The sequence below is a fragment of the Bradyrhizobium sp. NBAIM14 genome (genome assembly GCF_020193895.1).
GTDB lineage: Bacteria > Pseudomonadota > Alphaproteobacteria > Rhizobiales > Xanthobacteraceae > Bradyrhizobium > Bradyrhizobium yuanmingense.
In genome coordinates, this window is sequence record NZ_JADYVQ010000012.1 from 55,912 (window position 1) to 167,922 (window position 112,011).

The following is a 112,011-nucleotide window of genomic DNA, read 5'->3' on the forward strand; positions in this document are numbered from 1 at the left end:
GTGAACGACATCCGCGCCAGCATCGCCTTCTACGACGCGCTCGGTTTCTCGCGCCGGCTGAAGGAGACCGGCGAGGCGGTTGCGTTCTACGACACCGGCGGTCCGGTGCTAGCGCTTTATCACTGGGATCGGCTCGCCGCAGACGCGTCCTTGGAGGACCAGCCGAGGCCCACGACCTTTCGCGGCATGACGCTTGCCTGGAATTGCGTGACCCGCGAGGAGGTCGACGAGGTGCTGGCATTCGCCGTCGAGAAGGGGGCCACCTTGCTGAAGGCGGCGCACGCGACCGATTACGGCGGCTATTGCGGCTATTTTGCCGATCCCGATGCACATGTCTGGGAAGTCGTGGTCGCACCCGGCATCGAGGTGGGCGAGGACCGGCGGGTGCATCTGGCGGAGTAGGGCGGGCGGCCTGAATAACGGGAATATCGTGGGTTCCCGGTTGCGCTGGCGAAGCCCCCTGGCGCACGATCCCGGCCATGATTCGGGACCCCTCCGCCAAGACCCCAGCCAAAGCCGCGCCGAAGAAAAAGGCCGCGCCGAAGGCTGTGCCCGCCAAGGCGGCAAAGATATCTGCGGCCGATGCTGCGAAGGTCCCTGCCGGTAGGAAAGGCATCATTGCCGTTGCTGCCCCCAGCTTCCGCCGCGAGCGCGTGCTGATCAAGCGCGGCGTCTGGCCGGTCGCGGGCTGCGACGAGGCTGGCCGCGGCCCGCTCGCAGGCCCCGTGGTGGCCGCCGCGGTGATTCTCGATCCCGACCGGATTCCCCGCGGCATCGACGATTCCAAGCGCCTGACCGCCGAGGAGCGCGAAAAGCTGTTCGACAAGATCTGCGCCACCGCGCAGGTCTCGGTCGCCGTCGCCTCGCCGGCGCGAATCGACCGCGACAACATCCTGCGCGCCTCGCTGTGGGCGCTGAAGCGCGCCGTGGTGGCCCTGCCCGAGGCGCCCAGGCACGTCTTCGTCGACGGCCGCGACCGGCTCGACACCGCATGCGACTGCGAGGCCGTGATCGGCGGCGACGGTATCGTGCTCTCGATCGCGGCGGCCTCCATCGTCGCCAAGGTCACCCGGGACCGGCTGATGTGCGCACTGGCGCAGGACTGCCCGGGCTACGGCTTCGAGCAGCACAAGGGCTACGCCGTCCCCGAGCATCTCGACGCGCTTGATCGCCTCGGCCCTTCCATCCACCACCGCAGCTTCTTCGCTCCCGTCGCCGCCGCCCGCGCCAAGCACATGCCCTGGACCGTCGAGCCGGTGCAGGATCTGTTCTCGGTCACCGAGGTCGAGGTGCAGGTGGAGGCGAGCGTCGAGATCGACGCTTCCGTAAATCTCTAGCGATCCTCCTACAGCTTTCCCATCCGTCATGGCCGGGCTTGACCCGGCCACCCACGTCTTACCAGCGGCACGAAGAACGTGGATGCCCGCGCCTTCGCCGCGCCGAAGCGGCTTCGGCCGCGCAGGCGGGACAAGCCCGGGCATGACGAACTGCGGCGGTTGCCACAACCCGTGACGCCCTTTATCAAAACAGACGTGAGCGAATAGGGCCGGCTGGACGGGTTGGCTGCACCTTCGGACGTTGCATGCGGTTTACCTCCCTGGTCATCGAGCTCATTCGCGCCCGGCCGCGGCTGATCGTTTGGATTGCGGTGCTGCTGCAGGCTGCGATGTGGCTGTTCGTGGCGCTGGTGTTCTACCGCAGCCCGCCCGGCACTCTCGCGACCCTTCTGGCCTTCGGCAGGGAATACCAGGTCGGCACCGATCTCGGCCCGCCGCTTGCCATCTGGCTCGCCGACATCGCCTATCGCGCCGCCGGCGGCCACATGCTCGGCGTCTATGTGCTCGCCCAGCTCTGCGAGATCGCGACCTTCATCGCGCTCTATCATCTCTCCCGTGCCGTGGTCGGCTCGCAGCAGGCGGTGCTCGCCGTGCTCCTGACCATGACGGTGCTGGCCTTCTCCTCGTCCGCGCTGGACTTCGGTCCGCTGATCCTGGCGCGGCCGCTCTGGGCGCTCTTGCTGCTGCACTCCTGGCAGATCATCGGCCAGCGCCGAGGCAATGCGTGGTTCGCCTGGTCGATCGAAGCCGGCCTCCTGCTGCTGACGACGCCCGCCGCGATCTTCCTGCTGCTGCTGATCGTCGTCTTCGCGGTCTCGACCGCCGGCGGCCGCCGGACGCTGCGCGGACTCGATCCGCTGTTCGCGCTAATCGTCGTCGCCGTGCTGGCGCTGCCCTATGCGGTCTTTCTGATGCGGGCCGAGACGCCGACGCTGCCGGCCTTGCCGCCAGTCGCCGAGCTCAACGACCGCGCGCTGCATGCGGTCTGGCTGCTCGGCGGCCTCGTGCTCGGGGCGGCGGCGATCCCGGCGCTGACCTTTCTCAACACCGGAATGTTCGCCGGCAAGGGCGAGGAGCCGCCGATCATCTACCGCCCGCCGGTCGAGCCGCTCGCGCGCAACTTCGTCTATTTCTTCGCGTTCGCTCTGCCGCTCGGCGCAGTGCTGATCTCCGGCCTGCTGGGGCTCGATTCCGTCGTCGGCGGCCCCGGCGTCGTGCTGATCATGACGGGGCTCGCCGTGGTCGTCGCGGCCGGCGATCTCATCGCGATGCGCCGCGCGCGCATGCTGCGCATGGTCTGGGCCGCCGCCGTTGCCGCGCCCGCCGCCGGCGTGGTGCTCGGCGTCTTGTTCCTGCCCTGGACGGGCACTAGCGAAATTGCGACCTCGATGCCGGCGCGCGCGATCTCGGACTTCTTCGACGAGAGCTTCGCCCGCCGCACCAACCATCGCCTGCGCGCCGTCGCCGGCGAGACCCAGCTCGCTAGCCTGATCGCGCTGCATTCCGGCCGGCCGCATTTGTTCATCGACGCCGCCCCCGCGCGGACGCCGTGGATGAGCCAGACCAAGTTCAGCGAGACCGGCGGCGTCGTGGTCTGGCGCGCCTCCGATACCGCGGGCACGCCGCCGCCGGAGATCCTCAAGCGCTTTCCCGGCATCGTGCCGGAAGTCCCGCGCGCCTTCGAATGGCTGGTGACCGGCCGCCAGCAGCTGTTGCGCATCGGCTGGGCCATCGTGCGGCCGAAGGGGACGTAGGTCGGTGTCATTCCGGGGCGCGGCGAAGCCGCGAGCCCGGAATCCATTCATCCACCAACTCTGCCGCTCGATGGATTCCGGGCTCTCGCTTCGCGAGCCCCGGAATGACGGCGTGGGCGTCGTTACACGGCGCCCTGCGCCAGCGCCTTCGCAATCGCCCGCAGATCCTGCCAGGCCAGCCGCTTGTAGGCCGGCGAGCGCAAGAGATAGGCCGGGTGAAACGTCGGCAGCGCGCGGATCACGCGCTGGCCGGTGTCGTAGTCGAACCAGCGCCCGCGCGTGCGCATGATGCCTTCGCGCGTCGACAGCAGCGTCTGCGTCGAAGGGTTGCCGAGCGTCACCAGCACGTCGGGGTTCACCAGCTCGATCTGGCGCTGGATGAAGGGCAGGCAGATTTGCGTCTCCTGCGGCGTCGGCGTGCGGTTGCCGGGCGGCCGCCAGGGAATGACGTTGGCGATGTAGGCGGTGGTGCGGTTGAGGCCGATGGCTCCGATCATCAGATCGAGCAGCTTGCCGCTGCGCCCGACGAAAGGCAGTCCCTCGATGTCCTCGTCGCGGCCCGGCGCCTCGCCGACGAACATGATGCGCGCCTGCGGGTTGCCATCGGCAAACACCAGCCGCGTCGCGGTGTGCTTCAACGCGCAGCCCTCGAAATTCTGCATCAGCTCGCGCAGCGCCTCCAGGGTCGGCGCGGTGCGTGCAGCCTCGCGTGCCGAGGCGATGGCGACGTCCGGTGCAGGCGCGGCTTCGCCGCGCATGACCGCGGGCGCGGCGACCGGCCGCGGCGCTTCGGCTGGCGGGGCCGCGCGCGGGCTGGGTGGCGGCGCATCGATTTCCGCCAGGCGGTCTATCGGTTCCTCCGCGAGCGCGCAGTCGACACCGGCCTCCAGATAGAAGGCGAGCAGCTCTCGGACGGTGGGTGCGGGTTCGGGGATCATGGGAAAGTCTGACTTTTATAGCATAGCGTTTTCAAGCGAGGTGGACACCGGTTCGCGTGAAGAAAACGCGTTAAGAAATGATCGGGACCTCCCCGGTTCTGGCGTACCAGAACCGGGGGTGGTCCCGTTTGGGCGGCCTTGCATCCCGGCGGAACGCGATTCCGAGGTTGTCCTACCCGGAAAAATCGGAAACAAGAGGGCGCAAACGACCAAGGACCGTCTCAAGGGCTGAGATCAGATGAGCACCGAAGAACTTCCCCCGCGCGAATCCATGGAATTCGACGTCGTCATCGTCGGCGCCGGCCCGTCGGGTCTGTCGGCCGCGATCCGGCTCAAGCAGCTCAACGCCGAGCTCAACGTCGTCGTGGTGGAGAAGGGCTCCGAGGTTGGTGCGCACATCCTCTCGGGCGCCGTGATCGATCCCGCGGGCCTCGACAAGCTGATCCCGGACTGGCGCGAGGATGCCGACTGCCCGCTGAAGACGCAGGTCAAGGACGACCGCTTCTACTGGATGACCGGCGGCGGCGCGATCAAGCTGCCGAATTTCATGATGCCGCCGCTGATGAACAATCATCACTGCTACATCGGCTCGCTCGGCAATGTCTGCCGCTGGCTGGCGCGCAAGGCCGAGGCGCTTGGCGTCGAGATCTATCCGGGCTTTGCGGCGGCCGAGGTGCTCTATGACGAGGAGGGCAAGGTCAAGGGCATCGCCACCGGCGACATGGGCATCGGCCGCGACGGCAAGCCGAAGGATTCCTTCACCCGCGGCATGGAATTGCTCGGCAAGTACACGCTGTTCGCCGAAGGCGCCCGCGGCAGCCTGACCAAGCAGCTCATCAACAAGTTCGCGCTCGACGCCAAGAGCGAGCCGCCGAAGTTCGGCATCGGCCTCAAGGAGGTCTGGCAGATCGATCCCGCCAAGCACCAGAAGGGCTTGATCCAGCATTCATTCGGCTGGCCGCTTGACCTCAAGACCGGTGGCGGCTCGTTCCTTTATCACTACGACGACAATCTCGTCGCCGTCGGCTTCGTCGTGCATCTGAACTACGACGATCCCTATCTGTCCCCATTCGACGAATTCCAGCGCTTCAAGACCCATCCCTCGATCCGCGGCACCTTCGAAGGCGCCAAGCGGCTCGCCTACGGCGCGCGCGCGATCACCGAGGGTGGCTATCAGTCGGTGCCGAAGCTGAGCTTCCCCGGCGGCGCGCTGATCGGCTGCGCGGCCGGCTTCGTCAACGTGCCGCGCATCAAGGGCGTGCACAATGCGATGGGCACTGGCATGCTGGCTGCCGAACATGTTGCGGCCGCGCTCGCCGCCGACCGCGCCAATGACGAGCTCGTCGAATACGAGAACGCCTGGCGTTCCTCATCGGTCGGCAAGGACCTGTTCCTGGTCCGCAACGTCAAGCCATTGTGGTCGAAGTTCGGCACCGTGCTCGGCGTCGCGCTGGGCGGCTTCGACATGTGGTGCAATACGCTGTTCGGCGCCTCACTGTTTGGCACGCAGTCGCACGTCAAGCCCGACCGCGCCACGCTCGATTCGGCCAAGAGCCACGCGCCCAGGAACTACCCGAAGCCCGACGGCAAGATCACGTTCGACAAGCTGTCCTCGGTGTTTTTGTCCAACACCAATCACGAGGAGGACCAGCCGATCCATCTGAAGGTCACGGACATGAACCTCCAGAAGACGTCCGAGCACGACGTCTATGCCGGCCCCTCGAACCGCTATTGCCCGGCTGGCGTCTATGAATGGATCGAGGAGGGCTCCGGCCCGCGCTTCCAGATCAACGCCCAGAACTGCGTCCACTGCAAGACCTGCGACGTGAAGGATCCCAACGGCAACATCACCTGGGTTCCCCCGGAGGGCGGCGGCGGCCCGAACTACGAGGCGATGTGAGGACATCGCAGGTGACCAGGCGCACGTTCCCGTGAGGACGAGGCTGCGGCGACCCGCCGCGGCCACGATAAGGCCATAGTGGCGGCGTCTTGGGGCGCTGGCGCGGTTTCAATGGGCCGGTTTGGGCGTGCGGAGGGGATCTTCCCGGGTCCGAATCCTTGCGGCGAAGCGCCAAAAGCGGCATTGTCGGCCTGACGGTTCCGGGCCCGGATGTCACCGGCCGCGTTCGCTTGCGATACGGTCTTCTGCTGCAAACCCAGGCACCACCCAACTCAAGGCGAGCCCTGATGTTTTCAAATCGTTTCAACCGCTGGACTGCTGCCGCCATCGCCCTCATGGGCACCGCGATCGCGACGGTCCCCGGCGCGGTCCTGGCGCAGACGCCGGATCATCCGGAAAACACGGCGGCGCAATTTCCGACGCGAAACGATCTGAAGTCGCTCACCGGCGCCGGCAGCTATCTCGCCGCCCGCCATGCTAGCGTTGAGCGCGACGCGACCTCGGCCGCCGCATTCTACCGTTCGGCGCTCCGCACCGATCCCAAGAACAACGAGCTGCTCGACCGTGCCTTCATCTCGTCGGTCGCCGACGGCGACATCGAGGAGGCGGTCAAGCTCGCCGAGCGCATCCTCACCATCGACAAGACCAACCGCGTCGCCCGTCTCGTCGTCGGCGTGCACGATCTCAAGCTGAAGAAGTACGTCGCGGCGCAGACCAACATCAACCAGTCGATCCGTGGTCCGATCACCGATCTCGTCGCCACGCTGCTGTCGGGCTGGGCCGCCTATGGTGCGGGCGATGCCAAGGGTGGTGTCGCCACCATCGACAAGCTGACAGGTCCGGAATGGTATCCACTGTTCAAGGATCTCCACACCGGCATGATCCTGGAGCTCTCCGGCAAGGAGAAGGACGCCGGCACGCGCTTCGAGCGCGCCTACAAGCTCGACGATTCCATGCTGCGCGTGACCGAGGCCTATGCGCGCTGGCTGTCGCGCAACAAGGATTCCGCCGCGGCGACCAATATCTACCAGGCCTTTGACAAGAAGCTGGCACGCCATCCGCTGATCCAGGAAGGCCTGCGCGAAACCAAGGCCGGCAAGAAGATGCCGCCGCTGGTCGATTCCGCGCAGGCCGGCGCCGCCGAAGCGCTCTACGGCATCGGCGCGACGCTGACCCGCCGCGGTGGCGAGGATCTGGCGCTGGTCTATCTCCAGCTCTCGCTCTACCTGCAGCCGACGCATCCGCTGGCACTGCTGTCGCTCGCCGATCTCTACGAATCGGTCAAGCGGCCGAAGATGGCGATCAAGGTCTACGAGCGCGTGCCCGCCAACTCGCCGCTCAAGCGCAACGCGCAGATTCAGCTCGCCATCGATCTCGATTCCGCCGACCGCACCGACGAGGCGATCAAGATCCTCAAGGGCGTCACCTCGGAGGATCCCAAGGACCTCGAAGCCATCATGGCGCTCGGCAACATCGAGCGCGGCCGCAAGCGGTTCGGCGATTGCGGCGCGACCTATTCACGAGGCATCGAGGTGCTGCCGCCCGGCAACGACAAGGCCAACAGCGTCTGGTACTATTATCGCGGCATCTGCCAGGAGCGCTCCAAGCAATGGGCCAAGGCCGAGGCCGACATGAAGAAGGCGCTGGAGCTGCAGCCCGATCAGCCGCACGTCCTCAACTATCTCGGCTATTCCTGGATCGACCAGGGCGTGAATCTCGACGAAGGCATGAAGATGATCAAGCGGGCCGTCGAGCAGCGTCCCGACGACGGCTACATCGTCGATTCCCTCGGCTGGGCCTATTACCGCATCGGCAATTTCGAGGAGGCAGTGAAGAACCTCGAACGCGCGATCGATCTCAAGCCCGAGGATCCGACCATCAACGACCACCTCGGCGACGCCTATTGGCGCGTCGGCCGCACGCTGGAGGCAAAATTCCAGTGGTCGCATGCGCGCGATCTCAAGCCCGAGCCGGAAGAGCTGCCGAAGATCGAGGCCAAGATCGCCAACGGCCTTCCCGACGACAATTCGAACTCTTCTGCGGCGCAGGCCGAAAAGAAGAAGGACGACGGCAGGGGCGGCTAAGCTAGGCGCATGATCCGGAAAAGTGTGGAGCGGTTTTCCGATCAGATCATGCGCAAACAAGTGAGTCTTGGGGGCTGATCGCCAATGTCGGCGTTGATTGAAGAGGGACGGGCGAAGGTCAATTTGAGCCTTCGCGTCGTCGGCCGTCGTGCCGATGGTTATCATGATCTCGAAAGCGTGGTCGCGTTTGCCGACTGCGCCGACCGGCTCACCTTGGAGCCGGGCGGGGAGCTGAAGCTCACCACGACTGGGCCGCTGGCTGCCGCCTGCGGCCACACAGCCGACAATCTCGTGCTCAAGGCCGCCAAGCTCCTTGCCGAGGCGATCCCTGGCCTGCAGCTGGGCGCCTTCGCGCTCGACAAGGTGCTCCCTGTTGCAGCCGGCATCGGCGGCGGCTCGGCGGATGCCGCGGCCGCGCTGCGGCTCCTGGCGCGTCTCAACGATCTGTCGCTCGATGATCCCCGCATTCAGAAGGTCGCGCTCGCAACCGGCGCCGACGTGCCGGTGTGCCTCCTCTCGCGCGCCTGCGACATGACCGGCGTCGGCGAGCAGCTGCTGCCGCTCGCGCTGCCGAGCATGCCTTGCGTCATGGTCAATCCGCGTGTGCCTGTCGCCACCAAGGACGTGTTCCAGGCGCTGGGCCTGCGCAACGGCGAGCTCCTGGTCGGCGTCACCGACGTCATCCGCGCTCCGGCCTGGCCGGAGGAGGGTGCCTCGATTTCCGATTGGGTCGAGGTTCTCGAGACCGTCGCCAACGATCTCGAAGCGCCCGCGCTGCGGATCGAGCCTGTGATCGGCGAGGTGCTGGACGCCTTGCGCGATTCCGCCGGCGTCAAGCTCGCCCGCATGTCCGGCTCGGGCGCGACGTGCTTTGCGATCTACGGCGCATCTGAGGAGGCACATGCCGCGGCCGAAACGATCCGGCGCGATCACCCGGCCTGGTGGGTGCATGCGGGCACGTTGAGCTAGCCTTCGTCCTCATTGAGCTCGAGAAACCGCCGGATCTCACCCAACACCTCCTGCGGCTTGTCGTGCTGCAGCCAGTGTCCCGCCCCGGCAATAGTCTTAACGCTCGCGTTCTGGAAGTATCGCTCCAGGCCGGCGGAGCGAGCGCCCGCTAGAAAGCTTTCGCCGGCATTGAGCAGCAGCGTCGGGCACGTGATCCGCGACCACAGCTCGATGTGATCGTCGGGCCAGAGCCGATGTGGCGCGGAGGCGCGCTGATAGGGATCGAATTTCCAGCTGTAGCTGCCGTCCTCGTTCTGCCGCGCGCCATGCCTGGCGAGATGCAGCGCGAGGTCCCGTGACAGGCGCTTGTTGTGAAGCACCATCTGCGCGGCCGCGTCCTCGAGGCTCGGATAGCGGCGCGGGGTGCGGTCGTGGAGCTTGTCGAGCTGGCTAACCCATCTGCCGATGCGCTCATGCGCCGGCGGCTTCGGTGTGTCCGGCAACATGGTCACGCCGTCGAGGACGACGAGCCTCGTGACCTGTTCGGGGAATGCGCCCGAAAAGATCAGGCTCACCATGCCCCCCATCGAATGGCCGATGAGAGTGACCTGAGGCGTGGCTAAGGTGCGAACCAGCTGCGCGACATCGTAGACATATTCGGTGAGTGCGTAGCTGCCGCCTTTCGTCCAGTCGGAATCGCCGTGACCACGGAGGTCGGGCGCGACGACGCGAAAATGCGGTTGCAGCGAGCGCGCGATGTGATCCCAGCTGCGGCAATGATCGCGGCCGCCGTGCACCAGGATGGCGACCGGTGCACCCTCGTTGCCCCAGTCGGCGTAGTGCAGCCGCAGGCCGTGCGATTCATAGAAGCGGCTTTGCGGGGCGCTAGCCATTGGCCGGCCGCCGCGCCAGGGCGAGCGAGAGGCCGAGGCCCGCGATGAAGACGCCGGAGCCCTGCGTGAGGCGACGCATCAGAAGCGGCCGTCCGGTCAGCTGCGCGCGCGTCGCGGAGGCCATCAGCACCACCACGACATCGGCGAGCGTGTTCAGGGCCACGGAGATCGCACCGAGCAGGATGAATTGCAGCGTTGGGTTCGAGTCCGACGGATCGAGAAACTGTGGAATGAAGGCGAGGAAGAATGCCGCGGTCTTCGGATTGAGCGCTTCGACCAGTACGCCGTCGCGAAATGCGCGCTTGTCGCCGATCGGCTCGCTCCCGAGCGACAGGTTGTTGCCGGCGCTGCGAAACGTCTTGATGCCGAGCCAGACCAGATAGAGCGCGCCGACGAATTTCACGGCGGCAAACAGCTCCGCGCTGGCCAGGATGATGGCGGAGATGCCGAGGCTGCCCGCGACCACATGAACCAGTCCGCCCAGCGCCGTGCCCGCGGTCGAGGCGAAGCCGCTGCCACGCCCCTCCGACAAGGTTCGCGCCGCGACGTAAAAAATGCCAGGGCCGGGAACGGCGGCAATGAGGAGAGCTGCGGCCAGGAACAGCCAGAAATTCGTTTCGATCATGCCGTTTTCGTAGCGGAGCGGGCGGCGATTGCAAGGCCTCTCGCTTATCCCAGCCGGCGCAAGATCACGCTGGCATTGACCCCGCCGAAGCCGAACCCGTTGGAGATGGCATGCTGCATCGGCATCGGCCGCGCGCTGCCTGCGACGATATCGATGCCTTCGGCGCCCGCATCGGGGTTTTCGAGATTGAGCGTGGGCGGCGCGATCTGGTCGCGCAACGCGAGCACGGTGAAAACCGCTTCCAGCCCGCCGGCGGCGCCGAGCAGGTGACCCGTGGCCGATTTGGTCGCGCTCACGGCAATGCCGCGGTTGCGGCCGAACAGCGCGCCGATGGCGCCTAGCTCGCTTTCGTCGCCGGCCGGTGTCGAGGTCGCGTGCGCGTTCAGGTGCTGCACATCCGCGGGCGCAAGCTTGGCCTGCCGAAGCGCGATCTCCATGGCGCGGCGGGCACCATCGCCATCCGGCGGCCCCGAGGTCATGTGATAGGCGTCCGCGGTCGTGCCGTAGCCGACGATCTCGGCGATCGGCGTCGCGCCGCGCGCCTGCGCATGCTCCAGCGCCTCGATCACCAGGATGCCGGCGCCTTCGCCCATCACGAAACCGTCGCGGTTGCGATCGAACGGACGCGAGGCGCGCGCGGGCTCGTCGTTGAAGCCGCTCGACAGTGCGCGCGCCGCCGCAAAGCCGCCGACGCTGACGATGTCGATGCAGGCCTCCGCGCCGCCGCAGATCGCAACGTCAACTTCGCCTGATCGGATCATGCGTGCGGCATCGCCGATCGCCTGCACGCCGGCGGCGCAGGCCGTGACGGGCGTGCCCAGCGCGCCCTTGTAGCCGTATTTGATCGAGATGTGGCCGGCGGCGAGATTGGCGAGGAACGAGGGGATCGTGAACGGCGACAGCCGGCGCGCGCCGCGCTGCGCGGTGATGCGCACCGCCTCCGCCATCGCAGGAAAGCCGCCGACGCCGGAGGCGATGATCGTCGCGGTGCGCTCGAGCGCGCCAGCATCCTGCGGTGTCCATTTGGCTTGCGCGACGGCTTCTGCCGTCGCGAGCAGCGCGAACAGGATGAAGCGGTCCATCTTGCGCTGATCCTTGGGCGCGGCAGCCTGCGCCGGATCAAAACCGCCTTCGGCATCATCGGTCTTATCGGGCACGAGGCCTGCAATGCGCGCCGGCAGCGCCTCTGCCCATTCCGGCAACGGGCGCAGCCCGCTTTGCCCGGCGAGCAGCCGCCGCCACGTCAATTCGACGCCGCAGCCAAGCGGCGACACCGCGCCCATTCCCGTCACGACGATACGACGCATGTCAGTCTCCAGCCGGCGCGACGGCCGGGTTCATGGCCTTGAGCGAAGCAAGCCGTGCGCGCATGCCGCGGCTGGCGCGGGGACCTGCGACGACGACCGCATTGGCGAGCGTGATCGGGCGCTTGTCGGCGGCATCGACCACAATCGGCTCGAGCGGGCGGATGTCGCTCCGGTTCGCCAGCAGGATGGATTCGCCTTTCGGCGCCAGATGCTTGTTGCCCCAGGCGAGCAGCGTAGCGATCACGGGGAAGAAATCCCGCGCCTTGTCCGTCAGCACATATTCGTAGCGCGGCGGGCGCTCCTGATAGCGGCGACGCACGAACATGCCGCTTTCGGTCAGATGCGCCAGCCGCCGCGACAGGATGTTCGGCGCAATGCCGAGGCTTTGCGAGAACTCGTCGAACCTCGTCGCCCCCTGAAACGCATCGCGCAGAATCAGGATACTCCACCATTCGCCGACCGTCTCTACCGCGCGGCCGACCGGGCATTCCAGGATCGAAGGGGATTTGGGTTGCATGCGGGCAAGGTAGGTCAGTCACTTGCAAAATGCAAGTAACTGCGCGGGGAGGCATGTGGAGTGAGGGAGGCTGGATTCTGCTGGTGAGATGAAGCGCGCTCTCGTGCCCCGGACGCAGCGCAGCGCCCCCTAGCGGTGCGCTGCAGAGCCGGGACCCATATTGATCATGATTGCGGATGTCGCATGGGTCCCGGCTCTGCGCAGCAGCGTTTCACGCTGCAGCGCGTCCGGGACACGAGAGCAAGCGGTGCCGTCGCGGCGTACTCCGTCATTGCGAACGCAGCGAGGCAATCCAGACTGTTTCCGCGGCGGGATTCTGGATTGCTTCGCTGCGCTCGCAATGACGGGTGCAGGGAGCGCGCAAAGCGTGAGCGTCAGTCGCCTAATGCGATCTTGCCAAGCAGAACGCCACGACCTGCTCCAGCGCGCTCTTCATCGGCGAGGGCGGGAACAGCGCCAGCGCATCCACGGCCATGGCGCCGTAGTGCTGGGCGCGGATCAGCGTGTCCTCGAGCGCGCGGTGCTTGTTCATCAGGCCGATGGCGTGATCGAGATCGGAATCGCCGATCTCGCCGCGCTCGAGCGCCCGGATCCAGAAGGCGCGCTCGGTGTCGTTGCCGCGGCGGAAGGCGAGCACGACGGGCAGCGTGATCTTGCCTTCGCGGAAATCGTCGCCGGTGTTCTTGCCGAGCTTGGCGCTCTTGCCGCCGTAGTCGAGCACGTCGTCGACGAGCTGGAAGGCGATGCCGAGATTCATGCCGACCGAGCGGCAGGCAGTCTGCTCCGCCTTCGGGCGGTTCGCGATCACGGGGCCGACCTCGCAGGCGGCGGCGAACAATTCGGCGGTCTTGCCGCGGATCACGGCGAGATATTCGTCCTCGGTGGTCGCGGTGTTCTTGGCGGCGGCGAGCTGCATCACCTCGCCCTCGGCGATGGTGGCGGCCGCCGCGGAGAGGATGTCGAGCGCGCGCAGCGAGCCGACCTCGACCATCATGCGGAAGGCCTGGCCGAGCAGGAAGTCGCCGACCAGCACGCTTGCCTCGTTGCCCCAGAGCATGCGCGCCGACAGCTTGCCGCGGCGCATCTCGCTCTCGTCGACCACGTCGTCGTGGAGCAGGGTGGCGGTGTGCATGAACTCGACGCTGGCAGCTAACTTGATGTGGCCGTCACCGGTGTAGCCGGCGAGGTTGGCCATGGCGAGCGTCAGCATCGGGCGCAGGCGCTTGCCGCCCGAGGAGATCAAGTGGTTGGCCACTTCAGGGATCATGGTCACGTCGGAGCCCGTCCGCGACAGGATCGTGGCATTGACGCGCTCCATATCGGGAGCGACAAGGGCAACCAGCTCTTCGATCGACGCGCCGGGGGTTTCGAAAGGTACGATGACGGCCACGCCGGTCTCCAATATTTGCCCCGGAAGGGCTATTCTGATGGAAATACAATAGAAACTGGCGGCGGATGCGGCAAGGGCCGCGGAACCATTGACATTTGCCGCGTTAGCCACTTTCAGGCAGGAGACCTCCGTTTTGCGTGAACTGGTTCGGACCAACGATATGGTGCTGGTGTCGGCGATTGGCGCGCTGCTCGACGGCGCCAACATCCATCATCTGGTGCTGGACCAGAACATGAGCATCATCGAGGGGTCTCTCGGCATTCTGCCGCGGCGGATCCTGGTTCATGAGGACGACGCCGAGGAAGCCAGGGCGCTCCTCACCGAGGCAGGCCTCAGCCACGAACTGCGCGGCGATGATTGAGGCCGCGGATATTACCGAGGACGCGTTTCTCGGCGGGCAGTTGCGCTTGATGCAGAAGCGGTCAGGCCACCGCGCCGGGCACGACGCCATCCTGCTGGCAGCAGCGACCGACGCTAAGGCGGGTGACCGCGTGGTCGAGCTTGGCGCCGGCGTCGGCACGGCGGGCCTTGCGCTGGCGCGGCGCGTCGCGGGGATCAGGCTCAGCCTGGTCGAGATCGATCCGGAACTGGCGCAGCTCGCGCGGGCCAACGCCGCCGCGAACGCGATTCCTGCCGAGGTCATCGTGCTCGACGTCACCGCCGACGCGCAGGCGTTTGCAGCGAACGGACTTCTGCCCGACGGTTCCGACGCCGTATTGATGAACCCGCCCTTCAACGACCCCGCACGCCATCGCGGCTCGCCGGATCAGGCGCGCCACACCGCGCATGTGGCGAGGGAGGAGACGCTGCATGCGTGGGTGCATGCAGCCCGGCGCATTCTCCGATCGAGCGGCGTGCTGACCCTGATCTGGCGCGCGGACGGAATTGGCGACGTCGTGGCAGCGCTGTCACGCGGCTTCGGCAGCCTCGCGATCCTGCCGGTTCATGGCGAAGCGGGAAAGCCTGCCATCCGGGTGCTGGTGCGCGCAGTCAAAGGCGGCCGGGCACCGACGCAATTGCTGCCGGGCCTCATGCTCAACGAGGAGTCAAACGTGCCGAAGAAAGAGGTGAAGGATATTCTGGAGGGGAGGGCGGCGTTGCCGCTGGCGAGGCCGTGACGGCTTATTGCGGAAGCGATTCCGTCTGCTGCTCTTGCGGCGACGTAAAGTGAAGCGCCGTGAAAAGCGCACCGATCAGCAGCAACAGCAGATAGATCTTCATGGCGTTTCCTTCCGCTGCCTATTGCAGCTTCCCAACGCGGATTCTGCAAAACACGTTCCTGGCACTTTCAATGACACTCGCGTGATAAGAAATGGTTAATCAGAGGTAAGGCCATGGCCGAACAATTGAACGATCGTGAGAGTTCCGGCCTGGCCGACAAGCTCATGCAATATCTGCCGGCGCGCTTTCGTCCCGGCACGGCGGTCGTGCCGGTGGTGCGGCTGTCCGGTGTGATCGGTGCGGTGACGCCGCTGCGTCCGGGCCTGACGCTTGCCGGCGTCGCGCGGGTGCTCGAGCGCGCGTTTTCCTATCGGCACGCCAAGGCCGTGGCGCTGGTGATCAACTCGCCCGGCGGTTCGCCGGTGCAGTCGCGCCAGATCTACTTGCGCATCAAGCAGCTCGCCTCGGAGAAGAAGCTGCCGGTGCTCGTGTTCGTCGAGGACGTTGCGGCCTCCGGTGGTTACATGATCGCCTGCGCGGGCAACGAGATCATCTGCGATCCCTCCTCGATCCTCGGCTCGATCGGCGTGGTCGGCGGCAGTTTCGGTTTTCAGGAGGCGATCAGGCGGCTCGGCATCGAGCGGCGCCTCTACACCTCGGGCGAGCACAAGGCGATGCTCGACCCGTTTCTTCCGGAAAACCCGGATGACGTCATGAGGCTGAAGGCGATCCAGCGCGAGATCCACCAGATCTTCATCGCGCTGGTCAAGGAAAGCCGCGGCGCCCGGCTGAAGGGAGCGGACGATACGCTGTTCACGGGCGAATACTGGGCGGGGGACAGCGCGATCGCGCTGGGGCTCGCCGACAGCATCGGCGATCTCCGCTCAACTCTTCGTGCCCGTTATGGTGAGAAGGTTCTCACCCCCGTGATTGCGCAGCCGACCGGGCTGCTCTCCGGCCTTTTGGGCCGGAAATCGCCCGGCGCGGGGCAGCTTTCGGCCTTGGAATCAATGGCCGGGCTGCCGGACGAGCTGATCTCGGCGGTCGAGACGCGGGCGATTTGGGCGAAATTCGGGTTCTAGGTCTCGCGCTCCCGCGCCATTTCGCCCAGGCGGCGCCGATTGCGGCGCAGGTCCATCTGCGCAACAATGCGTGTGGGGGCTGAGCATGAGACGAGGATCGACCGATGCCGCCGTTCGTCGCTTTCGCGGGCGTCCTGGGCGGGCTTGCCGTGGTCCGCTGGGCCTACAAGACCGCCATCCGGATCAACCAGGAGCTGGAGGAGATGCGCCTGTCGCGCGTCACCGAGGCCGCCCGCATGGGGGATATCCAGACGCTGAAGCGTGACCCCGTGACCGGAGCTTACCGGCCGGGTTAGGGCACACCTCCACGCGTTCGTCATTCCGGGGCTCGCGAAGCGAGAACCCGGAATCCATCGAACCACGGAGTGAGCGGCGCAATGGATTCCGGGCTCGCCCTGCGGGCGCCCCGGAGTGACGCCCGAATCCGGCCCCTTCGCCTTGATTCCCATCCCCGCCGTCGATACGGTCCCGCGCGATTCAAACCCCCCGCGAGAGCCCGATCTGACGATGGACGCCTCATTGCCCGCCCATATGCACCCGGAACGCTCGTTCCAGGGCTTCATCCTCGCGCTCCAGCGGTTCTGGGCCGAGCAGGGCTGCGTGATCCTGCAGCCCTACGACATGGAAATGGGCGCGGGCACCTTCCATCCGGCGACCACGCTGCGCGCGCTCGGGCCAAAGCCGTGGAACGCCGCCTATGTGCAGCCCTCGCGCCGGCCCAAAGACGGCCGTTACGGCGAGAACCCGAACCGGATGCAGCACTATTACCAGTTCCAGGTGATCATGAAGCCGTCGCCGCCGAACCTTCAGGAGCTGTACCTGAAGTCGCTCGCCGCGATCGGCATCGATTCCGCCGTGCACGACATCCGCTTCGTCGAGGACGATTGGGAGAGTCCGACGCTCGGCGCCTGGGGCCTCGGTTGGGAGTGCTGGTGCGACGGCATGGAAGTCAGCCAGTTCACTTATTTTCAGCAGGTCGCCGGCTTCGAATGCGCGCCGGTCGCGGGCGAGCTCACCTACGGCCTCGAGCGCCTCGCGATGTATGTGCAGGGCGTCGACCGCGTCTACGACCTCAATTTCAACGGACGCGACGGTGATCAGAAGGTCACCTATGGCGACGTGTTCCTGCAGGCCGAGCAGGAATATTCGCGGCACAATTTCGAGTATGCCGACACCGCGATGCTGTTCGAGCAGTTCAGGATGGCGGAGGCGGCCTGCAAAAAATATCTCGACGCGGGCTGGCGCGACGGCGGCAACCGGAAACAGCATCTGATGGCGCTGCCGGCCTACGACCAGTGCATCAAGGCGAGCCACGTCTTCAACCTGCTCGATGCCCGCGGCGTGATCTCCGTGACCGAGCGGCAGAGCTACATTCTGCGCGTGCGCGAGCTGGCAAAAGCGTGTGGCGAGGCCTGGACCCACACTGAAGCGGGCGGAGCGGCCTGATGCCCGATCTTTTGCTTGAACTGTTTTCCGAAGAAATTCCCGCGCGCATGCAGGCGAAGGCGGCGGACGATCTGCGCCGCATGGTCACCGACAAGCTGGTTGCCGAAGGCCTAGTCTATGAGGGCGCAAAGGCGTTCGCGACGCCACGCCGCCTTGCGCTCACCGTGCACGGCATCCCAGCGCGCCAGCCTGATCTGAAGACCGAGCGTCGCGGCCCGAAGGTCGGCGCGCCCGATGCGGCCGTGCAGGGCTTTCTCAAGGCAACCGGTTTGAAGTCGTTGGACGAAGCCAAAATCCAGCGCGACCCCAAGGGTGATTTCTACATCGGCTTGATCGAGAAGCCCGGCCGCGACGCGATCGACGTGCTCGCCGAGATCCTGCCTGTCATCATCCGCACCTTCCCCTGGCCCAAATCGATGCGCTGGGGCGCGCGCTCGGGCAAGCCCGGCTCGCTGAACTGGGTGCGTCCGCTGCACGCGATCACCGCGACCTTCGGCCCCGAGACCGAAGAGCCCGATGTCGTGAAATTCGAGGTCGACGGCATCGAGAGCGGCCAGACCACTTACGGTCATCGCTTCCTTGCGCCGGCGCCGATCTCCGTGCGCCGCTTCGAGGACTACGAGGCTAAGCTTCTTGCAGCAAAAGTCGTGCTCGACCCCGAGCGCCGCAAGGACGCCATCCTCACCGACGCCAAGCAGCTGGCCTTCGCGCAAGGTTTTGAGCTGGTCGAGGACCAGAATCTGCTCGACGAGGTCGCCGGCCTCGTCGAATGGCCGGTCGTGCTGATGGGCTCGTTCGAGCCGGAGTTCTTGAAGACGCCCGACGAAGTCATCCGCGCCACCATCCGCAACAACCAGAAGTGTTTTGTGGTGCGCGACCCCAAGACGGGCAAGCTCGCGAGCAAGTTCATCCTGGTCGCCAATATCGAGGCGACCGACGGTGGCAAAACCATCATTGCCGGCAACGAGCGCGTGATCCGCGCGCGGCTGTCGGATGCGAAGTTCTTCTACGAGACCGACCTCAAGACCAAGCTCGAGGGCCGGCTGCCGAAGTTCGATCAGATCGTGTTTCACGAGAAGCTCGGGACGCAGGCGGAACGCATCAAGCGCATCGAGCGCCTGGCCGCCGAGATCGCGCCGCTGGTCGGCGCCGATGTCGCCAAGGCGACGCGCGCGGCGCATCTGGCAAAGGCAGATCTGCTGACGGAAGTCGTCGGCGAATTCCCGGAAGTGCAGGGCCTGATGGGCAAATACTATGCGCTGGCTCAGGGCGAAGACGCCTCCGTCGCCGCGGCCTGCGAGGAGCACTACAAGCCGCAAGGGCCTGCTGATCGCGTTCCGACCGATCCGGTCAGCGTCGTGGTGGCGCTCGCGGACAAGATCGATACCCTGGTTGGGTTCTGGGCGATCGACGAGAAGCCGACGGGCAGCAAGGACCCCTATGCGCTGCGTCGTGCGGCGCTGGGCGTGATCAGGCTGATCGCCGAGAACGCGCTGCGTCTGTCGCTCATAAAGGTGGCGGGATCAGCGCTCGCCGGCTTGTCGGTGAAGCCGGCCGATGCCTCGAAGCTTCCGAGCGATCTGCTCGCCTTCTTCGCCGATCGCCTCAAGGTCCAACTCCGCGAGCAGGGCGCGCGCCACGATCTCGTCGATGCCGTGTTCGCGCTCGGCGGCCAGGACGATCTCCTGATGATCGTCCGCCGCGTCGAGGCGCTCGGAAAATTCCTCGACTCTGACGACGGCAAGAACCTGCTCGCCGGCACCAAGCGCGCCAGCAACATCCTCAGCATCGAGGAGAAGAAGGACAAGCGCAGCTTCGACGGCGCGCCGGATGCTGCGCTCTACAGCCTCGCTGAGGAGAAGGCGCTGGCCAAGGCGATCGGTGAGGTCAAGGCGGAAGCCAGCGCTGCGGTGGCCAAGGAAGACTTCGCCGCCGCGATGAGTGCGATGGCAAAGCTGCGTCCGCCGGTCGATGCCTTCTTCGACAAGGTGCGCGTCAATGACGACGATCCCAAGGTACGCGAGAACCGCCTAAAGCTCCTCAACGAGATCCGCAGCGCCACGCGCGCGGTAGCGGACTTCTCGAAGATCCAGGATTGAGGCGCGGTTTGCGGCAAACACCGCTGTCATTCCGGGGCGCGCGTAGCGCGAGCCCGGAATCCATAACCACGATCGTGAGTATGGATTCTCAGGTGCGCAATTGCGCACCATAGCCCACGCCTCCGGCGTGTCCCGGAATGACGGCTGCTGATGTGGCTTGCCCAAAGAAGCCCCGCCCGGCGGGGGGAGGACCGGGCGGGGCCTGATGTCCGATTTAACACTGCTCGCGCCAACCTGATGTGACGCGCCGGACATCGAATGGAGCGGCTGCGTCTTTAGTCCAGCACCTCGACGATGCGGCGCGAGCGCGGCTCGACCAGCACGGTTTCGCCGTTCACGACGGTGTAGCGATAGGTCGTGGCGCCGAAACGTTGCGGCACGTCATAATAGGTGACGCCTGCCTCGGGTAAGGTGGTGCCGACCACCACGCGATCCGGAATGCGGAAGGGCGGCACACGTTGTTCAACGACATATTCGCGGAAGGCGGGCCGTTGTTCGACGGCAATCGTCGGCGCGCCGTCGACCATGGCGGGCGCGCGTCCAATCGTGACATCGCTTTGCGCCTGCGCCGCAAGGGGCGCGCCGGTTGCGGCCGCGAGCGCTGCGAGAGCAAAAATCCTGTTCCGCATGGACAACTCCTTCGACGTGATTCTGCGGGCGCGCGAGCGGCGCGACCGGTTGCCAATGCGTGCCTCAAGCCAATGTTCCGGGAAAAGGCATGCCGCATTCGCGGCAATTTCGGGCAGTTTTCGTGAGGCCGGAACTCGCAGCAGCCCTTGCGCATCTCTACTCCCGGAACCCATCCGGTTATGATCCGCGCGCGATTCGCCTCACCTCACAGAAAGATAGTTCATGCACATCACCGTCGCCCACATTTCGCCGATCCTGTCGTTGATTGCGGGCGTGCTCATCCTGATCATGCCGCGGCTTCTCAACCTCATCGTCGCGATCTTCCTCATCGTCAACGGCGCGATCGGGCTCGGGCTCCTGAAGTGGCTCCGCTTCTAGGCGTTCACTTTTCGGAACTGTCCGTCTTGCGCGGGCCCGCCCAAAGTGGTGTAAGGCCCGCGATTTCCCATTCCTCTCGCAGGTTGTGTGCAAGCTATGGCCAAAGCCGCCTCGAAGCCTTCTAAAACTGCAGCGAAATCAAAGCCCTCCGCCAAGGCGAAGGCCGCGCCGGCGGCCCGCAAGGCGCTGGCCAAGAGCGCGCCGAAGCCGGTCGCCAAACCCACTGCAAAGCCGGTGGCAAAGGCAATGACCAAGGCGGCTTCGCCGAAGGTTGCCGCGAAGCCTGCGCCGAAGAAGGTTGTGCCTGCCAAGGCGGCGCCGGCAGCGGCGAAGGCCGGCAAATGGGTCTACACGTTCGGTGACGGCAAGGCCGAGGGCCGGACGGAAATGCGCGACCTGCTCGGCGGCAAGGGCGCCAACCTCGCTGAGATGGCCAATCTCGGCCTGCCGGTGCCTCCGGGCTTCACCATCCCGACCTCGGTCTGCACCTATTTCTACGAGCACGACAAGACCTACCCGAAGGAACTGAAGCCGCAGGTTGAGAAGGCGCTCGACTATGTCGGCAAGTTGACCGGCAAGGTGTTCGGCGACACCAGGAACCCGCTGCTCGTCTCGGTGCGCTCCGGCGCGCGCGCCTCGATGCCCGGCATGATGGACACCGTGCTCAATCTCGGCCTCAACGACCAGACCGTGGAAGCGCTGGCCGAGCTGTCGGGCGACCGCCGTTTCGCCTATGACAGCTATCGCCGCTTCATCACGATGTATTCCGACGTGGTGCTCGGCTTCGAGCATCATCACTTCGAGGAGATCCTCGACACCTTCAAGGACAGCCAGGGCTACACGCTCGACACCGATCTGTCGGCTGAGGATTGGGTCGAACTGGTCGGCAAGTACAAGGACGCGGTCGCGCGCGAGACCGGCAAGGAATTCCCGCAGGATCCGCACGACCAGCTCTGGGGCGCGATCGGCGCGGTGTTCTCATCCTGGATGAACGCGCGCGCGGTGACCTACCGCAAGCTGCACGACATTCCGGAATCCTGGGGCACCGCGGTCAACGTGCAGGCCATGGTGTTCGGCAACATGGGCGAGACATCGGCCACGGGCGTTGCCTTCACCCGCAACCCCTCGACCGGCGAGAGCAAGCTCTACGGCGAGTTCCTGATCAACGCACAAGGCGAGGACGTGGTCGCGGGCATCCGCACGCCGCAGGACATCACCGAGGAGGCGCGGAAGGAGTCGGGCTCCGACAAGGCGTCGATGGAAGCGGCGATGCCGGAAGCCTTCAAGGAGCTGACGCGGATCTACACGCTGCTCGAGAAGCACTACCGCGACATGCAGGACATGGAGTTCACCGTCGAGCAGGGTAAGCTCTGGATGCTCCAAACCCGCGGCGGCAAGCGCACCGCCAAGGCGGCGCTGCGTATCGCGGTCGAGCTCGCCAATGAGGGCCTGATCTCGAAGAAGGAAGCGGTGACGCGGATCGATCCGGCCTCGCTCGACCAGCTCCTGCATCCAACCATCGATCCCAACGCCAAGCGCGACGTGATCGCAACCGGCCTGCCGGCTTCGCCGGGTGCGGCCTCCGGCGAGATCGTGTTCTCCTCGGACGAGGCGGCCAAGCTTCAGGGCGACGGACGCAAGGTGATTTTGGTCCGCATCGAGACCAGCCCGGAAGACATCCACGGCATGCACGCCGCCGAAGGCATCCTGACCACGCGCGGCGGCATGACCTCGCACGCGGCGGTGGTCGCGCGCGGCATGGGCAAGCCCTGCGTCTCCGGCTGCGGCACAATCCGCGTCGATTACGGCCGCGGCACCATGAGCATCGGCTCGCGCACCTTCAAGACCGGTGATGTCATCACCATCGACGGCTCGCTCGGCCAGGTGCTCGCCGGCCGCATGCCGATGATCGAGCCGGAGCTGTCCGGCGAGTTCGGCACGCTGATGAATTGGGCCGACCAGGTCCGCAAGATCGGCGTCCGGGTCAACGGCGACACGCCTGACGACGCGCGCACGGCGATCAAGTTCGGCGCGGAAGGGATCGGCCTCTGCCGCACCGAGCACATGTTCTTCGAGGAGACGCGCATCCGCACTGTGCGCGAGATGATCCTCTCCGAGGATGAGCAGTCGCGCCGCGCCGCGCTGGCAAAACTGCTGCCGATGCAGCGCGCCGACTTCGTCGAGCTGTTCGAGATCATGAAGGGCCTGCCCGTCACGATCCGGCTTCTGGATCCTCCCCTTCATGAATTTCTGCCGCACACCCATGCCGAGGTCGAGGAAGTGGCGCGCGCCATGAACACCGACCCGCGGCGCCTCGCCGACCGCGCCCGGGAGCTCTCGGAGTTCAACCCGATGCTCGGCTTCCGCGGCTGCCGCATCGCCATCGCCTATCCCGAGATCGCCGAGATGCAGGCCCGCGCGATCTTCGAGGCGGCGGTCGAGGCGCAGAAGCGCACCGGCAAGGCCGTCGGCCTCGAGGTGATGGTGCCGCTGATCGCGACCAAGGCCGAGCTCGACCTGGTCAAGGCACGGATCGATGCCACCGCACAGGCCGTGATGCGCGAGACCAACACCAAGCTGGCCTATCAGGTCGGCACCATGATCGAGCTGCCGCGCGCCTGCCTGCTCGCGGGCGAGATCGCGCAGTCGGCCGAGTTCTTCTCGTTCGGCACCAACGACCTGACGCAGACGACCTACGGCATCAGCCGCGACGACGCGGCGAGCTTCCTCGGTCCCTATGTGGCGAAGGGCATCCTCACGGTCGATCCCTTCATCTCGCTCGATCAGGAAGGCGTCGGCGAGCTGGTCAAGATCGGCGTCGCCCGCGGCCGCAAGACCCGCACTTCGCTCAAGGTCGGCATCTGCGGCGAGCACGGCGGCGATCCCGCCTCCGTCGCCTTCTGCCACCATATCGGTCTCGACTACGTCTCCTGCTCGCCCTACCGCGTGCCGATCGCGCGGCTTGCAGCGGCGCAGGCCGCGCTCGGCAAGGCGATCGCGAGCCAGGCGTAAGCCGAAACACAGACTTGAATTGAGAGAGGCGGGGCCCAGCCCCGCCTCTCATTTTTGGCACTGCTCTCTCCGCGTCGTCATTGCGAGCCACCGGGTCCGCGCAAAGCGCGGCCCGATGACAGGCTCCACGAAGCAATCCAGAGTCGTTCCGCAGAGGGACTCTACTCGGCGCCCCTCACATCATCCCCGTCTCGTCCTCCTCGGCCTGCCCGATCAGCGCCTCGCTCGCTACCGCCTCGCGGCGGGGCACGACGAACATCATCACGCAGGCGCAAAGGATCGAGATCGCGAGGACCGCTGAGGTCAGCGGCAGCGTCGTTGCGGAGTGGCCGCCGAGATAGGCGCCGAACTGCGACATCAGCGCGCCAACGCCTTGCTGCAGGAAGCCCATCGCGCCCGAGGCGGTGCCGGCCGCTTCGGGACGGATGCTGATGGCGCCGGCGGCGGAATTCGCCATCACGAAGGCATTGCCGGCCATCACGATCATATGGGTGCCGAACAGCCAGGCGGGCGCCTCGTTCCAGCCGACGAAGCTCCAGAGCAGGTTCGCAAGGCTGCCGCAGAGTTGCAGGGCGAGCCCGAACCAGATCAGCTTCTCCAGCGAGTGGCGCGGCGCAAAGCGCACGCAGAGCAGGTTGCCGACCAGAAACGCAAAGCCCGTCGTTGCGAACCAGGCGCCGTATTCGGCGCTGCTGCGGCCCATCTGCGTCACCACGATGTAGGGCCCGCCGCCGGCGAAGGTGAAGATGATCTGGGACGCCAGCACCTGGCACATCACATAGCCGACGAAGGCGCGGTTGCGGATGAGCATGCCGATATCGCCGCGGAATCCGCTGCCGGCGGCGCGGCTGCGGCGGGTCTCAGGCAGCGCCAAGGCGATCCCGACGGCAACGACGATGGCGGCGATGGTGATGGCATAAAAGATCGCGCGCCATCCCAACGCGGTCTCGATCAGGCCGCCGGTGAGCGGCGAGACCATCTGCCCGATCATCAGCGCCGCGACCACGAGGCTGATCATCGAGGCGACGCGGTCGCGCTCGTAGATGTCGCGGATGATGGCCCGGCTGATCACCATGCCGGATGCGCCGCCGAGCGCCTGGAAGAAGCGTGCGGCGATCAATTGCGGCAGGGTCTCGGCGAAAATGCAGGCGACGCTGGCCGCCACCATCAGTGCAAGTCCTCCGAGCAGCACCGGACGCCGCCCGAACCGGTCCGACAGCGGGCCCATGATCAGCTGCGACAGCGCGATGCCGACCATGTAGAGCGACACCGTCATCTGCGCGATCGAGATGTCGCTGCCGAAATCCGTCGCCAGCACCGGCAGCGCCGGAACCAGGATGTAGAGCGAGATCGGTGCGACCCCGGTCATCACCACCAGCAGCAGCAACACCAGACGCGAGGTCGCGAGGTTGCCGGCCGCTTCGGGCGGCTTGCTGATGATGCCGTGCATCGCCGGACACTAGCCGCATCGCGTTGCGAGCGAATACGCTCATTTCGGCATACGGCTATGCGCGAGGCGTCAAGGCGCTGGGCCTGTAGGGTGGGCAAAGACGCGCTCTTTGCGCGGCGTGCCCACCATTGCTGCCGTCACCCGGAGATGGATGGTGGGCACGCATCCGCCTCCGCTCTTCGAGCGGCAGCGGATGCTTTGCCCACCCTACGCAGGCAGTCTTATGACGGAGTTAGAGCTTCAGCTCCGCCGTGGCCTGATCGAGCCAGGTCTTCGTCGCCTCGTCCAGCGCCGGCCGCACGTCGTCCCTGACGCGCGCATGGTACGCGTTCAGCCAATCGAGCTCGTCGCGGCTCAGCATCGCGACATCGATCAGACGGCGGTCGATCGGCGCCAGGGTCAGCGTCTCGAACGCGTTCATCGGCTTCTCGGCACCCTTGATGTCGGCGGCGACGACCAGCTCGAGATTCTCGATGCGGATGCCGAAGCCATCGGTCTTGTAGTAGCCGGGCTCGTTCGACAGGATCATGCCGCGCTTCAACGGCGTGGTGCCGAGCTTCGAAATTCGTGCCGGTCCTTCGTGCACCGAGAGATAGCTGCCGACGCCGTGGCCGGTGCCGTGCTCGAAATCGAGCCCGACGGCCCAGAGATATTGCCGCGCCAGCGTGTCGAGTTGCGCGCCCGTGGTGCCGTCCGGAAAGACGGCGCGCGCGATCGCGATGTGGCCGCGCAGCACGCGGGTGAAGCGGTCGCGCATCTCATCCGTCGGCTCGCCTATCGCCATGGTGCGGGTGACGTCGGTGGTGCCGTCTTCATATTGCGCGCCGGAATCGATCAGCAGGAGATCGCCGGGCGCGATCCGCCGGTTGCTCTTGCGGGTGACGCGGTAATGCACGATGGCGCCGTTTGAGCCGGTGCCGGAGATGGTCGGGAACGAGACGTCCCTGAGCGCGCCGGTGTCGCGGCGGAAGGTTTCCAGCGCCTCGACCGCGTCGATCTCGGTGAGCTTGCCGCTTGGCGCCTCGCGATCGATCCATGCGAGGAAGCGCGCCAGCGCCACGGCGTCGCGCAAATGAGCCGTCTTGGTGCCCTTGATCTCGGTCGCGTTCTTGACCGCCTTGAGCAGTGCAACCGGATCGCTGCCGCGCACCGGCTTGCCGCCGGCCCCGCTGATCAGGCGGCTGAGTGCGTCGGCCGCTGTGGCATTGTCAAGCGCAATGGCCGCACCGCTCTTGGCCAGCGCCATCAGCGTCGGCGCCATGGCGTCCGGTTCGCGCACGTCAGCGGACTGCTCGAGATGGTCGCGTGTGAGGTTGGAGAGCTTGCGGTGGTCGATGAAGATGGTGGGACGGCCGTCCTTCGGCACCAGCGCGTAGGACAGGGGCAGCGGCGTATGGGCGACGTCGGCGCCGCGGATGTTGAAGGTCCAGGCCACCGCGTGACTGTCCGACAGCACCAAGGCATCGGTGCCGAGCTTGGCGATCTCGGCCCTGATCTGGGTCAGCTTCTCCGCTTCAGTGATACCGGCGTGCTGAAGGCTGTGCACCGCGACGGGGGCGAGCGGCGGCTGCGGCCGGTCCTGCCAGATCGCGTCGATCGGATTGCTGTCGACCGCGACCAGCTCGGCCCCGGCCTTGGCGCAGGCGGCGGACAGCCGTTCTGCTGCCGAAAAAGTGTGCAGCCACGGATCAAATCCGAGGCGGTCGCCGGCTTTCAGATGCGCCGCCACCCAGCTCTCCGGCGGCGGATCGATCAGCGATTCCACCGCCCATGCCTTGGCATCGACCTGCTTGGCCGCCTGCAGCGTGTAGCGGCCGTCGACGAACAGCGCAGCCTCCTGCGGCAGAACCACTGCTAGTCCCGCCGAGCCGGTAAAGCCGGTCAGCCAGGCGAGCCGCTCTTCCGATGGCGGCACATATTCGTTCTGCTGCTGGTCGGCACGTGGCACGACGAAGCCGGTCAACTTGCGACGGGCAAGTTCTTCGCGAAGTGCGGCCAGCCGTGCCGCCAACGCGACGCCGGCCTCCGGCTCCTCGAATGTCTGGAAGTGCGCTTCGAACATGGTGGATCACTTTAGGATCATGGAGATCAGTCCGCAATGTAGACGCATTTGCGTCGCATCTGGCATGGACCGTGCTTGAAATAGTTCCATTCGAATTGAGTGGAGTAAAGGATGCGGCAGTTGCGCTTCGTCCGGATAACAGGGAAATTCGAGCAGGTGGTTCATCTCAACGGCGAGGGGACACACGATGCCAGCGTTCACCTTTGAGAAGATTTCGCCGCCGGCGCGCCGCGCTCCGGCTGCAACGACACCGAAGAAGCCGCGCGGCCTCATCAGCCAGATGATCGAGCGTTTCGCCGAGCGCCGCGCCAGGCGCGCTTTGCAGGGGCAGGGCGCGTCACGCCGCAACAAGAAGCCGGCGGAATAGCGCGGCGAGGGAGCGCACCGCCGTCGCGACGCGGTTAGTTCATCCCACCTTCCTCAGCAGCAGACTGCTCCACCCCTCGATGCGCAGATGCTTCACCGGCGCGAGGCCGCGGGCGCGGTAGGCGGCGATCACGGCGGGCGCCTGGTGCGTCAAGAGGCCGGAGAGGATGACGCGGGCGCCAGGCGCAAGGTGCCGCGTCATCGGGCTTGCCAATTGCCGCAACGGATTGGCAAGGATATTGGCGAGCACCAGGTCGAACGGGCCTGCACGCGCAAAATCTGGCGCGGCAAAGCCGGTCGCGCGGATCACCCGCACATGGTTGCCAACTTCGTTCAGCGTGGCGTTCTCGGCGGCCACCCGGACCGATGGCGGATCAATGTCGGAAGCGAGCACCGCGCGATGCAGCGCCTTCGCCGCCGCGATCGCCAGCACGCCCGTGCCGGTGCCGAGATCGAGCAGGCTCCTTGGGCGGGAGCTCTTCAGGACATGGTCAAGCAGAAGTAAACAGCCGCGCGTCGTGCCATGGTGACCGGTGCCGAAGGCGAGCGCCGCCTCGATCTCGATGGCAAGCTTGTTCGGCGCCACACGGTCGCGATCGTGGCTGCCGTGCACGACGAAGCGGCCGGCCGGCACCGGGACGAGATCTTCAAGGCTGGCTTTGACCCAGTCCTTGGCTTCGACAGTGTCGAAGACGAGCGTCGCCGCGATCTCATTTCCTGCTGAAGTTGCAACGAGTTCGCGCAGCCATGCCTGATCGGGCGCTGCGGCGAAATGCAACGTGACGTCCCAGCGTCCGTCAGGCCGTTCGAACGCGGCGACCGCCGCATCGCCGTCGAAAAAGACCTCGGTGAGCACGTCGACGACGCGCTTGGCGTCGGCTTCGCTGCCGGTCGAAAAGCTGGCGCGATAGGTCGGGGAAGGCTGCATTCAGGGTTCCGTCGCGTTCAATTTTTGGAACTTTTGCTGCCCAGTTTTCGGACAAGTTGAGGTTCCCGCATTAACGCGCCTGTAGGGCGTGCCGCGTATATTTTCGGATGTAGAAGCAAGTCAACGCAGCTTGGAATTGAAACGGAGGCGAGTCTTGAAGCGCATGATTCAGAAGTTCTGGTCGGATGAGTCCGGTGCAACCGCGATCGAATACGGCCTGATCGCCGCGGGTATCGCCCTGGCGATCATTACCGTGGTGAACGGCCTGGGCACCACCATGAACGAGAAGTTCACTTCGATTAGCACCTCCTTGAAGTAATTTCCGCCGCCATTTTCCAGCGGGGGCTATTTTCTTCAAAGGCTGTTTCTGATCACCGCCCGCTAGGGGTCTCCCCTGGCGGGCGAGGTCGTTTTTGCCGCCCGACTTCACAGCTTATCCGCCTGCTTGTCCGGACTTTGTCCACCACTTTTCCCCTGATCGCCCCGCCGATTTCCCACCGGCTTTCCCCAGGATCGCTCCTGGCCGTATCGCCCAGGCCTCCTCTGGCCGCTCACAGGCCTTTCGACAGCCTGTCCACAACCAATCCACAGCCCTATCCACGGCTTCCGAACAGGGCGCGGTGATCCCGCAGGATGGCCTGCGCGGCGTTATGGCCGGGGGCGCCGGTGACGCCGCCGCCGGGATGGGCGCCGGATCCGCAATGGTAGAGGCCTCTCAGCGGCCCGCGATAATCGGCGTGGCCCAGCATCGGCCGCGCCGAGAACAGCTGGTTCAATGTCAGCGCGCCGTGGAAGATGTCGCCGCCAAGCAGCCCGAACTGCCGCTCGAGATCGAGCGGAGACAGGATCTGACGGCCGAGCACGCTTGCCGCAAATCCCGGCGCGTACTTATCCACCGTCGCGATCATGAGATCGGCGACCTCGTGGCGATGGTCATCCCACGACTTTCCATCGGGAAGCCCTGGTGCGACATGCTGGCAGAACAGGCTCGCGACATGCTTGCCGGCCGGGGCCAGCGTGTCGTCGAGCGTCGAGGGGATCAGCATCTCCACCACGGGCTCGCGGCTCCAGCCCTGCGCGCGCGCGTCGAGCCAGGCACGGTCCATATAGCCAAGGCTCGGCGCCAGGATGATGCCGGAGGTGAGGTGATCGCCCTCGCCTGAGAGCGCCGTGAAGGAGGGCAGGCGGTCCAGCGCCACATTCATCCGGAAGGTGCCGGAGCCGTTCTTCCAATGCCGCATTCGGGCGAGGAAGTCCGCAGGCAGAGCATCGGCCGCGATCAGCCGCGTGTAGAGCAGCTTTGGATTGACATTGGCCGCGACATATTTCGCGCGGATCGCAGAGCCGTTCTCCAGCACGATTCCGACGGCGCGGTCGCGCTCGACGATGACCTCGCGCACACCGGCATCCGTGTCGATCACGACGCCACGGTCGCGTGCCGCGCGCGCCATCGCCTGCGTGATCGCGCCCATGCCGCCGATGGCGTGGCCCCACACGCCCTTCTTGCCGTTCACCTCCCCGAACGCGTGATGCAGCATCACATAGGCCGAGCCGGCGGCGTAGGGGCTGGCATAATTGCCGACGATGGCGTCGAAGCCGAACAGCGCCTTGACCAGATCGTGCTCGAAACGTTCGTCCAGCATCTCGCCGGCCGAGCGCGTGAACAGATCGAGCAGGCTGCGGCTTTGTTCCAGCGTCAGGCCGCGCAGAATGTTGGCGCTCTGCAAAGCGTTCACGGCCTCGCGGACCGCGTTGGTGCCAAAGCTGTCGAGCAGGTTCGGCGGCGCGCGGAGCACGAACCGCCTGAGCACGTCGGCAATGCCTTCCAGCTCGCGCGCGAAGCCGTCGAGCGCTTCCGCATCATGCGCGCTGAGCCGCGCCACCGAGGCTTTCGTTCGTCCCTCGCCGGTGAGGAGATAGCTGCCGTCCGGCGCGGGCAGAAAATTCTGCGCACGCCGCTCGACGATGCGCAGGCCCTGCTCGGCAAGCTTGAGGTCACGGATCACCTGCGGATTGAGCAGGCTCACGGTGTAGGCGGCGACAGAATTGCGAAAGCCGGGGTGAAACTCCTCCGTCACCGCGGCACCGCCGACCACCTTGCGCCGCTCGACCACGCGCACGCGCAGGCCCGCCATCGCCAGATAGGTCGCGCAGGTGAGGCCGTTATGGCCCGCGCCGATGATGATGACGTCGGTATCTGTCATGAAGAATGCGAGGCCCGGTCTACTGTCATTCCGGGGCTCGCGAAGCGAGAACCCGGAATCTCGAGGTTCCGGGTTCGATGCTTTGCATCGCCCGGAACGACCCTCTTATATCAAGCATTCCTTGCTGCAACATCACGCCACACTTTATTGCCCGTCCAGGCGCCTTGTGCTCCATTGCGCGCGATCCGGCGCCCGCCGGGGTTTGAGCCGGAGCATTCATGGATTCGATCGTGCAACCCGCCGCCACGGAGCAGCCGTCGTCGTCGCGCAACCGGCTGCTGCTGACGGTCTACACCGCTGCGATCTTCGTCAGCGCGCTGCTGCTGTTCTCGGTGCAGCCTCTGTTCACCAAGATGGTGCTGCCGCGGCTCGGCGGCTCGCCGGCGGTGTGGTCGGTGGCCATGGTGTTCTTCCAGTCGCTGCTGCTGGCCGGCTATGCCTATGCGCATCTGCTGATGCAGGCGCGGAACCGGATCGTCCCCGTCGCGGTACATCTGGTGCTGCTGTTCGCCGCCTTCGCCACGCTGCCGCTCGGCATCGCCTCCGCCTATGGCGAGCCGCCGGCTTCGGGCTACGCAGTCTGGCTGCTCGCCCTGTTCGCGGTCTCGATCGGGCTGCCGTTCTTTGCGCTCGCCGCGAACAATCCGCTGCTGCAGGCCTGGTTCGTCCGCACCGGCCATCCGGCCGGGCACGATCCCTATTTCCTCTACGCCTCCTCCAATGTCGGCAGCTTCCTCGCGCTGTTGTCCTATCCGTTCCTGCTGGAGCCGATGTTCACGCTGCAGATGCAGAACCGGTTCTGGACCGGTGGCTATGGCCTGCTGATCCTCCTCATCGGCGCCTGCGGCGTGCTGTTGTTGCGTTCGCCGAAGTTGGCGGTGACCGACACGCGGGCCGAGGACGTGAATGCACCCGCGCCCGGCCTCTTGACGCGGCTGCGCTGGATCTTCCTCGCCGCCGTGCCATCGGGCCTGCTCATCGCCGTCACCGCGCACATCTCGACCGACGTCGCGGCGGCGCCGCTTTTGTGGGTGCTGCCGCTGTCGCTTTACCTCTTGACCTGGGTCGTCGTGTTCCAGTCGCGGCCGCTGCTGCCGCACAAATGGATGCTGATGCTCCAGCCGGTCGCGATTGCGGGCGTCGTCGTCCTGCTGGCTTTCGGCGGCGAGCAGAACCTGCTGCTGACCCTCGGCGGACATCAACTCTGCTTCTTCGTCATCGCCATGGCCTGCCACGGCGAGCTGGCGCGGACGCGGCCTGCCGCCAAATATCTCACCGGCTTCTATGTCGCGTTGTCGTTCGGTGGCATGGTCGGCGGCTTGTTCGCGGGGCTCGTTGCGCCCTTCACCTTCTCGTGGATCGCCGAATATCCGATCCTGATCGCGCTTGCCGCGCTGTGCCGTCCGTCCGGGAGTGAGCGGCTGGCCGCAATCGTCAAATGGTACTGGCTGGCGCTCGCCGCGCTCGCGGTGGCGCTCATCGCGCCGTCATATACGACCGGTGGCCTCTCGACCTGGTTCGAGGATTATCGTGTCTGGGTCGCCGGCGCCGTCGGCGTGCTCGCCGCGCTGCTCGCGCTGATCCTCAATGCCGGGCGCTGGAAGATCTTTGCCACCGTCGTGCTGGCGCTGGCGTTGATCCGCGTCTATCCCGCGGACGAGGGCCGCGTCACGACCGTGCGCAGCTTCTTCGGCGTGCACAAGATCGTGGTGACGCCGGGCGGTTATTTCCACGTGCTGATGCACGGCACCACCATTCATGGCGCCGAGCGTTTCCGCAACAATGACGGCACGCCTGTTGCCGGCCGGCCCGAGCCGATCACCTATTATCACAAGGACGGCGGCATCGGTCAGGCCGTCAGCGCGATCCGCGAGCGCAAGGGCGCGCCGCTGAAGGTCGCCGCGATCGGCGTCGGCTCCGGCACGCTCGCCTGCGCCGCCGAGCGGGGGGAGGACTGGACCTTTTTCGAGATCGATCAGTCCATGGTCGACGCGGCACGCGACCCGAGGAATTTCCGCTACATCTCGAGCTGCATGCCCGACATGAAGCCCGTCATCGGCGATGCGCGCCTCACCTTCGCCAAGGAGCCCGACGGCGCCTATGATCTCGTCATCGTCGACGCCTATTCGTCCGACGCGATCCCGATCCATCTTGCGACCGAAGAGGCGATGAAGATCTACAAGGACAAGCTCGCGCCGCACGGTGCCGTGGTGATGCACGTCTCCAACCGGCATCTGGACCTCGAAACCGTCGTCGTCGGTATCGCGGACGCCAATGATCTCAAGAGCTGGGTCTTCAACGAGGATTCCGGGCGCGATGGTGACTACATCTTCTCCACTGACGTCGTCATCTCCGCGCGCGAGGAGGCCGACATCGGCAGGCTCGCGTCCTCCAAGCAATGGGAACAGACCGAAGCCGACGACAGGGTGCGGGTCTGGACCGACGATTATTCCAACATCCTTGGCGCGCTATATCGGCGTTGGAAGGACGGCGAGTAGGGCTCTCTTCGTAGCCCGGATGGAGCGAAGCGCAATCCGGGGGCGCTCCCGGCGTGGTACTGTCCCGGATTTCGCTACGCTCCATCCGGGCTACGAGGCATCGCAACTACGGCGCCACGGGCGTCCCCACCGGCAGCGCAATTCCCTTAGCGCCGGCCACCTCTCGCAATAGATCCGGCCTGTCCGAGATGATGCCGTCGACGCCGAGCTCGATCATGCGCGTCATGTCCTCGCGCTTGTTCACCGTCCACACCACGACGCGCAGTCCGAGCGCGTGGGCCTCCGAGACCAGAGGCGCGGTCACGTCGCCGAAATAGGGCGACCAGATCGCGCCGCCCGCAGCCTTGATCGTGCGCGGCAGCGAGCCGGCGTGATCGGCCGGGTTGAACCCCGCCGTCCAGTTTGTCGCCTTGTCGAGCGCTACCGTCGGAGCCAGGCCGCGCTGGATCGTCAGGTACGCGGTCGGGATGTTCGGCGCCTGCTGCTGGACGCGACGCAAGGTTCGCCAGTCGAACGACTGGATCATGACGCGATCGGAGACTCCCTCGGTCTCGATCACCCCGAGCAGCTTCGCGACGAATTCTTGCGGATCAAGCGTTTCATCGGGACGGTTCGGATCGATCTTGGTCTCGATGTTGAAGCGCACTTGCCTGTTGCCGGACTTGCGCACCAGCGCGAACAGCTCGCGCAAGGTGGGAATGCGAGTGCCCGGGACGGCACGCTGGCCCGGAAATTGTTTCGCATAGGCACTGTCCGGCCGAATCTGGCCGACGTCATAGGTCCTGATCTCGTCGAGCCGCAATTTCACGAACGGCGTGCCGGGCGGAGCGATGTAGGCGCCATCGGGCCGCCGTGCGAGATCGGGATTGAGCCCGCGCTCATGCGCGACGATGACTTCACCGTCGGCGGTGACGCCGACGTCGAGCTCCAGCGTGTCCACGCCCATCGTCAGCGAATGGGCGAAGGCGGGCAGGGTGTTCTCCGGCAGCAGCGCCCGCCCGCCGCGATGCGCCTCGAGGTCGAAGGCCAAATCAGATCCCATGGCTTGTCCGGCAGTGAGCAGCGAGAGCAGCACCGGGATTGTCGTGGCACGTGATGGCATGGTGCCTCGACGGTCAAGGGCGGTTGATGGTCGCCGGGTCAGTTCTGATAGTAGTAGCCGCGCGGCTGATAAACCTGCCGCGGCTGCGGCTGATAGTAATAGCCCTGCTGGCCGTAGCCCTGGTCGTAATAAGGCCGCGGCTGCTGCTGATAGACCTGCGCGTCGTAGAGCGGGCGGGTGGCCGAGCGCGGCGCCGGATAGCGCGCGCCGGTGTCGCTGCCGTCGGCCGGGTAGATGTAATTGTCGTCCTGCGGCATGTAGCGCCGCGCGGGCTGCGCCGGCGGGGTCAGGTCCACGGGGGCGCCGGTGGTGGCGTATTGGTCTTCGGCCGGCTGCGGGGCGCGGGCCACCGCAGTGTTGTTGCGGCCGCGCGGATTGCGCGCCAGCGCCACCTGTGCCGAGCCGGTCAGCGTCACCGTGGTGTTGAGCACGCCCTGCTGCTGCACCAGCGCATAGAGCGTCGAGGCATTCTGGCGCGACAGGCGCACGCAGCCATGGGATGCCGGCGAGCCGAGCCGGCCGACCGAGTCCGTGCCGTGGATGGCGTGCCCGACCTTGGTGAAGAAGATCGCGTGCGGCATCGGTGCGTCGTCGAATTCCTTGGAGTAGTGATCCTCTTCCATGCGGAAGGCCCGGAAGGCGCCGTTCGGCGTCTCGCGCGAGGGGAGGCCGGTCGACACCGGCCAGCGGTAGCGCGCGACCCCGTCGACGGCGACGGTCATCTGCTGATTGTCCTTGTAGACGGTGATCTCGACCTTGGCCTGCGCGGTGCCCGCGCTCAAAAGCATCAGGGATGTGAGAGCAATAAAAAACGAACGCATCTGACTTCTGGCCTCCGGCCTGTTCATGCTTAGCGCCGCGGCTCTCCGTCCCCCGGCGTGCATTATGCCTGCAGCCCGGCGTTGGTTCCAGCGGCCAGCCTGTCCATCGTTAACGTGATGGCAGGCGTAAGCAAGGCCGCTTTGTGCCGCGCCGGCCGGCGGCGCTGACATTTTCGCGAGCGCCGCGTGGTCAGTTCTTGAGCCGGTATCCGGTTCGGAAAATCCACCAGATCACGACCAGGCAGATCACCAGGAAGGCCAACGTCATGCCGATGCTGACGGACACGCTGACGTCGGCGATCTCGTAAAAGCTCCAGCGGAAGCCGGAGATCAGATAGACGACCGGGTTGAGCAGCGCGACCGTGCGCCATGTCGGCGGCAGCATGTCGATGGAATAGAAGCTGCCGCCGAGGAAGGTGAGCGGCGTCACCACCAGCATCGGAATCATCTGCAGCTTCTCGAATCCGTCGGCCCAGATGCCGATGATGAAGCCGAACAGGCTGAACGTCACCGCCGTCAGCACCAGGAAGGCCAGCATCCAGACCGGATGCTGGATATGCAATGGAACGAAGAGCCCGGCGGTCGCCAGGATGATCAGGCCCAGGATGATCGACTTGGTGGCGGCGGCGCCGACATAGCCGAGCACGATCTCGAAATAGGAGATCGGCGCCGACAGGATCTCGTAGATCGTGCCGGTGAATTTCGGGAAGTAGATGCCGAACGAGGCGTTGGCGATGCTCTGCGTCAGCACCGAAAGCATGATCAGGCCCGGCACGATGAAGGTGCCGTAGCTGACGCCCTCGACCTCGCTGATGCGCGAGCCGATCGCAGCGCCGAACACCACGAAATAGAGCGAGGTCGAGACCACCGGCGAGACGATGCTTTGCAGCAGGGTCCGCCAGGTACGCGCCATTTCGAACAGGTAGATGGCGCGGATGGCGCGGTGGTTCATGACGTCCTCACGAGGTCGACGAAGATGTCCTCGAGCGACGATTGCGTCGTGTCGAGGTCGTTGAAGCGGATGCCGGCGGCGCGCAAATCGCCGAGCAGGCTGGTGATGCCGGTGCGCTCGCCCTGGGTGTCGTAATCGTAGACCAGCGTCGCGCCGCCGTCGCAGAGCTCGAGCTCGTATTGGCTGAGGCTTTCCGGCAACGCCGTCACCTTGTTCTGCAGATGCAGCGTCAGCCGCTTCTTGCCCAGCTTCTGCATCAAGGTGGTCTTGTCCTCGACCAGCACGATCTCGCCCTTGTTGATGACGCCGATGCGGTCGGCCATCTCCTCGGCTTCCTCGATGTAATGCGTGGTGAGAATGATGGTGACGCCGGATTGCTGAAGCCCGCGTACCACCTCCCACATGCCCTTGCGCAGCTCGACGTCGACGCCGGCGGTCGGCTCGTCCAGGAACAGGATCTGCGGCTCGTGCGACAATGCCTTGGCGATCATCACGCGGCGCTTCATGCCGCCGGAGAGCGTGATGATCTTGTTGTCCTTCTTGTCCCACAGCGAGAGGGCCTTCAGCACCTTCTCGATGTGATCGGGGTTCTTCGGCTTGCCGAACAGGCCGCGGGAGAAGCTCACGGTCGCCCACACGCTTTCGAACGCGTCGGTGTGCAATTCCTGCGGCACGAGGCCGATCAGCGAGCGCGCCTTGCGGTAGGAGGTCTGGATGTCCTCGCCGCCGACCAGGACCCGGCCCTCGCTCGGATTGGCGATGCCGCAAATGATCGAGATCAGCGTGGTCTTGCCGGCGCCGTTGGGGCCGAGCAGCGCAAAAATCTCGCCGCGCTTGATGTCGAGGTTGACGTTCTTGAGCGCCTTGAAGCCGGACCCATAGGTCTTCGACAGATTGGCGACGGAGATGATGGAAGACATGATGGCCGCGAGGCTGAGGAGCAAAGGCTGGGGAGGGGGCCGGACCATCCAGGAGGACAGGTCGGCGGAGCCCTGAAATAGGAACGCCATTGTCCCTCCGCAATTCCCCGGAGAAAAATGGTCTCAAAACAGGCGCTTTAGTGGCATGTTCCGGGCAAGTGTTGCGCGATGGTCACGGCTTGCTGCTAAGATTGGCGCTCACGCGCCTCTTTGTTGCGTCTGCGAGCGCGCCGTGGCTACGATTTTGGCCAATCGCGAAGCGTATTGTCTCCAGGGAAAAGATCGATGAGACCGAACGGCCGTCACACCGCCGGCGCAAGCCAATTGTCCACCCTCCGTGCGTGGGCGATGGGTCTGCTCCTGCTGTCAGCTGTTGCCATCAGCCCGACCACCGCCAAGGCCGCGCCGAGCCAGGCCGCGGTGGCGACCACGCATGTCTATCTGCTACGCGGCGTGCTCAACATCTTCTCGCTCGGCCTCGACACGATCGGCGCCCGCCTCCAGGCGCAGGGCATCCCGGTGACCGTCGCCAATTTCGTGTCCTGGTCCTCGCTCGCCGATGAAGCGGCGGCTGCCTACAAGGCCGGTCGGCTCAAGACCATCATCCTGGTCGGCCATTCCTCGGGTGCGACCGCGCTGCCCGACATGATCGCCAAGCTCAACCAGCTCGGCGTGCCCGTGAAGCTCGCGATCGGCCTCGACTCCGTGTTCAAGACCAAGCTCTCGACTGGCGCGGAACGCTACATCAACATCTATATCGGCGATGGCCCCGGCGAGCCGGTGCGGGCCGCGGCCGGGTTCCGCGGCAAGCTCGACAATGTCGACATCCGCGGCAGTGGCGTCGGCCACATCTCGATCGACAAGAACGAGGCGATCCAGCGCCGCGTCATCGCCGAGATCGACGCCGCCATCATGCGCTCGCGCGCCCCGGCTGCGCGAGTCGCCGAACCCGCTGCGCCGCGGCCCGCACGCGCGGCGGCGGCAACGGATCCGGCGAGGAATTGAGCCGTCGCGCATCCTGCAGCGTGATGCCCGCCTAAGCTGGCGTCACGCGAACCGGCATGCTCTCCAGCCCGCGCAGGGAATTGTTGAGCCTGCGCTTCGGCTCCGCCGTGAGCTCGATCGTCTTCACGCGCCTTGCGAGCTCGCCGAAGATCAATTCGCCCTCCAGACGCGCGATCATCTGGCCGACGCAGGCGTGTATGCCTGCGCCGAAGCCGACATGGCCGGTCGCAACCCGCTCCACGTCGAAACGGGCCGGCTTGTCCCAGCGCGCGGGATCGCGATTGGCGGAGGCCATGAACAGCAGCACCTTGCGGTGCGCCGGGATCATGCCGCCGCCGATCTCGGCATCGCGCGAGGTGGTACGAAAAAACGTCTGCACCGGTGAATCGTAGCGCAGACCTTCCTCGAAGGCGTTGCGTGCCAGCTCTGGTTTCTCGTGCAGCTTGCGATATTCGTCCGGATGGGTGGCGAGCGCGAGCAGGGTATTGCCGATGCCATTGACGGTGGTGTCGATCCCGGCCGTGAGGAACGGCCGCACCAGATGCGTCGCCTCGTGCTCGGTGATCTCGCCCTCATCGGCCGCCTGGTAGATCATCATGCCGAGGCTGTCGGGCCGTAGCGCATCGCGCGCACAACATTCCATGATCCAGCTCTGCGCCGCGAGGCCGTCCTTCCGCGACGCCGCGAGGATCTCGTTCTCCGGGCCGAAGCTGTTGAATACGAACGTGCTCCAGGCGAGCAGCTTCTCGCGCCCATCGGGGCGGATGCCGATCGCGTCCGGAAACACCTTCATCGGATAGGCTTCCGCAAGATCGGTCACGGCATCGAACGTGCCTTTGTCGATCAGCTCCGAGACCTTCCTCTCTGCTTCGCGCTGGAACGTCTCGCGCAGCTTCCTTGTGACGCCCGGAGACAGCGTGCGGCCGAGCACGCGGCGGCCCTTGTCGTGGTCGGGCGGATCGATCTGCAGGGTCAGCGGCTTTGGCAGCGCCGGGTTCATCCCGTTCAGCCCGACGCCCTCGCCACTGATGAACGTTTTCCAGTCCTTCAGGGCCGCTTCGACCTCGGCATTGCGCGCCATGGCCCACACGCCGTAGCGCTCCACTTCGAACACCGGCCCGATTGCGCGCAGCGCCTCATAGGCGGGATAGGGATCCGTCAGAAAGCCGGGCGCGAACGGATCGACCGGACTGGATGCAATGCCGCTCATGGTCAGCTCCGAACCGCTATTGCTTTGCGAGCGGGCACTGACCGTCACTCTCGGACCGGAACGCGTCCTCGCCCTTGATCGTGGCAACGACCTTCAGCAGATCCCAGGACGAATTCGATTCCTCGGGGGCCTTGACCTGCAACAGGTAGAGCGGATGGATCTTGCGGCCGTCCTTGCGGATGTAGCCCTTGCCGAACAACTGATCGTCGGTCGGCATCTGCTTCATCGTCGCGACCACGGCCTTGCCGTCCTTGGCGCCGCCGGCCTTGTCGACCGCCTTGAGGTAGTGGATGACCGAGGCATAGACGCCGGCCTGCATGTCGTTCGGATAGGCCTTCGAGGGAATGCGTTCGGCGAAGCGCTTCGCGAAAGCACGCGTGCCGTCGGTCAGATCCCAGTAGAACGGATTCATGATCTGCGCGCCCTGCGCAAACTTGAGCCCAAGCGCGGGAAGGCCGTTCATGCCGAGGATCAATCCGACCAGCTTGTGATCCTTCGTCAGCCCGAACTCGGCGGCCTGCTTCATCGAGGTGATGGTATCGTCCCCCGCATTGGCGAATGCGATGACGCTCGCGCCCGACGCCTGGGCCTGGAGCAGGAATGAGGCGTAATCAGCCGTGCCCAACGGATGCCGCACGCTGCCGAGCACCTCACCGCCGGACGCTTTCACGGCTTCCGCGGCCTGCTTTTCCAGATCATGGCCGAACGCGTAATCCGCGGTGATGAAGAACCATTTCTTGCCGCCCTGCTGCACGATGGCCTTGCCGAGGCCGCGCCCGTAGGAATAGGTGTCGTAGGTCCAGTGCACGGTGTTTGGCGTGCACTTCTCCCCGGTCAGAAGCACCGTGCCGGCGCCCGAGCCCACGAAGACCTTGTTCTTCTCGGCGCTCATGCCGGCCACGGCGAGCGCAATCGACGAGTTCGGAATGTCGAAGATCGCATCGACGCTCTCGTTCTCGTACCAGCGCCGGGCGATGCCGATGCCGATGTCCGTCTTGTTCTGATGGTCCGCCGCAACGACTTCCACCGGCTTGCCGGCGGCCTTTCCGCCATAGTCCTCGACGGCGATCTTGGCGGCGACGACCGAGCCGATGCCCTGATAGCTCGCGAACGGCCCCGATTGATCGTTCAGGATGCCGATCTTCACGACGTCCTGGGCCAAGGCCGGTGCGGCGGTCAGCACCGCGGCCACCATGCACAGTTTATGCAGGAATTTGCTGTTCATTGTGTCCCTCCCATGGGCGGTCTTGGTGCCGCTCTATAATAGTTATATTTTATAGCTATTTTTGAGAGTGTCAATTCGGCCGACTTGTGGCCGCCGGATCCAGGATCATGAGCCCGAAAGCAGTCAGACCCGGAGCGAAGCCCCCTCAACCGTCGGAGACGTCACTGGACTTGCGCGCGCTGCAGCGCACGCCCGGCTTCATGCTGCGGCTCGCGCAGCTGAAGTTCTTCGAAGGCTTCTACGAGGAGTTCGCCGCACTGGGCCTGACGCCGGCGACCTACGCGATCTTCGTCGTCATTCGCGACAATCCGGGCGTTCCCCCCAGCAGCCTTGCCAGCCTGCTCCGCCTGCGCCTGCCGAACCTGATCAAGATCCTGAACGAGCTGGAATCGTCCGGCTTCATCAAGCGTAACCGCTCGAAATCCGACCGCCGCGCCGTCGAGTTGATGCTTACGCCGAAGGGCGCCAAGCTCATTCAGGACGGGGCAAGCCTGACGGGGCTCTATAACCGGAAGATGCTGGCCCCGCTCACCGAGGCGGAGCAACGCACCCTGCTCGAATTGCTCAATCGGCTGCTGCCGCTTTAGCCCGGGAGAGGCCCGCCTGAGGCCGACGGTCGCAGCCACGTCCAGCGGCGCGGCAGCCGGAGAGGGCGCCGGACGAGAGATGGTCGGTTCCCGTGCCCCAAAATCCACCCAATCGATGGTCACTAAGCCGGTCAGGGGAGGCCCCTGCCTCCCGTGGTGGGACTGCTGGACTGATGATTCATTCGAGGCGACTCCTCGCGCTGGCAGCAGTGGTGCTGCTCGCCTTGAGCAGTGGCATGGCCGCTGCTACTCCCCCCAAGTCCAAGACCAACGCGACCGCCCCCGCCGCGCCGCCGCCGCCTCCGCCGTTCGAGCCGTTGCCGCCGCCAAAAATCTACCTGTTCCGCGGCGCCATGGGCCCGATCTTCTCGACCGGCATGGATCGGCTCGAAGAGAAGCTAACGAAGGCCGGCTTCTCGGCCAACGTCTACGAATTCACCATCTGCCGGTGGATCGGCGATCGCGCCATCTCCAGCTATAAGGAATCGCCGGCGCCGATCGTGCTGATGGGCCATTCCATGGGCGGGCTGTGCTCGATCGTCATCTCCGAGATGGCGGCCAAGGAGAACATCCCGATCAGCCTCGTCATCGCCATCGATCCCGCGCAAGCGACCGGCGATGTTCCCCTCAACGTCGAGCGCTTCATCAACATCTTCCTGTCCGACAGCGTGCTCGGCGGCGGCGACGTCGTGGCTGTTCCCGGCTTTCGCGGCCATTACGCCAGCTATGACCTCAAGCGGAACGCGCGCGTCACCCACATCAACATCGAGAAGTCCGACGATATCCATCGTCAGATCGTCGAGATGGTGACGCAGCTGCCGCGCATTCCGCCGCAAACGCAGGCCGATGCCGTGCCGCTGCGCTATCTCGTGCCGGCGGACACGCTGGTCGAATTGTGGGACAGCGGCGTGCGGGTGCCGGTGCGCCGCGGCGACACCATGGAGAGCATCGCAGCAGCAAACCGCGTGCCGCTGTGGACGCTGGCGCAGAGCAACTCGCTGCCCGAGAACGCGCAGCTGACGCCGGGCCAGACCATCATCGTCCCCCGCCATCTGACACCGCCCGAGCCGGCCGCCGCGATGGCCACGCCGCCGGCGTCACCGGCGGCGCGGAGGTAGGGGCCGTTATCTTGCGGCAGAAGGCGGTGCGCTCCCTCTCCCGCTTGCGGGGGAGGGTTGGGGAGGGGGTCTCTCCTCGATCGAGGACCCCAGAGAGCCCCCACCCGCCGCGCTCTGGCGCGCAATTGCGCTGCCGAGCGCGTCGCCCTCCCCGCAAGTGGGAGAGGTGCAGCGAGTCCTTGGCGACACTCGATCCGATAAGACTAAACATTCGATCCGTGGATCGCATCGATCACGGCGTCCGTGACCTCCTTCGTGGTCGCCTTGCCTCCGACATCCGGCGTCAGCACGCCCGCGGCGCAGACACGCTCGACGGCGGCCATCAGCCGTAAGGCGGCATCCTTCTCGCCGAGATGCTCGAGCATCTGCGCGCCGGTCCAGAACGTCGCGACAGGGTTGGCGATGCCCTTGCCGGTGATGTCGAACGCCGAGCCGTGGATCGGCTCGAACATCGAGGGGAAGCGGCGCTGCGGATCGATGTTTCCGGTCGGGGCGACGCCGAGGCTTCCAGCCAGCGCGCCGGCGAGATCGGAGAGGATGTCGGCGTGGAGATTGGTTGCGACGATGGTGTCGAGGCTCTTCGGATGCAGCGTCATGCGCACCGTCATGGCGTCGACCAGCATCTTGTCCCAGGTCACGTCAGGGAATTCGCCGGCGACCTCGGCCGCGATCTCGTCCCACATCACCATGCCGTGGCGCTGCGCGTTCGACTTGGTCACGACGGTCAGCAGCTTGCGCGGGCGCGACCGCGCGAGCTGGAACGCATAGCGCATGATCCGCGTGACGCCGACGCGGGTGAAGACGGCGACTTCAGTGCCGACCTCTTCCGGCAGGCCCTTGTGGGCGCGGCCGCCCATGCCGGCATATTCGCCTTCCGAGTTCTCGCGCACGATCACCCAGTCGAGATCGCCGACGCCGACATTGCGCAGCGGCGAGGCGACGCCCGGCAGGATCTTGGTCGGCCGCACATTGGCGTATTGGTCAAAACCCTGGCAGATCGGCAGGCGCAGGCCCCACAGCGTGATGTGGTCGGGCACGTCGGGGGCGCCGACCGCGCCGAAATAGATCGCGTCGAACTTCTTCAGCTCGCTGAGGCCGTCCGCCGGCATCATCACGCCGTGCTTCTTGTAATAATCCGAGCCCCAGTCGAACGTCTTGACGTTGAAGGCGAGATCGCCACTGCGTTTTGCGAGAGCCTCCAGCACGCGGACGCCGGCCGAGATCACCTCGGGGCCGATGCCGTCGGCGGGGATGGCTGCGATCGAATGGGTGCGCATGGGAAGGCTCCGTTTGAGAGACCGCGCCGGCATATCCGGCCGTCGGCGTCGCTGGCGAATCTAGACGAGAGTGCCGGGCAAACTCAATCGGCGCTGGTTTATACAAAAAAATGATATAATCATCGGGAGGTCGCCACGGCGTCATGGCCGGGCTTGACCCGGCCATCCACGCCTTTCCCCGCGGCCCAAGAACGTGGATGCCCAGGACAAGCCCGGGCATGACGACCTCGCGCAAGTCTCAAGCGCGGTCGGGCGAGGCGAGAGGACGGCGAATGGAATTGCATCAGCTCCGATGCTTCGTGGCGACGGCCGAGCAGCTGCATTTCGGCCGCGCGGCGCAGCAGCTTCAGATGCTGCCCTCCGCGCTCGGCCGGCAGATCCAGCTGCTGGAGGAAGACCTGGGCACTCGGCTGTTCGCGCGGACCACGCGCGCGGTGTCGCTCACCGAGGACGGCACGACGCTGCTGCGCGATGCCCGCACCATCCTCGCCAAGGTCGAGGCGGTCGAGAGCAACCTGCGCAATCGCTCGCGCGCGGGGACCGCGCGGCGGCTGCGGGTCGGTGCTATCGACAGCGCGGCGGCCGGACTGTTGCCGCCGCTCCTGCGCGATTTCCGCGTCAGGCATCCTGACATCGCGGTGCAGCTCCTCGAAGACAAGACTGTCCGGCTGCTGCCGAAGATTTTGACCGGCGCGCTCGATCTCGCCTTCGTCCGTCCGCCTGACCGGCCGGACAAGCGGCTCGAATTCCGCGGCCTGCTCCAGGAGAGCGCGATCGTTGCGTTCCCGCGGCGGCACGCGCTGGCCGGGCGCAAAGCGATCACGCTGGCGGATATCGCCGACGAGGCGATGCTGGTGCCGGACCGGCGCTCGCGGCCGCACAGCCACGACCTCACCATAAAGCTGTTCGAACAGGCCGGCCTGACGCCGCGCATCGTTCAGGTCGCCGACGAGAAGCAGACCATCATCAACCTCGAGGCAAGGAAGCTCGGGGTCGCGATCGTGCCGCGCTGGACCGCACGGATGGCGGTGACCGGTGTGCGCTTCGTGCCGCTTCGACTGAGGCAGAGCGGGCCGGTGGGCCGGTTGCCGCTTGCCGCCGCCTGGCTGCGCGGCTCGCGCGATCCGGCCCGCGATGCCATGCTGGCGGTTCTGGAAGCCCGCCTGCGCAGCTATGCGCGGGAGGCGTGAGCGGCTATGACATCGGCCAAGACAGAGGCCAGGACAGAGGGATGGTGATGACGGATCAGACGGCTTCAGGCGAATTGCGGGTGGCCATTGCCGGGCTGGGCTCGATCGGCACCAAGATCGCGACCGCGCTCGATCAGGGCATCGAGGGCCTGTCGCTCGCGGCCGTGGCCGTGCGGGATCCCGCCAAGCATCAAGCCTTCATCGACGGCTTGCGTCGCCCACCGACAATCCTGCCGCTCGACCAACTCGGCAAGGCCGCCGACATCGTCGTCGAATGCGCGCCGAGCAGCCAGCTGCGTGCGATCGTCGAGCCTGCGGTGAAGCGCGGCAAGGCCGCGGTCGTAGTCAGCGTCGGCGGCTTGCTCGACAATTTCGATCTGGTCGATCTCGCCCGCGCCAATGGCGGCCGTATCCTGGTGCCGACCGGCGCGCTGATCGGCCTCGATGCCGTCAACGCCGCCGCAATCGGCACCATCCATTCCGTGAAGATGGTGACCCGCAAGCCGATCGACGGCTTGAAGGGCGCGCCGTTCATCGTTCAGAACAACATCGACATCGACAATCTGCGCGAACCGCTGAAGCTGTTCGAGGGCAGCGCGCGCGAAGCGGCAAAGGGCTTTCCGGCCAACGTCAATGTCGCCGTTGCGTTGTCGCTCGCGGGCATCGGGCCCGATCGCACCGAGATCCAGGTTTGGGCCGACCCGACCGTGACGCGCAACGTTCACCGCATCGAGGTCGAGGCGGACTCAGCGCGCTTCTCGATGGGCATTGAGAACATCCCGTCCGAGAATCCCAAGACCGGCCTGATCACCGCGTTGTCGGTGATCGCGCTGCTCCGCAAGCAGCGCGCCACGCTCTGCGTCGGGACGTGAGCTCCTAAGCCCCCGTGACGCGCCAGATCACGTTGCCGACGTCGTCGGCCATCAGCAGCGACGTCTTGTCGGGACCGATCGCGACGCCGACCGGACGGCCGTAGGATTCCTTCTCGTCCGGCGACAGGAAGCCCGACAGGATGTCGCGCGACGGGCCGGAGGGCTTGCCGTTCACGAACGGGATGAACACCAGCTTGTAGCCGGACAGCTTGCTGCGATTCCACGAGCCGTGCTGACCGATCACCATGCCGTCGCCGAAACCGGGCAGGGTGCCTGCGGGCATCCAGCACAGGCCGAGCGAGGCGGTATGGCCACCGAGCGCGTAGTCCGGTTGAATCGCCTTGGCGACCATCGCCGGATCCTGCGGAACGCGGTCGTCCACCGTCTTGCCCCAGTAGCAATAGGGCCAGCCGTAGAAGCCGCCGTCGCGCACGGAGGTGAGATAGTCGGGCGGCGTCTCGTCGCCGAGGCCGTCGCGCTCGTTGACGACGGTCCAGAGCACGCCGGTCGTCGGCTCCCAGGCAAGGCCCACGGGATTGCGCAGGCCGGCCGCAAAGATGCGATGCGTGCCGGCAACGAGATCGAGCTCGTAGACCGCGGCGCGGCCTTGCTCGACCTCCATGCCCATCTCGGCGATGTTGCTGAGCGAACCGACGCCGGCATAGAGCTTCTTGCCGTCGGGACTGGCGAGCAGGCTGCGCGTCCAGTGGCCGGCGGGCTTGAACGTCGTCAGCCGCTTGCCCGGCGCGGTGATGCGGTCGGCGTTGGAGACGTAAGGGAAGGCCATCACACCGTCGGTGTTGCCGACATAGAAAGTGTCGCCGACCAGCGCCATGCCGAACGGCTGGTTGAGGTTCTCCATGAACGCGCCGCGAACTTCGGCGACGCCATCGCCATCCTTGTCGCGCAACAGCGTGATGCGGTTGGCGGAGACGCCGAGCGCGGCGGCGCGCCGCATCGTCGCCTGCATCGCATAGTGGAACACGCTGCGCGGGGCGCCCGCGATCTGCGTTGCCTCCGCGATCAGCACGTCGCCATTGGGCAGCACCTCGATCCAGCGCGGATGGTCGAGACCGGTCGCGAACGCATCGACCTTGAGCCCGGGTGCGGCGATCGGCTTCTGTCCGTCGCGCCAGCCGCGTGCGGTCGGCATCTTCAAGGTCGGAATCGCGCCTTGCGGCTTGGCTTCGGGAATGGCGGGCTTCTCGCCCCAGGCCGGCGCGGGCTCGGTGCCCGTCATCTTGCGCCATTGCAGCGCGATGCCGCCGATGAACGCGACGAACTGCGCGAAGATGCTGGAAAACGTCATGACAAGCCCCGGGTTGCGCGCGCATCCAACTGGCTGACGAGGCCGACGTCAACCTATGCGGCGCACCGCAGGGGCCGATTCCCGTGGAATGGCAGCCGATCGAATTTGCATGGGACAGGTCGCGGCGTCGGCCCGGAGATCAACGACCGATCTGCCGCTCCAGCCGTCGTGCTGCGCGAAAATCGTCCAGGTGACGGATGTTCGGCGCCAGCGCCGCTTCCCGGGACAGCAGATGATAGACCCGCGCCACCGTGCGCTGTTTCTGCTTCGTACGCCCGGGCGGCAGCGCCCGCGCCTTGCGAACGGCGGCGATCGCGTGTGCGCGAAAATAATCGTAGGCGTCCGACATGGCTCGATGCTCTGCGGCCGTTGACAGATGTCGGGGCTAACGGACGAGCGGAGGGGTGGTTCCTTGGGGGGGCAGATCGTGCGCTCGTGCCTCGGACGCAACGCAGCGCGCCCGGGATACGAGCGTGACGCCCTTACCGCGGCGACGTGAACGGAATGATCATCGGAACGCGGCGGCAATAGGCGCCATAGGCGTCCTCGCCGAGCTCCTTCGAGAGGAACACCTCTTCCATCCGCCCCTTCTGCCACATGCCGAGCGAGATCAGGATCGCGCCGAGGATCGTCGTCACCAAGCCGATCGCAACGCCGGTCACCAGCATGCCGAAGATTAGGCCGGTGTAGATCGGGTGGCGGACGATACCGTAAGGGCCGGTGTCAATGACGCGGTGGTCTTCCTTCTGGGTGATGGTGTTGGACCAGAATTTTCCGAGATGCAGCCGGCCCCACCATGCGAAAGCGATGCCGGCGACTGAGAGGACCGCAGCGATGATGATACCGGTGTTGCCGAGCACCCAAAGCGGCTTCCAGCCCATGGCTTCCGCAATGAACGGCGTGTACAGGATGCCGCCGACCAGGATCGGCAGGCGATAGCGCTGCGACTCCAGCGTCATCACCTGCTTCTTGGTCTGCCCCTGCCAGAACGAGGCGCCGACCCAGCTGACCAGAAAAGCGAGCCAGATCAGGGCGAGCAGTTGCGTCGGCCAGGTCGTGGTCCAGCCACCCCAGGCGACAGAGAGAAGCTTGCTGAAATCGAAAGACATGAAGATTCTTTGCGTTTGAAGCGGCGTCAGCTCGCACGCGAGGACAGCGCGTGATGCTTGAGGGCGCCGGAGGGCTGCTGGCCGTTGCGGGCGAGCAGGTGGGTGATGGTTTCGCGCAAGACGGGCTCGATCGGACGCGGCGAATAGCCGAGTTCGGTACGGGCTTTGCCGATCGAAAGATCGCTCGCGGCGAGCGCGATCCGCACGCCCTCGGCGGTGCCGTTGGGCGGCCGGCGCGTGATGTGGTCGGCGATGTATTCGAGCATGATCGCGGAGAGCTCGGCGATCTTGCCGGGTACGACGACGGGAAATTGCCGGCGTCCGCTCATCGTCGACATCATGCGCAGGATGTCGCCGAGCGGGACGCAGTCGCCGCCGAGGATGTAGCGCTGCCCGAGGCGGCCGCGTTCCATGGTCAGGACCAGGCCCATGGCGACGTCGCGGACGTCGACCAGATTGACCAGGAAGTTGAGGTGCGGCTGCACCTTCTTCTGCAGGAAGTACCAGAGCATCGCGGTCGGCGGTGTCAGATGTTGGTCGGCGGCGCCGATCGGCATGGTCGGCGTGCCGATCACCAGCGGGAAGCCCGCTTCTGCCGCTTTGGCGGCATGATGCTCGGCGAGCGATTTCGACCGGGTGTAGGCGCCGGGCATTGCCTCGGCCGGCTGCAGCGCCTCTTCGGCGGGAACGCCCTTGAGGTCGGAATAGGGGAACAGGATCGATTCGGTCGAGCAATGCAGGAAGCGCGAGACGCCGCGCTTCATCGCCGCCGCCAGCACGATCTCGGTGCCGCGGCAATTGACCTCGTGAAAGTCCTGCTTGTTGGCGACCCACATGCCGGGCAGGCCGGCGAGGTGATAGACCTGATCGCAGCCGGCGATCGCCGCATCGACCGCGGCACAGTCCAGCACCGAGCCGTGGACGTGCTCGACATCCGCGTTCGCCGCGCTCGGCACACGGACATCGAGAACGCGGACCCGCTGCCCACGGGCGCGGAGCGCTTCTACGAGGTGATGTCCGATGAAGCCACTGCCACCGGTAACCAGGACGAGAGCCATGCAGTAGGTTGCTGTTTCGCTTCGAGCGTTATCGGGTTGAAAGGGAATTGGCCGGAAGAGGCGCCAGAATCGCGGCAAGGTCGCGACGGAAACCCAGTGCAATGAATAATTTTGCCATGACGAACATCGGTCCAAGCAAAAGATGCGAGGGGAACGTGAACAACGAGGCCTCGCGCCCCTCAAAAACCTTGTGGCCGATGGCCTGTGCGGCGAGGCCGAGCACCACTAGCGTGGCGAAAATCGCCCACATCGTCGCGGTGCCGACTTGCGCCGCGATGGTCGTCGCAACCGAAAACAGCACGACGGAGACGGCCAGAATGCCGAGCCCGAGCGCCGCGTCGAGCAGCAGCCAATAAATCAAGACCGGAACAGCCAGGACCACCGCCAGGCTGACGTTGAATCCGAACAGCGGAAGCTTGACCAGCGTCAGCGGCAGCACGGCGCCGGTGAACAGCAGCAGGATGCCGACCACATGCATCGCCGTGTTGCGGGGATCGCGATGGTACTCGACATAAACGGCAAGTTGGCGCTGGAAAAAGCCACCCATTTCGGTCTCATGCAGCACGGGGTCGGGAAGGGCGAATAGAGGCTATAGCACTGGACCGAGCGGTGCACAAACCGGCACTTTTGTCGCGTGAAACCGTGCGCGCGCGCCCGGGACAGGCTGCAAAATAATCCGCACTTCAAGGGGTTCCGTCAGCCGCGGAGCCGCCTTCGCTTAGCGCTTCTTGGCGGGCTTTTTCGCCGCAGGCGCTGGCGTCGCAGCCGGACGCGTCTCTTCCGGCAGCTTGGCATAAGTCAGGATCTGCAACTGGCCGTTGACGGCGGAGGTCGGCTTGGCCCGATCGAGAAACTGCTCCTCGCCGAGGCCGATCGGATGCAGCCGCTTGGTCGAGATCTTGAAGGTGTTCACCAGGACGTCACGGATCGCATCGGCCCGGCGCTGACTCAGGATCGCATTGGCCTCGCGCGTCTTCGAATTGGATTCGACGTGGCCGACGATCAGGAAAGTGTAGGGCAGCAGCGAGGAATGAACCAGCGCGTCCGCAATGCGGCCAACGGTCTGGTAGGACGCCGGCTGGATGATCGGCGTGTCGGCGTCGAACTGGATCTGCGCATTGAAGGCGGGCAGCTTGGCGAGCTCCGGCGCGATCAGCGGCCGGTTCACCGGCCCCGGATCGTTCTTGATCCTGGTCTTGGCGCGCTCCATCACCTGCTGCTTCAGCGCGGGCAGGTCAACCTCGGCGGCCTCTTCGAAATGGTTCAGCTTCGCGACAATGTCGTCGCGGGTCGGCGCCGCCGTCTGCGCGCCGGCGGGGCCCGCGAGCAAAGCGAGCCCCAGCGCCAAGCCCAGTCCTGCGGTAGCGAGCCCGGTCGCGCGCATCAGCGATACCCCGCGTCGTCAACGGCCTTCAGGCAGTTGTTGCTGATGCCCTTGGGCGTCGAGACCAGGCACGGGATCGACTTGCTGGTCTCCTTGGTCGAGCCGCCGCAGACCTTGACGATCTCGCGCTGGCAGGCGTTCGCTACCGTCACGCGCGCGGCGACGCGCTTCTGGATGGCGTCGAACACGCCGAGATAGTCGCTCGTGCATTGCGGCGAGAGCACGTCGCGATTGCGCGACAGGCATTCCTTCAGCCGGTTCGAATCCGGGTTGACGCCGCGGCAATTGGCGACGATTTCCGCCCCGCAGCTCGCCGCCAGCTTGCCGATCGAATCGCCAAAGCTCATGGTCTCCGCCGCCGCAAGCGACGGCATCCCCAATGCAAGCACGATCAATGTGACGGAGCCCCGGACCATGGGTTGCATCTGATACGGGGAAGTTCGCGGCGGTCAAGGGGCGTTCGGGCGAGAACTGTCGAGAGTTGCGCAGTGCGGCGAACAGTCCTCACTCGGCCTCAGCGAGGGGCGGCCAGTCGACCAGGGCGACGGTATGGTTCCTGAGGTCCTCGGCAACCTCGGGATCGGCCTTGAGCTCATCCAGCGTCCGCGGCGGGGGCAGCTGGCGCCCGTCCGCGGTCAGCTCCTGCGCAAAGAACGCCAGCGCCTCGGGCCCATTCTCCAGCGCCTCCTCGACGTCGTCGCCGCCGGAGATGCAGCCGGGCAGATCCGGAAACCACAAGCTCACGGTTTCGTCCGGGTCGGCATCCTCGATGATGGCAACGTACTGAGCCATATCGGGTCTCACGCCCGCTGCACGAAACTGTCCACGACCTTCTTCTCGCCGGCCTTGTCGAAGGCGATGGTGAGCTTGTTGCCGTCGATCTTGGTGACGCGGCCATAGCCGAATTTCTGGTGGAAGACGCGGTCTTCCAGCGAGAATTCGGACGTCGTGCCGGTCGATTTGGCGACCAGCTCGCCTTCGATCGTCAAGGGCCCGCGCCGGCGCGAGGCGAAGCTGCCGAAATCGGGACCGGATGACGAGGAGGTCGAGAACGTCGCGGCCTCTTCCTCGAAGCCGCCGCTTCGGCCGCGATTCCGGTTGGCCTGCGCGCGCTGCCAGCCTGGGGTCGAATAGCTGGAGCCGAACGCCTCCATGTCGTCGAAGCGCGAGGCGCCGTAGCCGCCGCTGCCGCCCCATCCAGAGCCGCCCTTGGACTCCGTGATCTCGACATTGGCCGCCGGCAATTCGTCGAGGAAGCGCGACGGGATCGTGGTCGACCAGGTGCCATGGATCCGGCGATTGGTCGCGAAATAGATCTTTGCGCGGCGGCGGGCGCGGGTCAGACCGACATGGCCGAGCCGGCGCTCTTCTTCCAGGCCGGCGCGGCCCTGTTCGTCCAAGGTGCGCTGGCTCGGGAACAGGCCTTCCTCCCAGCCGGGCAGGAACACGTTGTCGAATTCGAGCCCCTTGGCCGAATGCAGCGTCATCAGCGACACCGCGTCGTCCTCGGCGCCACCCTCGCGGTCCATCACCAGCGAGATGTGCTCCAGGAACCCTTGCAGGTTCTCGAACTCCTCCATCGAGCGCACCAGCTCTTTCAGGTTCTCCAGCCGGCCCGCGGCGTCCGCCGAGCGGTCCTTCTGCCACATCTCGGTATAGCCGCTCTCGTCGAGCACGATCTGGGCGAGATCGGTGTGCGCGGTGACCTCGCGCTGCGCGCGCCAGCGCTCGAATTGGGCGATGAGATCGCGAAGCGAGCCGCGCGCCTTCGGCTTCAGCTCGTCGGTCTCGACCACCGCGCGCGCCGCCTCGAACAGGGGAATGCGGCGCTTGCGGGCGTGATCGTGCAGCATCTGCACGGTGGCATCGCCAAGCCCGCGCTTCGGCGTATTGACGATACGCTCGAAGGCGAGATCGTCGGCCGGCGAATTGATGACGCGCAAATAGGCCAGCGCGTCGCGGATTTCGGCGCGCTCGTAGAAGCGCGGGCCGCCGATGACGCGATAGGGCAGGCCCAGCGTGACGAAACGGTCCTCGAATTCGCGCATCTGGTAGGAGGCGCGCACGAGAATGGCGATCTCGTTGAGCTTCTCGCCCTGGCGCTGCAGCTGCTCGATCTCCTCGCCGATGCCGCGGGCTTCCTCTTCCGAATCCCATGAGCCCGTGACGGTGACCTTCTCGCCGTCCTGGTCCTCGGTGCGCAGCGTCTTGCCGAGCCGGCCTTCATTGTGCGCGATCAGGTGCGAGGCGGCGGCGAGGATGTGACCCGTCGAGCGATAGTTGCGCTCCAGGCGAATGACCTTGGCGCCGGGGAAATCGTGCTCGAAACGCAGGATGTTGTCGACCTCGGCGCCGCGCCAGCCATAGATCGACTGGTCGTCGTCACCGACGCAGCAGATGTTTTTGGTCTTCTCCTTCTCCCCGTTTGCGGGGAGAAGGCCGGGATGAGGGGGAGTCTCCACGAGCTCGGTGCTTGGAGAGGCCCCCTCACCCGCATCGCTTCGCGATGCCACCTCTCCCCGCAAGCGGGGAGAGGTGGAAGAAGGCGCCTGCGACAGCAGCCGCAGCCACAGATATTGTGCGACGTTCGTATCCTGGTACTCGTCGACCAGGATGAACTTGAAGCGCTGCTGGTACTGCCTGAGGATATCCGGGTGCTCGCGGAAGATGCGGATGTTCTCCAGCAGGAGATCGCCGAAGTCGGCCGCATTCAAAATCTTCAGCCGCTCCTGGTAGCTCGCATAGAGCTTGCCGCCCTTGCCGTTGGCGAACATCGCGGCCTCGCCCGACGGTACCTGTGAAGGCATCAAGCCGCGGTTCTTCCAGCCGTCGATCAGGCCGGCCAGCATCCGCGCCGGCCAGCGCTTCTCGTCAATGTTCTCGGCCTGCAGCAGCTGCTTGAGCAGCCGTACCTGGTCGTCGACGTCGAGCACGGTGAAGTTCGACTTGAGCTGCGCCAGCTCGGCATGGATGCGCAGGATACGGCCGCCGATGGAGTGGAAGGTGCCGAGCCATGGCATGCCTTCGACGGCGTGGCCGAGCATTTGGCCGAGCCGGTGCTTCATCTCGCGCGCGGCCTTATTGGTGAAGGTCACCGACAGGATCTCGGCCGGGCGGGCGCGGCCCTGGCTCAAGATGTGCGCGATGCGCGTGGTCAGGACGCGGGTCTTGCCGGTGCCGGCGCCGGCCAGCACCAGGACCGGGCCATCCAGCGTCTCCACTGCCTCGCGCTGCTCCGGATTGAGCCCGGCGAGGTATTTCGGGCCCACCGAGGCGCGCGCACGCGCGGCGATGCCGCCGGCTGCGGGCTGGTGGTCGGGTACGGCTGTGATCTTGCTCGGCTCGGTCATGCGAATCATCGGCCCCACGATGGCACCGCGGGGTGGTGGAAGGGAGCCTTCTTAACAGGGATTGGTGCCTATATGGGGCGCCGGGCCGGGTTTTCCACGTGCGCGGCAGGCCGATTTGTTCCAGCTGAGCCAGCGAATTTCGCTCCCGCCGGGACCGGAACTATCGTTCCCGCGTCGAGATTGTCAGGACAGGTGGCGCGGCCAGCCGCGTCGATCGCAGACAACATCAAGACGAGGGTTTGACCATGCTAGGCTGGGTTGTGACGTTTCTGGTTATCGCACTGATCGCCGGCATCCTGGGCTTCGGCGGCGTCGCCGGCGCTTCGATCGAGATCGCCAAGATCATCTTCTTCATCGCAGTCGTTCTGTTCCTGGTCTCGGCCGTCGTCGGCCTCGCCCGCGGCCGCAACAGAATATAGCTGCGATGTCACCTCTCTCCGACGGGGAGAGGTGAACCACAGGCGGCAGACGGCGCCTGAGCCACTAACGCTTCGAGGGCATCGTCACGCTCCGGCCGATGCCCTCGGGTCGCGTCAAGGCGCTGTGGGACTTGGCAACTCCAGCAATGCGCTGCTGGATGTCGGTCGGAAAAGGCGCGACGCGCCGCGCATTCATGTCCATGTGCAGTGACATGTTCTCGGACGTCGCCGACAGCCAGCCCTCGGTGCCGTGCCGCATCTCCTCGAATGTGTGCAGCCGCTTGTCATCGGCGTCGAGCAGCCAGACTAAGATCTGCACGGGATCGCCGAGATGGATCTCCCGCAAATAGCGCACGTGGCATTCGGCGGTGAAGGTCGAGCCGTGGCGCTCTGTCTTGTAGACCGGGCCAATCCCGAGCTCGAGCCAGAACTCGTCGATCGCCCGATCGAACATCACGTTGTAATAGGCCATGTTGAGATGGCCGTTATAGTCGATCCATTGCGGCTCGACCTGCATGATCGAGGAGCGAAACGGCTCTGCATTCGGCGCTGTGGCGGCGGTCTCCGGCATGTGTCCTTCCCAAGCTATGCGTCCGGTCCCTTGACTTGACCGGTTATATGTCCTTTGCCACGGTCTCTTCTCGTCGGGAGGAATTCCGTGGGTACGACCATCACCAATAATCCGCCGCGGCCGGAGCCGAAAGCCCTCGCAAGCGCGCTGGAGCAGCTTGCCGCGCGCTTCGGCAACCGCCTCATCACCTCGCAGGCCGTGCGCGAGCAGCACGGCCATACCACCACCTGGATCCCCAACCAGCCGCCTGATGGCGTGGTGATGGCGCAGGAGACCGCCGACATCCAGGACGTGGTGCGGATCTGCGCCAAACATCGCGTGCCCGTCATTCCCTTCGGCACCGGCACCTCGCTCGAAGGCCAGGTCAACGCGCCCGCCGGCGGCATCTCGATCGACCTGCGCGACATGAACAAGGTGCTCGCGGTGCATGCCGAGGACCTCGACTGCGTGATCCAGCCCGGCGTCACCCGCAAGGCACTGAACGAACATCTGCGCGACCAGGGCCTGTTCTTCCCGATCGATCCCGGCGCGGATGCCTCGCTCGGCGGCATGGCCTCGACCCGCGCCTCCGGCACCAATGCGGTGCGCTACGGCACCATGCGCGACAGCGTGCTGGCGCTGAAAGTGGTGCGCGGCGACGGCGAGATCATCACCACGGGCACGCGCGCCAAGAAATCGTCCGCCGGCTACGACCTGACGCATCTGTTCGTCGGCGCCGAAGGCACGCTCGGCATCATCTCCGAGCTGACCATTCGCCTGCGCGGCATCCCCGAGACGATCGCGGCCGGTGCGGTGTCGTTCGAGACCGTCCACGGCGCCTGCCAGGCCGTGATCCTGGCGATCCAGACCGGCATTCCCGTCGCGCGCATCGAGCTGCTCAATGCCGCGCAGGTCAAGGCCTGCAACGCCTATTCCAAGCTGACGCTGCCGGAGACGCCGCTGCTGCTGATGGAATTCCACGGCAGCGAGATCGAGGTCGCCGAGCAATCCAAGGCGTTCGGCGAGATCGCGAGGGACTGCGGCGGGGGCGATTTCTCCTGGACCACCAAGCCGGAGGACCGCACCAAGCTGTGGCAGGCGCGGCACGATGCTTATTGGTCGGTGAAGGCGCTGCGGCCCGGCGACAGCATCGGCGTGGTCGCGACCGACGTCTGCGTGCCGATCTCGCGGCTCGCCGACTGCGTCAGCGAGACCGAGGAGGATCTCAAGCGCCTCAATTTGCTGTCGCCGATCGTCGGCCATGTCGGTGACGGCAATTTCCACTGCTCGCTGGTGTGCGACACCAACGACGCCGACGAGATGGCGCGCGGCGAGGAGTTCATGCATCGTCTGGTCGAGCGTGCGCAGGCCATGGACGGCACCTGCACCGGCGAACACGGCATCGGCCAAGGCAAGCAGAAATATCTCGAGGCCGAGCTCGGCCCCGAGGCGCTCGATGCGATGCGGGCGCTGAAGCAGGCACTCGATCCGCTCAACATTTTCAACCCCGGCAAGATCGTGCCGGAGGCATAAGGCGGCGCCCTCCGGAACCGGGAACTTTCGGCAATCCTGCCGGTTCCAATTCCCGCCAATTTCCGATGCTCAATGGCAGGGCTTTGCGCGGGAGGGTGCGATGGTGCGACCGGTCATGGGAATTGCCGCGGTGGCCTTTGCCTGCATGCTTGCGGGGGCCGCGTTCGCGAAGGGCGGACACGGCGGCGGCCATGGAGGTGGCCATGGAGGTGGGCATGGCGGCGGGCGCGGCGGCGGTCACCACGGCGGCCATGTCCGCGGCCACGGCGGCGGGCATGCGCATGGCGGGCATCATCGCGGGATGCGGTTCACAACCGGCGCCCGGCGTGGCGGCCCGAACTTCGGTCAGATCCGCAATGCCGCGATACGGCCGGCGAACTTCCGCAACGCCTGGAACGCCAGCGCCTTCCGCAACGGCCGGCTGATCAGCAATCCGGCGGCCCGCGCGCAGATTGCCGCGGCGGCGGCACTCGCCGGCTGGAGCGGTGCAAGCAGCGGATGGTGGCAACATCCCGGCGGCGGCTACGGCTGGGTCGGGCCGCTGTTCTGGCCGTTCGCCTATAACGATCTCTACGATTACACAATCTGGGGCGACGGGCTCGGCTTCTGGGGCTACGGGTATCCGGACATCTATGCCGGCATTTTCGGCCCCTATGGCCATGATCGGCTGTCGGCTTATCTGCCGCAGCAGCCGCAGGGACGGCGGCGGGCGCGCAGCGCGCCGCTCGATCAGCTCTGCGGCAGCGATCGGCGCGCCATCGTCGGCCTGCCGATCGATCAGATCGCAGCCGCGGTGCAGCCGACGAACGCGCAAGGCGCTGCTCTCGATGCGCTCGGCAACGCCTCGATCGACGCGGCTGCGCTGATCCGCACCTCCTGTCCGACGCAGGCCGCAGCGACGGCGCCCGGCCGGCTCGCCGCCATGCAGCAGCGGGTCGAGGCGATGCAGAAGGCCGTCGATTTGGTTCAGCCTGCGCTGGACCAGTTCTATGGTTCGCTCAACGACGAGCAGAAGGCGCGCTTCAATGCGCTTGCCGACGATCAACGTCGTGCCGCGGCATCGAACAATGCGGGCGGATCGTCGGTGCAGACTTGCAGCCCGTCCGCCGCGTTCGATTGGCCCGGCGCAACGATCGAAGAACGGCTTCGTCCCACCGACACCCAGCGCGGGGCACTCCAGGTGCTCCAGGACACCAGCGCCAAGGTCAGCGCATCGCTCAAGGCGTCCTGCGAGCCCAATGAGGTGATGACGCCTCCGGCCCGCATGGCCGCGATCCGCAAGCGTCTCGATGTCATGCTGGACGGAATCAAGTCGGTGCGGGCGGCGCTCGATGATTTCTACGCCACGCTCAACGACGAGCAGAAGGCGCAGTTCGAGGCGATCGGCCCGCGCCGCATGTCCTGAACGCCGTGAGCAATTGAAGACCATTGGTGGGGCAATGAAGTGGTTCGCGAGGCGAGAGCCGGCAGACGTCTGGGACGAGCCGATCGGGGGGCCGCTCGGCGACATCGACGCAGCCGACCGGATTCGCAACATCTGCCAGGCTGCGCGGGCGATCGCCGAAGCCGCCGGCGCTTCGGCGCCGACCAGCACGCGCGAGCGCTATGAGCGCGCAGCCCGCGCTGCCATGGAGATCGCGATGAAGATCTCCGACGATCTGATGCGCGACGACGCCGTGCGCCGCATCGTGGATCTCTGCATGAAGGCTGAGGACATCAAGACGGCGCAGATCTTGTCGCGTGCGATCCAGGCAGGCTGGATTCGAGAAGCCGTGCTCCGGGACCATCCGGCCCTGTCGCAATGAGTTCGGCTCGCGCGATTGGCGCGAGCCGAATGCTGCTGGTGCCGGACCGGCTCAGTATCTGCGGTAGCCACCGCTGTTATGGTCGCCGCCGCGGCCGCCCATTCCCATGCCGAGGCCGATCCCCACACCGATGCCGATGCCCTGCATCACGGCCTCGGGCGGCGGGCCGCGATCCGGCGGCGGTGCGCGCTCGTAGACCACTTGCTCGGACGGCGGCCGTCGCTTGGGCGGCGTCTCGACCACCTTGCGCTTCGGCGGGGTCTCCTCGACGCGCTTCTTGATCACGGGCGGGACCGGCGTTGCCGGGGTCGCGGGCGTCGAGCACGGGCAGGTCGGCGCCATCGCGACCGCGACGGGCGTCGCCGCGGCGGCCACGGGCACGGTGTAGTTGCGGTTCTGCACGCGCAGCAGCAGCCGGCGCGCGGTTGCCGCGAGATCGCTGTTGTCCCAGTTCGCGAGGTATGCCTCGAACGAGGCGCGGGTGTTGATCGCGGTGGCACGCTCCCACGCCAGCATCTGGCGACGCCGCTCCAGCACGGTGCGAAGGCGCGGCGTGCGGGTGTCCTGGGCATACAGCTCGATATAGGCCTGATACGCCTCCACGGTGTCCTCGGTGATCACGAGCTCATAGGCGACCATGGCCGGCTTGCCCTGCAATGTCTTGCGCCAGTCCGCGACGTTGCGCGTGCCGCCGGCGAGCGCCATGGCGGATGCGCCGGGAAGAGCGGGCGTGCTGCCGCCGCTCTCGCCGAAGAACCTGAAATCGGTGGTCAGCGAGGAGCTTTCCCAGGGGATCTGCCGGCCGTCGGTCGACTGCGCCACCGCGACGCGGATGCGCTTGAACATCTCCTCGATCGGCAGGTTCGGCTGCTTGGCGACCGTCAGCACGGCTGTCGTATAGGGGCTGTCGAGGCCGTTGCCGTCCTCGGCCTCGGCGCCGGGCGAGGTCGAATAGGAGATGAACGAGCCGGGCGCGCCGGCCTTGGTATCGACGATCGCAAGGCCGTGGCCGGCGCCGCTGAGCGCGGGGAACGGGTTGTTGCGGCAGGCATCGAGCATGAAGATGCGCGCCCGCGTCGGCAGCGCGCCGAGCGTGTTGAGCATGTCGTTCAGCCGCACGCCCTGCAGCGGGATGTCGGCCTCGCGCTTGGGGTCGAGATCGACAGGCACCAGATAGTTCTCGCCGTCGATCTGAAGGCCGTGGCCGGCATAGAACACCAGCGCGACGGTGTCGGGGCCGCTGGCACTGACCTTGCCGGCGAAGTCCGAGATCGCCGCGCGCATCTCGGTCTGCGCCAGATTGGCCGCCGTGGTGACGGTGAAGCCGGCACTGCCGAGCAGCTCCGTCATGCCCTTGGCGTCGTTGGCGGCGTTCGGCAGCTCCGGCACGGTGCGATAGGACGATTGGCCGATCACCAGCGCAAGCCGCGCCTCAGCGGCCGCGTCCGTGGGCGTCATCAATTGGGAAAGTGCGAGAAGACCGGACGCAAGAAGCAAATTCGAAAAGACTGGACGGCGCATGATGTCACCTCCAACGGCAATGCGCACGATGATGGCACCTTTTCTAAGTCCGCGCCATGAGGGCGTCTGTGCGCTGGATCACGCAGGGGCCGCGGCAAAATGGGGCAGGGTATCTGCCGGAGCCGTCCTTGTGCTAGACCTTTCGACCGCGCTGTCGGGGGCATTCGGCTAGTGAAGGAGGCTTGTCGTGAAGGTCCTGCTCGCGCACACCCCGGAGATGCGGCGCAACTATTATGGCGATCGCAGCCTGAACGGCCTGCGGGCGGCCGCCGAGGTGATCCTGCACGAGAAGGATGAGCCGCTGGACGCCGCCGGCCTGGTGCGCGCAGCCAAAGACGCCGACATCATCGTCGCCGACCGCATGACTGAAGGGCGCGGCGAGATCTTTGCGCAATTGCCGCGTCTGCGGGCCTTCGTCCGCTGCGCCGTCGACATCCGCAACGTCGACGTGGATGCGGCGTCGCAAGCCGGCGTGCTCGTGACCCGCGCCGGGCCCGGCTTCGTGCAGGCCGTGGCCGAGCTCGCGCTCGGCTTCATGGTCGATCTCTCCCGCGGCGTGTCGCGGACCACCGCAGATTACCAGGCAGGCCGCAAGCCGGAAGCACGGATGGGCCGCCAACTCGCCGGCAGCCGGATCGGCATCATCGGCTACGGCAGCATCGGGCGCTACCTCGCCGAGATCGCAAAAGTGCTGCGCATGGAGGTATTGGTCTCCGATCCCTTCGTAACCGTCAGCGATGCCGCGATCCGGCAGGTCGATCTCGACGAGCTCCTCGCCGCATCGGACTATGTCGTCTGCCTCGCCATCGCCAACGAGCAGACCGAAAACCTGATCGGGGAGGCGGCGCTGGCGCGCATGCAGAAGCACGCCGTCTTCATCAATCTCTCGCGCGGCAATCTGGTCGACGAGGCCGCATTGGCAGGCGCGCTGCGTGAGGGCCGCATCGCCGGCGCCGCCATGGATGTCGGCCGCGCGCCGGACCAGATGCCGACGCCCGATCTTGCCAAGCTGCCGAATGTCATCGCGACGCCCCATGTCGGCGGGCTGACGCCGCAGGCCATCGAATACCAGTCGCTGGAGACCGTGCGACAGGTCGAGGCCATCGCGAGGGGAGAAATCCCGCAAGGCGCCGTCAACGCCGATCGCTGGACGCGGCGGCCGTGAAGGGTCTTAGAGCCGGTCCACCGCCTTGAACGTCCCGTCCTTCTGGATCACGGTCAGGAACACCTTCGGCGGCGTGTCGAGCATGCGTGTGCCGACGGTGACGATGCTGCCGCTGATGTCGAAACGGCCGGTATCGTTGATGGCGCGCAGCAGGCTGGCGCGGGTCGGATTGGGGCCGGCCTTTTCCAGCGCCGCGGCCGCAAGCCGGCCGGACAGATAGCCTTCCAGCGACACGAAATCCGGTGTCAGCGTCGGGTCGAACGCCTTCTGGGCCGCCTGGTAGTCGGCGACGAGCTTGAGCGAGCGGTCCCAGGGAAATGGCACCACCTGCGAGACGATGACGCCGTCGCCCTCAGGGCCGAGTTCCGCGGCGAGCGCAACGGCGCCGACGAAGGAGATGTTGACGAAGGTTGGACGAGCGCCGCCGCGGCGGGCGAGCTTGATGAACTCCGCGCACGGACCATAGGTCCCGACCATGACGATGGCTTCTGGGTCGGCGCGCTTGATCATGCGCCAGGCCTGGCCGACCGCGCGGGTGTTGCGCTCGTAAGTGCCCTCGGCGGCGAGCTCGAGCCCGCGCTTGGCGAGCGCCCGCTTCACGCCGACAAGCCCGTCGCGGCCGAAGGAATCGTCCTGGTAGAAGATGCCGATGCGGGTGAACTTGCGATCCTCGGTGAGATGCTTGATCCAGGCTTCCGCCTCCGCGCCGTAGCTGGCGCGGATGTTGACGACGTTCGGAAGCTCGAGATCGCGCAGGAACTCGGCGCCGGTGAACGGGCCGATGAAGGGCACGTTCCTGGAGCTGGTGATCGGTATCGTCGCCATCGCGGTCGGCGTGCCGACCGCACCGATCAGCGCGAACACCTTGTCGTCGTTGATCAAATGCAGCGTCTGCGCCACCGAACGGTCGGGGTCGTAGCCGTCGTCGCGGCTGATGAGCTGGAGCTTGCGGCCGTGAATGCCGCCCTTGGCATTGACCTCGGTGAATGCGGCGACGATGCCTTGCCGCATGCGCTGTCCCAGCGCGGAGGACGGGCCTTCCAGCGCCGCGGCCTGGCCGAACAGGATTGCATCCTCGCTGATGCCGGCCTCGTTGCCCCTCGCAACCAGCGTGGTCGCGGCCAGAAGCGCGATGGTCAGAACGACGGATCTCGCTGATCGAATTCGATGCATCGGGAGGCTTGCCGGATCCTTGAAAGAAACCTTGCGCAACATAGCCTTGCGAGGCTGAATAGCTCGCTAAGCGCCACGGCGCAGAGAGGCCGTATTACACCGGGGAAAACCGGCAACTTATGTCGAGAAAGCCGGGATCGCTCGTGCACTTCGTTAACTAATTTCCGCATTGCGGTACGACTGGTTTCCGAAATTGTGCACTTCTTAACCGCCGTCTTGTTCCGATAGCGGCACCGGCACCTCAACCAGAGGTTCGGTTCGTCGCGGACAGGGGACGGCGGCTTCAAGATGGGCGGTCGCGATCAGAACGATCAGGATCGGAGACGTAGAGGCGGATGGTGGCGTGCCGCGCCGCTGCTCGGGCTCTATCGTCCTGCGCTCGTCGCGGTCGGCGTTGGCCTGCTGTTCTCGATCGTGGGCGCTGCCGCCGTCGCGCGGTGGGAAGATCGCGTCAACAGGATCGAGTTCGAGAACGCAGCCGAGACCCAGGCGATCGTCCTGCAGAACGGCATGAACGAGTACATATCGAGACTTCTCGCGCTGCGCACGTTGTTCGAATCGACCAACGAAGAAGTCACCCGCAGCGAATTCGAGACCTTCAGCGCCCGCCTGTTCGAGCGTCACCCCGGCATGCTGCGCATCTCCTGGTTGCCGCGGATCAACCGCAAGGAGCGCGCGGATTACGAGGCCGCGGCGATCCGGGACGGTGTGTCGAGCTATCACATCAAGGCGCTGCAGGGCGAGAGCTTCGTCATCGCGCCGCAGAGTGACGAATATTTTCCGGTGTTCTACTCGACGCAGCCGAAGACCTCGTCGGTTTACGGCATGGACTACACGACCGTTCCGGAGCGACGGGCAGTGCTGGAGCGCGCGCGCGACAACGATCGCGTCGCAGCCATGCGCACGCGCCTGTTCGGGCCGAAGGACAGCGACCGGCCGTCCTATGTCCTCGTCGTCGTTCCCGTCTACGCCAAGGGAACCTCGCGCGAGGAGATCGCGGACCGGCGCCGCAATATCGCCGGCGTCGTGGTCGGCGTCTTCGACCTGCCGCTGCTGATCCAGTCTATCCGCGTGACCACCGGAGCCAGCCCCGCGGTCAGCATGACGGTCTTCCCGCCGTACACGGCGCAGATCGTCAGCCTCGAGCAGATGCTGCCGGATTATGCGTCGGCCGCCTCGGCGCTGCGGTCGATGCGGGACATCGCGCGGACCCTGCACTGGTCGGGCAGTCTCAAGATCGGCGACACCGATTGGCAGGTGCGGGCGGTTCCGACCGCCGGCGGTCCGCTGGCGACGACTTACGACCGCGCGGTTGCGGTCCTCGTCGTCGGCATGCTGCTGACGCTGTCGCTGTCGACCTATCTGATGCTCGCCAGCCGCAATTCGCGGCGGCTGTCGCTGGCGAACCGGCGCGTGCTCGAGCTTGCCCAGACCGACATCCTCACGGGATTGCCGAACCGCGCCTTTTTCCTCACCCGGCTCGACGAGATGAACGGCAAGTTGAGCGTGAGGGGCGAGCCCTTCGCGATCCTGATGCTCGACCTCGATCGCTTCAAGAACGTCAACGATTCCCTCGGCCACGCGGCCGGCGATGCGCTGCTGCGCCAGGTGGCGCAGCGGCTGAAATCCGCGCTGCGCGCCAACGACGTGCTGGCGCGGCTCGGCGGCGACGAATTTGCCATCATCCAGCAAGCCGGCGAGCACCAGCGCGCCTGCTCGACCGATCTGGCGGCGCGGATCGCCAAGCTCGTGAGCGAGCCGTTCCTGCTGCCCGGACACCGCGTCGAGATCGGCACCAGCATCGGCATCGCAATTGCGCCGGATCATGGCAGCGATCAGGAGCAGCTCCTGAAGAAAGCGGATCTCGCGCTCTATCGCTCGAAATCGGCCGGCCGCAACTGCTTCACTGTTTATGATGAGGCGATGTCGGCCGAGCTGGAGGCCCGCAACACGCTGGAAGGAGATCTGCGCGACGCCATCGCGCGCTGCCAGCTGGAGGTGCACTATCAGCCGTTCGTCGATGCCCTCAGCGGCGAACGACGCGGCTTCGAGGCGCTGGTGCGCTGGCGGCATCCGACGCGCGGCCTGATCCCTCCGGACCAGTTCATTGCGCTTGCGGAGGAGACCGGGCTGATCGTGCCGCTCGGCGAATTCGTGCTGCGGCGCGCCTGCGCGGACGCAGCCGGCTGGCCTGCCGATCTCATGATCGCCGTCAATCTTTCGCCCATCCAGTTCAAGGAAGCCGAGCTGTTCGACATGATCTGCGCGGCGCTCGCCGATTCCGGCCTGCCGCCGCAGCGGCTCGAGATCGAGATCACGGAATCCGTGCTGCTGGAGCGCGGCAGCGAGAATCATGCCTTCATGGAGCGGCTGAAGCAGCTCGGGGTCGAGCTCGCGCTCGATGATTTCGGCACCGGCTATTCCTCGCTCAGCTACCTGACCGCGTTCCCGTTCGACAAGATCAAGATCGACAAGTCGTTCATTCGCAATCTGACGCAGCAGCCGCGCTCTTCCGCCATCATCTCCTCGATCGTGACGCTGGCGCGCGGACTGGACATGTCGGTCACGGCCGAAGGCGTCGAGACGCGCGAGGAGTTCGACCGGCTGAAGGCGCTCGGCGTCAATTTCGCGCAAGGCTATCTGTTCGGCCGGCCGCATCCGATCGAGCGGATCCTGTTCGACGCGCCGGTCAAATCCTCACGGCTCGACGCCGCCTGAGCGCGCCCGAGGCATGCGCGAAAAGCGCTTGACCCGGACATCCCCGGATGGTCCGAAGAACCGTCTAGGGATGAAACAAGCATACAACATGCGGCTTCCGTTCTTCTACGGCTGGATCGTGGTCGCCGTGACCTTCGTCACCATGGCGATCGGCGTCAACGCGCGCACCGCCTTTTCGCTGTTCTTTCCACCCATCATCTCCGAGTTCGGCTGGGAGCGCGGCGTCACGGCGGGCGCCTTCTCCTTCGGCTTCGTTGTGTCGGGCGTGGTCAGCCCGCTGATCGGCCGCCTGATGGACCGCGCGGGTCCGCGGGCGGTGATGGAGCTCGGGGTCGTGCTGATGGGCGGCGGCCTTTTGCTGGCGCCGCTGACCAGCGCGCCGTGGCACCTCTATGTCACCATCGGCGTCATGGTCGGTGCCGGCAGCGTCTGTCTCGGCTATTCCGGCCAGTCGCTGTTCCTGCCGAACTGGTTCATCCGCAAGCGCGGCTTCGCCATCGGCATCGCTTTCGCCGGCGTCGGTATCGGCTCGGTGACGCTGCTGCCATGGGTGCAGCACATGATCGAGCAGACCGGCTGGCGCACCGCCTGCACCGCGATGGGCCTGCTCGTCCTGATCGCGCTGGCGCCGATCAACCTGCTGCTGCACAAGCGCCCGGAGGACATCGGGCTCCAGCCGGACGGCGATGCCGCCCCCGCCGCAGGCGCGGCAAGCCCGGTCTCCAACGTCGTCGATCACGTCTGGGTCAACACCGACTGGACGCTGCGGCGCGCCGTCGCGACCGCGCGGTTCTGGTGGATCGGGCTCGGCTATTTCTGCGGCCTGTACATCTGGTATGCGGTGCAGGTGCACCAGACCAAATTCCTGCTCGATGTCGGCTTCAGCCCCGGCGTTGCGGTGTGGGCGCTCGGAATGGTCAGCCTGCTCGGCATTCCCGGCCAGATCGTGCTGGGGCACGTCTCCGACCGCATCGGCAGGGAGTGGGTGTGGGCGATCAGCTGTGCGGGTTTCGTCGTCTGCTTCGCCGCGCTGATCGCGCTGAAATATCAGGCTTCGCTCTGGCTGGTTTATCTGATGGTGTTCACGCAAGGCGCGCTCGGCTACGGCCTCACCTCGATCATGGGCGCGGTGGTGTTCGAGATATTCCAAGGCAGGCACCAGGGCAGCATCTTCGGCACGATCATGCTCGCGGCGCTGGCGGGCGGTGCGGCCGGACCGTGGCTGACCGGCGTTCTCTATGATCGCGCCGGCGACTACACGCTGGCTTTCGCCCTCGCCATGGCCGTGAGCGGGGTGTCGGCGCTCGCGATCTGGCGCGCGGCGCCGGGCAAGGTGCGGGCCGTGGCCGGCCGGCTGCACAAGCTCAAAACGGCATCCGAATAGGTCCAGAGCGCTTCAAGATACCTTCGGCGTTTTCGCGAAGCGTTAATCATGCCGTCTCTTGGCGCGGCGCGACGGAACTGCAAAAACGTCTTGGACACCATCGGAGCATTAACCTCTCGCCGATTGCCGCATTTCCCGATGCCGCTGGTCCCGACGATGTCCGCCTCCGATCACCTTGCGACAGAAACTCCTGACGTGCTGCGCGCCGCGCTCGAGCGCGCCGACGACGGCATCGTCATCGTCGATGAGGCGCATCGCGTCATCCATTTCAACCCCGCCGCGGACCGGATCTGGAAATTCGCCGCCGCCGAGGTGCTCGGCCGCGATGCCGCCGTCCTCACCCTCAAATGCCTAAGCGCCGGTGCGACCGCAGATTTCCGCGAGGAGATCAGCCTCGTGCGGCACGACGGCAGCCGTATCAAGGCGCAGATCGCGATATCTTCGGCGACGGCCGACGGCGCGACCCATCACATCGTGTTCGCGCGCGACGTCACCCTCGATGCCGAACGCCGCGCCAGGATCGCACTTCTCCACGCGGTCTCTGACCAGACCAACCGCGTGGTGATCATCACCGACGTCGAGCAGAACATCGTCTACGTCAATTCCGCGTTCACGGCGCTGTTCGGCTATACCAGCGAGGAGGCCGAAGGCCGCCGCGCGGGCGAGCTCATTGCCGGCCGCCACACCGATCGCAAGGCGATTGCGAAGCTCGTCAAGCGGCTGATGCATGGCGGCCAGCGCGACGAGGCCGAGGTGCTCGTCTACGACAGGGATGGTGAGGAGATCTGGGTCTCTGCCCGGATCGACGCCTTCCGCGACAAGAAAGGCCGGGTCAAGCACATCTTTGCGCTGCTCGAGGACATCACCGAATCCCGGCAGCTGCGCTCGTTGCAGCAACTAATCATGGCGGCGCTCGCCGACGAGGCGCCGATCACCGAGATTGCCGATCGGCTGTGCCGCCGCGTCGAGCAGATCGCGCCCGGCGTCGTCTGCTCGCTGCTGCACGTCGATGCCGCCGGCTTGCTCCATCCGCTGGGCGGCCCGAGCTTGCCCGAGGACTATTCCCGTTCGCTCGACGGCATCGCGATCGGTCCCGAGGTCGGCACGTGCGGAACCGGAGCCTTCTACGGCATTCCGGTTCTGGTCGCCGACATCGATGCCGATCCGCGCTGGCAGCCCTACAAGGCGCGGCCGCTCGAAGTGGGCTTGCGCGCCTGCTGGTCGACGCCGATCAAGGCCAAGGACGGCCGGGTCATCGGCACCTTCGGTTTCTATTATCGCGAACCGCGGGCGCCGAGCCGATGGCACCGCCAGATCGTCGATGCCTGCGTCAACCTCGGCGCGTTCGCGATCGAGCGCAAGGAGGCGCGCGCCGAAATCGCGCGGCTCGCCTATCACGACATGCTCACCGGCCTGCCGAACCGCGCGCAGCTGCGCCACCTGATCACGACCGCGATCAATGCCTGTCCGACCGGAGGCCATGTCGCGCTCGCCTTCCTTGACGTCGATCATTTCAAGGACGTCAACGACACGCTCGGCCACGCCGCCGGCGACGAGCTCTTGATCCTGCTCGCGCAGCGCCTGCGCGAGCAGATCGGTCCCGACGACATGCTGGGACGGCTCGGCGGCGACGAGTTCGTCATCCTGCTGCCGCAACGCAATGCCGAGGCCGCTGAGCGCATCGCGGCCGGGATCACCGAGGCCCTGTCCGCACCGTTGCGGCTCGGATCGAAGCTGATGCCGATGTCCGCCAGCATCGGAATCAGCCTCTATCCGGATCACGCCACCGACATCGACACATTGATGCAGCAGGCGGACGCCGCCATGTACATGGCCAAGCAGGCCGGACGCTCGACGCATCGCCTCTTCAGTGCCGAGATGAACGTGCTCGCGGAGCAGCGGCTGGCGCTGATCGCGGCGTTGCGCCGCGCCGTCGCGGAAGGTGTGCTGAGCCTCAGCTATCAGCCGCAGATTCGCAGCTGCGACGGTGCGATCCACGGCGTCGAGGCGCTCGCGCGCTGGCGCGATGCCGTGCTCGGCGACGTCTCGCCGGCAAAGTTCATCCCGCTCGCCGAGGAATGCGGGCTGATCGAGCAGATCGGTATGTGGTCCGTGCGCGAGGCCTGCCGTCAGATGGCGAGCTGGCGCCGCGCCGGGCTCAACATCCCCTGCGTCTCGGTCAATCTGTCGCCGATCAATTTCCGCAACGTCACGCTGGCCGCGCGGCTCAAGGACATCCTGGCCGAGCACGATCTGCCGCCGGATGCGCTGATGCTGGAGATCACCGAAGGCGCGTTCATGCAGGACGGCGCCGCGGCGCTGGAGACGATGAACGCGATCCGCGAGCTCGGCGTCGGCCTCTCGGTGGACGATTTCGGCACCGGCTATTCCAGCCTCAGCCGGCTAGCGCATCTGCCGATCCGCGAGCTCAAGATCGACCGCAGTTTCATGCGCGACATCGAGCAGGACGCGGGCGCGCTCGCGATCGCCACCGCCGTGGTCCGCGTCGGCCAGGGCCTCGGCATGAGCGTGGTCGCCGAGGGGGTCGAGACCGAGGGGCAGCGCAAGACGCTGGCCGAGCTAGGCTGCGACATCGTCCAGGGCTTCCTCTACGCGCCGCCCCTGCCGCCGGTCGCCTTCGAGCGCTGGCTGATCGAGCATTGCGCCGAGCAGGCGAGGGCGATGCTGGGGCGGCTGGACCTTGTAGCGGACAGGGCTGCTGTGAAGCAGTCGGCGTAGCCGCCTTTGGGCAATATTGCCGGACGGTAGGAACGCATTCGCGGCCTGCGGCTTGGTGCTCCGCCGGCGGGCAGGCGCCACGTCCTGTTTGCAAACTGCACGGGCCCAATGAAAAGACCGGAAAAGCAGCGCCACCGCAGTAGTGTCTCAGACGCAGCAAGCCGATCCCGGAATAGGACGAGCAACAAAGCCGCCGGCACCGGCGGACTTCGAATCACCAGCGACAGGAGGACGAGCAATGCGAAGGCATTCCCAATCGCGTGCAACGACCGAGGCGAACAAGCTCTTCAAGCAGACCGCGACGAAGCCCGCGACCGACTATGAGAAGGCAGAACGGGTCTTCCACGACAATCGAGAGCGACTGAAGGCTGAACGGTTGGCAAGGGAGGCTGAACGGCGAGACCGGTCCGAGAGGACGGGTTAGTGTCGCAGTTCTACTTTGATATTTGGGATGGTGAAGCGCTCGTTGTCGACGAGGAAGGTCTCGATCTGGCCAGCCGGCGGGCCGCGGAGATCGAGGCGGCGCTGTCTCTTGCCGACATTGTCAAGCAGCGCGACCCGCTCGCCAGCAGCGACGGCCTCGCCATCAATGTTCGGAATGCGGATGGCCCTGTTCTGACAGCGACATTCGTCTACGAGAAAGTCAGGCTGGTCAATTGAGATCGCCATGAGATCGCCGATGAAATCGCAATGTGTGCTCGTGCTCATCACGTGTAACGCTAGAGCATCGAAAGCACGACAATGCCTTCCTCGAGCTCTCCTGAAGCCAGGCGCGCCCGCGCCATGCGCTCGAACTCCGTGCGATGCTTCTGTAGATAGCTGAAGGCCTGCTTCTGCGTGTTGAATGTCGTTGCAAGCCGGCACATCTGCCGATTTGCGCCGGACGCGAGAAAGAATGTGATGGTTCCGTGATCTGGCTTTATGCGAGGCACGATCTGCACTCTCCGGCATGGGATCGGCACTTCAGATTTCGCAGGCGGCGTTGAAGACGGCTATCGCGCCAACTTCCTTGTCCGCTTCTTGAGCTTGGGCGCCGGCAAAGTCGATCGAAGAGCTTCATCGGCCGCTTCCCTCGCCTGGCGCGCCTCTCGAAGTCGCGCCATGTTCTTGCGAACCTCGATGGCTTGCCTTTCCACGTCCGCCAATGCCCGCGCGCCCTCTTCGGCGGCCAGGCGCTTGCGATCGGAACGTGTGATGCTTTCGGGTGACGGCTCTGCCGGCTTCTTGCTGCTCATCGTTCACCCGGATCCGCAAAGACTAAACCCGCTCAATCCAGGGATTGAGCGGGCAAAGCGACCGTTTCAGTACATCCGTGAAACGGCGCAACGATCTCAAGCCAGCGAGAGGTTCTCGGCGCTGACTTTGCCTCGCATCTTGTCGGTCTTGATCTCGAAGTTGACCTGTTGGCCTTCGCCGAGACCGGCAAGCCCAGCCCTTTCAACGGCGCTGATGTGAACGAACACGTCGTTGCCACCGTCGTTTGGCTGGATGAAACCGAAGCCCTTTTGGCCGTTAAACCACTTGACCGTACCTGTCGTCATTTTCTTCTCCAAAGCGCGCGAGCGCATCCCGCGCGACAATCGCGCGGTTACCTTCAACTTCGTCGATGTCTTTGGAAAAGGAGCCCGCGGGCGCATTCAACAAGGCACAGCGGCTAATCGAACAACTTCAATATATACAACTTTCGCGCATTTGCAAGGAGCGAAGCCAGTTTGTTTGCTGCGATGCGCTTCTTCTGTTCCGCGGCGCTTGTCCATCGATCTGCGAGCAAGGCGTTATCGATTGACAGCGCAGCACGACAATGGTCACGTGACGCCACCAAGCTGCTCGCCGTGACAAGCAGATCGGCTCGTCCGAAGCCGCGACCAATGTCGCGGCTCACTATCTCACACATCGCAATGAAGCTCCTGCGCAATTGGCTGCGCTGCAGGACGTGTCGCATTCGCAGCCCGAGCCAGGAGGATCAATTGCACGTACTCGTCAGAGAAAACAATGTTGAGCAGGCACTTCGCGTTCTCAAGAAGAAGATGCAGCGCGAGGGCGTCTTCCGGGAGATGAAGCAGCGACGGTCCTACGAAAAGCCGTCGGAGAGAAAGACCCGCGAGAAGTCCGAGGCCATTCGCCGCGCTCGCAAGCTGGCTCGCAAGCAGGCGATCAGGGAGGGATTGCTGCCCGCGCCACCGAAAAAGAAGCCTTTCGAACGCAAGCCGCCCTTGCCGGAGATCAAGGCAAGGCCGGAGTAGCAACGATCTGCTTTCCGGTCGCAGGCTATTTTGCTTGGGGCCGAGATCCTATCGCCTGAAATCGATGCCTCGCAGCACGATGCCCGGCGGGGTACCTTCGAATTCTGTGGCGCGATACTTGTTCGCAGCGCATGCTTCGATGCGATCCCGTAGACGAGCGAATTGGGCTTCCCGCTGCTCGGGCCTGACTTGCGGGCCCTGCTCGAGACCGTCCATCGCGGAGGTCGAAATCGCGCAAGGAATCTCCCGGGCGCCGTCATGCATCGAGAACCGCACGATCATCCGCTCGTATTCATGGCCGATAAAGCGGCCGCTCGTCAGTGTCATGGCCTACTCCATATCAGGTCGGCTTCCTGGCTCGCGCCAGCATGCGCGTAGAATGCAGCCGGCCGTCGCTCCGCTCAGCCGTCCCCGGACAGGCGTGCGAAATCGTCGAACAGCGCCGACACGAGCGCGCGGTGGCGCGTGTCCTCTGCCGGAAGACTCGCAGCATAGAGGTTGAGCAGATGACGCGCCTTCACCGCGGCCTCCGGCCATGACGCCGCAGGTACGGTCATCATGCGGTGTTCGAGATCGGCCTCGCGCTCGCGCAGCTCCCTGAGATGGGCCTCGACCTCGGCCAGCGCGCGGCGCAGGTCGGTGGCCTTCTGCGCGGCCATGCCACGGTGCTTGTCGAGATCGACCGGCCGGTCATTCATTGACGATGCTCGCGTCCGCTGCTTGCGCATCAGCAAGATCGACAGAACCGATCGACAGTACCTCCATGGTCCCGCGTGCGCCCTCGGCGGGCACAGTGATCATCGTGGCAATTCGGCGATAGGCGGCGAAAGTCAAGCCGTCGATCGTCTCCTCATCCGTGACGACCTCGTAGGTGCCCGCCGGCAAGATGCGCGCGACGCCGCGGATTTGGAACGGATGTCTGAAGACGACGGTCTCTCGCCGCGAACGGATGGTCATGCACGCCTGCCTTTCGCAAGTGAAGCCCCAACCGGTGCCGGCTGTTGCGACCATGCGCCTTTGGCGGGCCAATAGCCAGCACTATCGTCTGCACGCTGGCGAACGCTAGTTGCCACGGAGCGAGGCTAGCCCGCGACGCATTTACTGCTCGCTATTGGTTCGGCGTGAGCGTAGGCTCGTTGCCATCACCGCGCTTCTCAACGGCATCGACCGGTGACTGAGGGTCACGTGTGCTCCCGCCAAAGGTTCGCAGGAGCGTTCGATGTCGCGTGTTCGCATCTCGGAATGGATCGTGCCGCCGGTGATCGTTCCGCTGTTTCTGCTGCTTCTCGTGTGCGCCGCTGCGGTGCTCAATGGCTAGGACAACACGCGTGCCGTATCTGGTCAGCGGCACCAACGAATACGGCAGTTCCAATCTCGGTCATGGAACTGCGACGGTCGCGCTGCGTCTCGCGGAAAAGCTGCTGCGCGAAGGCTACATGGATGTCAGGGTCTGCACCCCGCGCGGCCGTGTCCTGCAGCCGAATGAATTCGACGAACTCAAACCAGCAAGGGAGAGCGACATGGCCAAGGGCCAGCAACGTGGCAACCGCGAAGCCAAGAAGCCGAAGAAGGAAAAGGCCAAGGTGATCGCCGCGGCCCCGTCCCGCAAGGAAGCCGCTTGGCAACCGGATTTCGGACCTGGAAAGAAGAAGTAAGAAGGAGCTGCCACCGAGCAGGCGGCGAAACAGCTCAGATCCGTCTCGGAAAGCGGCGAGAAGGGCTGGCGCCTATCGGCGCAGCTGCGCCGCCCGCGGGAGGCACCCGTTAGGCCGAGGCTAGTCCCGTCCTGCGCCGGAGATCCGTGATCGCGCGCAAAAAACTGTCGGCCGGCGTCGTCTCGGGGTCGATCAGCCGGTGCAGGCGAAAGCCGTCTTCCAGCGCGAGCACGACGGAGGCGATCCAGGGCGGGTTCAGATTGACGTTGCGCCCGTTGCTCTTCGATGTCGCTTCGATGATGTCGGCGACCAGCTTGCGCCGCGCGCGCAGGCGCTTGGCAAGCTCCGGGCGGCGCTTTTCGGCGCGCGCGACGAACAGGATCATCTCCATGTGCAGCAGCGGCGAGCGGCCGAGCGGATCCTGGCGGCTGCGATCCATCGTCTTCAGCGCCGCGATGAAATCGTCGAGATTGTCGTGCTGCGCCAGGATGTCCATGTTGCGCCGGATCGACTGCGCGACATGGTCCTCGAGCATGGCGATGATCAATTCGTCCTTGCTCTTGAAGTTCGAATAGAACGCGCCGCGGGTGAAGCCCGCCGCCGCCGCGATTGCCTCGATGCTGGCGCCGCCGATGCCGTCCTCCTCGAACACGCGCGCGGCCGCCTCGAACAGCGCCTCGCGCGTGTCGTCCCTGGTCGGCCTGGTTCTCAACCTTGACATCGGCGCAGCTTAGGGCAGAATGCAACTCGATACAACAATGTATCGAGTTGATAATTTACAGGGATGGTTACGCCGGGCGGTGGGCAGCCTTGCGTATGCGTGTCATGCGGCAACCGATCCGAGGTCACCATGAACGAGCAAGTGCAACCCGCTGGCGGACCGCTGTTCAACCCGCTCTCGCCGGATTTCATCCGCGATCCCTATCCGCATTATGAACGGCTGCGCACCGTCGATCCGATCCACGTGACGCCTTTCGGCCAGTACGTCGCCAGCCGGCACGCCGAGGTCAGTCTCGTGCTGCGTGACAAGCGCTTCGGCAAGGATTTCGTCGAGCGCACCACGCGCCGCTACGGCCCGGAGATCATGAAGGAGCCGGTGTTTCGCAGCATGAGCTACTGGATGCTGCAAGCCGATCCGCCGGACCACACCCGCCTGCGCGGCCTCGTCGTGAAGGCCTTCACCGCCCGTCGCGTCGAGGACATGCGGCCGCGGATCCAGGAGATCGTCGACCAGGCGATCGATGCCGTGATCGAGCGCGGCCACATGGACCTGATCGAGGATTTCGCCTTCCGCCTGCCCGTCACCATCATCTGCGACATGCTCGGCATCCCCGAGGAGCATCGCGAAGTGTTCTACAAGAGCTCGCGCGACGGCGGACGGCTGCTCGACCCCGTGCCGCTCTCGCCGGAGGAGATCCGCCAGGGCAACGCCGCCAACCTGATGGCGCAGATGTATTTCCAGCAGCTGTTCGAGCTGCGCCGCAAGAATCCCGGCGACGACCTCATCACCCAGCTGGTGCAGGCCGAGGAGGACGGCAACAAGCTCACCAACGAGGAGCTGACCGCCAACATCATCCTGCTGTTCGGCGCAGGCCACGAGACCACGGTCAACCTGATCGGCAACGGCCTGCTCGCGCTCCACCGCAACCCGGATCAGCTTGCGCTCCTGAAAGCGAAACCGGAGCTGATGACGAACGCGATCGAGGAGTTCCTGCGCTATGATTCCTCGGTGCAGATGACCGGGCGCGTCACGCTGGAGGAGATCGAGGACCTCGGCGGCGTGACGATCCCCAAGGGCGAGACCGTGCTGTGCCTGCTCGGCTCGGCCAACCGCGATGGCGCGGTCTACCCCGACAGGCCCGACCGGCTGGACGTCACCCGGGCGAACGTCAAGCCGCTGTCGTTCGGCGGCGGCATCCATTTCTGCCTTGGGGCCCAATTGGCGCGGATCGAGGCCGAGATCGCCATCGCCACGCTGCTGCGGCGGCTGCCGGATTTGCGCATCGACGACATCGAGACCCCGGAATGGCGGCCGACCTTCGTGCTGCGCGGGCTGAGGCGGCTGCCGGCGAGCTGGTGAGGGGGCGCTCAGCGTTAACCTCCGCGCGCAACAGTCGCTGTGACTTCGCCATACTTCCCCCTATATAAGGGGCTGTTCCGGCGCGCCTGAGGCTCTCAGCTTCGGCCCAGGCCGGTTTGGCCGAGGGGAGACCCGTGCAGACGACGCTGCTCGGATTGGCGATTGCCTTCATCATTGCGCTGCTGGCCGCGCTGATCGGGCCTTACTACATCGACTGGAACCAGTTCAGGCCCCAGTTCGAGGCGGAGGCCGGCAAGATCATCGGCGTGCCGGTGCGGGTGGCGGGCGAGCTCGATGCGCGGCTGTTGCCGGCGCCGACGCTGCGGCTGCGCGGCGTCACCTTCGGCGGCAACAACGATCTCGGCCGCCTGCGCGCCGACAAGCTCGATGTCGAGTTCAGCCTCGGCTCCCTGATGCGCGGCGAATGGCGCGCCACCGAGCTTTCGGTCGGCGGCATGGCGGTCGATCTTGGTCTGGACGCGCGCGGACGGGTCGATTTGCCCTCCACCGCGAGCGGCACCTTCAACCTGGCCTCCCTCGCCATCGAGCGGCTGAACCTCACCGGCCGCATCGCCTTGCACGATGCCGCCAGCCGCTCGACGCTGGAATTGAACGATATCGCCTTCTCCGGCGATGTGCGCTCGCTCGCAGGCTCGGTGCGGGGCGATGGCAGCTTCACCGCGCGCGGCGTGCGCTACCCGTTCCGCGTCTCCTCCGGCCCCAGCGCCGACGGCAGCGCCACCCGTCTCCACCTCAACATCGATCCCGGCGAGCGCGCCATCCTCGCCGATCTCGAGGGCGTGCTCGCCTTCGACAATCGCCAGCCGAAATTCGAGGGCGCGCTGACTCTCGCCGTGCCCGCGGCCAGGAAGGCGGCCGAGGCGGGGCCGACGCCCTGGAAGCTGGCGACCAGGCTCAAGGCCGATCCGGCCGGCGCCAAATTCGACCAGATCGACGCGAGCTTCGGCCCGGAGGACACCGCGCTGAAGCTCGGCGGCGTCGGCGATCTCAGGTTTGGCGCATCGCCCTTGCTGCGCGCGGTGCTGTCGGCGCGGCAGGTCGATGCCGACAGGCTGACCGCCAAGGATGATGCCGATCCGCAGCGCGTCCTGCCGGCGCTGCGCGCAGGGCTGGCGGCGATCCCGCAGGTGCCGATCCCTGCCCAGATCGAGTTCAATGCCGATCAGATCATGCTCGGCGGCCGTCCGCTCCAGAACATCGCGACCGAGCTTGCGACCGACGGCCGGTCCTGGACCTTCCGGCGGCTGGAGCTGCGCGCGCCGGGCATGACGCAGGTCTCGCTCAATGGCGCGGCTCCCGGCGCCGACAGTTTCAGCGGCCGGCTCAGCGTTGAATCCCCGGATCCCGACACGCTGGTTGCCTGGCTGCAGGGCCGCAGCGAGATCACCCGCCGCAGCACGCGGCCGCTGCGTCTCGCGGGCGACGTCACCATCGCAGCCAATCATCTCGCCATCGACAGGCTGAAGGCCGACATCGATGGCGGCGCGATCGAAGGCCGCATCGTCTTCGTGCAGACAGGCGCGAGCAACGGCTCGCGGATCGATGCGGACCTCAGGGCCGACCGGCTCGACCTCGATGCCGCCACGAGCTTCGTGCGCGCGCTGGCGGGGCCGCAAGGCGAATGGCCGGAAGAGGCAAAGCTCTCGCTCGATATTGGCCGCGCGATCTCCGCCGGCCAGGAGCTGCGGCCGTTCGCAGCCAGGCTCGCCTACAGCCCGGCGTCGCTGTCGCTGGAGCAGCTGCGCTTCGGCCAGGGCGGCGGCGTGACCTCGGAGGCGAGCGGCAGCTTCGACCGCACCAAGACGACCGGCAAGCTCGCGCTGAAATCCTCGGCCAATTCGCTGCGCGAGCTCACCGCGCTGGTCGAGCCGTTCGCGCCCGCGCTGCGCGCGCGCCTCGATGCGCTCCCGTCCTTGCCCGGCGCGACCCGTCTCAAGCTCGATCTCAGCCTCGACAAGAACGCCGAGCATGCCGATCGCAGCAATGCCCGCTTCGTGCTCGACCTCGACGCACCGCAGCTCAAGACCACGGCGACCCTGGCCGCGCAGACGCCGGCGGCCGCCATCGGCGGTATCGACCTCGAACGCCTGCGCAACAGCGACTTCACGCTGGACGCGAAAGTGGCGGCGCCGCAAGCCGGCGCCTTGTTGGCACTGCTGGGGCTCGACCGCATCGTGGCCGCGGGCGAGGGCGCCTCGCAATTCGAAGGACGGTTGAGCGGAGCCTGGCGCCGTCCCTCGCAATTGAACGCAAAGCTCAGCGGCGGCGGGCTCGATGCCGACGCGCAAGGCAGCGTCGAATGGTCGGAGTCCAAACCGTCCGAACCCAAATCGTTCGAACCCAAATCGCTCGAACCGAAGGCGAGCGTGAACCTGCGCGTGCGCAACGCCAATCTGGCGCCGCTGCTCGGGACCAGCCCGGCCGGCAAGTCGGCGCAGAACGTCAGCCTGTCCTCCCGCCTCACGCTCTCCGGCAATCGCCTGACCTTCGGCGATCTCGACGGCAATGCCGCGGGCTCGCATCTGCGCGGCCATGTTTCGGTGACGCTCGATCAGGACAAGAGCATCGACGGCGAGGTCGGTCTCGACTCGCTCGATCTGGCGCCGGCGCTCGCAATCGCCGTCGGCGCAGCCGGTCGTGAGTCCGGCGAGCCGCTCAGCGCAGGATTGGTCAGCGGCTGGCGCGGCCGCATCGCCTTCCAGGCCTTACGCGGAACATTGCCCGGCGGCATCGAGCTGCGCCCCTTCGGCGGCACGATCCGGAGCGACGGCCAGTCGCTCGCATTCGATGCGCTCAAGGGCGGCGTCGGCGGCGGCGACATGTCCGCAAGCCTGGACGCGCGCAATGGCGCGGGTGGGCTTGCCCTGAACGCGCGCATCGAGCTCAGCAACGTCGATGCGGCGGCGCTGCGCTATCGCGACCTTGCCCTGCCCAAGGGGCGCGCCTCGGTGCAGATGGCGCTGACCAGCCAGGGCCGCAGCGTCGCGGCCTTGACCGGTGCGCTCGCCGGCAACGGCACGGTGACGCTCGAATCCGCCGAGATCGCCGGCCTCAATCCGCGTGCGTTCGAGATCGCCATCCGCGCCAGCGACGGCGGCCAGGTCAATGACGACAACCGGCTGCGGCAGCTCGTCGAGCCCGCGCTGTCGGCGGGGCGCATCGCGGTGCCCTCGGCGCAGATTCCGTTCACGATCCGCGACGGCCGCCTGCGCATCGGCGCAACGCCGCTGGAAGCGAAGAACGCCCGCGCCATCGTCTCCGGCGGCTACGACATTCCGGCGGACCAGGCCGACATCCGCGCCAGCCTGACGCCGATCATGACCGGGCTTTCCGGCGCCCCGCCCGAGATCCAGCTGTTTGCGGCAGGCCCGCCCGACAGGCTGAGCCGTACCATCGACCTCGCACCGCTGTCGTCATGGCTTGCGGTGCGCACGATCGATCGCGAGACGCGGCGGCTCGACGCCATCGAGCGCGGCGAGCCGCCGCCGGCCACCGCTGCGCTGCCGACGCTGGTGTCCCCGGAGATAGCGACCGAGCAGGCGCCACCCAACGTGCCGCTGCCGGGCCAGGACCCGCGCCGCGCGCCGGCAAAGCCCAGGGTGGCGCCGACCCCGAAAGCTCCGCAGGCCGCGCCCGCCGCGCCCAGCCCCTCACTGACAAGCCCTTCACTGACGAGCCCGCCGCTCGCGAGCCAGCAGCTCGCGCCGCTCCCTCCGGCCATCGACGTGAAGCCCGCCCCGGGCCCGCCGCCCGCCAAGCCCAGGCCGAAGCCGCCGCTTGTGCTGACGCCGCAGAATCCGTAGACGGCGCTATCTAAAGTGCTCCGTTGCCGATGCTCGTCATGCCCGGGCTTGTCCCGGGCATCCACGTTCTTTGTGCCATGCGGCAAGGCGTGGATGGCCGGAACAAGCCCGGCCATGACGCGGAGAGGTTTCAGTGCCCAAAGCTTCTCGGCTCTTGCACAACAGTAAATCCATTCCCTCGCATTTGACGGAATTTTCGTCGGCAAAACTGATTTGCCGACTTTACTGAATTCTCGCGTTTCATCTCTAGCGTGGGTTCCCAGAGGAATTCGGCGTCGCGCCGCGAGCGGCGGGACGGCTCGCCAAGGGCTGCCAAGAACTGGGGTGATCGAGATGAACGGGGCGAAATCGCTTCTGCAGGATCTGGACGACGCGATCGCGCGCGGCACCGACGAAAGCCGGGCGCGTGCATTGTGGCATGCGACCGACATCCTGATCACCGGCCGCTACAGCGACGACGAGATCAGCATGTTCGGCGAGGTGATCGGCCGGCTCGCCGACGAGATCGAGGTGGCTGCGCGCGCGCAGCTCTCCGAAGTGATGTCGGCCTGCGATCACGCCCCGCTCAACGTCATCGAAAGGCTCGCCCTCGACGACGAGATCGCGGTTGCCGGTCCCGTGCTACGCGATTCCAACCGCATCGACGAGAAGATGCTGGTCCAGAGCGCCATGACCAAGGGCCAGGCGCATCTGCTGGCGATCTCGCAGCGCCAGTCGATCGGCGAAGCCGTGACCGACGTGCTGGTCAAGCGCGGCAACCAGGAGGTCGTGACTTCGGTCGCCAAGAACGAGGGCGCGCGCTTCTCCGGCTCGGGTCTCTTGCACATGGTCCGCCGCGCCGAGGGCGATTCGATCCTTGCCGAGCAGCTCGGCCTGCGCAAGGACGTGCCGCGCCACATCTTCCAGCAGCTGATCGCGAAAGCCTCCGAAGACGTCCGCCGCCGCCTCGAGACCGAGCGGCCCGAGATGATGTCGCAGATCCAGAGCTCGGTCACCGAGGTCACCGGCGATCTCCAGTCCAAGTTCGGCCCGTCCTCGCGCAGCTATTTCGTCGCCAAGCGCGTGGTCACGACGCAGTATCGCCAGGGCAATCTCAACCAGGACTCGATCTCGAACTATGCCCGCCAGCATCGCTTCGACGAGGTGCAGATCGGCCTGTCGCTGCTGTCGGCGCTGCCGGTCGACGTGATCGAGCGCGCGCTGATGGACCGCAACCGCGAGATGATCCTGGTGCTGTGCAAGGCGCTCGACTTCTCCTGGGACACGACGATGTCGCTGTTGTTCCTCGGCGCCAAGGATCATCTGATCACGGCGCGCGAGCTCCAGGACAACGAGCGCGAGTACGGCCGGCTCAAGATCGAGACGTCGCGCAGCATTCTGAAGTTCTACCAGTCGCGCAAGACCGGCGCGGGTGCCGATGCGGGCCGTCAGCCCGAACTTCAAGTCCACTGACAGGTCCACTGAGGAGAGGGGAGTACCTGCAATGTTACCTCAATTCGGCACCGCCGTTCGCAAGAAGAATCTCGCCAATGTCGGCGCCACCGATCTCGGCGGCGCAGCTTCGGACAAGGCCTCGGTGGACGCCGCCTGGCTCGTGCTGGAAGCCGCCAACGACCTCGGTGATCACGCCGCGGTGGACGCCTGCCGCCGCGTCATCGACGCCGAGCTGAACGGCACGGCGGCCCGCAGCGCCGATATCGATCTCGTGCTGGGATATTTCCGGTAAGGCTCCTGAGATCGCGCTCGGAGTTGAGCGCAGCGAAGTCCGGAGGGACTCTCAGCACGAGTTGGAGCGTTTGGCGCCTGCATCGCGCCGAAGACCTGACTTCGCCGCGGCCAGGGCTGCGGCGAGCTCGTCGATGTGATAGGGCTTGGGCAGGATCTCGATACCCGCGCTCTCCGCTTCATGGACCGAGGCTTCGGCATATCCGCTGGTCAGCAATATCGGTATGTCGCTTCGTCTCTTCCTGACCTCGCGCGCAAGCTCGACCCCGTTCATGCCGCCCGGCATCATGATGTCGGAGAAGATCAGATCGATGGGACGGCCGTCCGCCAGGGCACCGAGCGCTGCTGCGGCACTGGAAGCGCGTGTGACCTCGTAGCCGAGCTGACCGAGCATCTCGCTGACCAGCGCGGCAACCTCGTTATCGTCCTCCACCAGCAGGATCTGGCCCTGATTGCTCTTTTTCGGGCGCACCCTGGTGAGGTCGATGAGGTGTCGCTCGTCGGAGGGAGTCTCGAAGGATCGCGGCAGGTACAGCTCGATGCTCGTGCCTCGGCCGACCTTCGATTGAATTCGCACCGTGCCCCGCGACTGCGTCGCAAATCCATGGACCTGTGCGAGCCCCAGTCCAGACCCCTTGCCGACGTCTTTGGTCGTGAAGAACGGCTCGAACACCCGCGACATGATCTCCGGGGGCATGCCGACACCGGTGTCGACGACGGACAAGCGGACATAGTCGCCGGCGATCTCCCCATCGTTCAGGTCGGGTAGATTTTCGCCGCGCACGATGATCGTGCCGCCATTGGGCATGGCGTCGCGGGCGTTGACGGCCAGGTTGAGAATGACCAGCTCGAGCTCGCCGGGATCGACCTCCACCGGCCAAAGCTGCTCCGGAAAGTCGAATTCGACATGGACGTCGCCCCTGAGACTGCGATCGAGCAGTTCACGCATGCCGCCGATCTGCGCGGCGACGTCGACAGGCTCCGGCCGGAGTTTCTGCCGCCGTGAGAATGCCAGAAGCTGCTTGGTCAGGCTCGCTCCGCGCTGCGCCGCCTGGATCATCCCGTCCATCAGGCGGCGGCGCCGGGTCGGATCGGTCTGGCGTTCGAGCATGTCGAGGCCGCCGGAAATCACCATCAAGAGATTGTTGAAGTCATGCGCGACGCCGCCGGTGAGCTGGCCGATGGCCTCGATTTTCTGAGCCTGCCGAAGCGTTTCCTCCACGCGTGCTCGCTCTTCGATCTCGAGGCGAAGCTGCGTGTTGGCTTCCTCCAGCGCCTTCGTCCGCTCGATCACCAGCTTCTCGAGCTCCTGGGCCGTCTGCTCGCGCGCCTCGAGCAGAGCCCGGATCTCGTATTGACGCCGCCGAGCCCGCAGTGCGGATTGGATGGTGCTGGTCAGCGTGATCGGTTGAACCGGCCGTTCGAGCAGCGAAACGTTGCGCAGAAGCTCGACGATACTGCGTCGCCAGGCGATGACCGAGGGCTGCTCCCGGTGGCTGGTGAGAACGACGAAAGGCAGATCGGACCACGGCGGCTGACCGGCGATCCATTGTGCCAGCGCCGCGGTGTCCTTGCCGAACAATCCTTCCTCGGCAAGAAATACGGTGCCAACGCCTGCCGCCATTTCGGTGACGAGTTCGGCCAAGTCCCGGCAACTGATCGCCTCGAGGTTCGCGTTGCGCAAAAGTTCGGCCGATGCCGGTCCGTCGCGGCCCACCGGGGCGAAGACGAGAACGCGGTGATCGCGCTGCGCGCTCATTCGAGCGGCCCTTCCGGGAGGGCCGTGCCGGTATAGCGGGGATTGCCGGAAAAGATGCCGCTGAACTCATGAAGTGGCGGGCCGAGCTTGATTCCGTTGCTACCGAGTCGGAATTCGCGGATGCCATGCTCGTGGCCGCCGCTTCGCTTCTTGACGACCGACAAGGCGCGCCGAACCGTTCCGGCGAACTCGAAATAACGCAGCATCACCACTGCATCGCTCAAATAGCTGAGGTCGAGCGGCGTATCCATGGGACCGACAAGCCCATGCTGGGCGAGAATGAGGATGGTGAGCACGCCCTGCTGGGCCAGATAGCTGAGCAGTTCATGCATCTGCAGAACGAGGAAGCGTTCATCCGGCATCGCGTTCAGATAGCCGTTCAGGCTGTCGATGACGATGATGCGGGCATTGTCGACCTCGACGCTCCGGCGGAGCGTTGCCGCGAACTCACCCGGCGACAATTCGGCGGGATCGATCTGCTGAAAGCGGATATTTCCGGACGCGAGATGTTTGTCCAGCGGCAGCCCGAGCGCTTTGGCGCGTGCCTCAACCGTTCCGCGTCCTTCATCGAAGGCGAAGAATACGGCGTGCTCGCCGCGTTCCGCCGCCGCGATGGCGTAGGTTAGCGCAACTGACGACTTGCCGACGCCGGCCGCGCCGAGGAGAAGAGCGTTGGTGCCGCGCTCGAGCCCCCCTCCCAGGAGCTGGTCGAGCTCGGGGTTGCCGCTGGTCACCATCTCACCATCGAATAATCTGTGATGTTCGGCTGCGACGAGCCGGGGAAAGATCCGCAGCCCCCCTTGCGTGATGGTAAAGTCGTGGAAGCCGCCCCGGAAACGGATGCCGCGCATCTTGATCACGCGAAGCCGCCGCCGCTCGGCACCGTAATCGATGGCGAGTTGCTCCAGCATCACCACGCCGTGCGCGATCGAATGCAGTTGCAGATCATCCTGGGAGGATGACAGATCGTCGAGCAGAACCACGGTGCAGTTGCGATTGGTGAAGAAGTGCTTCAGGGCCAGAACCTGGCGCCTGTAGCGAAGCGGGTTCTGCGCCAGCAGGCGCAATTCGGACAGGCTGTCGAGCACCACGCGGGTGGGATTGATCCTTTCGACTTCCTTGAAGATCAGACCTGTGGTCTCGCTCAGCTCCATCTCGGCGGGATGAAAAACCGTCAGCTCCCGCTCGGGATCAAGCGTCGTTTCCGGTGGAACGAGCTCGAAGATATCGACGCCGTCCAGCGACCAGCCGTGCCGCTGTGCCACCACTGTGAGCTCGCTCTTGGTCTCGGAGAGCGAAACGTAGAGAACGCGTTCGCCGTCGCGCACGCCCCGAAGAAGGAATTGGAGCGCAATCGTAGTCTTGCCTGTGCCCGGCCGGCCTTCGTAGAGATACATCCGGTTGGCATCGAGGCCGCCGCCAAGGATGTCGTCCAGCCCTTCGCTGCCGGTTGACACCCGCGGCAAATCCTTGAAGTCGCTGCCTGGGGCAGCGGAGGATTGACCGGTCATGAACCCCCCTTACGCGTATCTTCCCAAAGCTCCATGCGCTCCAGGCGCATGCCGGAGCCGGATGACTGAAAAGGTCCGTCTAAGGAACTCCGATGCCGGGCCTGAGTTCCCGTCCCGAGGCGCTTCGGGCGGTCAGGCGACCGCTTCGTTGCCGCTCAGACTGTGCCGACGCGTGGATGGTGTCGGTTCAAAAATGAACACAAACGGTCCGCTCGCGGTCCATCCCGCTGCTGCCCTCACTGCCGGATGCGGTAGATCACGACGTCCTCGCCGTGACGGTTCGTGCTTCGCTCGAGCTGGTAGTTCGACTTCTCCAGCACGCGCCGCGATGCACCGTTCCCGACATACACAATGCCGATGAGAGACGGCAGTGCGAGCTGTGACAGCCCGATGTCCGTCAGCGCGGTCGCGATCTCGCTGGCAAATCCTTGGCCCCAGAATTCGCGCTTGAACGCGTAGGCGATTTCGACCTCGTCGACATCGTCCACGAGAATGTGCCGAATGCCCGCCCGTCCGGCGAAGGCCCCCGTCCTTCGTTCGCAGCGTCCAGAGTCCGAAGCCGTGCTGGTCCCAATGGGCCATGTTGGTTGCGAGATAAGCCCTCGTGACCTCGGGCGTCCGCACCCCGCCGAGATAGCGGGAGACCTCGGCGTCGCGATGCAGCGCGACGAGGTCGGCGAGGTGATCCTCGCGCAACCGTTCGGCGGTCAGGCGGTCGGTGGTGAAATGGTCCACGGCGACAGATCGCCGCTTCCGAGGCGTGTCGTCGTTCATGCTGCTATCGCTGCGGGCTGATCGTGACGTCATGCCCCTGTTTTGCCCGACGGGTCAACGGGCGACGGCCGGATCGTTGCCTTGCGCGTAACTCATTGATTTCACGACCCCCGGTCTACTGTGCATGGGGTTGTTTTCGCAGTTTCGTTTTGGAAGGGCTACCCCGCCCCCAGCGCGACGGCGACGTTGTACGTCACGAGGCTCGCCGCATAGGCCAGCACAAGCATGTAGGCGAAGGTGGCGCCCATCCAGGCCCAGCTGCCGGTCTCGCGCCGGATCACGGCGAGCGTGGAGGCGCATTGCGGGGCGAAGATGTACCAGGCCAGCATCGACAGCGCGGTGGCGAGCGACCATTTTGTCGCCAGCACCTGGCCGATCTGCTCGACCGCTTCGTTGCCGCCCTCGATCGCATAGACGGTGCCGAGCGCCGCGACCGCGACCTCGCGCGCCGCCATGCCCGGGATCAACGCCACCGCGATCTGCCAGTTGAAGCCGACGGGGGCGAGCAGGGGCTCGAGCGCCTTGCCGATCATCGCCGCCAGGCTGAACTCGATGGCCGGCCCGGTCGCGCCCGCGGGCGGCTGCGGGAAGGAGGCCAGGAACCAGATCAGCACCATCATCGAGAAGATCGTGGTGCCGGCGCGCTGCAAGAACATCTTGGCGCGGGTGTAGATGCCGATCACGATGGATTTCAGCCGCGGCATCTTGTAGTCCGGCAGCTCCAACATGAACGGCGCCGGCACAAAGTCGCGCAGCATGAAGAACTTGATCACGAACGAGACCAACAGCGCGCTGATGATGCCGGCGGCATAGAGGCCGAACATCACGAGGCCCTGCAGGTTGATGAAGCCCCAGACGTCTCTGGCCGGGATGAAGGCGGAGATGATCAGCGTATAGACCGGAATGCGCGCCGAGCAGGTCATCAGCGGCGCGATCAGGATCGTGGTCAGCCGGTCGCGCTTGTTGTCGATGACGCGCGTCGCCATGATGCCGGGAATGGCGCAGGCAAAGCTCGACAACAGCGGAATGAAGGCGCGGCCGTGCAGGCCGGCGCCGCCCATGATGCGGTCCATCAGGAACGCCGCGCGCGCCATGTAGCCGAAATCTTCCAGGAGCAGGATGAACAGGAAGATGAGGATGATCTGCGGCAGGAACACGATGACGCTGCCGACGCCGGAGATCACGCCGTTCTGCAGGAAGCTTTGCAGCAAGCCGTCGGGCAGGGTGGCCTGCACCAGTTCGCCGAGCGAGTCGAACCCGGACTTCAGCAGCTCCATCGCCGGCTGCGCCCAGGCGAACACCGCCTGGAACATCACGAACAGGATCAGCGCGAGCACGATCAGCCCGCCGACCGGATGCAGCACGATCGCGTCGATCCGTGCGGTCCAGGTGTCGGGGCGAGCAGGCAGGCTGACGCAGTCGGCGATGATGCGATCGGCCTCGCGTTGGGTGGCGCGCAGCTCGGAGACGCCGAGCGCGCGCCAGCTGTTCTCCACCGGCTCGGCGGCGAGCTCCGCGGAAATCTCGTCGGTCAGCTTGAGCAGGTCGGCCGTGCCGCCCTTGCGCACCGCGATCGAGGTGACCACGGGCACGCCGAGCTCCTTGGCGAGCCGCGCGACGTCGACAGTGATGCCGCGGCGGCTTGCAATGTCGAACATGTTGAGCACGAGGATCATCGGCCGCCCGGTGCGCTTCAGCTCCAGCAGCAGGCGGATGGTCAGGCGCAGATTGGTGGAATCGGCGACGCACAGCACGAGATCGGGCAGGGTCTCGCCGGAGGCCTTGCCGAGCACGAAGTCGCGGGTGATCTCTTCGTCCGGGCTGCGGCCGCGCAGCGAATAGGTGCCGGGCAGGTCGACCACGGAGACCTGGCGGCCGAGCGGGGTGACGAAGAAGCCTTCCTTGCGCTCGACCGTGACGCCGGGATAGTTCGCGACCTTCTGCCGGCTGCCGGTCAGCGCGTTGAACAGCGAGGTCTTGCCGCTGTTGGGCGTGCCGACCAGGGCGAGATGCAGCAGCGGTGCTTCCATGGGATCAAGGGCCTGCGGGGCAGATTGCGGTCGCGCGTCAGGCGACGATGATGGCCATGGCTTCGCGACGGCGGACCGCGATCGTGGTGCTATCGACCCGCACCGCGATCGGATCACGCCCGACCAACCCCTCATGCAGGATCTCGACCCGGGCGCCCTCGACGAAGCCGAGTTCGATCAGGCGGCTCTCGAGCTCGACGTCCGAAAGCGCCGAGCCAGCCTCTTTGGCGGCAAGGTGTTGGATGACGCCGGTATAGCCGCGCTGGGCCAGACCCAGCGGCATGTGCGAACGCGTATCAGTGGTATCGGTCATGCCCTGTATTTTCAACGTCGGGCATTGAGGTCAAGCGTGCCCGCCCGCCGAAGCTGCACCTTAGAGCGATTTTAAATGTGCAGAGGCCGGGGCGCCGTCGTGGGCGCCCCTCGACGGCTACTGGGCCGGGACCTTATCCGGCTGGGCGGCCATGGCGCGGCTCTTGAAGTAGTCCAGGACGAAGAGACGGATCGCCGACGACAGATTGCCCTGCTGGCGGTTGTTGTCGATCTCGCCGACCAGCTCGGACAACGTCATGTTGCGCAGGCCGGAGATCTCTTTCATGCCGTTCCAGAACGCCTCTTCCAGGCTGACGCTGGTCTTGTGGCCGGCGACGACGATCGATCGTTTCACCACCGGCGACTTCATGGCTGCTCCTCGCGATCGATCCGGTGCTGGTCCAGATTCTCCTTGGCCTGGTCCGCCAGCTTCGCCTCGGACGACCGTTCCGCCTTCGTGCGCCCGAACTTCGCCCGGTTGGCGTCCGCCTGCTTCGCCGAGGCTTCCCGCTCGACGCGCTTCCTGAAACGATTCAGGTTGATGACGTTCCCCATGCCGCGTCTCCATCATCCGCTCCTCTTCAGGCAGGATGAAACATTCAGAAACAGGGCGCCACATTGCGCCGCAGAAGACTTGATCGCCATTCGCTCGTCCTCGTCAATCGGCCCTTGGGCCATCAAACGATGAATTTCGCCCCGTCGAGGGCAGTGGAGCTGCGTAACACGCCGCCCCGCCGCAACATTGACGGTAATCAAATCCCGCCCCCAAAACCGCATATTTTTGGGCGCCGAGCGTCCGTATCATTACGGATGGCTATCGGAATTCGGAATCATCCCGGGCTGATCATCTTCTCAGCGCGCACCAGGCGGTCGAACTCGTCGGCCGAGACGAAGCCGAGCCGCAGCGCCTCCTCCTTCAGCGTGGTGCCGTTGGCGTGCGCCGTCTTGGCCACCTTGGCGGCGTTGTCGTAGCCGATCTTCGGAGCCAGCGCCGTCACCAGCATCAGCGAGCGCTGCATCAGCTCCTTGATGCGCTTCTCGTCGGCGCGGATGCCGCTGACGCAATGCTCGGTGAAGGAGCGCGCGGCATCCGCCATCAGGCGGATCGAATGCAGCATGTTGTAGGCCAGCACCGGCTTGTAGACGTTGAGCTCGAAATGACCCTGGCTGCCGGCGACCGTGATCGCGGTGTGATTGCCGAACACCTGGCAGCACACCATGGTCATCGCCTCGCACTGGGTCGGGTTGACCTTGCCCGGCATGATCGAGGAGCCGGGCTCGTTCTCCGGCAGGATCAATTCGCCGAGGCCCGAGCGCGGGCCGGAGCCGAGCAGGCGGATGTCATTGGCGATCTTGAACAGGCCGGTCGCGACCGAATTGATGGCGCCGTGCGCCAGCACATAGGCATCGTTCGAGGCCAGCGCCTCGAATTTGTTGGCGGCGCTGGTGAAGGGGAGCTTCGTAATCCCGGCAACGTGCTTTGCGAACAGCTTGGCAAAGCGCGGCTTCGAGTTGAGGCCGGTGCCGACGGCTGTGCCGCCCTGCGCCAGCGGATAGAGGTCCTTCACCGCGATCTTGAGCCGGGCGATGCCGCTTTCGACCTGCGCGGCATAGCCGGAGAATTCCTGACCGAGCGTCAGCGGCGTCGCATCCTGGGTATGGGTGCGGCCGATCTTCACGATCTTCGAAAACTCCCTCTCCTTCTTGCGCAGAGCGCGCAGCAGCTCGCCGAGGGCAGGGACGAGATCGGCATTGATGCGGCTTGCCGCCGCGATGTGCATCGCGGTCGGGAAGGAGTCGTTCGACGACTGGCTCATGTTGACGTGATCGTTGGGATGCACCGGCTTCTTGGCGCCGAGCTCGCCGCCGAGCAGCTCGTTGGCGCGGTTGGCGATCACCTCGTTGAGGTTCATGTTGCTCTGGGTGCCCGAGCCGGTCTGCCAGACGACAAGCGGAAAATGGTCGTCCAGTCTGCCTTCGATCACCTCGCGCGCGGCGCGGATGATGGCGTTGGCACGGCGCCGGTCGAGCAGGCCGAGCTCGAGATTGGACTGCGCGGCGGCGAGCTTGACCATGCCGAGTGCATGCACGAGTGAGATCGGCATGCGGTCGGTGCCGATGCGGAAATTCTGGCGCGAGCGCTCGGTCTGCGCCCCCCAATAGCGGTCGGCGGCGACCTCGATGGGACCGAAGCTGTCGGTCTCGGTGCGGGTTGCGGGGCGGGCAGTCTTCGAGTGGGACGCTTTGGCCATGAGCACATCCATTCTGCCGCGCGAAACGCCGCGCGGCCTGTTCATGTGCTCTTCTATATAGACAGTTGGCCGGGCGCGATGGCTCTGCGCCCAACCTAGATCATTTCTTGCGGAAACGATCGAGCCGCACGACCTCGGCGCCGCCCTGACTCGGCGGCGGCGGCTCGTCGGCAGCTTCCGGCTTCTCCGCGGCAGGTGTCGGGACCGATACGGCCGATGGCGCCGGCGCTGCCGGCAGATTGTCCGGCGCGACCTCGGCGACGTCGGAGGTGTCGAACTGGAGGCCGAACTTCACGGACGGATCGAGGAAGCTCTTGATGGCACTGAACGGCACCACGAGCCGCTCCGGAATGCCGCCAAAGGACAGGCCGACCTCGAAACGGTCCTCGAGCACGGTCAGGTCCCAGAACTGGTGCTGGAGGATGATCGTCATCTCCTCCGGATATTGTGCGAGCAGCCGCGGCGACAGCTTCACGCCTTCGGCCTTGGACACGAAGGTGATGAAGAAATGATGCTCGCCCGGCAGGCCATGGGCTGCGGCATCGGTCAGCACCTTCCGCAGCACGCCGCGCAGCGCATCGCGGGCCAGCACATCGTATCGGATATGATCGGTCGCCATGGTGGTCCTGTTGCATCCAAGCAGCCGAACCCTGCCGATCCGACTCGCCAAGTCGCAATAGTACCGCGCCTGACGGGCGAGCAGGAGTCCCCGCCGGGGAAGAATCAAAGAGTAAAGTGGAGGCTTCTGTTGCCAGGTGCCTCCGAACCCCGCCTAGCGGAGCTTAACCCGCTAGGACTTTAGAGTGGTCTTTCAAACTGCGTTACGCAGCCTGAGCAACCGGAGCAAAGTTGTCGTTGGCAACTATTGCAGTAGCCCGATAACGGCGGAACAATACCGGGAAAAAGTACGCCCTTTACGCCCTCGTCGATCCTATTTCGCCCCCGCCAAAGCCCAGCTTCGGGCACGCCCGATGGTGGGCTTTGGTGGAGGCGCCGGGTACCGCCCCCGGGTCCGAATGGTTTATTGCGACGACCGTTTATTTCCATAGCCGGCGAACCGGCACCCCCAATATAGGGGGCAAAGCTTTCGAAAAACAGAGGGTTGGAGGCGCGATCCCGCGGTTCCCTTTGGATAGGCTTCGGAGTGCCGGGCCTATCGCGGCTCTGGCCTTTGCCAGAGGTCGCCAGCCCGATGTGCCGAATCCTTGCGCATAATGAAACGCTGCTGCTCCAGCGAACGGACAATGTCAGTCTCAGCGACGTTCAATTTCCTGCGGCGGAAAGTAGCAGCGTGACGAGCCGCAAGCCGACTAGGCGCTGATCTCCACTTCGGCCCGATCTCGCTCTTCGCCGTCGCCGCTGCGCCGGCAGTGCGCGAGACCCACTGCACCGCGGTTGAGGCGAAGCACCAGAGGCCGACCAGGACACCGGTCCGACCTCGCAGGACTTGCCAGGTCCGAACGCTTATCGTGACGTTAATCGGGCCGATCCAGCAATTGCTGCACTGCGTCTGACCGCGATGGTTGCAGTGGTCGCGTCCATCTCGCGCATCAATCCCCTCTGGCTTTTGCTTACCGCGGCGTGTTGGGTTTTGCTGGCATTGTCTGATGAAAATCGCTAGGCAGTGATCCGGGCGGGTATCCAGTTCCAGCCGATTTAGAACAACAGTGCTCGTGACTTACAGGTCGCGGAGGAGACAGGCATGGCCGACACGATGGGCCACTCAGCGACGGCCACCCGAAACACCCGGGTGGCGCTCGGCTTTTGTCTGCTGGCGATTGCGCCGCAGATTTTCGAATTGATCTGGTCGATCGGGACGATTTTCGGCTGGGGGACCGGCCGCGGTCCGGCGGCGGTCGTCACCGGTCATGCGACGGCGCTGCTGGCCGGCGCGCCGAGCGCCCTCTTCGGATCATTCGGCGGCGGCGCCAAGAAGATGTCGTCCGAGGTGCTGCTGGCGCTGATCTATTCCTATCCGCTGTTTGCGGTGGCGATCCTCACGCTGTTTATGACCATCCGCTCGGCGCAAGATTATGTCGGCGGCGTCGTGCTGATGGCCGTTGCCCTGTTTGCGCTGTGGGCATCGAGCGATTTGCAGGGCATGCGTGGCTTCTCCTTCGGTGCGGGCACTGCGCCACGTATGTTCGGCGGGCTGCTGGTTGCCCTGTCTGCCGGCATCGCCTTGACCGGCCTGATCACGGCGGGACCGGCGCTTGCGCATTATTCCTGGCGCGGGCCGCTGTTCGTGGTGGCGGCGATCCTGTTCTTCGCCCTGTCGATCCGGTCCCTCGGTCTCGTTGTCACGGCCTTCTCGAGCTTCATGATCGCGGCGACGGGCTCGCACGAGACGCGCTGGCTGGAAGCGGTGATCGTCGGCGCCTGCCTGACGGTCGGCTGCGCAATCCTGTTTCCCTATGTGCTCGGGCTGCCGATGCCGATGTATCCGCGTTTCCTGATCCAGTGAGGGCGTGATGGATATCTTTGCCAATCTTGCTCACGGCTTCGCCGTCGCGTTCACCCCGATCAACCTGTTGATGTGCCTGATCGGCGCCCTGGTCGGAACGCTGGTCGGCGTTCTCCCTGGCATCGGCACCATCGCCACCGTCGCGATGCTGCTGCCGATCACTTTCGGGCTGCCGCCGGTCGGCGCGCTGATCATGCTCGCCGGCATCTATTACGGCGCGCAATATGGCGGCTCGACCACGTCGATCCTGGTCAACATACCCGGTGAGGCGACATCGGTCGTGACCGCCATCGACGGTCACCAGATGGCCAAGCAGGGCCGCGCCGGTCCGGCGCTCGCGATCGCCGCGATCGGCTCGTTCTTCGCCGGCTGCGTTGCGACCATCCTGATCGCACTACTCGGCGCACCGCTGACGAAACTCGCGCTGGCGTTCGGTCCGGCCGAATATTTCTCGCTGATGGTGCTCGGCCTGATCTTCGCGGTGGTGCTGGCCAAGGGCTCGGTGCTGAAGGCGATTGCGATGATCGTGTTCGGACTGCTGCTCTCAATGGTCGGTTCGGACATCGAGACCGGCGCCTCGCGCATGGCCTTTAACATTCCCGAGCTCGCCGACGGTCTCGGCTTTGCGACCGTGGCGATGGGCGTGTTCGGCTTTGCCGAGATCATCCGCAACCTCGACCACGGCGCCGAAATGAACCGCGATCTGGTGCAGCAGAAGATCACCGGACTGATGCCCACCAGGAAGGACCTCGGCGATGCGACGCCGCCGATCCTGCGCGGCACCGTGCTCGGCTCGATCCTCGGCATCCTGCCCGGCGGCGGCGCGGTGATCGCGTCCTTCGCGGCCTACACGCTCGAGAAGAAGCTCTCAAAGACCCCGTCCCGGTTCGGCCGCGGCGCGATCGAGGGCGTGGCGGGGCCAGAGAGTGCCAACAATGCCGCGGCACAGACCTCGTTCATTCCGCTGCTCACCCTCGGCATCCCGCCGAACGCGGTGATGGCACTGATGGTGGGCGCGATGACCATCCACGGCATCGTGCCCGGTCCGCAGGTGATGCAGAAGCAGCCGGATCTGGTCTGGGGCATGATCGCTTCGATGTGGATCGGCAATCTGATGCTGATCATCATCAACCTGCCGCTGGTCGGAATCTGGGTGCGGCTGTTGCGCGTGCCCTATCGGCTGATGTTCCCCTCGATCGTGATCTTCTGCGCGATCGGCATCTATTCGGTGAACAACGCGCCGGTCGACGTCATCCTCGCGGGCGTCTTCGGTCTCGTCGGCTATTGGCTGATCAAGCACGATTTCGAGCCGGCGCCGTTGCTGCTCGGCATGGTGCTAGGACCGCTGATGGAGGAGAACCTGCGCCGGGCGCTGCTGATCTCGCGTGGCGACTGGAGCGTGTTCCTGACGCGCCCGTTGTCGGCGGTGCTGCTTGCGGTCGCGGCAAGCCTGCTCGTCCTTACGGTGCTACCTGTATTGCGCGCCAAGCGCGACGAGGTGTTCACCGAGTCCGAGAACTGAGGTCGTGCGCGCCGAGTCGGCTCGGTCCTGCGTCGGCGCGCCGCATTCGGAAGTCGAATCGACTTGTGTTACGGCTTTGTGAAATGGAAATGCCGGCCTTTGGGCCGGCATTTTATTGTGTCCAAAGGGAGGATCGCCATGACGTTCATTCGCGCGCTTACAGGCGCATGTGCAGCAGCGATAGCATCGCTGGGCGCCTTCATCGCAACGGCTGAGGCGCAGACCTATCCGACGCGCAACATTACCGTGATCGTCCCGTTCGCAGCCGGCGGGCCGACTGACGTGATCTCACGCATCGTCACCGGGCACATGGCGCAAACGCTGGGGCAGAGCATCATCATCGAGAACGTGGTCGGTGCCGGCGGCACCACCGCCACGACGCGTGCCGCGCGTGCGGCCAACGATGGCTATACGCTGATCACCGGGCATATGGGCACGCATGCCGCCTCCGTGCCGCTCTATCCGAAGCTGGCCTATCACCCCGAGAAGGACTTCGAGCCGATCGCATTGCTGGCCGGCACGCCGATCCTGATCCTGGCGCGCAAGGACTTTCCGCCGAAGGATCTCAAGGAGTTCGTCACCTATGTGAAGGCGAATGCCGAGAAGGTGAATGCCGCGCATGCAGGCGTCGGTTCGGTTTCGCACGTCTCGTGCGAACTCCTCCACTCCATCCTCGACATCAAGCCCGTCGGCGTGCCGTTCAACGGCACGGGACCTGCGATGAACGCGCTGGTGGCGGGTCAGGTCGACTACATGTGCGACCAGATCGTCAACGCCGTCCCGCAGATCAATGCCGGCACCATCAAGGCCTATGCGATCGCCACGGCCGAACGAAACCCGTCGCTGCCGAACGTGCCGACCACGGCGGAAGCCGGCCTGCCGGCATTCCAGGCTCAGGCCTGGAACGCGATGTTCGCGCCCAAGGGAACCTCGCCCGCGATCGTGGCAAGCGTGAACGCCGCCGCCGTCAAGGCGCTCGACGACGAGACGGTGAAGAAGCGCCTGCTCGAGCTCGGCAGCGTCATCCCCGCGCCGAAGGACCGAACCCAGGAGGCGCTGGCGACCCTCGTCAAGAGCGAGATCGCGAAGTGGAGCCCGGTGCTCAAGCCGGCGAATTAAGCGAAGGCGATCAAGGCGCTAGGCGAGGGGGCGGAACGCTGAGTTCCGCCCCTTGCCGTTTGTGCCGGGAACACTCACTTTTCCGGGTATAATCGACGGCGACAGCGAATCGCCGCTGTCGTAACGCCGGGGGTGTCGTTAAGTTCGCCGCCTCCCCAAAGGCTCAGTCGCAACATGCACCAGTATCAGGACCTGCTCGAGCGGATTCTTTCCGACGGCGCCGAGAAGACCGACCGGACCGGCACCGGCACGCTCTCGGTGTTCGGCCACCAGATGCGCTTCAATTTGTCGGCCGGCTTCCCGATGCTGACGACCAAGCGGCTGCCGCTGAAGGCGATCGTGCATGAACTGCTCTGGTTCCTGAAGGGCGACACCAACATCAAATATCTGCGCGACAACGGCGTCACCATTTGGGACGAGTGGGCGGACGCCAATGGCGATCTCGGCCCGGTCTACGGCCATCAATGGCGCTCCTGGCCCACGGCCGACGGGCGCAGCATCGACCAGATCGTCAATGTCATCGACATGATCAAGCGCACGCCTGATTCCCGCCGCCTGATCGTCACCGCCTGGAATCCGGCCGACGTCGAGAAGATGGCGCTGCCGCCCTGCCACCTGCTGTTCCAGTTCTATGTCGCGAACGGCAAGCTGTCCTGCCAGCTCTATCAGCGCTCGGCCGACGTGTTTCTCGGCGTGCCCTTCAACATCGCCTCTTACGCGCTGCTCACCATGATGGTCGCGCAGGTCACAGGCCTGAAGCCCGGCGACTTCGTGCACTCGCTCGGCGACACTCATCTCTATTCCAACCATCTGGAGCAGGCGAGGCTGCAGCTCAGCCGTGCGCCGCGCACGCTCCCGGTGATGCGGATCAATCCTGAGGTAAAGGACATCTTCTCCTTCCGCTACGAAGACTTCGAGCTCGTCGGCTACGATCCGCATCCGCACATCAAGGCGGAAGTGGCGGTCTAGCGCCCTATGTCGCTCACCATCCGCCGTGCACGGCCCGAGGAAGCCGGGCTCGTTCTCTCCTTCATCCGCGAGCTCGCCGAGTACGAAAAGCTGTCGCACGAGGTCGAAGCGACCGAGGCTGACATCGCCGACGCGCTGTTCGGCGAGAGGCCGCAGCTCTATTGCGCGATCGCGGAGTGGAACCGTGAGCCGGTCGGCTTCGCGGTGTGGTTTCTCAATTTCTCCACCTTCAGCGGCCGTCACGGCATCTATCTCGAAGATCTCTATGTGCGGCCGTCGCATCGGGGCAAGGGCCTCGGCAAGGCGCTGCTGGCCTATCTCGCCAGGGAATGCGTCGACAACGGCTGGTCGCGCCTGCAATGGGCGGTCCTCGACTGGAACGCACCCTCGATCGCGTTCTACAAATCGATCGGCGCGGTCATGATGGACGACTGGACGCTGTGCCGGGTCACCGGGCCTGCGCTGACCCAGCTTGCCGGGAGCTCGGCCTGATGGAGATCGTCTTCGTCGTCGCCATCGCAGAGAATGGCGTCATCGGCGCGGGTAATGCGATGCCGTGGCGATTGAAGTCCGATATGGCGCGCTTCAAGGCGCTGACGATCGGCAAGCCTGTGATAATGGGCCGCAAGACCTTCGAGACCCTGCGCCGGCCGCTGCCGGGCCGCACCAACATCGTGGTCACGCGCGATCCGGCCTATCGCGCCAATGGGGCCATCGTCACGACATCGCCAGCGGATGCGGAGGCAGTCGCGCGCGGCGACGCTCTGCGGCGTTCGGTCACTGAGATCGCGGTGATCGGCGGCGCCGAGATCTACCGGCAATGGCTCGGTCGTGCCGATCGTCTCGAGATCACCGAAGTGCACGCGCGCCCAGAAGGGGACACGCATTTTGAAATCGACAAGGCGGAATGGGACGAGGTCGAACGCATCCGCCATCCGGCCGGCCCCGACGACAGCGCCGACCTGTCCTATGTGACATATCGTCGGCGGCGCGGCCATTAACCGCTTTTGCCAATGTTTACATTGACTTTTTCGTGCCCGAGCATAGCTCGGAAGACGGTCAGGGCTGCGTTGTAAGGGACTTGCCTGTCCCCTATAAAGCCGGACCGGACAAAGCGGGCGGTGGCAATTCCACCCTGCCGAGGAGAACGTCGAATGCCGTGGAAGAATCAGGGCGGTGGCCCGTGGGGCTCGGGTCCAAAGGGACCGTGGGGCTCAGGCCCGCAACCGGTCGGGCCGAGGCCGCCGGATCTGGAAGACCTTCTGCGGCGCGGCCAGGACCGCCTCCAGCAGATCATGCCGGGCGGTTATTTCTCCGGCGTCGGCATCACGCTGATCATTCTGCTGATCGTCGCATTCTGGCTGCTGTCGGGCTTCTTCCGCGTGCAGTCCGAAGAGCTCGGCGTGGTGATGCGTTTCGGCAAGCACGTCCGCACCGTGCAGCCGGGCCTGAACTATCATCTGCCTTATCCGATCGAGACCGTGCTGCTGCCGAAGGCGCTGCGCGTCAACACCACCTCGATCGGCATGACGGTGATCGAGGATCCGGCGCGGCGCGGCCGCTCCATTCGGGACGTGCCGGAAGAGAGCCTGATGCTGACCGGCGACGAGAACATCGTCGACGTCGATTTCACCGTGCTCTGGCGCATCAAGCCGGACGGTGTCGGTGATTTCCTCTTCAACATCCAAAACCCCGAGGGTACCGTGAAGGCGGTCGCCGAGAGTGCGATGCGCGAGGTGATCGGCCGGTCTCAGATCCAGCCGATCCTAACCGGAGCGCGCAACGTCACAGAGCAGAACGTGCACGAGCTGATCCAGAGGACTTTGGACAGCTATGGTGCCGGCATTCAGATCACCCAGGTGCAGATGCAGAAGGTCGATCCGCCCGCGCAGGTGATCGACGCCTTCCGCGACGTCCAGGCGGCCCGCGCCAATCAGGAGCAGCTGCAGAACGAAGCGCAGACCTATGCCAACCAGGTTGTCCCCCAGGCGCGTGGGCGCGCGGCCAAGATCCAGCAGGATGCCGAAGGTTACAGGGAACAGGCTGTCGCCGAGGCCAAGGGCCAGAGTGCACGCTTCCTGAAAGTTTACGAGGAATACAAGAAGGCGCCCGACGTGACGCGTGAACGGATCTACCTGGAGACGATGGAGCGCGTGCTCGGCGGGGCTGACAAGCTCGTCTATGACGGTGGCCCCTCGGGCCAGGGCGTCGTGCCCTATCTGCCGCTTCCCGAACTGGCGCCAAAGCGGACACCTACGACTGGTCCGCAGTCGAGCGGAGGCACCCGATGAAGTCTCCGGTCACAGGTTTTGTCACGCTGCTCGCCATCCTGTTCGTCGTGATCGTCGGCTATATGTCGTTGTTTACCGTGCAGCAGACCGAGCAGACGATCGTGCTCCAGTTCGGCAGGCCGGTCGACGTCGTCACCGCGCCCGGCCTGCACTTCAAGGCGCCCTGGAACTCGGTGATCAACATCGACAAGCGGATTCTCGATCTGGAGAACCCGTCGCAGGAGGCGATCGCCTCCGACCAGAAGCGGCTCGTGGTCGACGCCTTCGCGCGCTACCGCATCAAGGACGCACTGCGCTTCTATCAGAGCGTCGGCTCGATCCAGGCCGCCAATATCCAGCTCACAACGCTCCTGAACGCGGCGCTGCGCCGCGTGCTCGGCGAGGTGACCTTCATCAACGTGGTGCGCGACGACCGCGAGAAGCTGATGCTGCGCATTCGCGACCAGCTCGACCGCGAGGCCGATGGCTACGGCATTCAGGTCGTCGACGTCCGGATCCGCCGCGCCGACCTGCCGGAGCAGAACAGCCAGGCGGTCTACCTGCGCATGAAGACCGAGCGTGAGCGCGAGGCCGCCGAGTTCCGGGCACAGGGTGGGCAGAAGGCCCAGGAGATCAGGTCCAGGGCCGACCGCGAGGCGACCGTCATCATCGCTGAGGCCAATTCGCAGGCTGAGCAGACCCGTGGTGCGGGCGATGCCGAACGCAACCGCCTGTTTGCAGAAGCCTACGGCAAGGACGCCGACTTCTTCGCCTTCTACCGGTCGATGACGGCCTATGAGAACGGGTTGCGTGCGAACGATACCCGCTTCCTGCTCCGGCCGGAGTCGGATTTCTTCCGGTACTTCGGTAGCCCCTCCGGCAGGACGCCAACCGAGACGCAGGCGAAGCCGTAAGCCAGACAAAGGGCGGCGGATTTCGCCGCCCTTCGTCCAGACAAGAACAGCATAGCGGGAGGTTCCATTCCGATGAGGTCCATTGCGTTCGCCGACTTCCTCATCGGCCTAGGCATCCTGTTCGTCCTCGAAGGCTTGATGTTCGCGGCCAGTCCAAACTGGATGCGCAAAGCCATGAAAAGCGCCATCGCCACGCCGGACAACATCCTGCGGGCGGTCGGGATCGGCTCGGCCGTGGCCGGCCTGGTCCTGATCTGGGTTATGCGGCGCCCGATTTAGGCCTTCGGCTCAACGCCAAAGTGAAGGCGCCAGACTGGTTTTCGCCGTATTATCGGGCTCTTGAGGCCCGTTAAGCTCCGCGCTTGCGCCGTGCCCCCGTTCGAGCGCAGTCTGGCGCCGAATCCCTTTTGCCTGGAGATCACAATGACTGCTGCCACCATTGCCCCGTCCCGCTCGCGCCGCCGCGCGCGATTTGGTGTTCGACTTGGGCTGGTTGCGCTCGCCATCGGTGCTTGCGGCGCGTTTGGCGCGCCGGCTCATGCGCGTGGACCGGATGGCATCGCCGACGTCGCCGAGAAGGTGATCGACGCGGTCGTCAACATCTCGACCTCGCAGAACGTCGAAGCCAAGGGCGGGGGCAGCAACTCGATGCCGCAGCTGCCGCCCGGTTCACCCTTCGAAGAGTTCTTCGACGATTTCTTCAAGAACCGCCGAGGGCCCGGCGGCGGCAGCAAGGGCGGCGAGAACAGCGCGCCGCGCAAGACCAATTCGCTCGGAAGCGGTTTCATCATCGACACCGCGGGCGTCGTCGTCACCAACAACCACGTCATTGCGGACGCCGACGAGATCCACGTCATCCTCAACGACGGCACCAAGATCAAGGCCGAGCTGGTCGGCGTCGACAAGAAGACCGATCTCGCTGTGCTCAGGATCAAGCCGACGAAGCCGTTGGTCGCGGTCAAGTTCGGCGATAGCGACAAGCTGCGCCTCGGCGACTGGGTGGTCGCAATCGGCAATCCCTTCAGCCTGGGAGGCACGGTGACTGCCGGCATCGTCTCGGCCAAGAACCGTGACATCTCCTCCGGGCCGTACGACAGCTACATCCAGACCGACGCATCCATCAACCGCGGCAATTCCGGCGGCCCGCTGTTCAATCTCGACGGCGACGTCATCGGCGTCAACACGCTGATCATCTCGCCGTCCGGCGGCTCCATTGGCATCGGCTTTGCCGTGCCGTCGAAGACGGTGGTGGGCGTCGTCGACCAGCTCCGCCAGTTCGGCGAGCTGCGCCGCGGCTGGCTCGGCGTGCGCATCCAGAGCGTCACCGACGAGATCGCCGAAAGCCTCAACATCAAGCCCGCGCGGGGCGCGCTGGTCGCCGGTGTCGACGACAAGGGCCCGGCCAAGCCCGCCGGCATCGAGCCCGGCGACGTCGTCGTCAAGTTCGACGGCAAGGACGTCAAGGACCCGAAGGATCTGTCCCGCGTCGTCGCCGACACCGCGGTCGGCAAGGAGGTCGACGTCGTCATCATCCGCAAGGGCAAGGAAGAGATCAAGAAGGTCACGCTCGGCCGCCTCCAGGATCCCGACAAGGTGCAGGCCGCGGTGAAGACCGACGAGCCGGCGCCGGAGAAGCCGGTGACGCAGAAAGCGCTGGGCCTCGATCTTGCTACACTGAGCAAGGATCTGCGCACGCGCTACAAGATCAAGGACAGCGTCAAGGGCGTGGTCGTCACCAATGTCGACACCAATTCGGACGCCGCCGATAAGCGTCTGTCCGCCGGCGACGTCATCGTCGAGGTGGCGCAGGAGGCGGTGTCGAGCGGCGCCGACATCCAGAAGCGGGTCGATCAGCTCAAGAAGGACGGCAAGAAATCGGTGCTGCTGCTGGTCTCGAACGGCGAGGGCGAGCTGCGGTTCGTCGCGCTGAGCGTGCAGTAGTGGGCGCTGTTCGCGCCACATTCAACTGTCATGCCCCGCGAAGGCGGGGCATCCAGTACGCCGCGGCTTCTCGGTTCTAGCTTCGCTGTCTCTGGAATACTGGATCGCCCGCCTTCGCGGGCGATGACAGAGAGAGGGGAGGCTTTACCCCTCCACGAACTCGTCCCGCCGATACCCCTGCGCATACAGCAGCGCAGTGAGATCGCCGTGATCGATCCGCGCGGCCGCGGCGGCCGCCACCGCCGGCTTGGCGTGATAGGCGACACCCAGACCCGCGGCCTGGATCATCGCAAGGTCGTTGGCGCCGTCGCCGACCACGACCGAGTCGATGTCGTCGAGATCGAACGATTCCATCAGGTCCACCAAGGTGGCGAGCTTCGCCGCGCGGCCCAGGATCGGCTCCTTCACTTCGCCGGTGAACTTGCCGTCGCGCACGACGAGCTCGTTGGCGCGGTTCTCCTGGAAACCGATCTTGGCGGCGACCGCGCGCGTGAACAATGTAAAGCCGCCGGAGACGAGGCAGGTATAGGCGCCGTTCGCGCGCATGGTGGCGACCAGCTCGCGGCCGCCCGGCGTCAGCGTGATGCGCTTGGCCAGGACCTCGTCGACCGCGCTGGCGGGCAGGTCCTTGAGCAGCGCGACGCGCTCGCGCAGCGCCGGCTCGAACTCGATCTCGCCGCGCATCGCACGCTCGGTGATGGCAGCGACATGCGCCTTGACCCCGACAAAATCGGCGAGCTCGTCGATGCATTCCTGGCCGATCATGGTGGAGTCCATGTCGGCGAGAAAAAGCTTCTTGCGCCGGAAGCCGACAGGCTGCACGACGATGTCGATGGGCAAATCGCCGCGGAGCTCGCGGAGCCGCTGCTCGATGGCGTTGCGGTCGCCTTCGAGGTTACTGTCCGCGCCGAAGGGGATGTCGACCGCAACCCTGTCGAACAGCCAGTGCGCGGGCGCCGCCTGCGGCAGCACGGCGCGGGCGCCATCGACGATGGTCGAGTCGAGCGCGGGATTGTCAGGGTTGCAGATCAGCGTGGCGACGAGGGACATTTGAGGTTTTCGTGAGCGAGGGGTATTCCAGCAAGGCCGTGCTTATCGCAGGCCCGACCGCCAGCGGCAAGTCGGCGCTGGCGCTGGAGCTTGCGCGTGCCGCCGGCGGCGTCGTCATCAATGCCGATTCCATGCAGGTCTATCGTGACCTCCGCATCATCACGGCGCGGCCGACCGCGGCGGACGAGGCGCTCGCGCCGCATCGTCTCTATGGCCACGTCGATGCCGCCGTGAATTTCTCGGCCGGTGCCTGGGTAAGCGATGCGGCGAAGGCGCTCGACGAGGCGAGGGCGCAGCGACAGCTGCCGATCATCATTGGCGGCACCGGGCTCTATTTCAAGGCGCTGACCACAGGTCTCTCCGCGGTGCCGCCGATCCCCGCCGAGCTGCGCGAGGATGTGCGCGCGCGGCTGGAACGGAACGGCGTCGAAGCGCTGCACGCGGAACTCGCAGTCCGCGATCCGCGCGCGGCCGAGCGATTGAACCTGCGCGACCGCACCCGCATTGCCCGCGCGCTCGAGGTGATCGAGGCAACCGGCCGTTCGCTGCTCGATTGGCAGCGGGAGGGACAGCCACCGCTGCTGCCCAAGGACAGATTTCGCGCGGTCTTCCTCGCACCCGAGCGTGACGAGCTCTATGCCCGCATCGATGCCCGTTTCGATGCCATGCTGGGCGCCGGCGCGCTCGAGGAGGTCGAGCGGCTCGCCGCCAGGCATCTCGATCCGCTGCTGCCGGCCATGAAGGCCCATGGCGTGCCATCCTTGATCCGGCACCTGCGCGGCGAGCTCAGCCTGGAGGAGGCCGCCAGCATTGGCCGCGCCGATACGCGCCATTACGCCAAGCGGCAATTCACCTGGTTCCGGCACCAGCTGCCGGACTTCGAATGGGTGAGGCCGGAGCAAGCGAGCGGATGGCTCGCCGCGGCCGTGCCGACGGAACGGCGCACCGACTGACGCGCTTTTGTGCCGGGTTCCCGAATTTACCTCTCGCCGAACCCGGGGAACACCGCTACACTGCCGAAATCGCGCGGGAACGGCCGCATTGCCTTGACATCCAAGGTTTGGCCGCTATGTTTCGCGCAACCTTTGGGAAGCCGAGCGCCGCCATGCGTAACATTATTACCAAACTCCTTATCGCCGTCGTACCCAGGCACACCGCCGGGGGTGGCTAGCTGCCATCCACATGACAGGCGGTGTGCATGGGCCCTCTTCGGGGCCTTTTTTATTTCCCGAACCCGACACGAACGAAGCCGCTGACAACAGCGCATCCGGAGCAAGCCAATGAGCGACAAGAGCCACGATCCGAACCAGATGACGGGCGCCGCGATGATCGTCCGCGCACTCATCGATCACGGCGTGACCGACATTTTCGGCTATCCCGGCGGCGCGGTGCTTCCGATCTATGACGAGATCTTCCAGCAGAGCGAGGTCCAGCACATCCTGGTCCGCCACGAACAGGGCGCGGGCCATGCCGCCGAGGGCTATGCGCGTTCCACCGGCAAGCCGGGCGTTGCGCTCGTGACCTCCGGCCCCGGCGCCACCAACATGGTGACGCCGCTGACGGATGCGCTGATGGACTCCATTCCGCTGGTCTGTATCTCCGGCCAGGTGCCGACGCATCTGATCGGCAACGACGCGTTCCAGGAATGCGACACCGTCGGTATCACGCGTCCCTGCACCAAGCACAATTGGCTGGTGCGCGACGTCAACGATCTCGCCAAGGTGCTGCATGAGGCCTTCTACGTCGCCACCTCGGGCCGTCCGGGCCCGGTGCTGGTCGACGTTCCCAAGGACGTGCAGTTCGCCACCGGCACCTACCATCCCCCGCGCAAGTCCGACGTGCACCGCTCTTACGCGCCGCGCGTGAAGGGCGATGCGACGCAGATCCGCAAGGCGGTATCGCTGCTCGCGAACGCCAAGCGTCCCGTGATCTACAGCGGCGGCGGCGTCATCAATTCCGGCTCCGAGGCGACCCACCTGTTGCGCGAGCTGGTTGAGGTCACCGGCTTCCCGATCACCTCGACGCTGATGGGCCTCGGCGCCTATCCGGCGTCGGGCAAGAACTGGCTCGGCATGCTCGGCATGCACGGCACCTATGAGGCCAACATGACCATGCATGATTGCGACGTCATGCTGTGCGTCGGCGCGCGCTTCGACGACCGCATCACCGGCCGCGTCGATGCGTTTTCACCCGGCTCGAAGAAGATCCACATCGACATCGATCCGTCCTCGATCAACAAGAACATCCGCGTCGACGTGCCGATCATCGGCGATTGCGGCAACGTCCTCGGCGACATCCTCCAGGTGTTCAAGGCGGAGGCGAAGAAGCCCGACATCAAGTCGTGGTGGCAGCAGATTGCGCAATGGCGCGCCCGCAACTCGCTCTATTACAAGAAGAGCAGCGACGTCATCCTGCCGCAACACGCGATCCAGGCCTTGTTCGAGCAGACGCGCGGCAAGGATACCTACATCACGACCGAGGTCGGCCAGCATCAGATGTGGGCGGCGCAGTTCTACGGCTTCGAGGAGCCGCATCGCTGGATGACCTCGGGCGGTCTCGGCACCATGGGCTACGGCCTGCCGGCCGCGGTCGGCGTTCAGGTGGCCCATCCCGACAGCCTCGTCATCGACATTGCCGGCGATGCCTCGGTGCAGATGACGATGCAGGAGATGTCGACGGCGGTTCAGTACGAGCTGCCGATCAAGATCTTCATCCTGAACAACCAGTACATGGGCATGGTGCGCCAGTGGCAGCAGCTGTTGCACGGCAACCGGTTGTCGCATTCCTATTCCGAAGCGCTGCCGGATTTCGTCAAGCTCGCGGAGGCCTACGGCGCCGTCGGGCTTCAGGTGCACAAGCCGGCCGATCTCGATGGCGCCATCAAGGAGATGATCTCGGTCAAGCGCCCGGTGCTGTTCGACTGCCGCGTCGCGGCGCTCGAAAACTGCTTCCCGATGATCCCCTCCGGCAAGGCCCACAACGAGATGCTGCTGCCGGAGCAGGCCAACGACGAGGCGACTGCGAAGGCATTCGCCGGCGGCAAGGCGTTGGTGTGACGCCATGTTCGACCTGAACGAACTCGAGCGCGCACATGCGATCGTGGGGCAGGCGGTGCCGGCGACGCCAGCGCATGCTTGGCCGTTGCTCAGCCGCCGGCTCGGCACCGCGGTAGTGGTCAAGCACGAGAACCACACGCCGACCGGCGCCTTCAAGGTGCGTGGCGGCCTGGTCTATCTCGATCGGCTGAAGCGAGAGCGGCCGAACGTGCCGGGCATCATCTCGGCCACCCGCGGCAATCATGGCCAAAGTCTTGCTTTCGCGGCGCGGCGTCACGGCGTGCCCGCCGTGATCTACGTGCCAAAAGGCAATTCGGTTGAGAAGAACCATGCCATGCGCGCGTTCGGCGCCGATCTGGTCGAGCACGGCGACGATTTCCAGCTGGCGCGCGAAGAAGCCGGGCGCCGCGCGCAGTTCGAAGGCCTGCACATGGTGCCGTCGTTCCACCCTGACCTCGTGCTGGGGGTGGCGACCTACGCACTGGAACTGTTCCGCGCGGTGCCCGATCTCGACGTGCTCTACGTTCCGATCGGGCAGGGCTCCGGTATCAGCGCCTGCATCCTGGTGCGCGACTTGCTGGGCCTGAAGACGGAGATCATCGGTGTGCAATCGACCGAGGCGCCGTCATATGCACTTTCGTTCGCGGCCGGCAAGGTCGTAACGACCGAGACCAGTGACACGCTGGCCGATGGCGTGGCGACACGCTTTCCGGACGCGGAAGCTGTTGCGCTTGTTTGCAAGGGCGCCTCGCGCATCGTCCAGGTTACGGACGGTGAGATCGCGCTCGCGATCCGCGCCTATTGGACCGACACGCACAATCTCGCCGAAGGCGCCGGTGCTGCCGCGCTGGCGGCGGCGCTGCAGGAAAAGAGCAAGCTGAAGGGCAAGCGCGTCGGTCTCGTGCTGTCCGGCGGCAATATCGATTTCGATCTGTTCCGCCGTTGGGTCGGGACGGACGCGCCGGCGACGGCGTGACGGAGAGACAAGAGGGGACGACAATGAACCAGCCCGCATCCGCCTATTTCATCGAGGACCGTCACGATCCCAACGAGACGCATACGCTTGCGGTGCTCGTGCAGAACGAGCCGGGCGTGCTCGCGCGCGTCATCGGCCTGTTCTCGGGGCGCGGCTACAACATCGAGAGCCTCACGGTCTCGGAGACCGAGGCCCAGAAGCATCTGTCGCGGATCACCATCGTCACCACGGGCACGCCGATGGTGATCGCGCAGATCAAGAACCAGCTCGACCGCATGATCCCGGTGTACCAGGTCGTCGACATGACCCAGACCAAGCGCTCGATCGAGCGCGAGTTGGCGATGGTCAAGGTGCGCGGGCAGGGCGAGCATCGGGTCGAGGCGCTCAGGCTGGCGGATGCGTTCCGCGCCCGTGTGATCGACGCCACCACCGAGAGCTTTGTGTTCGAGATCACAGGCAATACGGACAAGATCAATCAATATATCGATCTGATGCGCCCGCTCGGCCTCGTCGAGGTGTCGCGCACGGGTGTTGCCGCGATAGGTCGCGGGCCTGAAGGGATGTGAGCCATGTTGGCGCGCGACTGGTACTACAACGAGCGGAACCGGATGGGGATCGAGCCCGCTGTGGCCTCGATCTACGACAACCATGACGATGCTGATCTGCGCGCGCGCGCCGCGCTGAAGATGCTCGGGGTCCAGCGCGGCTGGCGCATCGCCGATATCGGCTGCGGCAACGGCGTGCTCGCCACCGAAGCGGCGTTGATGGGGGCCGACGTCGACGCCATCGACATTTCCCCGGCCATGCTGGCGCTCGCCGAGATCTACGCCCGCGACCGCAAGGCGCCTGTGCGCACCCAATCCGCCGGCCTGCTGAGCTTCGCCTACCGGCCGGAATCCTACGATCTCATCGTCAGCGAGTTCACGCTGCACCACCTGCCGGATTTCTGGAAGGCGGTGGCGATGTCGCGGATTTTTCGCGCGCTCAAGCCCGGGGCGACATTTTTTCTCCGCGACATCGTTTACTCATCGATGCCCGACGCGATCGAGCGTGACGTCGAGCAATGGGCCGACTTCCAGATCAAGAACCACGATTTCTCCCGCGAGGGCGTGGTGACTCACATGCGCGATGAATATTCCACCTTCGGCTGGGTGATGGAGCGGATGCTGACCGACGTCGGCTTCACCCTGGTCGCGGCCGACTACCACGCGCCGATGCACGGCACGTATCTGCTGCGGAAACCGAAAGCCGGCGAGCAAGGCTAGACCAGAACAACAAACAGGGCTGCGAGACAAAGCAGAACCGGAAACAACAATGAAGCCGGCCGACATCCTCATCGCCGTCATGGTGGCGATCATCTGGGGGCTTGCCTTCGTGGCGAGCCGGATCGCGCTCGACGAGCTGTCGCCGGAGTTGATGACGGCGTTACGCTTCACCATCGCCGCGGTGCCGTGCCTGTTCATTTCCAAGCCGAAGGTCGCCTGGTCACTGCTGATCGCGATCAGCTTCACGCTGTTCCTCGGCCAGTTCCTGTCTCAGGCCTATGGTATCGCCCACGGCGTGCCGGTGGGTTTGACCTCCGTCGTGGTGCAGAGCCAGGCGCTGTTCACGATCGGCTTTGCCGCGCTCGCGTTCGGTGAGCGGCCGACGCCGGTGCAGACTCTGGGGATCGTCGTTGCCGCGGCGGGCCTTTTGATGATCTGCGGCACCGTCGGCTATGATTTCAGCGTCGGCGCCTTCGCGGTTCTGATGGTCTCGCCGCTCAGCTTCGCCATCGGCAATCTGTTGCTGCGCGGCGCCCGCGGCGTGCCGATGTTCGATCTCTTCGCCTGGCTCTGCCTCGCCTCGGCCGTGCCGCTGTTCGTGCTGGCGCTGATCGCCAACGGTCCGGCGCCGACCTGGACGTCGCTGACGCACATGTCGCTCACATCGGCGCTCTGCATGCTGATGCTCGGCGGCATTTCCACCAGCATCGCCTATTGGCTATGGGGCCGCCTCTTGCGCGACTATCCGGCTGCACAAGTGGTGCCGTTCGCACTGCTGGTGCCGTTCGTGGGCTCGGCGGCCTCCAGCATCGTGTTCGGCGAACGGTTCGGGCCGCTGCGCCTCGCCGGCATGCTGACCGTGATCTTTGGGATCGCCGTGATGGTGCTGGCGAAGCGCCCGCAAGTTCTACCGAAGACTGCGTGAGGGTGATGATGACGTACTCGCTGCTCTACGCCTTCCTCGTCTTCATGGTCGTGATGTATTTCACGCCCGGGCCGAACAACATCATGCTGCTGTCCTCCGGCCTGACCTACGGCTTCCGGCGCACCATCCCGCACATCGTCGGCATCGTGCTCGGTTTCGCCTTCATGGTCGCCGCGGTCGGCCTCGGGCTCGGCTCCGTGTTCCTGGCCTATCCGATCCTCCAGACCATCCTGAAATATGCCGGTGCCGCCTATCTGATCTATCTCGCCGCTGTGATCGCCATGGCCGGTCCGGCCAAGCCGGGCGAGGAGAATGGCCGCGGCCCCATGACCTTCTGGGGCGCGGCCATGTTCCAGTGGATCAATGCCAAGGGTTGGGTGATCGTGATCGGCACCATCACTGCCTATGCGGCGATCGCCCAATTCCCGCTCAACATCGCCATTCAGACCGTGATCAGCCTCGTCGTCGGCACGGTCTCGACGGTAGTCTGGGCGCTATTCGGTACCGCATTGCGGCCGGTTCTGACTTCCGAGCGGCTGGTCCGCGCCTTCAACATCCTGATGGCGATCCTGCTGCTGGCCTCCCTCTACCCCGTTTTCATGGATGCATGATGTCGCGGATTTCCATGCAGAAACGGGTTTCCCTCAGGGCTGAAAATGCTCTAGACAGCCCCCGAAATCCGCAAATTTCACCCTTCGGACACTGACCATTGGCCGATTTCGGCCCTGAACGAGGAAACGACCTATGCGTGTTTATTACGATCGCGACGCCGACCTGAACCTGATCAAGGGCAAGAAGGTCGCCATCGTCGGCTACGGCAGCCAGGGTCACGCCCATGCGCTCAACCTGAAGGATTCCGGCGTAAAGGAAGTCGCCATTGCGCTGCGCAAGGGTTCGGCTTCGGCGAAGAAGGCGGAAGCCGCCGGCTTCAAGGTGCTGGAAGTTGCGGAAGCTGCCAAATGGGCCGACCTCGTCATGATGCTGACCCCGGACGAGCTCCAGGGCGACATCTACCGCGAGCACCTGCACGACAACATGAAGAAGGGCGCTGCCCTGGTGTTCGCGCACGGCCTCAACGTTCACTTCAACCTGCTCGATCCGCGTGCCGACCTCGACGTGCTGATGATCGCGCCGAAGGGCCCCGGCCACACCGTGCGCTCGGAATATCAGCGCGGCGGCGGCGTGCCCTGCCTGATCGCAATTGCGAAGGACGTCTCGGGCAACGCCCACGACCTCGGCCTGTCCTACGCCTCCGCCATCGGCGGCGGCCGCGCCGGCATCATCGAGACCACGTTCAAGGAAGAGTGCGAGACCGACCTGTTCGGCGAGCAGGTGGTGCTCTGCGGTGGCCTGGTCGAGCTGATCAAGGGCGGCTACGAGACCCTGGTCGAAGCCGGCTATGCGCCGGAGATGGCCTATTTCGAGTGCCTGCACGAAGTGAAGCTGATCGTCGACCTGATCTATGAAGGCGGCATCGCCAACATGAACTACTCGATCTCCAACACCGCCGAGTACGGCGAGTACGTCACCGGCCCGCGCATCATCACCGACGAGACCAAGAAGGAGATGCGCAAGGTTCTGGCCGACATCCAGGGCGGCAAGTTCGCCCGCGACTGGATGCTCGAGAACAAGGTCAACCAGACCTCGTTCAAGGCGACCCGCGCCAAGCTCGCCGAGCACCCGATCGAGGAAGTCGGCGCGAAGCTGCGCGACATGATGCCCTGGATCAAGAAGGGCGCGCTGGTCGACAAGAGCAAGAACTGACGTCTGCGCCGTCATTCCGGGTTCGCGCTCAGCGCGCGCCCCGGAATGACGAGCGAAATTCAAGCTTCGCTCGCCAAGCCAAATCTTGGACCTTGGCGGCTATGGTCGAGCGAGATCGCAAACAGCGGTCTCGCTCTTTTCGTCTCGGCGAGACATCGCTCTCTCATTCTTTCCCCGGCCTGAAGCGCAGTTGAGCGGCTCGGCTCCTGCCAAATACGGCGTCGCATCAGCCCGCCGGGACGGTCTGCCCACGCGGATCGCGGGCCATCGCGATCATGCGCAGCGCCAGCACGATGAGCAGCGGAAGCAGGAAGGCGGCATAGAGCGGCATCGTCGGCACGCGCTTGCCGAACGAGACCATGAACTGGAGCCAGAGGTAATAGCCGCCCACAAGGTGCAGGGCCCGCCAGGCGCGCGGGCCGATCAGTGCGGCGGTGCGGTCGAACGATGTCGCGCCCATTGCGATGATGAAGCCGTAGCCGATGCCGCCGAAGACGTAGGAGGCTGCCGAGGTGGCCTCGGCAAATCCGGCCGGATCCATCCCGGCAAACGTCATGATCGCCGCCGCGTGGATGGCGTGGGAGGCCGCGAAGCTGAGGCCCAGATAGCGACGGTTGCGCTTCTGCCAGCGCGTCCAGGCATTGGGCCACAGCCGCGCCAGCGCCGCGGCGCTGAACGCGAGGCAGAACAACAGGAGCGAGCTTCGCGCCGTGAAGCGGATCACCGTGCGAACGCCCTCGACCTCGAACTGCCGCATCGAGGCGATCCATAGGCTGAGTGCGACGAGGCTCACGCAGAGAACGGCCAGCAGCCGCCACCCTTCGAGCCAGCTTCGACGTTCGGACATGGCGACCTCCCTCTCTATGCAATCATCGATTACATTCGGCGTGAATGCGCCGTCAACGGTGTAATCATTGCTTACATTCACGTTCGGGTGAGGCTAGAAGGATCCATGCCTGTTCGTCAGCCGTCCAAGCCGCGTGTCCGCCGCCCTGCCACGGAAGCCCGGCCGTACCATCACGGCGACCTCCGCCGCGTGTTGATCGATGCTGCGCTGCAACTCGCAGCGGAAGGCGCCGAAGTCTCGGTGCGGGAGGCCGCGCGCCGGGCCGCGGTGTCGCCGGGGGCGCCGTTCCGACACTTTCCCAACCGCGATGCGCTCATGGCGGCCGCGGCCGAGGAGGCGCAGCGGCGCTTTCGCGCCGAGATCGATGCGGCGCTGCGCGAGGCTCCGGCCGCCGACCCGCTCGCCCGCTTCCGCGCCTTCGGTCTCGCCTATTTGCGTTGGGCCATGCGCAATCCCGCGCATTTCGAGATCATCTCGACCGGGCGCTATTTTGCCCATGGCAGCTCGCCGGACCTGACACGAGACAACGCCGAGCTGATCGCGCTAACGGAGCAGATGCTGGTCGACGCGGCAGAGCAAGGCCTGCTGCGGTCGGCCGACCTCAAGCGTATCCAGGTCGCCGGGCGCGCCCTCGTCTACGGTTTCGCTCGGATGAATCTCGACGGCCATTTCCCGCGCTGGGGCGTCGGGGAGGGCGAGATCGAGCGGATGGCGGAGGGGGTGATCGACCTGTTCATCGCAGGTATCGCAAAGCCCTAGCGGGCCAGCGGCTCTGGTCGATGCCGTACGGCGCAGCCCGCTAACATTAAGCGAAGGTCGGACCGCGCCGCGCGTTGCCTCTCCTTGATCATTCCGTTACAGTTTTATGACACGGTGCAGGCTTCCGGCTGCTCCGGACGCCCTGGCTGTTTTTGGGTCGGCCAGCCAGGCTTGGCATCACCGCGCCGGACCAGAAGTTGCGTGTCGTCGATGGCGTCCGCGCCCAATCCAGGTCCTTCTGCCACGACGGCCGTGCTGGCGAGCGTCGCCGCGCTCGGCATCTGGCGGCTGCTCGCGGTTGCAGCGCCGCATCTGGCGGCACTCGCCCTGATGTACGAGACCGAGACCGATTTCGGCTCGCGCCTGTCCTTCGCGCTGGCCTGGGGCATCCTCAACTTCTTCTGGATCACGCTGCTGCGTCGCCCCGCGCTGTCGGGTGCGCTGTCGCTGACCATGGTGGTCGTGCTGGTGCTGCTGTCGCGGCTCAAGCACGACGTCGTGCAGATGACGGTCAACTTCATCGACCTGATGATGATCGACCGCGACTCCGTCGCGTTCCTGTTCACGATCTTCCCGAACTTACGCTGGTCGGTGATCCTGGCCGGTCTGGTCACGCTGCCGCTGATGTATGCGCTGTGGTGGCTCGATCCGTTCCGCATCCGCCGCCTGCCGGCGCTCGCCTGCAAGCTCGCCTGCCTTGCCGCCCTGGTCTGCTATTCGCTCTATCACCCGGACGAGGCCTGGCGCGGCTATTACGACGACGGCTATCTCTCGAAATTCTTCCGCTCGGGCGTCACGGCCGTCTCCGATTTTGCGCAATACGGCTTCATGGAGGCGTCTGCTTCGACCGGCGAGCGGCTCAACATGCCGCTGGTCGATGCCTGCCACCCGGCTGGCCGCCGGCCCAACATCATCATGATCCATGATGAATCGAGCTTCGACATCCGCGCCGCCCAGGGCATCAAGGTGCCGCCGCGCTATGGCGACTATTTCAAATCGTGGGACGGCAAGCAGCGCACGTTCCTCGCCGAGAGCAATGGCGGGCCGAGCTGGTTCACCGAGTATAACGTGCTCGCAGGGCTTTCCTCGCGTTCATTCGGCCGCTTCGCCTATTTCGTCACCCGCATCGCCTCGAACCGGGTCGAGCGCGGCCTGCCGCTGGCGCTGCGCCGCTGCGGCTATGACACGCTGTCGCTCTATCCCGCCCATGGCGGCTTCATGGGCGCGCGCAGCTTCCAGATGACGACGGGAATCGAGCGCTTCCTCGATTCCAAGGATCTGGGCGCCAAGGGTGTCGAGCCCGACAGCTTCTTCTACGACAAGGCGCTTCAGCTGATCGGCCAGCAGCCGCCGAACAAGCCGCTGTTCGCCTTCATCTATCTCGGTGCCAACCACTTCCCCTGGGAGACCCGCTTCCGTCCCGATCTGCTGCCGAATTGGCGCGCGCCGGGCAATGTGCCGTCCATCGATGAATATCTGCGCCGCCAGACCATGAGCGCA

General features: G+C 65.5%; 105 protein-coding genes, 1 other RNA gene and 1 pseudogene (2 of these 107 cut by a window edge). 58 read left to right on the top strand and 49 right to left on the bottom strand.

What is annotated here, in order from left to right:
* From I6F28_RS24795 to I6F28_RS24805, 3 genes are all read left to right on the top strand, one after another.
* A protein-coding gene (locus I6F28_RS24795; protein WP_225141526.1) for a VOC family protein crosses the window boundary here: on the top strand, positions 1-402 show its 3' portion. 54 nt of this gene lie to the left of the window's left edge; only the last 402 of its 456 coding nucleotides appear in the window; the start codon falls outside the window, past its left edge; the stop codon is at positions 400-402.
* A 77-nt stretch (positions 403-479) separates the two neighbouring features.
* Positions 480-1,337, top strand: a complete 858-nt coding sequence (gene rnhB / locus I6F28_RS24800) for a ribonuclease HII (RefSeq protein ID WP_109144975.1) — start codon at positions 480-482, stop codon at positions 1,335-1,337.
* A 245-nt stretch (positions 1,338-1,582) separates the two neighbouring features.
* Positions 1,583-3,091 (top strand): glycosyltransferase family 39 protein, encoded by a 1,509-nt coding sequence (locus I6F28_RS24805; RefSeq protein ID WP_225141527.1) that lies wholly within the window; start codon positions 1,583-1,585, stop codon positions 3,089-3,091.
* Between the two features lie 122 nt (positions 3,092-3,213).
* Here the strand turns inward: I6F28_RS24805 and I6F28_RS24810 are convergent, their stop codons facing one another.
* Positions 3,214-4,029 (bottom strand): uracil-DNA glycosylase, encoded by an 816-nt coding sequence (locus I6F28_RS24810; protein ID WP_225141528.1) that lies wholly within the window; start codon positions 4,027-4,029, stop codon positions 3,214-3,216.
* Between the two features lie 238 nt (positions 4,030-4,267).
* On the opposite strand from I6F28_RS24810, the gene I6F28_RS24815 reads away from it, so the two are divergent.
* The 3 genes from I6F28_RS24815 (at position 4,268) to I6F28_RS24825 (ending at position 8,982) form a co-directional block, all read left to right on the top strand.
* Positions 4,268-5,929, top strand: coding sequence for an electron transfer flavoprotein-ubiquinone oxidoreductase (locus I6F28_RS24815; RefSeq protein WP_109144973.1), 1,662 nt, complete (start codon positions 4,268-4,270; stop codon positions 5,927-5,929).
* 287 nt (positions 5,930-6,216) lie between these two features.
* Positions 6,217-8,013, top strand: coding sequence for a tetratricopeptide repeat protein (locus I6F28_RS24820; RefSeq protein WP_036006357.1), 1,797 nt, complete (start codon positions 6,217-6,219; stop codon positions 8,011-8,013).
* A gap of 84 nt (positions 8,014-8,097) precedes the next feature.
* Positions 8,098-8,982 carry a 4-(cytidine 5'-diphospho)-2-C-methyl-D-erythritol kinase gene (locus I6F28_RS24825; protein WP_225141529.1) on the top strand — a complete coding sequence of 295 codons (885 nt, stop codon included), beginning with the start codon at positions 8,098-8,100 and terminating at the stop codon, positions 8,980-8,982.
* Here the strand turns inward: I6F28_RS24825 and I6F28_RS24830 are convergent.
* The 5 genes from I6F28_RS24830 to I6F28_RS24850 all read right to left on the bottom strand — a co-directional run bounded on the left by I6F28_RS24830 (position 8,979) and on the right by I6F28_RS24850 (position 13,693).
* Entirely contained in the window at positions 8,979-9,854 is an 876-nt protein-coding gene (locus I6F28_RS24830) for an alpha/beta fold hydrolase (protein WP_225141530.1), read from the bottom strand. The two genes, I6F28_RS24825 and I6F28_RS24830, sit on opposite strands and share 4 nt — an antisense overlap.
* Positions 9,847-10,479, bottom strand: a complete 633-nt coding sequence (locus I6F28_RS24835) for a LysE family translocator (protein WP_057026303.1) — start codon at positions 10,477-10,479, stop codon at positions 9,847-9,849. The genes I6F28_RS24830 and I6F28_RS24835 overlap by 8 nt, the downstream gene beginning before the upstream one ends.
* 44 nt (positions 10,480-10,523) lie before the next feature.
* Positions 10,524-11,786 (bottom strand): beta-ketoacyl-ACP synthase II, encoded by a 1,263-nt coding sequence (gene fabF / locus I6F28_RS24840; RefSeq protein ID WP_036006365.1) that lies wholly within the window; start codon positions 11,784-11,786, stop codon positions 10,524-10,526.
* 1 nt (position 11,787) lies between these two features.
* Positions 11,788-12,303: a winged helix-turn-helix transcriptional regulator gene (locus I6F28_RS24845; protein WP_225141531.1), complete on the bottom strand. Its 516-nt coding sequence runs from the start codon at positions 12,301-12,303 to the stop codon at positions 11,788-11,790.
* A gap of 382 nt (positions 12,304-12,685) precedes the next feature.
* On the bottom strand, positions 12,686-13,693 hold the full coding sequence (locus I6F28_RS24850) for a polyprenyl synthetase family protein (RefSeq protein WP_036006386.1): 1,008 nt from the start codon (positions 13,691-13,693) through the stop codon (positions 12,686-12,688).
* A gap of 133 nt (positions 13,694-13,826) precedes the next feature.
* Here I6F28_RS24850 and I6F28_RS24855 point away from each other — a divergent pair, with 133 nt between their 5' ends.
* The 6 genes from I6F28_RS24855 (at position 13,827) to glyS (ending at position 19,481) form a co-directional block, all read left to right on the top strand.
* Positions 13,827-14,054 (top strand): putative signal transducing protein, encoded by a 228-nt coding sequence (locus tag I6F28_RS24855; protein WP_008562067.1) that lies wholly within the window; start codon positions 13,827-13,829, stop codon positions 14,052-14,054.
* Positions 14,047-14,811, top strand: coding sequence for a tRNA1(Val) (adenine(37)-N6)-methyltransferase (locus I6F28_RS24860; RefSeq protein WP_036006371.1), 765 nt, complete (start codon positions 14,047-14,049; stop codon positions 14,809-14,811). Before I6F28_RS24855 ends, I6F28_RS24860 begins: the two co-directional genes overlap by 8 nt.
* A 216-nt stretch (positions 14,812-15,027) precedes the next feature.
* Positions 15,028-15,936: a S49 family peptidase gene (locus tag I6F28_RS24865; protein WP_225141532.1), complete on the top strand. Its 909-nt coding sequence runs from the start codon at positions 15,028-15,030 to the stop codon at positions 15,934-15,936.
* A 104-nt stretch (positions 15,937-16,040) separates the two neighbouring features.
* On the top strand, positions 16,041-16,232 hold the full coding sequence (locus I6F28_RS24870) for a hypothetical protein (RefSeq protein WP_036006375.1): 192 nt from the start codon (positions 16,041-16,043) through the stop codon (positions 16,230-16,232).
* Positions 16,233-16,443: 211 nt separating this feature from the next.
* On the top strand, positions 16,444-17,382 hold the full coding sequence (locus tag I6F28_RS24875) for a glycine--tRNA ligase subunit alpha (protein ID WP_225141533.1): 939 nt from the start codon (positions 16,444-16,446) through the stop codon (positions 17,380-17,382).
* Complete coding sequence (glyS, locus tag I6F28_RS24880) at positions 17,382-19,481, top strand: glycine--tRNA ligase subunit beta (protein WP_225141534.1); 2,100 nt, start codon at positions 17,382-17,384, stop codon at positions 19,479-19,481. Before I6F28_RS24875 ends, glyS begins: the two co-directional genes overlap by 1 nt.
* A gap of 275 nt (positions 19,482-19,756) precedes the next feature.
* Here the strand turns inward: glyS and I6F28_RS24885 are convergent, their stop codons facing one another.
* Positions 19,757-20,110, bottom strand: a complete 354-nt coding sequence (locus tag I6F28_RS24885) for a DUF1236 domain-containing protein (RefSeq protein ID WP_036006381.1) — start codon at positions 20,108-20,110, stop codon at positions 19,757-19,759.
* 223 nt (positions 20,111-20,333) lie between these two features.
* Between I6F28_RS24885 and I6F28_RS24890 the strand changes: the two genes are divergently transcribed.
* On the top strand, positions 20,334-20,489 hold the full coding sequence (locus tag I6F28_RS24890) for a DUF3096 domain-containing protein (protein ID WP_008562090.1): 156 nt from the start codon (positions 20,334-20,336) through the stop codon (positions 20,487-20,489).
* A gap of 96 nt (positions 20,490-20,585) precedes the next feature.
* Positions 20,586-23,501, top strand: coding sequence for a pyruvate, phosphate dikinase (gene ppdK / locus I6F28_RS24895; RefSeq protein ID WP_036024905.1), 2,916 nt, complete (start codon positions 20,586-20,588; stop codon positions 23,499-23,501).
* A gap of 175 nt (positions 23,502-23,676) precedes the next feature.
* Here the strand turns inward: ppdK and I6F28_RS24900 are convergent, their stop codons facing one another.
* Both I6F28_RS24900 and I6F28_RS24905 read right to left on the bottom strand, forming a co-directional pair.
* Positions 23,677-24,951, bottom strand: a complete 1,275-nt coding sequence (locus I6F28_RS24900; protein ID WP_036006385.1) for a multidrug effflux MFS transporter — start codon at positions 24,949-24,951, stop codon at positions 23,677-23,679.
* Between the two features lie 232 nt (positions 24,952-25,183).
* Positions 25,184-27,013 (bottom strand): aminopeptidase P family protein, encoded by a 1,830-nt coding sequence (locus tag I6F28_RS24905; RefSeq protein ID WP_225141535.1) that lies wholly within the window; start codon positions 27,011-27,013, stop codon positions 25,184-25,186.
* A gap of 187 nt (positions 27,014-27,200) precedes the next feature.
* On the opposite strand from I6F28_RS24905, the gene I6F28_RS24910 reads away from it, so the two are divergent.
* A complete protein-coding gene (locus tag I6F28_RS24910; RefSeq protein ID WP_036006393.1) occupies positions 27,201-27,380 on the top strand; it encodes a hypothetical protein in 180 nt (59 codons plus the stop codon).
* 39 nt (positions 27,381-27,419) lie between these two features.
* Here the strand turns inward: I6F28_RS24910 and I6F28_RS24915 are convergent, their stop codons facing one another.
* Entirely contained in the window at positions 27,420-28,307 is an 888-nt protein-coding gene (locus I6F28_RS24915; protein WP_225141551.1) for a 50S ribosomal protein L11 methyltransferase, read from the bottom strand.
* A gap of 163 nt (positions 28,308-28,470) precedes the next feature.
* On the opposite strand from I6F28_RS24915, the gene I6F28_RS24920 reads away from it, so the two are divergent.
* Entirely contained in the window at positions 28,471-28,626 is a 156-nt protein-coding gene (locus tag I6F28_RS24920; protein WP_085968950.1) for a Flp family type IVb pilin, read from the top strand.
* 274 nt (positions 28,627-28,900) lie between these two features.
* Here the strand turns inward: I6F28_RS24920 and I6F28_RS24925 are convergent, their stop codons facing one another.
* Positions 28,901-30,511 (bottom strand): phytoene desaturase family protein, encoded by a 1,611-nt coding sequence (locus I6F28_RS24925; protein WP_036006399.1) that lies wholly within the window; start codon positions 30,509-30,511, stop codon positions 28,901-28,903.
* A gap of 218 nt (positions 30,512-30,729) precedes the next feature.
* On the opposite strand from I6F28_RS24925, the gene I6F28_RS24930 reads away from it, so the two are divergent.
* Positions 30,730-33,009, top strand: coding sequence for a fused MFS/spermidine synthase (locus I6F28_RS24930; RefSeq protein WP_225141553.1), 2,280 nt, complete (start codon positions 30,730-30,732; stop codon positions 33,007-33,009).
* A 106-nt stretch (positions 33,010-33,115) separates the two neighbouring features.
* On the opposite strand, the gene I6F28_RS24935 is transcribed toward I6F28_RS24930, so the two are convergent.
* The 4 genes from I6F28_RS24935 to I6F28_RS24950 form a co-directional block, all read right to left on the bottom strand.
* Entirely contained in the window at positions 33,116-34,111 is a 996-nt protein-coding gene (locus tag I6F28_RS24935; protein WP_128263074.1) for a glycerophosphodiester phosphodiesterase, read from the bottom strand.
* A gap of 38 nt (positions 34,112-34,149) precedes the next feature.
* On the bottom strand, positions 34,150-34,959 hold the full coding sequence (locus tag I6F28_RS24940; protein ID WP_225141554.1) for a L,D-transpeptidase: 810 nt from the start codon (positions 34,957-34,959) through the stop codon (positions 34,150-34,152).
* 163 nt (positions 34,960-35,122) lie between these two features.
* Positions 35,123-35,884 (bottom strand): ABC transporter permease, encoded by a 762-nt coding sequence (locus I6F28_RS24945; protein WP_036006407.1) that lies wholly within the window; start codon positions 35,882-35,884, stop codon positions 35,123-35,125.
* On the bottom strand, positions 35,881-36,804 hold the full coding sequence (locus tag I6F28_RS24950) for an ABC transporter ATP-binding protein (RefSeq protein ID WP_036006409.1): 924 nt from the start codon (positions 36,802-36,804) through the stop codon (positions 35,881-35,883). The genes I6F28_RS24945 and I6F28_RS24950 overlap by 4 nt, the downstream gene beginning before the upstream one ends.
* A 285-nt stretch (positions 36,805-37,089) precedes the next feature.
* Between I6F28_RS24950 and I6F28_RS24955 the strand changes: the two genes are divergently transcribed.
* A complete protein-coding gene (locus I6F28_RS24955; protein ID WP_225114525.1) occupies positions 37,090-37,809 on the top strand; it encodes a hypothetical protein in 720 nt (239 codons plus the stop codon).
* Between the two features lie 31 nt (positions 37,810-37,840).
* Here the strand turns inward: I6F28_RS24955 and I6F28_RS24960 are convergent, their stop codons facing one another.
* Both I6F28_RS24960 and I6F28_RS24965 read right to left on the bottom strand, forming a co-directional pair.
* Positions 37,841-39,019, bottom strand: coding sequence for a cytochrome P450 (locus I6F28_RS24960; protein ID WP_225141556.1), 1,179 nt, complete (start codon positions 39,017-39,019; stop codon positions 37,841-37,843).
* 16 nt (positions 39,020-39,035) lie between these two features.
* Complete coding sequence (locus I6F28_RS24965; RefSeq protein WP_225141558.1) at positions 39,036-40,244, bottom strand: ABC transporter substrate-binding protein; 1,209 nt, start codon at positions 40,242-40,244, stop codon at positions 39,036-39,038.
* A gap of 107 nt (positions 40,245-40,351) precedes the next feature.
* On the opposite strand from I6F28_RS24965, the gene I6F28_RS24970 reads away from it, so the two are divergent.
* Entirely contained in the window at positions 40,352-40,831 is a 480-nt protein-coding gene (locus tag I6F28_RS24970) for a MarR family winged helix-turn-helix transcriptional regulator (RefSeq protein ID WP_225127783.1), read from the top strand.
* 173 nt (positions 40,832-41,004) lie between these two features.
* Positions 41,005-41,949, top strand: a complete 945-nt coding sequence (locus tag I6F28_RS24975; protein ID WP_036006428.1) for a LysM peptidoglycan-binding domain-containing protein — start codon at positions 41,005-41,007, stop codon at positions 41,947-41,949.
* A 203-nt stretch (positions 41,950-42,152) separates the two neighbouring features.
* Here I6F28_RS24975 and I6F28_RS24980 read toward each other — a convergent pair whose 3' ends face one another.
* Positions 42,153-43,226: a tartrate dehydrogenase gene (locus I6F28_RS24980; RefSeq protein ID WP_036006429.1), complete on the bottom strand. Its 1,074-nt coding sequence runs from the start codon at positions 43,224-43,226 to the stop codon at positions 42,153-42,155.
* Between the two features lie 272 nt (positions 43,227-43,498).
* Here I6F28_RS24980 and I6F28_RS24985 point away from each other — a divergent pair, with 272 nt between their 5' ends.
* Together I6F28_RS24985 and I6F28_RS24990 are read left to right on the top strand one after the other, a co-directional pair.
* Positions 43,499-44,416, top strand: a complete 918-nt coding sequence (locus I6F28_RS24985; protein WP_225141560.1) for a LysR family transcriptional regulator — start codon at positions 43,499-43,501, stop codon at positions 44,414-44,416.
* A 47-nt stretch (positions 44,417-44,463) separates the two neighbouring features.
* Positions 44,464-45,288: an aspartate dehydrogenase gene (locus I6F28_RS24990; RefSeq protein WP_036006458.1), complete on the top strand. Its 825-nt coding sequence runs from the start codon at positions 44,464-44,466 to the stop codon at positions 45,286-45,288.
* A 4-nt stretch (positions 45,289-45,292) separates the two neighbouring features.
* Here the strand turns inward: I6F28_RS24990 and I6F28_RS24995 are convergent, their stop codons facing one another.
* The 9 genes from I6F28_RS24995 to I6F28_RS25035 all read right to left on the bottom strand — a co-directional run bounded on the left by I6F28_RS24995 (position 45,293) and on the right by I6F28_RS25035 (position 53,507).
* Entirely contained in the window at positions 45,293-46,597 is a 1,305-nt protein-coding gene (locus I6F28_RS24995; protein ID WP_225141561.1) for a PQQ-dependent sugar dehydrogenase, read from the bottom strand.
* A gap of 139 nt (positions 46,598-46,736) precedes the next feature.
* A complete protein-coding gene (locus I6F28_RS25000; protein ID WP_025038081.1) occupies positions 46,737-46,946 on the bottom strand; it encodes a hypothetical protein in 210 nt (69 codons plus the stop codon).
* Between the two features lie 133 nt (positions 46,947-47,079).
* The gene (locus tag I6F28_RS25005; protein WP_036006440.1) at positions 47,080-47,706 is read right to left on the bottom strand and encodes a methyltransferase family protein; all 627 of its coding nucleotides are present in this window, start codon (positions 47,704-47,706) and stop codon (positions 47,080-47,082) included.
* Between the two features lie 26 nt (positions 47,707-47,732).
* Positions 47,733-48,764: an NAD-dependent epimerase/dehydratase family protein gene (locus I6F28_RS25010; RefSeq protein ID WP_036006442.1), complete on the bottom strand. Its 1,032-nt coding sequence runs from the start codon at positions 48,762-48,764 to the stop codon at positions 47,733-47,735.
* Positions 48,765-48,792: 28 nt separating this feature from the next.
* A complete protein-coding gene (locus I6F28_RS25015) occupies positions 48,793-49,311 on the bottom strand; it encodes an Mpo1 family 2-hydroxy fatty acid dioxygenase (protein WP_036006444.1) in 519 nt (172 codons plus the stop codon).
* A gap of 171 nt (positions 49,312-49,482) precedes the next feature.
* A complete protein-coding gene (locus tag I6F28_RS25020; protein ID WP_036006447.1) occupies positions 49,483-50,148 on the bottom strand; it encodes an OmpA family protein in 666 nt (221 codons plus the stop codon).
* On the bottom strand, positions 50,148-50,564 hold the full coding sequence (locus I6F28_RS25025) for a hypothetical protein (protein ID WP_036006450.1): 417 nt from the start codon (positions 50,562-50,564) through the stop codon (positions 50,148-50,150). Before I6F28_RS25025 ends, I6F28_RS25020 begins: the two co-directional genes overlap by 1 nt.
* A gap of 88 nt (positions 50,565-50,652) precedes the next feature.
* Positions 50,653-50,940 (bottom strand): type II toxin-antitoxin system HicB family antitoxin, encoded by a 288-nt coding sequence (locus I6F28_RS25030; protein ID WP_036006452.1) that lies wholly within the window; start codon positions 50,938-50,940, stop codon positions 50,653-50,655.
* An 8-nt stretch (positions 50,941-50,948) separates the two neighbouring features.
* Positions 50,949-53,507 carry an ATP-dependent helicase gene (locus tag I6F28_RS25035; RefSeq protein WP_225141564.1) on the bottom strand — a complete coding sequence of 853 codons (2,559 nt, stop codon included), beginning with the start codon at positions 53,505-53,507 and terminating at the stop codon, positions 50,949-50,951.
* A gap of 236 nt (positions 53,508-53,743) precedes the next feature.
* Here I6F28_RS25035 and I6F28_RS25040 point away from each other — a divergent pair, with 236 nt between their 5' ends.
* Positions 53,744-53,917, top strand: a complete 174-nt coding sequence (locus I6F28_RS25040) for a DUF1328 domain-containing protein (RefSeq protein WP_036006471.1) — start codon at positions 53,744-53,746, stop codon at positions 53,915-53,917.
* Between the two features lie 64 nt (positions 53,918-53,981).
* Here I6F28_RS25040 and I6F28_RS25045 read toward each other — a convergent pair whose 3' ends face one another.
* The gene (locus I6F28_RS25045) at positions 53,982-54,488 is read right to left on the bottom strand and encodes a thioesterase family protein (RefSeq protein ID WP_225141565.1); all 507 of its coding nucleotides are present in this window, start codon (positions 54,486-54,488) and stop codon (positions 53,982-53,984) included.
* Between the two features lie 87 nt (positions 54,489-54,575).
* Here I6F28_RS25045 and I6F28_RS25050 point away from each other — a divergent pair, with 87 nt between their 5' ends.
* The 3 genes from I6F28_RS25050 to I6F28_RS25060 all read left to right on the top strand — a co-directional run bounded on the left by I6F28_RS25050 (position 54,576) and on the right by I6F28_RS25060 (position 57,805).
* Complete coding sequence (locus I6F28_RS25050) at positions 54,576-56,000, top strand: FAD-binding oxidoreductase (protein WP_225131712.1); 1,425 nt, start codon at positions 54,576-54,578, stop codon at positions 55,998-56,000.
* 100 nt (positions 56,001-56,100) lie between these two features.
* Positions 56,101-57,405 (top strand): Spy/CpxP family protein refolding chaperone, encoded by a 1,305-nt coding sequence (locus tag I6F28_RS25055; protein WP_225141567.1) that lies wholly within the window; start codon positions 56,101-56,103, stop codon positions 57,403-57,405.
* 34 nt (positions 57,406-57,439) lie between these two features.
* The gene (locus I6F28_RS25060; protein ID WP_036006488.1) at positions 57,440-57,805 is read left to right on the top strand and encodes a hypothetical protein; all 366 of its coding nucleotides are present in this window, start codon (positions 57,440-57,442) and stop codon (positions 57,803-57,805) included.
* 51 nt (positions 57,806-57,856) lie between these two features.
* Here I6F28_RS25060 and I6F28_RS25065 read toward each other — a convergent pair whose 3' ends face one another.
* Positions 57,857-59,326, bottom strand: a complete 1,470-nt coding sequence (locus tag I6F28_RS25065) for a caspase family protein (RefSeq protein WP_225141576.1) — start codon at positions 59,324-59,326, stop codon at positions 57,857-57,859.
* A gap of 187 nt (positions 59,327-59,513) precedes the next feature.
* On the opposite strand from I6F28_RS25065, the gene I6F28_RS25070 reads away from it, so the two are divergent.
* Positions 59,514-60,491 (top strand): hydroxyacid dehydrogenase, encoded by a 978-nt coding sequence (locus tag I6F28_RS25070; RefSeq protein ID WP_225141578.1) that lies wholly within the window; start codon positions 59,514-59,516, stop codon positions 60,489-60,491.
* Positions 60,492-60,497: 6 nt separating this feature from the next.
* On the opposite strand, the gene I6F28_RS25075 is transcribed toward I6F28_RS25070, so the two are convergent.
* Positions 60,498-61,664, bottom strand: coding sequence for an ABC transporter substrate-binding protein (locus tag I6F28_RS25075; protein WP_225141580.1), 1,167 nt, complete (start codon positions 61,662-61,664; stop codon positions 60,498-60,500).
* A gap of 288 nt (positions 61,665-61,952) precedes the next feature.
* Here I6F28_RS25075 and I6F28_RS25080 point away from each other — a divergent pair, with 288 nt between their 5' ends.
* The 4 genes from I6F28_RS25080 to I6F28_RS25100 all read left to right on the top strand — a co-directional run bounded on the left by I6F28_RS25080 (position 61,953) and on the right by I6F28_RS25100 (position 69,165).
* Positions 61,953-64,382 carry a bifunctional diguanylate cyclase/phosphodiesterase gene (locus tag I6F28_RS25080; RefSeq protein WP_225141582.1) on the top strand — a complete coding sequence of 810 codons (2,430 nt, stop codon included), beginning with the start codon at positions 61,953-61,955 and terminating at the stop codon, positions 64,380-64,382.
* 88 nt (positions 64,383-64,470) lie between these two features.
* Positions 64,471-65,766, top strand: a complete 1,296-nt coding sequence (locus tag I6F28_RS25085; protein WP_225114929.1) for an MFS transporter — start codon at positions 64,471-64,473, stop codon at positions 65,764-65,766.
* Positions 65,767-65,922: 156 nt separating this feature from the next.
* Positions 65,923-68,505 carry an EAL domain-containing protein gene (locus I6F28_RS25090; protein ID WP_225141584.1) on the top strand — a complete coding sequence of 861 codons (2,583 nt, stop codon included), beginning with the start codon at positions 65,923-65,925 and terminating at the stop codon, positions 68,503-68,505.
* Positions 68,506-68,928: 423 nt separating this feature from the next.
* Positions 68,929-69,165: a DUF6894 family protein gene (locus I6F28_RS25100; RefSeq protein WP_074448133.1), complete on the top strand. Its 237-nt coding sequence runs from the start codon at positions 68,929-68,931 to the stop codon at positions 69,163-69,165.
* A 59-nt stretch (positions 69,166-69,224) separates the two neighbouring features.
* Here the strand turns inward: I6F28_RS25100 and I6F28_RS25105 are convergent, their stop codons facing one another.
* The 3 genes from I6F28_RS25105 to I6F28_RS25115 form a co-directional block, all read right to left on the bottom strand.
* Positions 69,225-69,446 carry a hypothetical protein gene (locus I6F28_RS25105; protein WP_036006506.1) on the bottom strand — a complete coding sequence of 74 codons (222 nt, stop codon included), beginning with the start codon at positions 69,444-69,446 and terminating at the stop codon, positions 69,225-69,227.
* Between the two features lie 51 nt (positions 69,447-69,497).
* Entirely contained in the window at positions 69,498-69,740 is a 243-nt protein-coding gene (locus I6F28_RS25110; protein ID WP_109144944.1) for a transcriptional regulator, read from the bottom strand.
* 96 nt (positions 69,741-69,836) lie between these two features.
* On the bottom strand, positions 69,837-70,046 hold the full coding sequence (locus tag I6F28_RS25115; protein WP_109145937.1) for a cold-shock protein: 210 nt from the start codon (positions 70,044-70,046) through the stop codon (positions 69,837-69,839).
* A 426-nt stretch (positions 70,047-70,472) separates the two neighbouring features.
* On the opposite strand from I6F28_RS25115, the gene rpsU reads away from it, so the two are divergent.
* The gene (gene rpsU / locus I6F28_RS25120; RefSeq protein WP_225141643.1) at positions 70,473-70,748 is read left to right on the top strand and encodes a 30S ribosomal protein S21; all 276 of its coding nucleotides are present in this window, start codon (positions 70,473-70,475) and stop codon (positions 70,746-70,748) included.
* Between the two features lie 48 nt (positions 70,749-70,796).
* On the opposite strand, the gene I6F28_RS25125 is transcribed toward rpsU, so the two are convergent.
* From I6F28_RS25125 to I6F28_RS25135, 3 genes are all read right to left on the bottom strand, one after another.
* Positions 70,797-71,075, bottom strand: a complete 279-nt coding sequence (locus I6F28_RS25125) for a DUF1488 family protein (RefSeq protein WP_036024960.1) — start codon at positions 71,073-71,075, stop codon at positions 70,797-70,799.
* A 74-nt stretch (positions 71,076-71,149) separates the two neighbouring features.
* A complete protein-coding gene (locus I6F28_RS25130; protein WP_225141586.1) occupies positions 71,150-71,446 on the bottom strand; it encodes a hypothetical protein in 297 nt (98 codons plus the stop codon).
* The gene (locus I6F28_RS25135; RefSeq protein ID WP_225141588.1) at positions 71,439-71,705 is read right to left on the bottom strand and encodes a hypothetical protein; all 267 of its coding nucleotides are present in this window, start codon (positions 71,703-71,705) and stop codon (positions 71,439-71,441) included. Before I6F28_RS25135 ends, I6F28_RS25130 begins: the two co-directional genes overlap by 8 nt.
* Positions 71,706-72,076: 371 nt before the next feature.
* Here I6F28_RS25135 and I6F28_RS25140 point away from each other — a divergent pair, with 371 nt between their 5' ends.
* Positions 72,077-72,403, top strand: a complete 327-nt coding sequence (locus tag I6F28_RS25140; protein ID WP_225141590.1) for a hypothetical protein — start codon at positions 72,077-72,079, stop codon at positions 72,401-72,403.
* A 109-nt stretch (positions 72,404-72,512) separates the two neighbouring features.
* On the opposite strand, the gene I6F28_RS25145 is transcribed toward I6F28_RS25140, so the two are convergent.
* Complete coding sequence (locus tag I6F28_RS25145) at positions 72,513-73,124, bottom strand: TetR/AcrR family transcriptional regulator (protein ID WP_225141592.1); 612 nt, start codon at positions 73,122-73,124, stop codon at positions 72,513-72,515.
* A 129-nt stretch (positions 73,125-73,253) separates the two neighbouring features.
* Here I6F28_RS25145 and I6F28_RS25150 point away from each other — a divergent pair, with 129 nt between their 5' ends.
* From I6F28_RS25150 to I6F28_RS25165, 4 genes are all read left to right on the top strand, one after another.
* On the top strand, positions 73,254-74,483 hold the full coding sequence (locus I6F28_RS25150; protein ID WP_036037420.1) for a cytochrome P450: 1,230 nt from the start codon (positions 73,254-73,256) through the stop codon (positions 74,481-74,483).
* Between the two features lie 134 nt (positions 74,484-74,617).
* Positions 74,618-78,307 carry an AsmA family protein gene (locus I6F28_RS25155; RefSeq protein ID WP_225141594.1) on the top strand — a complete coding sequence of 1,230 codons (3,690 nt, stop codon included), beginning with the start codon at positions 74,618-74,620 and terminating at the stop codon, positions 78,305-78,307.
* Between the two features lie 333 nt (positions 78,308-78,640).
* The gene (locus I6F28_RS25160; protein ID WP_036037435.1) at positions 78,641-79,759 is read left to right on the top strand and encodes a DUF2336 domain-containing protein; all 1,119 of its coding nucleotides are present in this window, start codon (positions 78,641-78,643) and stop codon (positions 79,757-79,759) included.
* A 31-nt stretch (positions 79,760-79,790) separates the two neighbouring features.
* Complete coding sequence (locus I6F28_RS25165) at positions 79,791-80,033, top strand: hypothetical protein (RefSeq protein ID WP_225114691.1); 243 nt, start codon at positions 79,791-79,793, stop codon at positions 80,031-80,033.
* 51 nt (positions 80,034-80,084) lie between these two features.
* Here I6F28_RS25165 and I6F28_RS25170 read toward each other — a convergent pair whose 3' ends face one another.
* The 3 genes and pseudogenes from I6F28_RS25170 to I6F28_RS25180 form a co-directional block, all read right to left on the bottom strand.
* Positions 80,085-81,791 carry an ATP-binding protein gene (locus tag I6F28_RS25170; protein WP_225114692.1) on the bottom strand — a complete coding sequence of 569 codons (1,707 nt, stop codon included), beginning with the start codon at positions 81,789-81,791 and terminating at the stop codon, positions 80,085-80,087.
* Positions 81,788-83,302 (bottom strand): ATPase domain-containing protein, encoded by a 1,515-nt coding sequence (locus I6F28_RS25175; protein ID WP_225114693.1) that lies wholly within the window; start codon positions 83,300-83,302, stop codon positions 81,788-81,790. The genes I6F28_RS25170 and I6F28_RS25175 overlap by 4 nt, the downstream gene beginning before the upstream one ends.
* Positions 83,303-83,538: 236 nt before the next feature.
* A pseudogene (locus I6F28_RS25180) lies at positions 83,539-83,998 on the bottom strand (GNAT family N-acetyltransferase).
* Between I6F28_RS25180 and I6F28_RS25185 the strand changes: the two are divergent.
* On the top strand, positions 83,960-84,097 hold the full coding sequence (locus I6F28_RS25185) for a hypothetical protein (protein ID WP_225114706.1): 138 nt from the start codon (positions 83,960-83,962) through the stop codon (positions 84,095-84,097). The pseudogene I6F28_RS25180 and the gene I6F28_RS25185 sit on opposite strands and share 39 nt — an antisense overlap.
* Positions 84,098-84,234: 137 nt before the next feature.
* On the opposite strand, the gene feoB is transcribed toward I6F28_RS25185, so the two are convergent.
* From feoB to ssrA, 7 genes are all read right to left on the bottom strand, one after another.
* Positions 84,235-86,106: a ferrous iron transporter B gene (feoB, locus tag I6F28_RS25190; RefSeq protein WP_225141595.1), complete on the bottom strand. Its 1,872-nt coding sequence runs from the start codon at positions 86,104-86,106 to the stop codon at positions 84,235-84,237.
* 37 nt (positions 86,107-86,143) lie between these two features.
* Positions 86,144-86,419, bottom strand: a complete 276-nt coding sequence (locus I6F28_RS25195) for a FeoA family protein (RefSeq protein ID WP_036006563.1) — start codon at positions 86,417-86,419, stop codon at positions 86,144-86,146.
* 117 nt (positions 86,420-86,536) lie between these two features.
* Positions 86,537-86,788 (bottom strand): ribbon-helix-helix domain-containing protein, encoded by a 252-nt coding sequence (locus I6F28_RS25200; protein ID WP_025038043.1) that lies wholly within the window; start codon positions 86,786-86,788, stop codon positions 86,537-86,539.
* Complete coding sequence (locus I6F28_RS25205; RefSeq protein ID WP_225141596.1) at positions 86,785-86,973, bottom strand: DUF4169 family protein; 189 nt, start codon at positions 86,971-86,973, stop codon at positions 86,785-86,787. The genes I6F28_RS25200 and I6F28_RS25205 overlap by 4 nt, the downstream gene beginning before the upstream one ends.
* Before the next feature lie 275 nt (positions 86,974-87,248).
* On the bottom strand, positions 87,249-88,682 hold the full coding sequence (gene fumC, locus I6F28_RS25210; protein ID WP_225141645.1) for a class II fumarate hydratase: 1,434 nt from the start codon (positions 88,680-88,682) through the stop codon (positions 87,249-87,251).
* 88 nt (positions 88,683-88,770) lie between these two features.
* Positions 88,771-89,289 carry an SspB family protein gene (locus I6F28_RS25215; protein ID WP_225141597.1) on the bottom strand — a complete coding sequence of 173 codons (519 nt, stop codon included), beginning with the start codon at positions 89,287-89,289 and terminating at the stop codon, positions 88,771-88,773.
* 115 nt (positions 89,290-89,404) lie between these two features.
* Positions 89,405-89,771, bottom strand: a transfer-messenger RNA (tmRNA) gene (gene ssrA / locus I6F28_RS25220).
* A gap of 601 nt (positions 89,772-90,372) precedes the next feature.
* Here ssrA and I6F28_RS25225 point away from each other — a divergent pair.
* The 10 genes from I6F28_RS25225 to I6F28_RS25270 all read left to right on the top strand — a co-directional run bounded on the left by I6F28_RS25225 (position 90,373) and on the right by I6F28_RS25270 (position 99,869).
* Entirely contained in the window at positions 90,373-91,134 is a 762-nt protein-coding gene (locus tag I6F28_RS25225) for a tripartite tricarboxylate transporter TctB family protein (protein WP_036024976.1), read from the top strand.
* 7 nt (positions 91,135-91,141) lie between these two features.
* Positions 91,142-92,656 (top strand): tripartite tricarboxylate transporter permease, encoded by a 1,515-nt coding sequence (locus I6F28_RS25230; protein ID WP_036006571.1) that lies wholly within the window; start codon positions 91,142-91,144, stop codon positions 92,654-92,656.
* 138 nt (positions 92,657-92,794) lie between these two features.
* Positions 92,795-93,775, top strand: coding sequence for a tripartite tricarboxylate transporter substrate binding protein BugD (locus tag I6F28_RS25235; protein ID WP_036006574.1), 981 nt, complete (start codon positions 92,795-92,797; stop codon positions 93,773-93,775).
* Positions 93,776-93,949: 174 nt separating this feature from the next.
* The gene (locus I6F28_RS25240; RefSeq protein WP_225141598.1) at positions 93,950-94,744 is read left to right on the top strand and encodes a thymidylate synthase; all 795 of its coding nucleotides are present in this window, start codon (positions 93,950-93,952) and stop codon (positions 94,742-94,744) included.
* 6 nt (positions 94,745-94,750) lie between these two features.
* Positions 94,751-95,236, top strand: coding sequence for a GNAT family N-acetyltransferase (locus I6F28_RS25245; protein WP_036037448.1), 486 nt, complete (start codon positions 94,751-94,753; stop codon positions 95,234-95,236).
* Complete coding sequence (locus I6F28_RS25250; protein WP_109144932.1) at positions 95,236-95,745, top strand: dihydrofolate reductase; 510 nt, start codon at positions 95,236-95,238, stop codon at positions 95,743-95,745. The genes I6F28_RS25245 and I6F28_RS25250 overlap by 1 nt, the downstream gene beginning before the upstream one ends.
* A 153-nt stretch (positions 95,746-95,898) precedes the next feature.
* Positions 95,899-97,035: an FtsH protease activity modulator HflK gene (hflK, locus tag I6F28_RS25255; protein ID WP_225141599.1), complete on the top strand. Its 1,137-nt coding sequence runs from the start codon at positions 95,899-95,901 to the stop codon at positions 97,033-97,035.
* Positions 97,032-97,928 carry a protease modulator HflC gene (gene hflC / locus I6F28_RS25260; RefSeq protein WP_225141600.1) on the top strand — a complete coding sequence of 299 codons (897 nt, stop codon included), beginning with the start codon at positions 97,032-97,034 and terminating at the stop codon, positions 97,926-97,928. The genes hflK and hflC overlap by 4 nt, the downstream gene beginning before the upstream one ends.
* Positions 97,929-98,000: 72 nt before the next feature.
* On the top strand, positions 98,001-98,207 hold the full coding sequence (locus I6F28_RS25265) for a DUF2065 domain-containing protein (protein WP_025038031.1): 207 nt from the start codon (positions 98,001-98,003) through the stop codon (positions 98,205-98,207).
* Between the two features lie 144 nt (positions 98,208-98,351).
* A complete protein-coding gene (locus tag I6F28_RS25270; protein ID WP_225141601.1) occupies positions 98,352-99,869 on the top strand; it encodes a Do family serine endopeptidase in 1,518 nt (505 codons plus the stop codon).
* A 144-nt stretch (positions 99,870-100,013) separates the two neighbouring features.
* On the opposite strand, the gene serB is transcribed toward I6F28_RS25270, so the two are convergent.
* The gene (serB, locus tag I6F28_RS25275; protein WP_225141602.1) at positions 100,014-100,919 is read right to left on the bottom strand and encodes a phosphoserine phosphatase SerB; all 906 of its coding nucleotides are present in this window, start codon (positions 100,917-100,919) and stop codon (positions 100,014-100,016) included.
* A gap of 11 nt (positions 100,920-100,930) precedes the next feature.
* On the opposite strand from serB, the gene miaA reads away from it, so the two are divergent.
* The 8 genes from miaA to ilvC all read left to right on the top strand — a co-directional run bounded on the left by miaA (position 100,931) and on the right by ilvC (position 108,905).
* A complete protein-coding gene (miaA, locus tag I6F28_RS25280; protein ID WP_225141603.1) occupies positions 100,931-101,872 on the top strand; it encodes a tRNA (adenosine(37)-N6)-dimethylallyltransferase MiaA in 942 nt (313 codons plus the stop codon).
* 327 nt (positions 101,873-102,199) lie between these two features.
* Positions 102,200-103,975: an acetolactate synthase 3 large subunit gene (locus tag I6F28_RS25285; protein WP_036025002.1), complete on the top strand. Its 1,776-nt coding sequence runs from the start codon at positions 102,200-102,202 to the stop codon at positions 103,973-103,975.
* Positions 103,976-103,979: 4 nt separating this feature from the next.
* Positions 103,980-104,951, top strand: a complete 972-nt coding sequence (locus tag I6F28_RS25290) for a threonine dehydratase (RefSeq protein ID WP_225141604.1) — start codon at positions 103,980-103,982, stop codon at positions 104,949-104,951.
* Positions 104,952-104,974: 23 nt separating this feature from the next.
* On the top strand, positions 104,975-105,517 hold the full coding sequence (gene ilvN / locus I6F28_RS25295) for an acetolactate synthase small subunit (protein WP_018640841.1): 543 nt from the start codon (positions 104,975-104,977) through the stop codon (positions 105,515-105,517).
* Positions 105,518-105,520: 3 nt separating this feature from the next.
* Positions 105,521-106,216 carry a class I SAM-dependent methyltransferase gene (locus I6F28_RS25300; protein ID WP_225141605.1) on the top strand — a complete coding sequence of 232 codons (696 nt, stop codon included), beginning with the start codon at positions 105,521-105,523 and terminating at the stop codon, positions 106,214-106,216.
* 49 nt (positions 106,217-106,265) lie between these two features.
* The gene (locus I6F28_RS25305) at positions 106,266-107,141 is read left to right on the top strand and encodes an EamA family transporter (RefSeq protein WP_225137977.1); all 876 of its coding nucleotides are present in this window, start codon (positions 106,266-106,268) and stop codon (positions 107,139-107,141) included.
* 8 nt (positions 107,142-107,149) lie between these two features.
* Complete coding sequence (locus tag I6F28_RS25310; RefSeq protein WP_036006650.1) at positions 107,150-107,752, top strand: LysE family translocator; 603 nt, start codon at positions 107,150-107,152, stop codon at positions 107,750-107,752.
* A 133-nt stretch (positions 107,753-107,885) separates the two neighbouring features.
* Positions 107,886-108,905, top strand: a complete 1,020-nt coding sequence (gene ilvC / locus I6F28_RS25315; protein ID WP_036006621.1) for a ketol-acid reductoisomerase — start codon at positions 107,886-107,888, stop codon at positions 108,903-108,905.
* Between the two features lie 226 nt (positions 108,906-109,131).
* Here the strand turns inward: ilvC and I6F28_RS25320 are convergent, their stop codons facing one another.
* A complete protein-coding gene (locus tag I6F28_RS25320) occupies positions 109,132-109,752 on the bottom strand; it encodes a hypothetical protein (RefSeq protein ID WP_128263130.1) in 621 nt (206 codons plus the stop codon).
* Between the two features lie 105 nt (positions 109,753-109,857).
* Between I6F28_RS25320 and I6F28_RS25325 the strand changes: the two genes are divergently transcribed.
* Together I6F28_RS25325 and I6F28_RS25330 are read left to right on the top strand one after the other, a co-directional pair.
* Positions 109,858-110,511 carry a TetR/AcrR family transcriptional regulator gene (locus tag I6F28_RS25325; RefSeq protein WP_225141606.1) on the top strand — a complete coding sequence of 218 codons (654 nt, stop codon included), beginning with the start codon at positions 109,858-109,860 and terminating at the stop codon, positions 110,509-110,511.
* A gap of 210 nt (positions 110,512-110,721) precedes the next feature.
* Positions 110,722-112,011: the 5' portion of a sulfatase-like hydrolase/transferase gene (locus I6F28_RS25330; RefSeq protein ID WP_225141607.1), read on the top strand. Its footprint extends 423 nt past the window's final position; 1,290 of the gene's 1,713 nt are visible here — the first part of the coding sequence; it begins with the start codon at positions 110,722-110,724; the stop codon falls past the right edge of the window.

Excerpts from the sequence above, each read along its gene's own strand:
- rnhB (WP_109144975.1), top strand. The coding sequence starts at position 480 with ATGATTCGGGACCCCTCCGCCAAGACCCCAGCCAAAGCCGCGCCGAAG.
- I6F28_RS24805 (WP_225141527.1), top strand. The coding sequence starts at position 1,583 with ATGCGGTTTACCTCCCTGGTCATCGAGCTCATTCGCGCCCGGCCGCGG.
- I6F28_RS24810 (WP_225141528.1), bottom strand. The coding sequence starts at position 4,029 with ATGATCCCCGAACCCGCACCCACCGTCCGAGAGCTGCTCGCCTTCTAT.
- I6F28_RS24815 (WP_109144973.1), top strand. The coding sequence starts at position 4,268 with ATGAGCACCGAAGAACTTCCCCCGCGCGAATCCATGGAATTCGACGTC.
- I6F28_RS24820 (WP_036006357.1), top strand. The coding sequence starts at position 6,217 with ATGTTTTCAAATCGTTTCAACCGCTGGACTGCTGCCGCCATCGCCCTC.
- I6F28_RS24825 (WP_225141529.1), top strand. The coding sequence starts at position 8,098 with ATGTCGGCGTTGATTGAAGAGGGACGGGCGAAGGTCAATTTGAGCCTT.
- I6F28_RS24830 (WP_225141530.1), bottom strand. The coding sequence starts at position 9,854 with ATGGCTAGCGCCCCGCAAAGCCGCTTCTATGAATCGCACGGCCTGCGG.
- I6F28_RS24835 (WP_057026303.1), bottom strand. The coding sequence starts at position 10,479 with ATGATCGAAACGAATTTCTGGCTGTTCCTGGCCGCAGCTCTCCTCATT.
- fabF (WP_036006365.1), bottom strand. The coding sequence starts at position 11,786 with ATGCGTCGTATCGTCGTGACGGGAATGGGCGCGGTGTCGCCGCTTGGC.
- I6F28_RS24845 (WP_225141531.1), bottom strand. The coding sequence starts at position 12,303 with ATGCAACCCAAATCCCCTTCGATCCTGGAATGCCCGGTCGGCCGCGCG.
- I6F28_RS24860 (WP_036006371.1), top strand. The coding sequence starts at position 14,047 with ATGATTGAGGCCGCGGATATTACCGAGGACGCGTTTCTCGGCGGGCAG.
- I6F28_RS24865 (WP_225141532.1), top strand. The coding sequence starts at position 15,028 with ATGGCCGAACAATTGAACGATCGTGAGAGTTCCGGCCTGGCCGACAAG.
- I6F28_RS24870 (WP_036006375.1), top strand. The coding sequence starts at position 16,041 with ATGCCGCCGTTCGTCGCTTTCGCGGGCGTCCTGGGCGGGCTTGCCGTG.
- I6F28_RS24875 (WP_225141533.1), top strand. The coding sequence starts at position 16,444 with ATGGACGCCTCATTGCCCGCCCATATGCACCCGGAACGCTCGTTCCAG.
- glyS (WP_225141534.1), top strand. The coding sequence starts at position 17,382 with ATGCCCGATCTTTTGCTTGAACTGTTTTCCGAAGAAATTCCCGCGCGC.
- I6F28_RS24885 (WP_036006381.1), bottom strand. The coding sequence starts at position 20,110 with ATGCGGAACAGGATTTTTGCTCTCGCAGCGCTCGCGGCCGCAACCGGC.
- I6F28_RS24890 (WP_008562090.1), top strand. The coding sequence starts at position 20,334 with ATGCACATCACCGTCGCCCACATTTCGCCGATCCTGTCGTTGATTGCG.
- ppdK (WP_036024905.1), top strand. The coding sequence starts at position 20,586 with ATGGCCAAAGCCGCCTCGAAGCCTTCTAAAACTGCAGCGAAATCAAAG.
- I6F28_RS24900 (WP_036006385.1), bottom strand. The coding sequence starts at position 24,951 with ATGCACGGCATCATCAGCAAGCCGCCCGAAGCGGCCGGCAACCTCGCG.
- I6F28_RS24905 (WP_225141535.1), bottom strand. The coding sequence starts at position 27,013 with ATGTTCGAAGCGCACTTCCAGACATTCGAGGAGCCGGAGGCCGGCGTC.
- I6F28_RS24910 (WP_036006393.1), top strand. The coding sequence starts at position 27,201 with ATGCCAGCGTTCACCTTTGAGAAGATTTCGCCGCCGGCGCGCCGCGCT.
- I6F28_RS24915 (WP_225141551.1), bottom strand. The coding sequence starts at position 28,307 with ATGCAGCCTTCCCCGACCTATCGCGCCAGCTTTTCGACCGGCAGCGAA.
- I6F28_RS24920 (WP_085968950.1), top strand. The coding sequence starts at position 28,471 with ATGATTCAGAAGTTCTGGTCGGATGAGTCCGGTGCAACCGCGATCGAA.
- I6F28_RS24925 (WP_036006399.1), bottom strand. The coding sequence starts at position 30,511 with ATGACAGATACCGACGTCATCATCATCGGCGCGGGCCATAACGGCCTC.
- I6F28_RS24930 (WP_225141553.1), top strand. The coding sequence starts at position 30,730 with ATGGATTCGATCGTGCAACCCGCCGCCACGGAGCAGCCGTCGTCGTCG.
- I6F28_RS24935 (WP_128263074.1), bottom strand. The coding sequence starts at position 34,111 with ATGCCATCACGTGCCACGACAATCCCGGTGCTGCTCTCGCTGCTCACT.
- I6F28_RS24940 (WP_225141554.1), bottom strand. The coding sequence starts at position 34,959 with ATGAACAGGCCGGAGGCCAGAAGTCAGATGCGTTCGTTTTTTATTGCT.
- I6F28_RS24945 (WP_036006407.1), bottom strand. The coding sequence starts at position 35,884 with ATGAACCACCGCGCCATCCGCGCCATCTACCTGTTCGAAATGGCGCGT.
- I6F28_RS24950 (WP_036006409.1), bottom strand. The coding sequence starts at position 36,804 with ATGTCTTCCATCATCTCCGTCGCCAATCTGTCGAAGACCTATGGGTCC.
- I6F28_RS24955 (WP_225114525.1), top strand. The coding sequence starts at position 37,090 with ATGAGACCGAACGGCCGTCACACCGCCGGCGCAAGCCAATTGTCCACC.
- I6F28_RS24960 (WP_225141556.1), bottom strand. The coding sequence starts at position 39,019 with ATGAGCGGCATTGCATCCAGTCCGGTCGATCCGTTCGCGCCCGGCTTT.
- I6F28_RS24965 (WP_225141558.1), bottom strand. The coding sequence starts at position 40,244 with ATGAACAGCAAATTCCTGCATAAACTGTGCATGGTGGCCGCGGTGCTG.
- I6F28_RS24970 (WP_225127783.1), top strand. The coding sequence starts at position 40,352 with ATGAGCCCGAAAGCAGTCAGACCCGGAGCGAAGCCCCCTCAACCGTCG.
- I6F28_RS24975 (WP_036006428.1), top strand. The coding sequence starts at position 41,005 with ATGATTCATTCGAGGCGACTCCTCGCGCTGGCAGCAGTGGTGCTGCTC.
- I6F28_RS24980 (WP_036006429.1), bottom strand. The coding sequence starts at position 43,226 with ATGCGCACCCATTCGATCGCAGCCATCCCCGCCGACGGCATCGGCCCC.
- I6F28_RS24985 (WP_225141560.1), top strand. The coding sequence starts at position 43,499 with ATGGAATTGCATCAGCTCCGATGCTTCGTGGCGACGGCCGAGCAGCTG.
- I6F28_RS24990 (WP_036006458.1), top strand. The coding sequence starts at position 44,464 with ATGACGGATCAGACGGCTTCAGGCGAATTGCGGGTGGCCATTGCCGGG.
- I6F28_RS24995 (WP_225141561.1), bottom strand. The coding sequence starts at position 46,597 with ATGACGTTTTCCAGCATCTTCGCGCAGTTCGTCGCGTTCATCGGCGGC.
- I6F28_RS25000 (WP_025038081.1), bottom strand. The coding sequence starts at position 46,946 with ATGTCGGACGCCTACGATTATTTTCGCGCACACGCGATCGCCGCCGTT.
- I6F28_RS25005 (WP_036006440.1), bottom strand. The coding sequence starts at position 47,706 with ATGTCTTTCGATTTCAGCAAGCTTCTCTCTGTCGCCTGGGGTGGCTGG.
- I6F28_RS25010 (WP_036006442.1), bottom strand. The coding sequence starts at position 48,764 with ATGGCTCTCGTCCTGGTTACCGGTGGCAGTGGCTTCATCGGACATCAC.
- I6F28_RS25015 (WP_036006444.1), bottom strand. The coding sequence starts at position 49,311 with ATGGGTGGCTTTTTCCAGCGCCAACTTGCCGTTTATGTCGAGTACCAT.
- I6F28_RS25020 (WP_036006447.1), bottom strand. The coding sequence starts at position 50,148 with ATGCGCGCGACCGGGCTCGCTACCGCAGGACTGGGCTTGGCGCTGGGG.
- I6F28_RS25025 (WP_036006450.1), bottom strand. The coding sequence starts at position 50,564 with ATGGTCCGGGGCTCCGTCACATTGATCGTGCTTGCATTGGGGATGCCG.
- I6F28_RS25030 (WP_036006452.1), bottom strand. The coding sequence starts at position 50,940 with ATGGCTCAGTACGTTGCCATCATCGAGGATGCCGACCCGGACGAAACC.
- I6F28_RS25035 (WP_225141564.1), bottom strand. The coding sequence starts at position 53,507 with ATGATTCGCATGACCGAGCCGAGCAAGATCACAGCCGTACCCGACCAC.
- I6F28_RS25040 (WP_036006471.1), top strand. The coding sequence starts at position 53,744 with ATGCTAGGCTGGGTTGTGACGTTTCTGGTTATCGCACTGATCGCCGGC.
- I6F28_RS25045 (WP_225141565.1), bottom strand. The coding sequence starts at position 54,488 with ATGCCGGAGACCGCCGCCACAGCGCCGAATGCAGAGCCGTTTCGCTCC.
- I6F28_RS25055 (WP_225141567.1), top strand. The coding sequence starts at position 56,101 with ATGGTGCGACCGGTCATGGGAATTGCCGCGGTGGCCTTTGCCTGCATG.
- I6F28_RS25060 (WP_036006488.1), top strand. The coding sequence starts at position 57,440 with ATGAAGTGGTTCGCGAGGCGAGAGCCGGCAGACGTCTGGGACGAGCCG.
- I6F28_RS25065 (WP_225141576.1), bottom strand. The coding sequence starts at position 59,326 with ATGCGCCGTCCAGTCTTTTCGAATTTGCTTCTTGCGTCCGGTCTTCTC.
- I6F28_RS25075 (WP_225141580.1), bottom strand. The coding sequence starts at position 61,664 with ATGCATCGAATTCGATCAGCGAGATCCGTCGTTCTGACCATCGCGCTT.
- I6F28_RS25080 (WP_225141582.1), top strand. The coding sequence starts at position 61,953 with ATGGGCGGTCGCGATCAGAACGATCAGGATCGGAGACGTAGAGGCGGA.
- I6F28_RS25085 (WP_225114929.1), top strand. The coding sequence starts at position 64,471 with ATGCGGCTTCCGTTCTTCTACGGCTGGATCGTGGTCGCCGTGACCTTC.
- I6F28_RS25090 (WP_225141584.1), top strand. The coding sequence starts at position 65,923 with ATGTCCGCCTCCGATCACCTTGCGACAGAAACTCCTGACGTGCTGCGC.
- I6F28_RS25110 (WP_109144944.1), bottom strand. The coding sequence starts at position 69,740 with ATGAGCAGCAAGAAGCCGGCAGAGCCGTCACCCGAAAGCATCACACGT.
- I6F28_RS25115 (WP_109145937.1), bottom strand. The coding sequence starts at position 70,046 with ATGACGACAGGTACGGTCAAGTGGTTTAACGGCCAAAAGGGCTTCGGT.
- I6F28_RS25125 (WP_036024960.1), bottom strand. The coding sequence starts at position 71,075 with ATGACACTGACGAGCGGCCGCTTTATCGGCCATGAATACGAGCGGATG.
- I6F28_RS25130 (WP_225141586.1), bottom strand. The coding sequence starts at position 71,446 with ATGAATGACCGGCCGGTCGATCTCGACAAGCACCGTGGCATGGCCGCG.
- I6F28_RS25135 (WP_225141588.1), bottom strand. The coding sequence starts at position 71,705 with ATGACCATCCGTTCGCGGCGAGAGACCGTCGTCTTCAGACATCCGTTC.
- I6F28_RS25145 (WP_225141592.1), bottom strand. The coding sequence starts at position 73,124 with ATGTCAAGGTTGAGAACCAGGCCGACCAGGGACGACACGCGCGAGGCG.
- I6F28_RS25150 (WP_036037420.1), top strand. The coding sequence starts at position 73,254 with ATGAACGAGCAAGTGCAACCCGCTGGCGGACCGCTGTTCAACCCGCTC.
- I6F28_RS25160 (WP_036037435.1), top strand. The coding sequence starts at position 78,641 with ATGAACGGGGCGAAATCGCTTCTGCAGGATCTGGACGACGCGATCGCG.
- I6F28_RS25165 (WP_225114691.1), top strand. The coding sequence starts at position 79,791 with ATGTTACCTCAATTCGGCACCGCCGTTCGCAAGAAGAATCTCGCCAAT.
- I6F28_RS25170 (WP_225114692.1), bottom strand. The coding sequence starts at position 81,791 with ATGAGCGCGCAGCGCGATCACCGCGTTCTCGTCTTCGCCCCGGTGGGC.
- I6F28_RS25175 (WP_225114693.1), bottom strand. The coding sequence starts at position 83,302 with ATGACCGGTCAATCCTCCGCTGCCCCAGGCAGCGACTTCAAGGATTTG.
- I6F28_RS25185 (WP_225114706.1), top strand. The coding sequence starts at position 83,960 with ATGCAGCGCGACGAGGTCGGCGAGGTGATCCTCGCGCAACCGTTCGGC.
- feoB (WP_225141595.1), bottom strand. The coding sequence starts at position 86,106 with ATGGAAGCACCGCTGCTGCATCTCGCCCTGGTCGGCACGCCCAACAGC.
- I6F28_RS25195 (WP_036006563.1), bottom strand. The coding sequence starts at position 86,419 with ATGACCGATACCACTGATACGCGTTCGCACATGCCGCTGGGTCTGGCC.
- I6F28_RS25200 (WP_025038043.1), bottom strand. The coding sequence starts at position 86,788 with ATGAAGTCGCCGGTGGTGAAACGATCGATCGTCGTCGCCGGCCACAAG.
- I6F28_RS25205 (WP_225141596.1), bottom strand. The coding sequence starts at position 86,973 with ATGGGGAACGTCATCAACCTGAATCGTTTCAGGAAGCGCGTCGAGCGG.
- fumC (WP_225141645.1), bottom strand. The coding sequence starts at position 88,682 with ATGGATGTGCTCATGGCCAAAGCGTCCCACTCGAAGACTGCCCGCCCC.
- I6F28_RS25215 (WP_225141597.1), bottom strand. The coding sequence starts at position 89,289 with ATGGCGACCGATCATATCCGATACGATGTGCTGGCCCGCGATGCGCTG.
- I6F28_RS25225 (WP_036024976.1), top strand. The coding sequence starts at position 90,373 with ATGGCCGACACGATGGGCCACTCAGCGACGGCCACCCGAAACACCCGG.
- I6F28_RS25230 (WP_036006571.1), top strand. The coding sequence starts at position 91,142 with ATGGATATCTTTGCCAATCTTGCTCACGGCTTCGCCGTCGCGTTCACC.
- I6F28_RS25235 (WP_036006574.1), top strand. The coding sequence starts at position 92,795 with ATGACGTTCATTCGCGCGCTTACAGGCGCATGTGCAGCAGCGATAGCA.
- I6F28_RS25240 (WP_225141598.1), top strand. The coding sequence starts at position 93,950 with ATGCACCAGTATCAGGACCTGCTCGAGCGGATTCTTTCCGACGGCGCC.
- I6F28_RS25245 (WP_036037448.1), top strand. The coding sequence starts at position 94,751 with ATGTCGCTCACCATCCGCCGTGCACGGCCCGAGGAAGCCGGGCTCGTT.
- I6F28_RS25250 (WP_109144932.1), top strand. The coding sequence starts at position 95,236 with ATGGAGATCGTCTTCGTCGTCGCCATCGCAGAGAATGGCGTCATCGGC.
- hflK (WP_225141599.1), top strand. The coding sequence starts at position 95,899 with ATGCCGTGGAAGAATCAGGGCGGTGGCCCGTGGGGCTCGGGTCCAAAG.
- hflC (WP_225141600.1), top strand. The coding sequence starts at position 97,032 with ATGAAGTCTCCGGTCACAGGTTTTGTCACGCTGCTCGCCATCCTGTTC.
- I6F28_RS25265 (WP_025038031.1), top strand. The coding sequence starts at position 98,001 with ATGAGGTCCATTGCGTTCGCCGACTTCCTCATCGGCCTAGGCATCCTG.
- I6F28_RS25270 (WP_225141601.1), top strand. The coding sequence starts at position 98,352 with ATGACTGCTGCCACCATTGCCCCGTCCCGCTCGCGCCGCCGCGCGCGA.
- serB (WP_225141602.1), bottom strand. The coding sequence starts at position 100,919 with ATGTCCCTCGTCGCCACGCTGATCTGCAACCCTGACAATCCCGCGCTC.
- I6F28_RS25285 (WP_036025002.1), top strand. The coding sequence starts at position 102,200 with ATGAGCGACAAGAGCCACGATCCGAACCAGATGACGGGCGCCGCGATG.
- I6F28_RS25290 (WP_225141604.1), top strand. The coding sequence starts at position 103,980 with ATGTTCGACCTGAACGAACTCGAGCGCGCACATGCGATCGTGGGGCAG.
- ilvN (WP_018640841.1), top strand. The coding sequence starts at position 104,975 with ATGAACCAGCCCGCATCCGCCTATTTCATCGAGGACCGTCACGATCCC.
- I6F28_RS25300 (WP_225141605.1), top strand. The coding sequence starts at position 105,521 with ATGTTGGCGCGCGACTGGTACTACAACGAGCGGAACCGGATGGGGATC.
- I6F28_RS25305 (WP_225137977.1), top strand. The coding sequence starts at position 106,266 with ATGAAGCCGGCCGACATCCTCATCGCCGTCATGGTGGCGATCATCTGG.
- I6F28_RS25310 (WP_036006650.1), top strand. The coding sequence starts at position 107,150 with ATGACGTACTCGCTGCTCTACGCCTTCCTCGTCTTCATGGTCGTGATG.
- ilvC (WP_036006621.1), top strand. The coding sequence starts at position 107,886 with ATGCGTGTTTATTACGATCGCGACGCCGACCTGAACCTGATCAAGGGC.
- I6F28_RS25320 (WP_128263130.1), bottom strand. The coding sequence starts at position 109,752 with ATGTCCGAACGTCGAAGCTGGCTCGAAGGGTGGCGGCTGCTGGCCGTT.
- I6F28_RS25325 (WP_225141606.1), top strand. The coding sequence starts at position 109,858 with ATGCCTGTTCGTCAGCCGTCCAAGCCGCGTGTCCGCCGCCCTGCCACG.